Below are 110264 nucleotides of genomic sequence, written 5' to 3' on the forward strand. Positions count from 1 at the left end.
TTGAGCCCGGTCGTGTCGATGAGCAGGGGAGCGAGGTAGCTGAAGACGACCAGGATCGTTGCGGTCACCAACGCCGTCGTGCCGAACGCGAGCCACAGCCGGGCGTTGGCCAGCGCCCGCAACTCGTCGGGGAGCCGTGGAGCCTTGGCCGGGTCGGGTCGGCCGCCCGGGACGGTCGCGAGCACGCCGGCCATCGCGAGCACACACAGCCCGGCCACGGTCCAGAACGCGGCCTGCCAGCCGAAGTTCTGGCCCAGCACCGTGCCGATCGGGAGGCCGACGATGGTGGCGATCGTGAGTCCGCCGGTGACGATGCTCATCGCCCGGGCCCGGCTGTCCTTCGGTACGAGCGCGACCACCGTGACAGCCGCGACCGACCAGAATCCGGCGTACACGAAGGCGCCGACGACGCGGGTGGCGAGCAGTACGTCGTAGTTCGTGGTGAGAGCGCCCGCGACGTGCGTGAGCGCGAAGATGCCGAGGAACAGCAACAACGCCGTACGCCGGGACCAGGTCAGCGTGACGACCGCGAGGACCGGGGCACCGACGAGCATGCCGACCGCGAACGCCGAGATGAGCAGGCCGGCCGCGGGGATTGAGACGTGCAGATCCGCTGACAGCTCAGGCATCAGCCCGGCCAGCATCAGCTCGGAGGTTCCTTGCGCGAAAATGCTCATGCCGAGCACGTAAACGGCGATCGGCATCGCGTTCCCCCACCCAGTCGACGGCCACGGCCAGTATCTCAGACATCACCCTCTGCTGTCGCCGCGCCTGCCACGGACTGAGACTTGGCCCGATACGGCATCGTTGGGTTATGAGCTCCCAAACACCCGCGAAGCGGACCGGCCGGACGGTCGACACCGCCCGGATCGGCGGTGGGCTGAAGCTGCTCGCCGTGCTGGTCGGGCTGATGTGGCTCAGCGAAGTCATCGACACCGCGCTGCACGGAGACCTCGACAAGTACGGGATCGTCGCGCGCGATCCACAGGGCCTGATCGGCATCGTCACGGCACCGTTCCTGCACCTCGGCTTCGGCCACCTGATCTCGAACACGCTGCCACTGGTCACCCTCGGCGCCTTGATCGCGGTCAGCGGCGCGGCCCGGTTGTTCGCGGTGACCGCGGTCGTCACGGTGATCGGCGGGTTCGGGACCTGGCTGATCTCACCGCCGAACACGATCACGATCGGCGCCAGCGGCCTGGTCTTCGGGTACGCCGCCTACCTGATCGCGCGCGGCCTCTTCAACCGGCGGATCGGCCAGGTGCTCGTCGGCATCCTGGTGATCGTGGTCTGGGGGAGTGCGCTGCTCGGCGGCCTGCTGCCACAGGACGGGATCTCGTGGCAGGGCCACCTGTTCGGCGGTATCTCCGGCATCCTCGCGGCGTGGTTCCTCGCCGACGACAAGCCGGGACGTGGATTGGTCCGACCGGTCAAATGAGCGTGGTGGGGTCCGTGTTCGCTCCGCAAATCACGACGACCACGCGCTCACCGGCGGCCGGCTGGTAGACGCCGGACGTCAGCGCCGCGTAGGCAGCAGCCGCGCCGTGCTCCACGCCCAGGTGGTACGCGTGCCAGAGCTCATTGCGAGCGGCAACGATCTCGTCGTCGCTCACGAGCAGCGACCGTACGCCGTTGTCCTGAACGGCCGCGTACGCGAGATCGCCGACCCGGCGGGCACCGAGTGAGTCGGCCGCGATTCCGGCCACCGGCCCGTCGACCGGCTCGCCGGCTTCGAGCGCCCTGTGCAGGGCCTGCGACAGCTCCGGCTCGACGCCGACGACGCGGGCCTGGTCGCCGATCGCGGTCGCGATGCCCGCGAGCAGACCACCGCCGCCGACCGCGACCAGGACCGTGTCGAAGCCGTCGACCTGGTCGAGCAGTTCCAGGCCGACGGTGCCCTGACCGGCGACGACCTCCGGCTGGTCGTAGGCGTGCAGCAGCAGTGCGCCGGACTCGTCGCGCGCTTCGACGGCCGCCAGGTAGGCCTCGGCGTACTCGGTGCCGATCTGGACCACCTCTGCCTCGAGCTTGTGCAGTTTGGCGACCTTCGGCGCGGGGGCGTTCGCCGGGACGAAGATCCGCGCGTGGACGCCGAGTCCGCGGGCTGCGTACGCCGCCGCGAGTCCCGCGTTGCCGCCGGAGGCCGCGACGATGCCCTGTCCGGTGAGTTCACCGGATTCCTTGGCACTGAGCAGTCGGTTGAACGCCCCTCGGGGCTTGAACGATCCGGTGTGCTGCAGGTGCTCCAACTTGAACGTGAGCCCCGAGGCCACCTCGATCACCGGGGTACGCCGTACCCGTCCGGCAATCCGCTCCGCCGCGGCCCGAACCTCGTCCACTCTTACCGTCATGGCCCTAACCCTGCCACGATGATGACCAGTCTTTGAATGGAGCCACCAGATGGGCGCGTACGACGAGAGCTATCGGCGGAGTCTCGCGGATCCCGAGGGATTCTGGCTGGAGGCGGCGGAGGCGATCAGCTGGAGTTCGCCGCCGACCCGGGCACTCGACTCCTCGAACGCACCGATCTATCGCTGGTTCCCGGACGGCTCACTGAACACGTCGTACAACGCTCTCGACCGGCACGTCGAGTCGGGGCACGGGGATCGGACCGCGCTGATCTACGACTCGCCGGTCACCGGGACGGGACGCTCGTACACCTATGCGGAGCTGCGGGACGACGTCGCGCGGTTCGCCGGCGGGCTCGCCTCGCTCGGGGTCGGGAAGGGCGATCGGGTCATCGTCTACCTCCCGATGGTGCCGGAGGCCGTGGTCGCGATGCTCGCGTGTGCGCGGCTCGGGGCGATCCACTCGGTGGTGTTCGGCGGGTTCGCACCGAAAGAGCTCGCGGCCCGGATCGACGACGCGACGCCGCGTGTGATCATCGCCGCATCGTGCGGGATCGAGCCGACGCGGGTGGTCGAGTACAAGCCGATCATCGACGCGGCGCTCGAGCTCACCCAGCACCAGCCCGAGCACACGATCGTCCTGCAGCGCCCGGAGGCTCTCGCCAAGCTGGGTGAGAACGATCTGGACTGGACCACGGTCGCCACCGCGGCCGAGCCGGTCGGATCGGTCGACGTTGCGGCGACCGATCCGCTCTACATCCTCTACACGTCCGGTACGACGGGGAAGCCGAAGGGCGTCGTCCGTGACAACGGCGGCCACGCGGTCGCACTGAGCTGGTCCATGCGCGCCGTCTACGACATCGGCCCGGGCGACGTGTGGTGGACGGCCTCCGACGTCGGCTGGGTGGTCGGCCACTCGTACATCGTCTATGCCCCGCTCCTGGTCGGCGCCACGACCGTCCTCTACGAAGGCAAGCCAATCGGTACGCCGGACGCCGGTGCGTTCTGGCGGGTCATCTCCGAGCATGGCGCGAAGGCTCTGTTCACCGCTCCGACGGCGATCCGTGCGATCAAGAAGGTCGACCCGTCGGCCGCGGAGGTGGCGAAGTACCCGCTGGATACGTTCGGCACGCTGTTCCTGGCGGGGGAGCGGACCGACCCCGAGACGTACCACTGGGCTCGCGAGCATCTCGGCGTACCGGTCGTCGACCACTGGTGGCAGACCGAGACCGGGTGGGCGATCGTGGCCAACCCCCGTGGACTCGAACAGCTTCCGACGAAGCCGGGCTCGGCCACGGTCCCGATGCCGGGCTGGGACGTGCAGATCCTCGGAGCCGACGGCAAGCAGCTCCTCCCGAACGAAGAGGGCGCGATCGCGATCAAGCTCCCGCTGCCGCCGGGTGCGCTTCCGACTCTGTGGGGCGACGACCAGCGCTACATCGACAACTACCTCAGCCAGTACGACGGCTACTACCTGACCGGCGACTCGGGCTATCGGGACGAGGACGGGTACGTGTTCGTGATGGGCCGGACCGACGACGTGATCAACGTGGCCGGGCATCGATTGTCCACAGGCAGCATGGAGGCGGTCCTCGCGTCACATCCGGCCGTCGCGGAGTGCGCGGTGATCGGAGTGCACGACCCGTTGAAGGGACAGTTGCCGCGCGGTCTCGTCGTACTCAAGGCCGGGGTCGAGATCTCCGAGGACGTGCTGCGCGAGGAGTTGGTGGCCGCCGTACGACGGGACATCGGGCCGGTGGCGGCATTCCGGGACGTGTCCGTGGTGGACGGGCTGCCGAAGACCCGGTCGGGGAAGATCCTGCGCAAGACGATGCGTGGGATCGCCGACGGCCGGGACGAGCCGGTCCCGTCGACGATCGAGGACGCCGCCGTACTGGATGCGCTACGGCCGATCCTGCGTTCGGAGAAAGTCGAGGACGAGCGGGCCGGCGACTGAGTGGAACTCGTGGAAGTACGCGTGCCGCGCGCCGGCGATCAGCTCGGCACGTGCCCGCGGGATGCGGTCGGCCAGGAGTTGGGCGTTGGCGGCCGGGCTGAAGATGTCGTCCGATCCGTGCAGGATGAGCGTCGGCGCGGTGATGGTCGGCAGGCCGTCCCAGGCGTCGTGCTTGTTGCTCGCGACCAGGTGACGGCGCTTCGCGTACGCCGGCATCGTCGTGTCCCCGAGGACCGGGTACGGGCCGGGGTTCGCGGCCAGCCACGCCGGGGTGTACATCAGGTCGAGCAGGACCCGGTCGGTCCGAGCCGGGTCGGCGAGAGCGCGGCGGATCTCCTGGCTGCGTTCGTACCCGTGTTTCGCGCCGGGCGACGTGCAGCCGAGGACGAGTGCCTGCAGCCGGTCGGGATGGTTGATCGCGATCCACTGGGCGACGCGGCCGCCCATCGAGGTGCCGTAGATGTGCGCCGCCGGCAGGCCGAGGGCGTCGAGCACCGCGACCACGTCGTCGGCGAAGCCGGGTGTGCTGTAGACCTCATCCGGCTTGTCGCTGTCCCCGGTCCCGCGCCAGTCCAGCGTGATCGTCCGGTACGACGCCTCGAAATCGGCGCGGACGGGATCCCACCAATGGTGGTTGTTGGACTGCCCGGCGAGCAGGACCAATGGTTGCCCTACGCCACCAACCTGGAAGGCGATCCGGGTCCCGTCGGCGGTCCTTGCGTGCGGCACGGGAGCAGTCTGCCCGATTCCGTCGGCATGGTTCGGTCGCGGGTTAGGCTGCAGGTATGCGAGTCGTCATTGCGGGTGGCCATGGACAGATCGCGTTGCGGCTGACGAAGGTGCTGAGTGGTGACGGGCACGAAGTCGTCGGGCTGGTGCGGAATCCCGACCACGAGGCCGACCTCGCCGCGGCCGGCGGGCAGGCCGCCGTACTCGATCTGGAGCAGGCCGATGCCGCAGCGGTGGCCGGCGTACTGGCTGGTGCCGATGTCGCCATCTTCGCGGCCGGTGCCGGTCCGGGCAGCGGGAACGCGCGGAAGGACACGGTCGACCGTGGCGCCGCCGCACTGTTCGCGGACGCCGCCGAGCAGGCCGGCGTACGGCGTCACATCCAGGTCGGATCGATGGGCGCCGACACGGCCGACTCGCTGAACGACGACGAGACCTTCACCGTGTACCTGAAGGCGAAGTGGGCCGCCGAGGAGGATCTGCGGGCGCGGGATCTCGACTGGACGATCCTGCGACCGGGCGGCCTGACCAACGACGCCGGCACCGGACAGGTGCTGCTCGCGGACAAGACCGGCTACGGAAAGATCACCCGCGACGATGTGGCGCTGGTGCTTGCCGGCCTCTGCAACACCCCGGCCTCGATCGGCCGAACCCTGGAACTCATCGCCGGAGACACTCCGGTCGGTGAGGCGTTGAACAATCTCTGACGTTGCCACGAGCAACAGAATGTGATGGATATGAGCGACAGTCTCCGGCAGGTGGAGTTCGAGCGCCTGACGAACAGCAGCTACGAGGTCCGCAACGTGCGCGGCGGCAGCATCCGGGTCGGCTCCGGTGGCGCGGACACCGACTTCACCCCGGTCGAGCTGCTGCTGGCGGCGATCGGCACCTGTTCGGCGATCGATGTCGACGTCGTGGTCAGCCGCCGGTCCGAGCCGACCGAGTTCCGCGCGGTGGTCCGCGCCGACAAGGTCCGCGACGCCGAGGAGGGCAACCGGATGGAGAACCTCGCGGTCGAGTTCACCGTCCGCTTTCCCGCGGGCGAGGACGGCGACAAGGCCCGCGAGGCGCTACCCCGCGCGGTGAAGATGTCGCACGACCGGCTGTGCACGGTCAGCCGCACGGTCGAGCTCGGCACGCCGGTCACCACCACGGTCAACGACGCCGACTGAGCGGTTACATCAGGCTGGATACATCTAGCCGGATGTAGATTGGCGCGGGTGAACGGAGTCGATCTGTACCTGCTCGGCCGCGCCCTGATGAAGATCGGCGAAGAAGCCCTGCCCGAGCCTCCGAGCGGCGAGGGCAGGTACGCCGGCAGCGCCCGGATGGTGCTGATCGTGGCCAGCGACATCGCCGAACACCCGGACACTGCGGTGGGGGAGATCGCTAGACGCACCGGCCTCCCGCAGAGCCAGGTCTCCACGGCGATCGCGCGGCTGAAGGAGGCGGGCGCGGTCTTCACAACATCCGACCCCGCCGACCGTCGCCGCGCCTTGGTCACCGGGACGACCGACAGCCTTGCCGAGCTCCGCGCGACCACGATCTCCCCGGCCTTGACCGCAGCCCTCGATGATCCGAAGCGGGAGGCTGAGGTGACCGAGCTGCTCGAACAGCTAGCCCGCGTTCTGCTTCCGGACCGCAAGATCTAGGAACTCGGCCGGCGCGCGGAGACGGGTCGTCAGCAGTTGCTGCGTACGGCGGGCGTCCAGGCGGATGTTCGAGGACTCGCCGGGGGTGAAGGTGAGGCGGTCGGGGTCCAGGCCGTCCCGGATGGCGATCAGGCGGCCCAGGTCGTAGCGGGTGAGCGGCTGGGGACCGGCGATGTGGGCGACGCCGGTGTGGGCGGAGGTCAGGAGCTCGAGCAGGGCTGCGGCCAGGTCGGCGACGTGGACCGGGCAGCGGATGTTGCCGCTGTACAGGGAGCCGGGACGGCCGGCCGCGAGGTCATGGACGAGGCGCTCAGTGGCCGACTGACCGTCGTCGCCGACGATGATCGACGTCCGCGCGATCACAGCCGACGGATCGATCGCCCGGACCGCGGTCTCGGCGGCCGCCTTCGCCGCGCCGTAGGTCGTATCCGGGCAGGGCGGCTCGTCTTCGTCGTACGGCGTATCCCGGCCGCGGAACACCGCGTCACTCGAGACGAACACCAACCGCGCACCCCGCGCGGCGACCGCGATATTGGCAGCGCCGTGAGCCGTGGTCGCCCAGTCGGACTGCTTGTACGCGGCGTGGATGATCCCGTCCGGCCGGACCTGACGGAGTACGTCCAGCACCTGGTCCAGTCGACGTACATCCAGCTGCACCCCGCCCGGTACTGGCTGGGAGTGGTACGTCGGTACCACTTCGTGCTCGGCCAATCGCAGCAGCTCGTTCCCCAGCAACCCAGCGGCCCCAGTGACGAGCAGCCTCACCCGTTCAGCCTACGCCGCTCCAGCCGCCAGCCGGCAGTACGCGTACTCCGCTTGACCTCACCCACGGTCCGCACCTTGCGTGGTGTCATCCATGACTGTGACGGCTTGTGCAGCATCCACCCGCCCCCGATCGTGATCGCCGCGTGCTGCACTGCATACCCACCATCACGCCAAACGAACACAGTCCCGGGTACGTTGTCCCTCCCGCCCGCCGTAGTGTTCTCCGCCAGCCACTCCTCGAACGGCTCCCGCAGCATCCACACGTCCTCGGCCCCGGCGACCCCGCACGCGGCCATCACCGTCCCGAAGCAGTTCGGCCCGCTCCCGTCCGGAAACGTCCCGGCCAACTCACGGACTCGCGGCAAATCGGCCGGCCACTGGCGAACCTCCGCATGCCGGCTCGGTCCCAGGTCCTCGCTCACGATCAACGGCAGGACAGCGGCAGCATTGTGCAGCAACGACTTCCACCAGACGAACCGATGCCCGTCAGCCTGCTGACGGATCGCCGGCCCGAGCACGCCCGACCACCTGTGCACCGTCGGAACCGCAGCGCGATCATGCTGCACCTGAGCCCGCACCAACGCGGCCCGAGTCGCCTTCGGCAGTGCTGCGAACGACGCCTCGTCCAGCCAGCTCACCCGCACAGCCGATCCGTCAATGCCGTACACGCGATAGGTGTCACGCTGTTCCGCGGTCGGCTGCCGGTCGTCGTCCAGTGGCAGTTCCCAGTCGGCTGCCTGCCTCGGCGTCAGGAAGAACGGCTGCTCATCGGGCGCGAGCCAGTCGACCCAACGCTGCAGGAGACCGGGGGAGACGGGGATACCGAGGACGGTCAGCACGCGGTAACGCTCTCATCCGGTGCCGACTCAGGCCACTGGCTTTCCCGGCCCGCGATACGGCTGCGTCTGCGAGTACACCAGATTGGTCGTCGTACTGCCGAACTCGGTCAGCTCGTTCACGAGCTCCTCGAGATGCGGCATCGACGCCGCCGCGACCTTCAACGTGTAGCAGTCGTCACCTGTGGTCCGCAGGCACTCGAGGATCTCGGTCCGTTCCTTCAGCAGCTGATGGAGCGGCGCGTGCTTGTTGCCCGGGTACTTCAGTCGTACGACGGCCAGCACCGGATAACCGACCTTCGTCAGGTCCACATCGGCGCGGTAGGCCTTGATCACGCCGATCGTCTCGAGGCGCCGTACCCGCTCGGTCGTCGCGGAGGCGCTGAGGTTCACCCGGCGGCCGAGCTCGGTCAGCGACATCCGGGCGTCGTCCTGCAGCTCGGCCAGGATGGCCCAGTCGGTCGAATCGAGACTCTCGGCCATACGGGCAATCTACCGGTGATTCCCCGGTGGAGACCATCGGACGCCGGGAGGAATCTCTTCAACACCGGCATCCCGCCTGGATAGCCTTGAGCCCGTGGAAATCGGTGTGAACGTCCCCAACTTCGGCCCAGGCACGAACCCGGCCCGACTGCGCGACTGGGCGCAGGTCGTCGAAGGCCTGGGCTACGACTTGCTGATGGTGTCCGACCACGTCGCGATCACCGAGGACGTCGCGGCGCAGTACCCGGCACCGTTCTACGAGCCGTTCACGACGCTGAGCTGGCTCGCCGGGATCACCCAGCGGGTCAAGCTCGGGACCACCGTACTGATCGCGCCGTACCGGCATCCGTTGCTGGTGGCAAGGATGGCGGCGAACCTCGACCAGCTCAGCGGCGGCCGGCTCGTCCTCGGTGTCGGGGTCGGCTGGGCTAGGCAGGAGTTCGAGGCCCTCGGCGCTCGCCTCGAAGACCGCGGCCGAGACACCGACCGGATGCTGGCGGAGCTCCAGCGCGCGTGGGCCGACAAGGCGGACTACGGGGACGTGATGATCCCCATCTGGGTCGGCGGCGCTAGCCCGGCGGCCCTGCGCCGTACCGTACGGTTTGGTACGGCGTGGCATCCGCTGCGGCAACGCCTCGACCAGCTGCGCGCGGGGCTGGATCGGCTGCGGACCACCGCCGCATCGCTCGATCAGCCGGTACCCAGGTTCGCGCCGCGGATCCTGCTCCGGCTCACCCCCGATCCGCTGCCCGACGACGAGCGGATCGCGGGCGAGGGTTCGCTCGAGCAGGTGCTGGCAGATCTCGACGTACTGCGTGAGCTCGGCGCGCAGAGCGTCGTACTGGACCCCTTCGAGGGGGATCCTGCCGAGACCGAACGGCCCGAAGTGGCCTGGCAAGCGCTGGCGACGATCGCCGCGCATCGATGACTGGAGACGAAGTGACCCCCGAAGCAGAAGGATTCCTCCGCCGCGCGATCGCGTTGGCCGCGGCCGCCCGGGAAGCGGGCAACCCGCCGTTCGGCTCGCTGCTGGTCGGACCGGACGGGACCGTCCTGGCCGAGCAGCAGAACACGACCATCACCGACCGCGACGTCAGCTTCCATCCGGAGCTCAAGCTCGCCGTCTGGGCCGCCCGCGAACTCTCACCCGAGCAGGCCGCCGGCACCACGATGTACACGAGCTGCCAGCCCTGCCCGATGTGCGGCGGTGCGCTGGCGCGCTCCGGCCTGGGCCGGGTCGTGTACGCGCTGTCCGGCGACCAGCTCGACGGACTCAAGTCCACCGGCGGCTTCCCCGCCGTACCGCAGGAAGGACCTGCGCTGTACGACGAGGCACGCGTGCCGGTGGACGGGTACTACAGCTGACTCAGACCGGAGCCAGGCAGAGCGTGTATTTGGTAGAACCGCGCTCGTAGACGTACGACGCCTCCGAGCCGGCGAAGTCCTGGCACCGGCTGTCGTCGGTCGAGTCGTCGAGCTTGCCGACGATCCGGTACTCGGCGTCGGACGACGTACAGTCGACGACCTTCACGTCCGGGTTGCCGGAGGTGCCCTTGTTCACCACGCACGAGCCGACATCGGCGTTCGAGGTGGAGTTCAGGTTCGCGAAGACGATCAGCGCGACCACCGCGACGGGGATGATCAGACCGAGGATCGCCGGGCGCTGGAACAGCGGCTTGCCCGGGTTCATCGGCTGACCGGGCCCCGGAGCGGGCTCGGGCAGGCTCTTGAACTTCTGCATCGGGCCGATGTTCATCAGCATCGTGATCGGGTTGACGATCGACGACCCGATACCCCACCAGCCCTGCCACAGGCTCTTCGCCGTCATGTCGCGGACCGAGGCGATCCCGCAGGTGCGGCAGAACGGACCCTGGCGCTTGAGGAACCGCATCAAGATGATCATGCCCTGGTGCCCGCGCACGGTCGCGTCGACCGCCGGGTAGCCACCACAGAACCGGCACTGCTGCTGACCCTGTGGGGCGAACGCCTGCCCCTGCTGCGGGAACGACTGCCCTTGCTGGGAGAAGGACTGTCCCTGCTGCGGGTAGGGCTGGCCCTGCTGGAAGGACTGCTGCTGGTACGGCGCCTGCGGGGGCTGACCGTACTGCTGCTGTCCGGGGTGACCCGGCTGGCCTGGCTGGCCGCTGTACCCCTGGCCTTGCTGAGGCTGGCCCGGCTGTTGCGTCGGCTGCTGGTTCGGCTGGGCGTACTGGGGGAACTGCTCCGGGGGCGGCCCGTAACCGCCCGGCTGACCTGGGTAGGGGTTCTGCGGCGGCTGGGGAGGGGATGTGGTCACGGACGATTCCTGTAACTCGAGGTCGGAACGGAGACGAACTACCGCACCCTACTCACCCCAGTGGTCCACTTGGGCCCTGGTGTGGCACTGTCTCGCCCATGCTCACCATCGGCCCGCTCACCTCTACCGACCGTGACGCCTGGCAGACCCTGTTCGACGGTTACAACGAGTTCTACGGACGCACGATGCCGGCCGAGTTCTTCGACCAGGCCTGGGCCAGATTCCAGCGGGATGTGGAGATCCATGCCCTCGGTGCACACCTCGACGGGCAGCTCGTCGGGATCACGCATTTCCTGACCCACGCGAGTACGACGGCGCCCGATTCCTGTTACCTACAAGACCTTTTCACCGCACCCGAGGCACGCGGCCAGGGCGTCGCGCGAGCGTTGATCGCGGCGGTCACGGACTGGGCTCGCGAGCAAGGGTGCGGGCGGGTCTACTGGTCGACGCACGAGACCAACGCGACCGCTCGCCGCCTCTACGACCAGGTCGCCGAGAACCGCGGGTTCATCCTCTACGTGATTCCGCTGTAGCGGTCGGCGAGCTCGCGGCCGAGGCGGGCGAGCTCGGCCTGGACCTCGGGCGGGTCGGTCACCTCGATCGAGCCGCCCCAACCGGCGAGATGCTGCGCGATCATCAGCGGCGTCGGTGCGGTCACCTTGAGCCGCACCCGGTCGCCGTCCATCCCGTCGACCTCGCACTGCCGCCCAAGCCGATCCTGCATCACCCACACGAACCGTTCGTCCATCAGTACGGTCGCCGTCAGCCCGGAGCGCCGTTCCTCCATCCGGTCGACGATCTCGTTCCAGACGGTGGACAGGTCGAAGTCCGCGGGCCGCTCGAACGCTTCCTCGGTCAGGTCGGCCGACACCACTCGCTCGACCCGGAACGTCCGTTGCCCACTGTCGGTCTGCGCGATCAGGTACCAGATGTCGTCCTTGTCCACGAGCCCGAGCGGATCGATCAGCCGCTCGGACGGCTCCCGGCCCCGACCTTGGTAGACCAGTTGCACGCGACGACGTCGTACGACGGCATCCTGCAGTCGGCGTACGAGCTCGGGCTGTTCCTTCACGTGCTCACCCCAGCGGGCCGGGTCGATCACGACCGCCTCCGCCGCGGCTTCGGCATGTTCGCGGAAGGTGCCGGGCAACGCTTGTACGAGCTTGCGGAGCGCGGCCTTCGCGTCCGGGGCGATGGAGGCTGCGGGGCCGACCAGGAGGAACAGTGCCTGGGCCTCGGTGGCGGTGAGTCCGCTGAGATCGGTCCGCGCGCCGCCGATGAGCTGCCAGCCGCCGTTGCGACCGGGCTGTGGATAGACCGGGATGCCGGCAGTCGACAGGGCCTCGAGATCGCGGCGGGCGGTGGCGACGGAGATCTCGAGCTCCTCGGCGAGCTCCGCGGCCGTCACCCGGCCGCGGGCCTGCATGAGGAGCAGTGTCGCCACCAGCCGGTCCGCTCGCATGGACCGATCGTCGCAGAGTAAGCGCTCATCTGGTGAGCACTTATATGTGTGGTTCCTATGGTGCTGTGACTTCCTTCGGTGCGTCCTCGCCGACGAGGCCGTCGATGGATTCGCGGATGAGGTCGGCGTGGCCCGTATGCCGTGCGTACTCCTCGATCATGTCGGCCAGGAGCCGGCGCAGGTTGGGGGAGGTCCCGTCGGGCCAGACGAGTTTGCCGGTGAGGTCGAGGCCACCGTCCTGCAACGCTTCGGCCACCGAGGCACGGGATTGGGCGACGGCGTCGCGCCAGAGCTTGAGGAGTTCGTCGGGGGAGTCGTACGCGGCGGTGCGCCACTCCCAGTCGGGATCGGAGTCCCAGTCGACCTTGTTCCACGGTGCGCCCGGGTCGCGGCCGAGCAGCCGGTGCGAGAACATGTCGGCCTCGACCAGCGCGAGGTGCTTGACCAGACCGCCGAGCGTCATGGTCGACGGGCCGAGCTTGGCATTCATCCCGGCTGCGTCGAGTCCGCCGACCTTCCACGCGAAGGTCCGGCGATTGCGTTCGAGCACACCTAGCAGCGTCTCGATCTCGTCGCCTGCCGCCGGTAGCTCCATCACGGTGTTGTAGTCCATGTCCGGGACGCTACCCTCGGTTCCGGACGGTCCCCTTCCGGAATGGTGAGGCCTGTGGCGCACGATGTGAGTCCGACCGCGCGGACGTTGATGGTGCTGGAGCTGATCCAGAACAGCCCCGGCATCACCGCCGACCAACTCGGCGACAAACTCGGGGTCTCCGAACGGGCGGCCCGCCGGTACGTCGCGATCCTCCGCGAGGCCGACATCCCGATCGAGTCGGTGCGCGGTCCGTACGGCGGTTACCGGGTCGGTCGCGGGTTGCGATTGGCGCCACTCATGTTCAGTCCGACCGAGGCGCTCGGCCTGGTGATGGCGGTGCTCGAGGGACCACGCGGCGCCGACGACCCGGTCGACATCGCGCTCGGGAAGATCATCCGGGTCCTGCCGGAGTCGATCGCCCGTGCGACTGACGCCGTACGACGGGTGAGTGCACGCGGGCCGGATCCCGGTGCGCGGACCCCGGATCCGGAGATCACTGCCGCGTTGGTGTCTTTGAGCGGAGCCTGTCGGCGGGTGACCATTCATTACCGCCGGCACTACGGCGAGGAATGGCCCATGGACGTCGACCCGTGGGCGGTCGTCGTACGCCGTGGGCGGTGGTATCTGCTCTGCTGGTCGCACGGAAAGAATTCGCAACGCGTGCTCCGGGTGGACAAGGTCACCAAGGTCGAAGCGCAGGACACCGAATTCACCCCACCCGCGGACCTGGATCCACTGGCCGTCGTCGAGGAGCATCTCGCGATGGGCTGGAAATACCCCATCGAGGTCATCATCGACGCACCCCGCGAGGAGGTAGCCCACTGGATCCGCCGCAGCATGGGCCGCCTCGAGGTGGTCGACGACACCCACACCCGCCTCCTGGCCAGCACCGACGAGCCCTACTGGTACGCCAGCCAGTTGACCGCCCTCCCGTGGCCCTACAAAATCCTTGGATCCCCAGAACTGAAAACCGCCGCCCAGAACATCGCACAGCGTCTACTCGAAGCCAGCGGGAGCACGGACGAATGAACGAGATCGAGTTTGCCGGCGAGATTTGGTATTGGCGGGGGCCGGCGCCTTGGTATTTCATTACGGTGCCGGATGAGGAGAGCGCCTATTTCGAGGCGGAATCCAATTTCGTCACGTATGGGTGGGGGATGATTCCGGTGCAGGCCGAGATCGGGGGCAGTGTGTGGGACACCTCGATGTTTCCGAAGGACGGGCGGTACATCCTGCCGGTGAAGGCTGCCGTGCGGCGGGCCGAGGATCTTGACGACGGCGACGTACCGACGGTGCGGTTGCGGCTGCGGAGCTGGCAGGCCTCCGTCTGAAACTGTCGGCGGGGTTGGCTAGCGTTCGTCGTACACCCCAGGAAAGGGAGGGAACGGCATGTCCACGCTGGCAGATCGGCCGAACACGGCTCTGATGGTGATCGACGTCCAGAACGGCGTCGTCGAGGGCGCACACGAGCGTGATCAGGTGGTCGCGAACATCAGCACCCTGGTCAGCAAGGCCCGCGCCGGTGGGGTGCCGGTCGTGTGGGTGCAGCACTCGAGCGACAACCTCGTGAAGCACAGCCACGAGTGGCAGTTCGTCCCCGAGCTCAAGCGGGACGAGTCCGAGCAGCTCGTCCACAAGACGTTCGCCGACTCGTTCGAGGACACCAACCTCGAGGACGTCCTCGCCGCGGCCGGCATCGGTCGCGTGATTGTCAGCGGCGCGCAGACCGACGAGTGCATCCGCTCCACCATCCACGGCGCGATGGTCCGCGGGTACGACGTGACCCTGGTCGGCGACGCGCACACCACCGAGGACCTGTCCGAGTGGGGCGCTCCGACCCCGGACAAGGTGATCGCCCACACCAATATCTACTGGGAGAACCACCGAGCCCCCGGCCGCACCGCCGCGGTCCAATCAACGGCCGAGGTCAGCTTCACGGACTGACCGATAGGTACTCTGCGGCATGTGACCCATCGCGTTCTGCATCTCTCCGACACTCACATCAGCCGGACAGGCCCGGACGAGGATGGCGCCGACGGTCCCCGCGCGCTGCAGGGGCTGTTGCACGACGTACGCCGAGTGCCGGAGCTGGACCTGGTTGTCGTCAGCGGGGACATCGCGGACGACGGCTCGAAGGAGGGCTGCGACGCGGTCCGTTCGGCTGTTGGGGCGTTCGCCGCCGAGCGTGGCATCCCGCACGTGTACTGCACGGGGAACCACGATCGCCGGGAGGGCTTCGCCGCCGCGCTCGGCTCCGGTCATCTCGGTCCGGACGGCGCATCCATCGGCCGTCCTGCTGAGGTCGACGGGGTGATCGCAGCGGTGAGCGAGGTCGACGGCCTCCGGGTGATCACGCTGGACAGCCTTGTCCCCGGCAAGACGCACGGTGTGCTCGGCCGGGACCAGTTGGACTGGCTCGCTGCGGAGCTGGAGACACCGGCGCCGGCGGGGTCAATCGTCGTACTGCATCATCCGCCGATCTTCGTCGACGCGATCCCATACCAGCAGGCCGTGGTCCTGCAGGAACCTGAGGAACTCGGCCGGGTGCTGGCCGGGACCGACGTACAGGCGGTGCTGTGTGGGCACATGCATCACCAGCTCACCGGTCGGCTCGGTAACACGCCCGTATGGGTGACGCCTGGCGTGGTCACCCGCATCGACCTCACCGCACCGACCGCCCTCGTCCGCGGAGTCGTCGGCGCCGGCGCGACGATCGTGGACCTCGGCGGGCGGTTCGGCCCGGTATTCCACACTGTGCACGCTCGCGACCCGCGTGCTGGGTCGGAGGTCTACGTCTACGACCCAGCGATCGGCGAGCACGTCGCCGAGGACACGTATTAAGTCTGTCTATGAGTTCGCGGCTGATTTGGCATTAGACGTTATGGATTGTTCGGGCGCACGCTCGAAGCATGACAACCACAACGACCTCCACCAGTGAACTCACCGACCTGATCGCAGGCGTCCGTACGGCGATCGCCCAGCAAGCCGACTGGAGCGGGACGGCCGACCTCGTCGCCGCCGAACTCCGCCGGCACCTGCCCACTCCCGACGTACTGACCGCCGAGCAGCGGCTCGGATCGCCGGACAACTACATCAGTCACCGGCTGCACGTCGAGCCCGACGGCTCGTTCTCGATCATCGCCCTCGTCTGGCAGCCCGGCCAGAAGACCCGAATCCACGACCACGTGACGTGGTGCGTCTTCGGCGTGATCCAGGGCGTCGAGCACGAGGACTTGTACGACGCCGACCTCCGGCTGGTCGGCCAGAGCGACAACGCGGTCGGTGATGTCAGCGGATTCGCCCCGCCCGGCGACATTCACCGCGTCAACAACACCTCGGACACGACGGCGATCTCGATTCACATCTATGGCACCGACGTGACCCGCATCGGGTCGAGCGCGCGCCGGTACTACGACTGACGCCGGGCGGCGACCGTCGTGGTCGCCACCCGGCTGCCGGTATCAGTCGGTCACGCTGTCGAGGACGGTCCTTTCCTCGGGGGAGAGGCGAATCGATCCGGCCTCGAGGTTCTCCTCCAGGTGAAGCTGGCTCGACGTACCCGGGATGGCGAGGACGTGATCGCCGCGGGACAGCGTCCAGGCGAGCCGGATCTGCGCCGGCGTGGCACCATGCCGATCCGCGATCTCCTGAATCACGTCGTTGATCGAAACGCCGCCCGTTTCCCGAGACTCCGCGGTGAGCGCGAAGTAGGGAACGAACGCGATGCCCTGCTCACCGCAGGTCTGCAGGATCCCGTCGTTCACCCGTCCGTAGCCGACGCCGTACCTGTTCTGCACGGCAACAACCGGAGCGATTTCCTGCGCCTGTGCGAGCTGTTCGGCCCGGATGCTCGCCAGTCCGAGGTGCCGAATCATTCCCTTGGCCTGCAGTTCCGCCAGGACCCCGAAGTGTTCGGCGACCGAGGGCAGACCGGCCTGACGCAGATAAACCAGGTCGAGTGTCTCCAGGCCGAGCGCCTGCAGATCGGCCTCGACCAGCGCTCGCAACTCGTCCGGCCGGCACATCCCGGCCTTCGTCGGCCCGACCTTGGTGGCGATCACCAGGTCATCGCCGTACGGCGCCAACGCCTCACGGATCGCGTCCTTCGCCCAGCCGAGCGGCTCGAACTCTCCCGCAGGGCTGCCGGGCGGTGCGTAGCTCGGGTAGAAGTCGGCCGTGTCGAGGTGGTTCACGCCGAGCTCGATCGCCCGGCGCAGGAGCTCGACCGCATGCTCCCGTACGCCGGGCCTGTCGCCGGCGTTGCCCGCCAGCCGCTTCGTCCCGAACCCGATCCGCTGCACCCTGCGGTCGCCGAGTTGCCAGAATTCGGTCGGCTTGCGCTCGAGAATTTCATCTGATAAGTTAATTGGTAGAGTGACATTCTTTTGTGAATTCTGCATTCGGCCAGGATAAGACTCTCGGAGTATTAAGTCCAGCATTTCGTGCAGATTGTTTGCGTTACTCTCTCCCGGTGGATCTCAGTCAGCGCCAGCGAGACCTCCTCTTCGAGTGGCTCCCCGATGCCGAGGTCGTGACCGACCGCAGCTGGGGTCAGGTCGGGACGACCGTCCTCGAGGTCATGGCCGGCGGTTCGCGGTACATCGCCAAGGCCGGCAACGCTCAGGACCACCACCTGGCACGTGAGTTGCTGCTCCTGACGCGATTCATGCCGGGGGAGTTGGTGCAGGGGAGCGCCCACGAACGACTCCCGGAGACGTATCGGCAGGCCGGTGGCATCGCATGATCGCGGCAGCCCTGGCATCGGGTGAAACTCCGTTGTGACGGCGCAGCTGTGCTGCCATGGTCGCCTGCATGACCAATGAACTTCTCCGTGAAGCGCTGACCCTGGATCGGTATCCGCGCTCCAATACCTACGACCCACAATGGATCGTCGACAATCTGATGGGTCCACACCCGCTGTGGTCCACCGAAGCGCTCATGCAGGTGATGACGCTGGAGCCTGGGACGCGGGTGCTCGACCTCGGCTGCGGTACGGCGCTGACGTCGATCTTCCTGGCCCGCGAGTACGACGTCGACGTCTGGGCGACCGATCTCTGGGTCGACCCGACCGAGAACTGGGAGCGCATCAAGGAAGCCGGCGTCGCCGACCGGGTCAGCCCGATCCAGGCCGACGCCCACAAACTCCCGTACTCACACGGTTTCTTCGATGCGATCGTCAGCATCGGCGCCTACAACTATTTCGGTACCAGCGCCGACTACCTCGCCAGGTGTGTCGATCTCCTGAAACCGAGTGGCGTGCTGGGAGTCGTCGTACCGGGCATCCAACAGGCCCCCAACTTCACGCCACCCGCGTACTTGGCCGAACGCTGGGGACCCGATCTGTGCACCTGGCTCCCGCCCGACTGGTGGCGAAACAACTGGGAACGCACCGGCCTAGTCACCGTACAAACCGCCGACATGATCCCGAACGGTTGGCAAGACTGGCTCCTGTGGCTGAAAACCTGCGCCAAAGTAGACCGCGGCTACACCCCAGACGAACAAATGCTCGAAGCCGACCAAGGCAATCATTTAGGACTAACCCGGCTAGTAGCCCACAAACAAACCCACCTATTGTAATTCAAATACACCCGGGGGAGCGCGCAAGATGGTCAAGAAGTCATCATTCGAGGTCAACCGCGGTTTCCCAGGAGCGGCCACAAGCGAAGCTCCCGACAAATACAGCTAGCCCATCGACTCGCGCGATCCGGACTCGCTGTTACTCGCGCTGTTCGACGCGCTGGCGTCTCGGCACTAGCAGCTAGTGGGCGTCCCAGGCTCACACGCAACGTCCAGCGACCCCATCCTCACCACCTGGTGCAACTACCTGAGGGAGAGGCTCCTGAGCGAGGACATCCCCACTAGTTGACATAATGTTGATTATCGGCGCACAAGCAACGGGAGTGGAAGTAGATGCAACTACTCCCTCCTGTTGACGTTGAGCGCGCTCCTGCAGGTCAGGCTCCACATTGCGATCGACGACACGCCGGGCCGGCATCCCGCAGCATTCGCGAACCAGCCCGAAGCTGCCCAAGTCCGCGCAGGACGCAGCCGTCGAGCGCGTGGTCCACACCGACGAGCTCACCGCGCGTGACCGGGCTGCGGCCATCTTGGTCATCGTCTTCGGCCAGCACATCGAAGATGTCATCCAGCTGACCTGGGACGACGTCACCGTCACCGACGACGTCGGCATCGTCCGGCTGGGGAAGACCGAGTTCGCACTCCCCTCCCCCTTGGACGAGCCCATGCGTCAGCTCGCCGCGGCGCCCGGGAACGACCTCACCGCCTCCCACCCCAACAGCAACTGGGTCTTCCGCGGCTACTCCCCCGGGAGCCAACATCCACGGCGCGAGCCTCCGAAGCAGACTCAAGGTCATCTTCAGCACCCGTGCTGCCCGGCTTGGATCACTGCACGAGCTGACCAAGCTCGGGCCGGTGCCGATCATCGCCGACGCGCTGGGCTACCACCCGTCGACAATCGAGCGCCACGCCATTGGTTCGGCGAGCACCTACGCTGAATACATCTCTGCCGCACGCGACCTACGGAGGACGTCGTGAGCCAGCCTCCCGAGATGACGAGGTACCTCACCGACCTGGCGGGAGTTGCACTACCTGCGTGGCCGGCTCAAGGACGTCTTCAGCGTCGCGACCTGATCAGTCGACGGGTTACTGCTTGAAGAACGTCTTCAGTACCCGGGCCATGAGTTCGGGGGCGACGACGTGTCCCTGCCCGTCGAGCGTGTGTCGTTCGGTCTGGGGGGTGGCAGCGACTATCGCTTTCGCGGCGCGGTCGAAGAAGTCGGTCGGGAGGCCCGCCATCTGGGGCTCGGTGATCGGACCCTCGGTGATCACCAGGACCGACTGAGTGATGCGGGCAAGACGGTTCGTGGGGATCTTGTAGTCATTGAGGACCACGGCGTCCTTGACGAGCGTGTGGGCGAGCGCGACGGACGAGGCCCAGATCGGGTGTTGTTTGCCAGCCGCGATGTCCGCGTCGGGTCCGCCGGTAAGCCTCATGAACAGTTCCAGGAGCTCCTCGTCCCGGCCGGCTTTGTATGCCTCGTGGGTGTCCGCGAGGTACTGGTTGAACCTCGGCCGCAGGTCGTCCCCGATCGCGTACGGCACATCCCACACCGCGATCTTGTCGATCGCCGAACCTGCCGCTGCTGCCTCCAGCGCGAGGGCGCCGCCAGATGAGGCGCCGTACAGGTGAACTGAGCCGCCGGCTGTCGCAATCAGCGCGTCGAGGTCGTCCACCTCCCGTGCCACGGCGTACGGCGGTGTATTGCCGCTGGCGCCCCGGCCGCGTCGTGCGTAATTGTAGACCGTGAAATGGTTGGCAAGGAGCCGGGCCAGCGGCGCGTTCTCAGCGCCGTCGTCCAGGGTGCCGCCGACGAGGATCACCGCCGGGCCAGTGCCTTTCCGGTCGTAGGCGATCCTCGTACCGTCGGCGGACGTCACACGAAGTGTCATCTCGTTCACTGCTTCTCTCCATTTCTCGATGCGTGGTCGTCACCGTCGGAGCAGGTCGACCAGGATTGAGTTACGTGGGCTGCGCCCTCCGTCACTTGCACTTCGGGCCGGGTTCCGTCGTCGAGACCTCCCCCGACTCTCAGCCTTGGGCGACCTGACCGGCTCGACACGACTCGACACGGCTCGACGGCGTACGGCCCGAACCTGGCCCACGCCACCGACGCCGCCAGAGCGCCGAAGATGATCGTCTGCACGATCGACGCGTACTCACCGATCACCAAGTTGGCGATCGTCGCGCCGATCATCGTGACGACCAGGCCGGACGCGGCGAGAGGCGTCAGGATCGGCATGATCCGGGTCGCGGCCGGCAGGATCAGGCCAAGTGCGCCGAGTATTTCGGCCACCCCGGCGATCCGCATGAGTACGACGGGTACACCCTCGGCCAGCGCTGCCACGTCGGCTTCCGGCGGGAACACCTTCATCGCGCCGGTTCCCAGGAAGCCCAGGGCCAACAAGCCCGATACAAACCAGACTGCGGTCTTCATGTGGACCTCCACATTGATGAGGCTAGTCAAATTTGATTACTTGGCCAAAGTACACGCGGAGGAAACGACTAGTCAAGTTTGTTTAGAAGCGCTTCTTGAGGTGATCGGGGACCGTTCGCCACGAACCCGGATCATCGGCCATGGTGTAGGCGCCCTCAGACAGTCGTTTGCTCAGGCTCTTCGCCCACTCCAGTTCGGTGCGTGCGTGTCCCGCCCACAGTTCGGCCTGCTCGCGGACGTGCTCGGGGATGTCCCGATTGGGGTGCTCCCGCCACTTGGCCTGCACTACGAGCTCCGCTTCCAGGCGCGCGACCCGTTCGCTAACGTGCGCGATGGCATCTGACCTGGTCAGCATGGGCAACATGGCGATGGACGCGTTGAGCATGTCCGGGTCGTGGGTGCGCCGCAGACCATCGCGGACCAGTTCGACTATCTCGTCACGTCCCCGAGCTGTCGCGCGGTACAGAACGCGCTCCGGCCCGGAGTTGCCCGGCTCGGCGTGTTCGGTGAGGAGGCCATCAGTCGCCGCCTTCTTCAGCGCGTGATAAACCGAGCCGGGCTTGATCTTGGCCCAAGTCTCCGCACCCCAGCTCTGCAGTTCGGACCGCACCTGGTAGCCATGCGCGCCGCCGGAGAGGTGCACGATACCGAGTACCAGGAGCTTCGTCGCCGACATGCGCCCACCTCCGCTCATTCTGCTCGGACTCGCTCCGCGCTGCTCAACAAGTTCAATCGCCTCGGCAGCCAGCGCAAGCGCTGCCTGCGCTCGGTTCACTCACTTGTAGGCTCGAGCATATGAGCTTCCGGGCCGGGGTCAGAAAACGGGTCGGCGGGAGGTGGGTGTGGCGGTAACCTCTGACTCATGTTGACTGCGCAGCGAATGATGGGGCCCTTGGTGGGGCTTGTCGTTGTGCGCTGATTCAGGCAGTCGAGCCCACGGTGGTGGACTCGACTTGATGTGGGGCTCCCTGCCGATCTGACAGGGAAAGGGAACCCACCTGTGAAGCCGTACTACATCACCACCGCGATCCCCTACGTGAACGCGGCGCCGCACCTCGGCCACGCGCTGGAGTTTGTGCAGGCTGACGTGCTCGCTCGCCATCGGAGGCTCCGCGGCCAGCGGGTCCGGTTCCTCTCCGGCACCGACGACCACGCGCTGAAGAACGTTCTCGCCGCTCGGAACGCCGGCGAACCGGTAGCCGACTACGTGAACAGTGCCGCCGACCGCTTCCAGGCACTCCAAGACCTTCTCGAGCTGAGTTTCGACGACTACATCCGAACATCATCCGACCCGCGACATCGCCCCGGCGTCGACTATCTGTGGCAGCGCTGCGCTGATGCGGGCGACTTCTACGAACGCGCCTACACGGGTCTGGACTGCGTTGGTTGCGAGCAGTTCTACGAGCCGGACACATTGGCTGACGGACTCTGTCCGGAGCACGGCACTGAGCCCGAGCAGGTAACTGAGACCAACTGGTTCTTCCGCTTGTCCCGCTACCGCGATCAGATCAGGGACGCGATCACCTCCGGCGCTCTCACGATCAACCCGCCCCAGAAACGCAACGAAGTCCTCGCGCTCCTCGACACGGGCCTGCAGGACTTCAGCGTCTCCCGCCCCGCAGTTCGCGCGGGCGGTTGGGGCATCCCTGTCCCTGGCGACGAGAGTCAGGTGATTTACGTCTGGTGGGACGCGCTCACCAACTACCTCACCGCCCTCGGCGTGGATCGGCCCGGCGCGGAGTACGAGTTCTGGTGGGCCGGCGACGGTGAACGCGTGCACGTGATCGGCAAGGGCATCACACGCTTTCATGCCGTGTACTGGATCGGTCTCCTGCTGTCCGCCGGCCAGCCACTCCCGACCACCATCCATGTCCACGACTACGTCAATGTCGGCGGCGCCAAGCTCTCCAAGAGCACCGGGAACATCGTCGATCCCGTTGCCCTGGTCAACCTTTATGGCACGGACGCCCTGCGCTGGTGGATTACCCGCGAAGTTCCGCTCCTCGGCGACACCGAGTTCACCGCGGCACGCCTGATCCAGGCCTACAACACCGACCTCGCCAATGGAGTCGGAAACCTCGCCAACCGCACCGTGACCTTGTTGCACAAGCACTACGACGGCCGACTGCACCTCGATACTGAACCAGTGGTCGGACCGGCGTGGGACAGCGTCGAGCTGGACGCGGCCTGCGCTGCCCTGCCGTCGAACATCGACGCCGCCCTCAGAACCGCAGACTTCCGCTCGGCGACCGCCCACTTGGTTGCCGCCGTGAATCTCGCCAATCAACCACTGAACGCGGCGGAACCCTGGAAGGCACTCAGGGACCCCGACGGGGACGCTCGCCGCATCCACCGTCTCCTCAGCCGCGTCGCGCAGGCATGCCGCACGATCGCCACGGAGCTCGCGCCGTTCTGCCCGGCTGGGGCCACCCGACTCGCAAGCCAGCTCGACATCGGCGACCGGGTCGCGGCCCCCGAGCCGTCGTTCGTTCGGCTCACGTGAATCGGGTTAGGACGCCTCGAGGGTGAAGGTTAGGACGCCTCGAGTACGAAGAAGATGAAGCTGATGAATCTTGGGGGGTGCTTCAGGTCCTTGAGGGCCGGCGGGAGGATGTCGGGTGTTGCCGGGGTTACATGGTTCGATCGGGTTCGAGCTGGAGGAGCTGATGGGACGGGGTGAAGCCGAGGCGTTCGTAGACGGGCACGGCTTTGCGGCCGGAGTGGACTGTTACCCGGGTTGCTCCGAGGGTAAAGGCATGCTGGGAGGCGGCCTCGACGAGGGCTGAGCCGAGACGGTTGCCGCGGTGGGCGGGAAGGACGAAGACGCTTTGGATGTCGGCCGAGTGGCGATCGGTGTCTCCGGGGCGCGGTGCTCGGGGAACCAGGGCCAGCCACGCCATCCCGACCAGGACGGAATCGGTGCTTGCCGCAACGAAGGCGAAATGTGTGTCGCTGTGGTCGGTCCACCAGGCAGCAAGATCATCCGCGAATGACTCGACGGATTGCTTGGCCTGCTGGTCAGGTGCGGCGTTCAGCCAGAGCAGGCGAGCCAACTGCGTGACATCCGCCTGACCTGCGATCCCAATCTCCATACGCACAGTCTTTCCCAGCCCCACTCCCCCTACGATTCGGCGCGGGCTCGGAACGTACGGCGGTACGCCATCGGCGACGTCTTGATGTGTTTCGCGAAGTGCTGCCGCATCGCCACCGACGTACCGAACCCGCAATGCCTGGAGATCTCCTCGACAGACAAGTCCGTCGTCTCCAACAGCTCCTGCGCATGGTGGACCCGCTGCCGCAACAACCACTGCAGCGGCGTCGTGCCGGTCTGTTCCCGGAATCGCCGGTTCACGGTCCGCGGACTCGTTCCGACGTACGACGCGATGTCTGCCAACGTCACCGGCTCCCCCAGTCGTTGCCGCAGCCACCGCATGACCGGCTCGAACGATCCGTGGTCGTCGCCGGGCTCCGGGTGGGCGATGTACGGCGCCTGTCCCCCGTCCCGCTGTGGCGGCACGACCATGTGCCGGGCCACGTCAGCGGCGACAGCGGATCCGAAGTCCTGACGGATCATGTGCAGGCACATATCGATGCCACTGGCCGCGCCGGCCGAGGTGAGCACGTCGCCGTGGTCGATGTAGAGGACGTCGGTGTCAACAATCACCCGGGGATAAGTGTCGACGAGTAGGTGCGCGCGAGACCAGTGCGTCGCGATCCGGCGGTCGTCCAGCAATCCGGACGCGGCCATCACTCGCGCACCTCCGGAACTGATGGACGCGATCCGGATGCCGCGCCGATGCGCCTCCCGCACGAGGTCGAGCGATTCGGCCGGTGGCTCACGGCCCGTCGGGACGCCGACCACCACGATGGTGTCCGCCTCGAGGGCGTCAGCCAACGGGTACGGCGGCCTACACCGGAACATCTCGACAGCATCGACCCCGCAGATGGCGAGCTCGCGGTCGTCACCACACACTCGTACGTCGTACAGCCGCGGACCGAACAACTCCCCCGGCTCCCGCTCGACCGAGTGCGCCGTACTGAACACCTGCAGCGGCATCGCCAGGTCGAAACTGTGGACGCCTTCGAAGACGAGAACTGCCAGCCGATGCATGACCATAATCTATCGGTAAGAGGCATTCTTGCCACTGTCACTGAGCGTTAACTTCTTCGACGATGAGGGGATGCTGCTCGCCATTCTCCTGACTGCTGGTTTCGTCGGCCTGTTCGCCGCCATGGGCTGGCTCACCGATCAACTCCTCGGTGGCCAAGCCCGACAGTGGGCACAACACGTCGTAAAGAGCGAGGAGGTGAAGCGCCCGTGACAGACACTGCGTGCTTCGCGAAGAGATCGAGCAGTACGTCGTGGCCCTGGGTGAAGTCCCAGTGCTCGGCGGGCAGACCTGCCGTGCGGGCGCCTTCGACGTTGGCGGCGTTGTCGTCGATGAACAGGATCGATTCAGGCGAGGCGCCGATCTGGCGTGCAGCCCGGGTGAAGAAGGCCGGGTCGGGTTTCGCGACGCCGAGCTCGTAGGAGTAGCAGCTGACGTCGAACAGGTCGTCGTACCCGAGGGTCGTGCGCATGTGGTCGCCGCGGTAGCTCTCCTGGTTCGTGCCCAGGTGTACGCCGTATCCGTTCTGTTTGAGGGCTCGCACGATCGCGAGAGACTCCTCGATGACCACGATGTTCTGCCAGACCGCGGCGTACACCTCAGCCACGGGTACGTCGACGCCGTAGCGTCGGAGGGTCGCCTCGAGGACCGGCATGTAGTCGCCCTGGCCGGCGAGCATCGGGAGTTCGTCGCGCCAGGTCTCGTGCAGGAACTCGCGCGCGCGATCGCCGAGATACGGCTCCATGGCCGCGTACCAGCCGCCGGGCAGGTCTTGCAGTACGCCGTCAGCGTCGAACAGCACGTGGCGAACAGTCATGCCGCCGATCCTGCCTCAACTCTGGCCGGCGCGGTGACGGCCGGGTGTCGTGCCGACGAGATTCGTGAAGGCCGCGATGAAGCTGCTGGGGTTCGACCAGCCGCACGCATGTGCGACCCGCGTCGTATCGTGGCCGTCGGCAAGCAAAATCAGCGCGTGGTAAACGCGCAGCTGCGTGCGCCATTCGTAGAACGTCATCCCCAGCTCGTCGTGGAACAACCGGCTCAGCGTCCGTCCACTCGCTCCGACCGCTTGCCCGAGTTCGGCCAGCGACGTGTTGTCGCCTGGATCGTCGTACAGCTTCTGTGCAACGGCTTGCAGTCGATCGTCCCGCGGTTCCGGCAGCTGCAATGGTTGCTCGTGCGCCTCATCGAGCTCGTCGACAAGGACCCGGCACAGGCGAGCCCGCGCGTAGCGATCCAGCTTGCGTACGCCGGCTTCGTAATTGCGTGGCCCGGTGAGCGTCAGTAGAACCTCGCGGGCCAGATCCGAGGCCATGAACACGACCGGATGCGTCGGCAGCAGCCGAGCCACCGACGCCGGCAGGAACTCGATCCGCATGTCGGTCTCGCCATGAGCCCGATGCCGATGCCTGAAGCCGGCCGGGGTCCAAGCAACCCGATTGGCCGGGACGATTGCGGTGCCACGCTCGGTCTGCACCGACAACACTCCCCTGGCCGCATACACCAGATGTCCGCGCGGATGGGCATGCAGCGAACTCACTCCGCCCGACGGCCAGAGATGGACTCCGCCGGCCGGCCAGAGGCGAGACTCGACAGGTTGGCGGGCAATCGGCACAATCTGGCATTCTACCGGTGGCCAGCCGCACCGCGTACTGACGAGACTTCCACCATGAGTACGACGATGCGAGCAGCCGTCTGTGTCAGCGCCGGAGACCCCGAAATGCTGCAGATCCGAGAGCTACCGATCCCAGCGGTCCGAGAAGGCTGGAGCCTGGTGCAGGTGAAGGGGATCGGCCTCAACCGGTCGGAGCTGAGGACCCGGCAGGGGCACTCCCCCAGCGTGAAGTTCCCACGCGTCCTCGGCATCGAATGCGTGGGCATCGTGGCCGCCTCGACCGATCCTCACATCCCGGACGGCGCGACCGTTGCCGCGGTGATGGGCGAGATGGGCCGCGAGTACGACGGTGGCTACGCGGAGTACGTGTTGCTCCCGAACGAGCTCCTCATGCCCATCACCACCACCCTGCCGTGGGACATCCTGGCCGCCCTGCCCGAGACCTACCTGACCGCCCAGGGCTCACTGGGTACGCTCGAACTCGCCGCGAACGACCGCCTGCTCATCCGCGGCGGAACCTCGTCGGTAGGCATGGCCGCGACATCGATCGCGGCCGGCCACGGTGTCGAGACGGCAGCCACAACACGACGTCTCGACAAGACCCACGCGTTGAAGGCCGCCGACCACGTCCTCGTCGACGACGGTACGTCGCTCGCCGCGGACCTGCACGCGATCTGGCCCGAGGGACCGGACTACGTGCTGGATCTGATCGGGACAAGCACCGCGGTCGAGTCCCTGCACCTGGTCCGCCGAGGCGGGACAGTCTGCATGGGCGGCACCCTCAGCGGCTGGCTGATCCCTGACTTCGAACCGATCGCGATGATCCCGTCCGGAACCAAACTCACCGCGTTCCACAGCGACAATCTCAAGGGCAGTACGGCGGTCCTGCAGCGGATCGTCCGCGAGGTCGAGGCCGGCGTCTATCGCCCTGACGTGGACCGGGTCTTCCGCCTGGACGACATCGCGAAGGCCCACCACTACATGGAGAACAACGAGGCCACGGGCAAGGTCGTCGTACTGCCCTAGCCGGGTAATCGCGTTGCGGTGCAGGCCTTGTCGCCCTAGCGTTGCAGCACCCCGATAGATCGGAGCTGCGGATGACTGTTCACCTCTATTCACTGACTTTTGGTGCGCACGAGCCGGGGGCTGTCGCGCAGTTCTGGGCGGGCATGCTGGATCGTCAACTGGCCGACGGGATGGAGCTGCTGCCGAACGACGACACCGGGTTCCGGCTCCGGTTCGTGTCCAGTCAGCTGCCGAAGGATCGCCAGAACCAGGCGCACTTCGATCTCACCAGTGCGACCCTCGAGCAGCAGCAGGCGACGGTGGCGCGAGCGCTCGAGCTCGGCGGTCAGCACCTCGACATCGGTCAGAGTCCGGAAGAGCCCCACGTGGTGATGGGCGACCCCGAGGGCAACGAGTTCTGTGTGATTGAGCCAGGCAACAACTTCCTCGCCGACACCGCCTTCATCGGCGCGGTTTCGTCCGACGGCTCGCAACAGGTCGGGTACTTCTGGAGCAAGGCGCTGGACTGGCCGCTGGTCTGGGACCAGGACGAGGAGACCGCGATCCAGTCGCCGCACGGCGGCTCGAAGATCAGCTGGGGCGGTCCCCCGGTCGCGCCGAAGACCGGACCGAACCGGCTGCACTACGACCTCGCTCCGCCGGCTGACGGCGACCAGCAGGCTGAGGTCGACCGCCTCGTCGGCCTCGGTGCCACGCGCGTCGAAGACACCTCGCACGAGCCCGGTGCGGTGTCGATGCTCGACCCCGACGGCAACGAGTTCTGCGTACTGACGCCGCGCTAGCAACCTGTTTCAGCCTGGCCCGGCGTCGGCGGACACGCCGTACAACATGACGCCGATCAACTCGGTCGTGCTCGTGAAGTAGTCCACGGTCGAATCGGCTCCGACCGTTGCAGCGGTCGGAGCCGGTTCATTTCAGGCCCAGAGCGACGTCGACGATGTCCGCCCGCGGCGACAACGACGGGACCTCCGCAACAGGGATCCACTGCGCGTATTCCGTCGTACCGCCAACCTCCGTCGTGCCCAGCGATCCGCCCGTCACCCTGGCCGCGAAGAAGATCCGGACCGACTTGTACGGGCGCCTGTCCCGCCCCGGAGCCGGATCGGTGAAGGAGTGCACGTTCAGCGGTTCGCCGAGCTCGACCGTATATCCGGTCTCCTCGAACACCTCTCGAACCACGGCGTCCTGCACGGACTCGTCGTACTCGACGCCACCGCCTGGCATCGACCAGCAGGCCACCGCGTTCTCGTTCCCGACGAACCAGGTCAGCAGCACCTGCCCGTCCTCGACAATCAACGCGTACGCCGCCAACCGAGTGTCGTACTCCTTGAAGTGCACCGCCCGACAATACCCAATTACCCGCAGGGGCCGACCGTGGTGATGACGCCTTGATGGTCCGAGGCGGGGACCTTGTAGCGGCCGGCGTCGTCGGAGCACCACGTGGTGAAGATGTGATCGATGCGGACCAGGAGAGCCGACCATCTGCCGATCTGGGACGGCCGGCCCCAGGTGTCGAGCATGGCGTCGGTCAGATGGTTGTCGAGGACCCGATAGTCGCGTCCTCGGTCGGTGGTGTTCAGATCGCCGGCGACCACGACCGGGCGGGTGGCACGCTCCGCACGGGCAGCGATCTGCTCGATCAAGCGGTGGTGACCGGCGACGGTGGTCTGGTAGCCGGCCCCGCTGTCCGATCGGGAGTCGAACGTCGCTCCACCCGACGTCCACCACGGACGCGGCACGTGTGCGGCGATCAGATCGAACTCCCCCGACGGCGCCTCCACCCGCAGCATGAACCCGGGCAAATCGGGCCCCGGCCGCTCGAGCACCGTCAGAGGCCACCGGCTGAAGATCCCGATCGCGGGACCGTTCCAATCACTCACCCGCACCGGATACGACTCGGACAGCCGGGTGGTGAGCGGTTCACCGATCTCGGACACGACGAGTACGTCGGCCTTCAGCGCGAGCAGGTTGTCCGCCCCGTCGAGCTCGCCGGCTCCGATGTTCGCCGCCGCGATCCGTACGGCGCGAGTCGCGTCGACGGTCCCGGTCCCGTGCGGGATCCACGGCACGACGGTCCCCACGATCCCGACCAGCAACGTCGACACGGCGAACACCACCAGCGGCCGGCGCCGCCGTCCGAACAAGCCCACGACCAGGAAGGTCAGGACCGCGAGCACCGGCAGCAGAATCGCCAGTACGTCGGTCACCACACCCAGCCGGTCGCGCACCAAGAACCATGCCCAAGGCAACAACCCGGCCAGCGCGAGCACGCCGTACCGGCGCCTCCACGACAAGCCGGCCCCCACCCGCTCCCCGGTCCCCACCACTTGTCCAGGCTATGTCGGCCGGCAAGCGATGGGTACAGACATCGAGTGAACAAGTGAGGGCCGCGGTCAGCTGGTTACTGAGGGTCCTGCACCAGTCCCAGCACGTTGCCGTCCACGTCAGTGAACGTCGCCACCAGGCGGCCGGCGCTGACGTCGCGCGGCGGCTGCTTGACCGTGCCGCCCGCCTCGGTGACCTCGGCCAGCTTGGCCTCGATGTCGGTCACGTGCCAGTACGCGATCGGCGCGGACATGTCGGAGTTCGGGACCAGGCCGATGTGCTGCCCCTCGGCGTCGTACCCGACGTAGTACGCCGAGTCCGCCGACGGCTCCACACCGAGCAGGGCGGTGTACACCGGCTTGGCCTTCTCCAGGTCCGACACAGGGTGCAGAACCGTCTTGATCCCTTGCGTGGAAGTCATTTCGTCGCTCCAGAACTGCTTGATTGATTGCTGACAACACCCACGCTATTCGTGCGCGAACTCAGGTGCTTCTCGATTCCTGACCGGTTCAGCCGACGTACTCGGACAGATGCTTACCGGTCAGTGTCTTCGGCTTGGCGATCAGCTGCGTCGGGGTGCCTTCGAAGACGACCTTGCCGCCATCGTGGCCGGCGCCGGGGCCGAGGTCGATGATCCAGTCGGCGTGCGCCATCACGGCCTGGTGGTGCTCGATCACGATCACCGACATGCCGCCGTCGACGAGGCGGTCGAGCAGCGCCAGGAGCTGTTCGACGTCGGCCAGGTGGAGGCCGGTGGTCGGCTCGTCGAGGACGTAGATGCCGCCCTTCTCGCCCATCCGGGTCGCGAGCTTGAGCCGCTGCCGCTCGCCGCCGGACAGCGTGGTGAGCGGCTGACCGAGGCTCAGGTAGCCGAGTCCGACATCTGCCAGGCGTTCGAGGACCTTGTGGGCGGCCGGCGTACGCGCGTCTCCGTCGGCGAAGAACTCGACTGCCTCGGCGACCGGCATCGCGAGCACCTCGGCGATGTTCTTCCCACCGAGCGTGTACTCCAGCACGGCCGCCTGGAACCGCTTGCCCTCGCACTCCTCACACGGCGACTCGACGGTCGCCATCACGCCGAGGTCGGTGTAGATCACGCCGGCACCGTTACAGGCCGGGCAGGCGCCCTCGGAGTTCGCGCTGAACAGCGCCGGCTTCACGCCGTTCTCCTTCGCGAACGCCTTCCGGATCGGCTCCAGCAGCCCCGTGTAGGTCGCCGGGTTGCTCCGGCGCGAGCCACGGATGGCGCCCTGGTCGATCGACACCACGCCCTCGCGGCCCTCGATCGACCCACGGATCAGCGAGCTCTTGCCCGATCCCGCCACGCCGGTCACGACGACCAGCACACCGAGGGGTACGTCGACATCCACGTCCTGCAGGTTGTTCGTCGACGCACCGCGGACCTCGAGCACGTCTGTCGCCGAGCGCACCGACGGCTTCACGGTCGCCCTGTCGTCCAGGTGCCGCCCGGTCAGCGTGTCGCTGGTCCGCAGCTTCTCGACCGTGCCTTCGAAGACGACCTCGCCACCACCCGAACCGGCACCCGGACCGAGGTCGATGACGTGGTCCCCGATCGCGATCGTCTCGGGTTTGTGCTCCACGACGAGCACGGTGTTGCCCTTGTCCCGCAGCTGCAGCAGCAGGTCGTTCATCCGCTGGATGTCGTGCGGGTGCAGTCCGATCGTCGGCTCGTCGAAGACGTAGGTCACGTCCGTCAGCGACGACCCGAGGTGGCGGATCATCTTGGTCCGCTGCGCCTCGCCGCCCGACAGCGTGCCCGCCGGCCGCTCGAGCGACAGGTAGCCGAGGCCGATGTCGACGAACGCGTCGAGCGCGTCGCCGAGTGCGTTGATCAGCGGCGCAACCGTCGGCTCCTTGATCCCACGGACCCAGCCGGCCAGGTCGCTGATCTGCATCGAGCACAGGTCGGCGATGTTCTTGCCCTTGATCTTCGACCCGAGCGCGTCCTGGCTGAGCCGGGTCCCGCCGCAGTCGGGGCAGGTCGTGAACGTGATCGCCCGCTCCACGAACGCGCGGATGTGCGGCTGCATCGCCTCGACGTCCTTGGACAGGAACGACTTCTGGATCTGCGGGATCAGCCCGCTGTAGGTCAGGTTGATGCCCTCGACCTTGATCTTGGTCGGCGCCCGGTGGAGCAGGTCGTGCAGTTCCTTCTTGGTGTACTTCTTGATCGGCTTGTCCGGGTTGAAGTAGCCGGCGCCGCGGAAGATCCGCCCGTACCAGCCCTCCATGCTGTAGCCGGGGATCGTCAGCGCGCCCTCGTTCAGCGACTTGTTCTCGTCGTACAGCGCGGTCAGGTCGAAGTCGGTGACCGAGCCCATGCCCTCGCAGCGCGCGCACATCCCGCCGGCGTAGACGGCCTCGCGCACGACCTTGCTCTCGCCGGCGCCCTTCTCGGCCCGCATCGCCCCGGTAGCGATCCGCTTCGGGACGTTGAACGAGTACGCCGTCGGTGGGCCGAGGTGCGGCTTCGCCATCCGGCTGAACAGGATCCGCAGCATCGCGTTCGCGTCCGTGGCGGTGCCGACGGTGGAGCGCGGATTCGAGCCCATCCGCTCCTGGTCGACCAGGATCGCGGTGGTCAGGCCGTCCAGTACGTCGACCTCCGGGCGGGCCAGGCTCGGCATGAACCCCTGGACGAACGCGCTGTACGTCTCGTTGATCAGGCGCTGCGACTCGGCCGCGATCGTGCCGAACACCAGCGAGCTCTTGCCCGAGCCGGACACCCCGGTGAAGACCGTCAGCCGGCGCTTCGGGATCTCGACGCTGACGTCCTTCAGGTTGTTCACCCGGGCGCCGGTGACGCGGATCAGGTCGTGGCTGTCGGCAACATGTTCGGCACTGGTCATGCGGGTGTTCTCCAAGTCGTTTCAGGAGGACTGGTTGATCCGGACGTGGTTGCCGGCCGGGTCGCGGAACGCGCAGTCGCGGATGCCGTACGGCTGGTCGATCGGCTCCTGGATGACCTCGGCGTCGGTGGCCTGGAGCCGCTCGAACAGGCTGTCGAGGTCGTCGGTCTGGAGCACCACGGTCGCGTACGTGCCCTTCGCCATCATCTCGGCGATGGTACGGCGCTCGTCGTCGGTGATCCCGGGGTCGACGGCCGGCGGGGTCAGCACGATCGAGGTGTCCGGCTGCCCGGGCGGTCCGACCGTGATCCAGCGCATGCCCTCGTACCCGACGTCGGTGCGGACCTCGAAGCCGAGGACGTCGCGGTAGAACCGCACGGACGCCTCGGGATCGGTGTGCGGCAGGAAACTGGCGTGAATCTTGATCTCCATGGCGTCAAACTACGTGCCGGACGCCGGAGTTGCTTCTCGATTCCTGATCGGTCGGGTCACCTGTTTCGCGACACACGACGGAATGCCGATGGTCGCGTCGGCCGCGCGGTCCTTGTAGACACTCGGCGGCATCCCGACCAGCTCGGCGAAACGGGTGCTGAAGGTCCCCAGCGACTGGCAGCCGACCGCGAAACAGACATCGGTCACACTCATCCCGCCCCGGCGCAGCAGCATCATCGCGCGCTCGATCCGCCGCGTCATCAGATACCCGTACGGCGACTCTCCGTAAGCGCGCTTGAACTCCCGGCTGAGATGCCCGGACGACATGTGCGCGCCCCGGGCCAGCGCCTCCACGTCCAGCGGCTGCGCGTAGTCCCGATCGATCCGGTCCTTCACCCGCCGGAGGCGCGCCAGATCCGCCAGGCGCTGCTCGTCCGCACTTCCCGTCACCCCTGGAATCGTGCCATGCCCGGTCAAGGAAGTCATTGATGCACTAGCGGCCGGTTGTGCCGTCCACCTGCTCGCGGATGATGTCGGCGTGACCGGCGTGCCGGGCGGTCTCTTCGATGAATCCGATCAGTACCCAGCGCAGGTCGTGGGTCTTGCCGTTCCGGGTGACGGGCGCGTCGGGGTCCCCGATCGCGGCGATGATGTCGTTCGACGCGGCGCAGGCGGCGCGGTAGTCGGCGCGAAGGGTCTTGAGGGAGATGCCAGGGCCTACCTGCATGGAGCGCTTGCCGCGGTGGGCCGTCCCGCCGGCGACGATCTCCTCGAACCAGAGGGACTCGGCGAAGGTGAGGTGCTGGAGCAGGCCGGCGAGATTCGTCCCGGAGTCGACCGTGCTGCGGCGTGCGTCCGCCTCGCTCAGGCCCGCCAGCTTCTTCAGCACAACCGCGCGCAGCCCGTCGAGGGCGGACCGCAACTGCTCCAGCTCGGCAGTCATGCCAGCAATATAGATCAGCGCTTGCCCCAGTTCAGGTAGGCGACGTTGGCCAGCAGCCAGCCGAACCCGATGGCTTGTTGGCCGTCGCGTTCGGGGCTGAACTGGTAGCGGTTGTACAGCGCCAGGCAGTGGTCGTGGACGGATCGGTCCCAGGCGTTTGCTTGCATCCAGCGGGGCGCTTGCTGGGCGACCGTGGCGGTGCCGAGCGCGGTGCCGGCGACGGTGGTGTTGATCGCGGGCAGCCCGTCGGCGTCCGTGGTCGCGACGTGGCGAGTAAATGTCCGCGCGATCCGCGCCATGTCCTGGCCGGTGAAGCCGAGCTTCGCGCGGAACGCCCGTACGGCGAACTCCACGTCGATCGCCCCGTGGCTGATGTCCTCGAACTGCTTCGCCGGTCCCCCGGACGGGGTGAAGATCGAGATGTCGGTCGCGGGATCACCGGTCTTGGCGAAGCCCTCGTAGATCCGGCCGCCGGTCGGCCAGTAGTGCCACAGATAGGCGTCCTCGGCGTCGGCGGACAGTTGGCCGGCGAACATCCGGGCCATCGCGGCGACCTTGCGCCGGTACGTGCGATCTCCGGTGGCGATCGCGAGTTCGACCAGGGTCTGGCCGAGACCGACCGATTGGTTGATCGGCTGCTCGCATCCGTCGTACGCGAGGGGTTGTCCTTTCGGCCAGATCAGGTGGTCGTCGCGGTATTCCCAGTCGTGGACGGCGACCGCTTCACGGCAGGCGTGCAGGTACTCGGCGGCCTTCCTTCGGTACCGGCGTTGCAGTCGTGGTGAGTCGCTGACGAGGCGGACGAAGCTTGCGATCGGGTAGGTGATCATGCCGGTGTGGACGGCGAAGATCACCGGCTTGGTCTTCATCGGGAACTCGCCCGTGACCGGCAGGTCGCCGGCGGCAGGTGTCGTACGGCGATCTGCGGCGGTCAACTGCAGTGGGCCGGGGGCAGCCGCGTAGATCCGGCTCACCGCATAGTCCGGGCCGGCCGGGTCGAGGCTCAGGTCGGTGAGCGTCACGGTGCGGTTGACCTCGGTGTTCACCATCGTGACCGTGAACGCGTCGGGCCGGGAGCCGGTGCTGACGGTCACGGTGGTGTCTTCGGCGTACGGGAGCGCCTGGCGGAGGTCGAGCAGGGCGCGGCCGTTGCTGTCGGCAAGGGTTGTGTAGCCGGTGGTGTACGGATGGTCGGCGCGCCAGGCGGGGAGCGAGAGGCCGCGGTAGTCGGTGACGCCGCGCTCGCTGTCGCGGACGGAGAGGACCTGGTCGACGTTGTCGATCAGCCGGTCGAGGTAGTAGTGGTCGCCGTACTTCTCGTACATCCGGACCAGGCCGAGCAGGACGTAGGACTGGCTCCAGGCCAGCATCCCGGACCGGCCGTCGCGGTTGGTGTTGTCGTTCGGCTGGTCCGGTTGGCCCGGGCTGCCTTGCTGGAACAGGCGATCCCAGTCGTCGAACGTCTTCCGGGCGGTGTAGTCGATGCCGTCGGCGTACGCCGGGAGCGCGGAGAACCCGCCCGCGGCGATCACTCCCGCCGCGGTCACTCGTAGGACGTCGCGACGGGTCGGGCGGATGTCGGGCATGGCGGGCGGCCTCCAGCGGATCGGGGCGGTGGTTGCTGGCTAGACCACATTCTTCCGCAGTCGCGGGCTTACGGCAGCTCGACCTGCAGCGGCAGCTTGGACAGGAAGTCGGCCGCGTCGAACATCGCCCCGGCCGTGGCCACGCCCGTTGCCCTGGTCTCTCCCGCGAGGATCCGCTGGACGGCCTCAACGGCTAGCGGCGCCGAGATCGCGTAGATGTCCTGCCCGCGCGCGGTGGCCCGGAGCTCACCCTCCGCGGTGCGGATCAGGACGTCGACCGCGAACGTCTGGTCGGACCGGCCGAGCGCATCGGCGGCCACGGGCGCCGGCGTGTCCGGGCTGAACAGATCGCCGGCCGCCTCGACGGACATGTAGGTGCGGACCTCAGGTACGGCGAGGTGGCTCGGGATCGTGATGACGTCGGCCATGGTGAACTCAGCGATCACGCGGCGCCGGCCGAGCGGCTCGGGGAAGTCCCAGTCCTGCTGGACCGGCTGGTCGTCGTGGTACTGCAGTGCACCGTCGCTGAATCGCACCCGCCGCCCGCCGCGCTGGTCGTGCGAGACCTGTCCGGCCGCGCGAGTACCCGGAGTCGGGTGCCAGCTGCTCAGTCCGTAGGCGACGTGTACCTCGTCGGCGCTGGTCCGGTCCCCCAGCGCCGCGGTCGTGAGCAGGTCGCCCAGGCCACCGTAGAACGCCATCGCGGGCACGACCGGTGTGATTGTCTGCACGCCGATTGTCGACAAGTTCGCCTCGAGTTCGGCGGCGACATCGACGTACGGGATCCCCGCCCGGATGGCCGCCTCGACCATCGGGCCGGCGGTCGCGGCGAACGGGCCGGCGCAGTTGATCACGGCCGAGGCACCCCGCAGCGCCTGGTCGAGCGCGCGCCCGTCGTCCACCGTGGCCGGTCGGACCTGGAGGTCGCCCCATTTCGAGGCGAGGGTCTCGAGCGTGGTCGCGTCGCGTCCCGCAATGACGGTCGGGACACCGCGCCGCAGCAGCTCCTCGACCACAAACCTGCCGGTGTGCCCGGTCGCGCCGTACACCACTACCGCACTCATCTTTGTCTTCTCCTCCGATTGTTGACAATACGAGTCTTGCCGCGCGGAGGCCGGAGGTGTGAGAGTCCGGAACGACACCATCCGTACACTTTCGGACATGCACACTGTCGCGCTGGCGACCGCCGGGCATCTGCTCCACTTCGAGCTCGGCATCGCGTACGAGATCTTCGGCAACCCGCCGCTCGGTCACGTCGACGACTGGTACGACGTCGTCCTCTGCGGGCCTGGCCCTGTTCAGGTCGGTCCCTTCAAGGTCGAGCCACAAGGCGGCCTGGAGCGGTTGGCCACCGCGGACACCGTGATCGTGCCGGCCTGCGTTGACACCGACGAGCCGCCGCCGGTCGACCTGGTGGAGGCGGTTCGCGAAGCACATACGGCCGGTGCCCGGATCGCGTCCCTGTGCACGGGGGCCTTCGTGCTCGGGGCGGCCGGGTTGCTGGACGGTCGGCGGGCGACCACGCATTGGGGGCACGCCGACGCGTTGAGCGCCCGGTATCCGCTGGCTGAGGTGGATCCGGATGTCCTCTACACGGACAACGGGGACGTGCTGACGTCTGCGGGCAAGGCGGCTGCGATGGACCTGTGCCTCCATCTGATTCACCTGGACCACGGCGCGACGATCGCGAACTCGGTCGCGCGGCGGCTCGTCGTACCGCCGCATCGGGCCGGCGGTCAGGCGCAGTTCGTGTCCACGCCGGTGCAGGTGAGCGGCGACCACACGCTGTCCCAGTTGCTGGCCTGGGTTCAGGAGCGGTTGGACCAGCCGTTGACCGTCAGCGACCTGGCCCGCCAGGCGAGTACTAGTCCGCGGCATCTTGGCCGGCAGTTCCGCGCGGTGACTGGGCAGACGCCGCTGCAATGGTTGCTGACGCAACGTATCCGCCGGGCCCAGCAGTTGCTGGAGGCCACGAACGACGGGATCGACAGGGTCGCCGTCGCCACCGGAATGGGTACCGCCACCACGCTGCGCCGGCAGTTCAAACGAGTCGTCGGAGTCCCGCCTGACACCTACAGACGCACCTTCCACAGCACGTAGGCTGACGCCCATGGCGACCTACCCACAGCGGATGCACACCGCGCTCGACACCACCGACGCACGTGGGCTGGCGGAGTTCTACCGGGAGCTGCTGGGTCTGCGCTACCGGGACGGCGACGAGCCGCCGGCCGACGGTACGACGGACGACGCCGACTGGCTCGTCCTCGTCGACGACGCGGGTCATCGGCAGCTCGCGATCGCGCAGGTCGACGAGCTTCCCGCGGCCACCTGGCCCGAGCCCGGCGTACCGAAGCAGATGCACCTCGACTACGCCGTACAGTCAGTCGACGAGCTGCACCACCACCGGCAGCGTGCCGAGGCCTTGGGCGCAACACTGCTGCTCGACCGCACTTCCGAAGACTCCGAGCCCCTCTACGTCCTGGCCGACCCAGCCGGCCATCCGTTCTGCCTACTGGTGGGGGTTGTATGAGCAAGCAAACCGGGTACGCCGACGTCAACGGGCTGCGGATGTACTACGAGGTCCACGGCTCGGGCGGGACGCCGTTGCTGCTGTTGCACGGTGGGCTGTTCAACATCGACCTGCAGTTCGGTGCCCTATTGCCCGGGCTGACCGAGAACCGGCAGGTCATCGCGACGGACTTCCAGGCGCACGGGCACACCAATGACGTCGACCGTCCGCTCAGCACAGTCGGGCTGGCCGCGGATGTCGTCGGGCTGCTGAAGGAGCTCGGCGTACCTCGGGTGGACCTGTTCGGGTTCAGTGTCGGTGGTGCCGTGGCGATATACCTGGCGATCAAGCACCCGGAGCTGGTCCGGAAGACGGTCATCTCGTCGGTGTCGTTCAGCCGCGACGGCGACCGTGCGGAGAACGCGGACGCGGTCGGCGAGATGAAGGTGGAGATGATCGCCGGGACGCCGATGGAGGCCGACTACCTGGCGAAGTCGCCGCACCCGGATCTCGAGCACCTGCAGACACTGCTGACCAAGCTCGGCAACTACGACCGCGGCGCCGCCGAATGGACCGACGAGGACATCCGCGGCATCGCCGCGCCCACGCTCCTGACGTTCGGCGACTGTGACGCGGTCAAACTCGACCACGCCGTCCGCTTCCTCCAGCTCCGCGGCGGCGACGTCAACGGTGACTTCACCGGAGTCCCCGCCAGCCAGCTGGCCATCTTCCCCGGCACCACCCACTTCAACGGACTGTCCCGGACCAACCTCGTCCACGACGCAGTCACCACCTTCCTCGACGCCTGAGGCGCAGACGCGATGCCGACCGGACGAGAAGACCGGCTACGTCGCCAAGCCCTTATGAGCTGAGGCGGAAGACCGGCCAGGCGATCTCGGTGCGCCAAGTGGTGGGATCCGAGTTGTCCCGAGGGCCGATGGTGTAGGTCTCCTGGACCGGGCCGGCGACGGTGAGGGTGTGGTCGTGGGTCCAGGTGGCCAGGCGGCCGTAGGTGACGGCGATGTCGTCGTGTGAGCCGACGTGGACGGTGGCGGCCAGGTCGGTGGCTGAGAGTTCGACGGCGCGGACGCGGCCGATGGACGGCGGGATCGCGGTTGGGCGGTAGACGCGGACCTTGCCTCGGCCGTCGGTGAAGAGCTCGTTGTCGTAGTGACCGCCGGGTGGGCCTAGACGCGCGGGCGACCCGACGGCGGAGTCGAGTTCGGCCATCGCTCCGGCGTACCAGTCGAGGACGTCGGTCAGCTCGACCACATCGGTGATCGCGGCAACCATCCGGGCAGGTTCCGATCGCAGTTCGACGACGAGGTCGCCGGGTTCGGGCCGGAGGAGTCGCTGCAGCGAGGTCACCGCCGCCCGGGTCCGATCGAGGGATGCCTGCAGGCGGTCCAGGTGGGTCGCGACGAGCTCGGCCCGGGCCTGCGGATCGTCGGTGCCGAGGATCTTCTCGACGTCGGCCAGCGGTACGTCGAGCTCCCGCAACCGATGGATCACCTGGGCCGACGGGATCTGCGCCGTCGAGTAGTACCGATAGCCGCTGGCCGGATCGACCGAGGCCGGCGAGAGCAGACCGCTCTCGTGGTACCGCCGCAGCGTGCGCACACTCAGCTGCGTCGCCTGCGCGAACTCACCGATCGTCAGCCCTCGCATCACCCCGCCACTCTGCACCCTCCCCCGGCGAGAGAGTCAATTCCTTGACCCTCACCCGCCGGGAGGCAGCACCGTGGTCCACATGTTGCCTGACACGATCACGAAGTACCTGGCCAGCCACACCACCCGCGACGCCGACACCGCCATGCAGTCGTACGCCGAGAACGCCGAGGTCACCGACGACGGCAAGACCTACCGCGGTCGCGACGAGATCCGGGCCTGGTTCGGCAGCGCGGCGAGCGAGTACACGTACACCAGCGAGTTGATCGCCACCCGGAAGATCGACGACACGACGTACGTCGCGACCCATCACCTCGAGGGCGACTTCCCCGGCGGAACTGTCGACCTCGACTTCACCTTCACCCTCGAGGACGACCGGATTGTCCGACTCGTCATAGCCTGAAGGCGTGGAGCGAGCATTGGCGGAGTTGCGGGAGCTGATCGTCGCCGCGGCCGGACGCGAGCAGACGATCGACGGCCTGTTGTTGTCGATCGTCGAGGCACCCACTCCGCCGATGTCGACGCTCGCGACGCCGACGTTCGCGCTCGTCGCGCAGGGCCGCAAGCGGCTGGCGGTCGGCGACCGGGTCTTCGAGTACGGCGCCGGCGACTACCTCGTCGTCTCCGTCGACCTGCCGGTCACCGGCCACTTCGTCGAGGCCTCGGGAGCCGAGCCGTGCCTCGGCGTCGGCCTCGAACTCCGGCCCGACCTGATCGCCTCGCTGCTCCTCGACTCCGCCGACCGCCAGGTTCCCGGCCCGTCCGTGCAAGGGCTGACCGTCAGCCAAGCGCCGTACGAACTCATCGACGCGGTCATCCGCCTGCTCAGGCTGGTCGAGCAACCCGACGACGCCCGCGTTCTCGCGCCACTTGTCCAGCGTGAGATCCTCTGGCGCCTGCTCCGCAGCCCGCAGGGAGCAGCGGTCCGCGAGATCGGGCTCGCGGACAGCAGCCTCTCGCACATCGCCGGCGTGATCCGCTGGATCCGGGATCACTACACCGAGCCGTTCCGGGTCGAGGAGCTGGCCGAGATGGCCCGGATGAGTACGTCGGCCTTCCACCGGCACTTCCGGACCGTCACCGCGATGACGCCGATCCAGTTCCAGAAGAAGATCCGGTTGCAGGAGGCGCGGCTCCGGCTGGTCGGGCTGGGTGAGGACGTGACGAGCGCCGGATACGCCGTGGGGTACGACAGTCCGTCGCAGTTCAGCCGTGAGTACCGGCGCGAGTTCGGTGCGCCACCCAGCCGCGAACGTGCGTCACAACCCTAGAGCAGGATCGTGCAAGTGATGGCGAGCAATTGTCTATCGAGTCCCAAGCTCTCACGCGTTTACTGGAGCGGTACCCATCCAAGACGCTGTAGGGAATGACACGATTATGCAAATAGCTGTGATCACTGGCGGGAGTTCCGGCATCGGGCAGAGCGCGGCGTACGAGGTCGCGAAGCGTGGGATCGGGGTGATCCTGACCTACCGCGGCAACCGCGACGGCGCCGTGGAGACGGTCGAACGGATCGAGAAGGACGGCGGTACGGCGGTCGCGCTGCCGCTGGATGTCGGTCGGGTGGAGACGTTCGGCGAGTTCAAGACCGCGCTGACCGAGGTGTTGCGGCAGTGGGAGCGGACGTCGTTCGACTTCCTGGTCAGCAATGCGGGTGTCGGGCAGCAGCCGGTGATGTTCGAGGACACTACGGACGAGCTGTTCGACCAGATGATGCGGGTCCACCTCAAGGGTCCGTACTTCCTGACCCAGACCCTGTTGCCGCTGATCGCGGACGGCGGATCGGTGGTCTTCACCACGAGCTCAGCCGGCCTCCTCACCAGCCGCCCGTCGCCCGGCTATTCGGTCTACGGCAGCATGAAGGGCGCCCAGGTGGTGCTCACCCGCTACCTCGCGAAGGAACTCAGCGCCCGCGGTATCCGCGTCAACGCCGTCGCCCCCGGCGTGACCCGCACCCGCCTCGGCGACGACGCCTTCGCCCGCTACCCCGACCTCATCCCGCCCATCGCCGCCCAAACCGCCCTCGGCCGCATCGGCGAACCCGACGACGTCGGCAAAGTCATCGCCTTCCTGCTCTCCCCCGAAGGCACCTGGATCACCGCGCAGACACTGGAAGCCTCTGGCGGCTACGACCTCTAGTTCAGCCGGTTCCGCGGTTCAGATAGGTGCAGAGGCAGACTTTGTTGCCTTGGGGGTCGGCGAGGACGGTGAAGGCTGGGGCTTCGCTGTCGTCGGTGATCGTGCCGCCGGCAGCGAGGGCAGCCTCAATGCGGGCCGGCACTACCTCAGGTGGGAGCCAGAGGTCGAGGTGGAAGCGTTGACGAGGGGTTTCGTGCCCGTCGGTTCCCTGGAACCAGAGGCTGGGGAGGCGAGCGCTCGGATCGAAGACGTCGACGCCCTGGAACGGGAGGCCGGTCAGGACGGCGGCCCAGAACGGACCGATCTCGGCCTCGTCGGCGGTGTCCAGGGCGATCTCGACCTGAGCGATCGAGGCCGGGTCGGAGGTCAGCCCCTGCGCCTGGGCGATCGCGCTGAGCTGCCGGGCCAGGTCGACGTCGGCCTGGGTGACGCTCGGCCCGACGACCTCGGGACCTTCCTTCGGCCGGTACACCGCGTCGGGGCTGAGCAACCGCACTTCCACGAACGAACCGGTCAGTCGCACATCCGGCTCACGCCCAACCGCCGCGCAGGCTTCGCCGACAGCCGTCACAAAGGTCAGCGCGTCGGCGAACGACTGCACCAGGAAGCACCCATGGAGCGATTGCGAAAGCTTCCGCCAATCCTCGACACCAGCATCCTGAATCGCTTGCCCGCTCAGCATGTCCATGCCCAGAGGCTAGGCCACCGGGCAGACAGTTTCAGACCTTCAACGCGGCGAGATCCCGCTCGGCGTACATCCGGTGCTCCCACTCCTCGCTCAACACCGCGCCGAGGCAGTCGCGGACCGGATAGCTCTCCGACGCCGGATACCCGGGCTCGGCCACCGGAACGGTCTGCTCACTCAACCGCTCATCCGTGAGCTCGGCAAAGAGCGTCCGTACGGTCGCCATCCGGTCGGCGCGCAATGCGAGCACCTCGTCCAACGACGGCCGTACGGCGCGATCCCGCGGTACGGCGGGTTCGTCAGGCATCTCGTCATGCGGCAGATCCAGCGGGTCCCACGGAGCCGGATCGCCGAGCACAGCCCGTCGTACCCAGGCATCCGTCGCGAAGACCAGATGGCGCTGCGTCTCGATGAACGACCACTCACCATTGATCGACTCATGCAGCAACTCCGGCGGAAGCGCCCGGGCCTTCTCGACCGTCTCGGCCCACAATCGCTCGAGCAGCTCCCACGCCTCCCGATACCCGTCGGCGTCACGCGGCCGCATCTTCTCGCGCCCCGGATGACGCCGGTTCAGCTCGGCATCGACGAGTGGAATCACGTCGACGCCGTACACCGTCAGGTCCCGGATGTCGCCGTTGATCGAGGCACCGATCATCACCGCGTGAATCGTGGCGCCGTTCAGATTCACGTTGTCGAACGCGACACCACTGAGGTTGATGTTGTGGAAGCGCGCCTCGCTGAGGTTCACGTTCTCGAACTGCGCCCCACCCAGGTCCTGGTCCTTGAACTCGGTCACCCGGCCAAGCTTTGCGTGGGCGAGGCGAGCCCGTCCAGGGTGAGTCGTGGTAGACCTGCCTGAACCCGCCTAGCTGAACGAATGGAGCGGCATGTACCGCAGGCTCGTGCTCAAGTTGTCCGGACAGGCAATCGCCGGCCAGAACGACTTCGGCTTCGACAGTGACCGGCTCACCCACCTCGCGAACGAGGTGATCTCTCTGCATGCGACCGGCGTCCAGGTCGCGGTCATCGTCGGAGGCGGCAACGTCTTCCGTGGCAACCGGTCCGACGAGTGGGGTATCGACCGGGTCGAGGCCGACAACATCGGCATGCTCGGCACCGTGATCAACGCGGTCCTGCTCCGCGGCCGGCTCACGGCGCTCGGTGAGGCCGACGTCCACCTGATGACCGCGGTCCCGATCAACAACCTGGCCGAGCCGTACATCCGGCTGCGCGCTCTCCGGCACCTCGAGAAGGGCTCGATCGTCCTGCTTGCCAGCGGCAACGGGCAGCCGTTCACCACCACCGACTACCCGGCCGTCCAGCGCGCGATCGAGCTCGGCGCCGACGCCCTCCTGGTCGCCAAGAACGGCACCGACGGCGTGTACGACGCCGACCCGAACAAGCACCCCGATGCCAGCCGTTTCGACCACCTCACCTATCAAGAGGTGATCGACCGCGGCCTCGGCGTGATGGACCAGACCGCCTTCATCCTGGCCCGCGACCACCACCTTCCCCTCCACGTGTTCGACATCGACCGGCCGTCCGCCGCCTCGGCGATCAGCTCAGGCACCCGGATCGGCACCGTCATCAGCTGAACGGTGTAGCCATCGGCTAAATGGTTTGCCGCCGCGCCCGGCGGTTGCTGTACTCGAACGCGTACCCAGCAGGTGTCTAGTCAAGGAGTTCTGTCATGCGACCTCGCTTCATGTCTGTCGCGGAAAGAATTGACACCTGTTCAAGGGACATGAAGCTGCGTGAAAGTACTGAACCTAGGGATTCTGGCGCATGTCGACGCCGGTAAGACGAGCCTGACCGAGCGGCTGCTCTACACCGCCGGGGTCATCGACGAGATCGGTAGCGTCGACGACGGCAGCACCCAGACCGATTCCCTCGCGCTGGAACGCCAGCGCGGTATCACCATCAAGTCGGCGGTCGTGTCGTTCGCGATCGGCGACCTCACCGTCAACCTGATCGACACTCCCGGCCACCCGGACTTCATCGCCGAGGTGGAGCGGGCGCTCAGCGTGCTCGACGGCGCGGTCCTGGTGATCTCGGCCGTCGAGGGCGTCCAGGCGCAGACCCGCGTCCTGATGCGCACGCTCCAGCGGCTGAAGATCCCGACGCTGATCTTCGTCAACAAACTCGACCGCCGCGGCGCGCAGGACGACACCGTACTGACGTCGATCGCGGCCAAGCTCTCCCCCGCGATCGTCGCGATGGGCGACGCCACCCACCTCGGCACTCCCGAGGCGGCGTTCGAACCTCGTCCGTACGGCGAGCTCCTCGAGGTGCTCGCGGACCATGACGACGAGCTGCTGCGGCGGTACGTCGAGGGCGAGACCGTCGACGACGACACGGTGGGCAAGACACTGGCCGAGCTGACCGAGAGAGCCGCCGTACACCCGGTCTACTTCGGCTCGGCCATCACCGGCGCCGGCACCGAGGCTCTAACCGACGGGATCCGCGAGCTACTCCCCCGCGCCGCCACGACCGACGGACCGCTCGACGGTTCGGTGTTCAAGGTGGAACGTGGGCCGGCCGGCGAGAAGATCGCGTACGTACGCATGTTCGACGGCACCGCGCGAGTCCGCGATCGAGTGGAGTTCGGGACGGCCGGGGAGGCCAAGGTCACCGCCCTCCGAGTCTTCGAGCGCGGCGGGGCAACCCCGGCCGCCGAGGTCCGCGCCGGGCAGATCGCCCAGCTGTGGGGCCTGGCCGAGGTCCAGATCGGGGACCGCCTGAGCGATCAGCGGAACGAAAGAGTCACTGAGCGCACCACCCAGGAGATGTTCGCCCCGCCCACCCTGGAGACGGTGGTCACCCCGAAGCAGCGTTCGGACAAGGGCAACCTCCGCGTGGCGCTGGCCCAACTCTCGGAGCAGGACCCGCTCATCAACCTGCGCCAGGACGACCTGCGCCAGGAGATCTCGGTCTCCCTGTACGGCGAGGTGCAGAAGGAGGTCATCCAGACCACCCTCGCGACCGAGTTCGGGATCGAGGTCGAGTTCCGTGAGTCGACCACGATCTGCATCGAGCGCGTCAACGGCTCAGGCGAGGCGGTCGAGTTCAACAAGAAGGACGCGAACCCGTTCCTGGCCACGGTCGGGCTCCGGATCGAGCCGGCCCCGGTGAACGCCGGCGTCACGTTCGAGCTGGAGGTCGAGCTCGGCTCGATGCCGTACGCGTTCATGAAGGCCGTCGAAGAAACCGTCCGGGAGACGCTCGAGCAAGCGATCCACGGCTGGCAGATCCCGGACGCACGGGTCGTGATGACGCACTCCGGCTATTCGGCGCGGCAGAGTCACGCCCACGCCGTGTTCGACAAGAGCATGTCGAGCACGGCCGGCGACTTCCGGTTCCTGACCCCGCTGGTCCTGATGACGGCCTTGCGCCAAGCCGGTACGACGGTGCACGAGCCGATGCACCGGTTCCAGCTGGAGATCCCGACCGACACGACACGCGCCGTACTTGCGGCTCTCGCGAGGCTCCGGGCGATCCCGCAGGTCCCGGCGCTGGCTGCGGGAACGTCAACCCTGGAAGGGGAAATCCCCGCAGCCGCCGTCTACCAGCTCGAGCAGCAGTTGCCCGCGCTGACCCGCGGCGAGGGCGTGCTGGAGTCGGCGTTCGAGCGCTACCAGCCCGTGACCGGGCCGATTCCGGAGCGCCCGCGCACCGACCACGATCCGCTCAACCGGCGGGAGTACCTGCTGCACGTTCAACGCCGGGTGTGACCGTGCCTCGAACCACGGTCGCTCCGAGGTCGTCGTCGGAGGTGATGCGAGTGCTCAACCCGTGCGCTCGCATCACCGCGGCAGCCACCGGCGCCTGCTGCTCACTCATCTCTACGAACAAGTGACCGCCATCAGTCAGCCACTCCGACGCGCCCGCCACCACCCGACGCAGTACGGCGAGACCGTCGGCCCCGCCGTCCAACGTCACGTGCGGCTCATGCAGCCGAGCCTCCGGCGGCAACAACCGGATCTCGTCGGTCGGCACATACGGCACATTCGACAGCAGTACGTCGACCTGCCCGCGAAGCTGATCCGGCAACGCCGAGAACAGGTCACCCTGATACACCGACCCACTCCACTGGGCCAGATTGCGCCGAGCACACCGAACCGCGGCCGGCTCGAGGTCGGCGGCGTACAACGACACCTCCCGCCCGGCCGCGATCGCCGCACCCAACGCCCCCGACCCGCAGCCCAGATCCAGTACGACGGCCCCCGGTGCGGTCACCGCCAGCGCCTCGGCCACGAGGAACTCGGTCCGTCGACGAGGGACGAACACACCGGGGTCGACAGCGATCCGCAGCCCGCAGAACAACGCCCACCCGAGGACGTGCTCGAGCGGCAGCCCGGAGACGCGCCGATCGACCATCGACGCGATCTCAGCCGCATCGCGGGCTGTGTCCACGATCAGCGCCGCCTCGTCCTCGGCGAACACACACTCGGACGCGCGCAACCGATCGACCATCGTGCCGAACTCAAGAGCAGAAACAGCCACAGAACCCCTTCAAAACAAGAAGTTCAGCTTACCCGAAGGCGTTCACCCCGGTGAGCTCTGCCGACACCGTCCACAGCCGCGCCGCCGACGCCGCGTCGATCGCGTACGGCCGCACGCCCCGGCTGTCGTCGGTGGACACCTCGGCCACCTCGCAGTCCTCGCAGAACACCCCGCCGAGCCCGTCGAGCTGTGGCGACGTCGCGGCCCAGACCTCGGTGGCCGCGCCCTGCTCCGGGGACTTGAAGCCGGGGTTCAGCGGTTTGCCGTCCTCGTCGATCCAGCCGAAGCCGACCATCTCCTCGCGCGGCAGGTGCCGCTGCAGCGGGGTCAGGATGCCGCCGGGATGCAGCGCGAACGCGCGGACCCCCGAGTCCTTGCCCAGGGCATCGAGTTGGACGGCGAACAGTACGTTCGCGGTCTTGGCCTGTCCGTACGCCTCCCACTTGTCGTAGCCCTGCCGAAACTCCAGGTCGTCCCAGCGGATGTCCGACCGTCGGTGCCCGGTCGACGACACCGATACGACCCGGCCGCCGCCATCAGCGGCGATCGCCGGCCAGAGCCGGTTCACCAGCGCGAAGTGCCCGAGGTGGTTGGTCGCGAACTGCGCCTCCCAGCCCGGCCCGACCCGCGTCTCCGGCGAAGCCATGATCGCCGCGTTGTCGATCATCATGTCGATCGACCGGCCCGACGCGAGGAACCGGTCCGCGAACGCCCGCACACTGTCCAGATCACCGAGGTCCAGCTCGTCGATCTCCACACCCGAGATCCCGGCCAGTGCCTCCCGCGCCGCGTCCGGCCGTCGCGCCGGTACGACGACGTGCGCGCCGGCCTTGGTCAGCGCCCTCGTCGCTTCCAGGCCGAGACCGGAATATCCACCGGTGACGACGGCGAGCTTGCCGGTCAGGTCGATCCCGGCGAGGACGTCGTCCGCGGTGCTGTCGTGCCCGAAACCCGAGCCGATCTTGTGCTGTGAGGTCATGGCCTCGACTGTACGAGTTAGAGCTTGCTCTAGGTCAAGCGTCGAGGTGCGGGTTCTGCCGCAGCGACTCGGCCAGCCGTTGCAGCGCCGGGTTGGGACTGTCCGGACTCCAGCACGCGTGCAGCGTCACCGAGTGCGCGTCCGCCGCGTCGAGCTCCCGGTAGCGAACGCCCTCGACCCCCATCGCCTTGATCGAGCGCGGGATCAGCGCGCACCCGAGGCCGGCGCGGACCAGGGCGAGCATGGTCGGAACCTGGGAAGCCAACTGGCTGACGGCGTACCGATCCATCCCGATCATTGCCGCGCAGATGTCGTGCAGGTACTGCGATCCCTCCGGGCTGTAGCCGATGTAGTCATCGGTCGCGTCAGCCAGAGTGACCGGGGTACTGCCGGTGGCCAGCGGATGCTCGGCGGGTACGGCGAGAACCAGATCCTCGGAGTGCACCAGCACGGACTCGAACTGCGACGGGATCGGCGGCCGGACCAGGCCGATGTCGATCTCCAGGTTCGCCAGCGCCTCGAACTGGGCCGGGCTGACCAACTCGGTGAGCTCCGACGTCACCGCCGGCGTCCGTTTCCCGACCATGGTCAGGAAGTCAGCGAGTACGGCGTACGCACCGATCGCGGTGAAGGCGATCCGGAGGGTTCCGGTCTGACCGTCCGCCGCCCGGCGGGTCGCCTCGGGGGCGACCTCCAGGAGGGCGAGGACGCGACGGGCGTGTTCGAGGAAGACGTCGCCGGCCGCGGTCAGGCGGACGCCGCGACCGGTGCGGTCGAAGAGTCGGACGTTCAGCGTTCGCTCCAGGCCCTGGATCTGCCGGGTCAGCGGCGGCTGGGTCAAGTTCAGCCGCTGCGCGGCGCGGCCGTAGTGGAGTTCCTCGGCGACGGCGACGAAGCCGCGGAGTTGCTGCAGCGACAAGTCCATACCGGCACGGTATCGGTTCATGCGAAATAGGGCTTGGACCTGCATAACGGAAAGCGCCTACCGTCAAGGCAATGCCTACCGAAGGAGTTTCCACGGTGCCCAAGCTCGCTGCCTTGTTCTCGCCCGAACGCGCCGCCGACGTGATCGACGCCGACACTCGCCGGCTGCTCGAGGACCGCTTCGAGGTCGTCTGGGCGGACGCCGGGCACGCCGCCGGTCCGGCCCAGCCGGGGAAGCCGCCCGCGCTCGACCCAGCCGCCGTACCCGACCTGGCCGCCGGCGCCGACGTACTCCTGACCAGTTGGGGCACGCCGCACCTCGGCAAGGAACTGTGGTCCGACGGCAACGGGCCGAAGGTAGTCGCGCATGCGGCCGGCACGGTCAAGAACCTGATCGACCCGAGCATCCTCGATCAGGGCGTGGCGGTCTTCTCGGCTGGACCACGGATCGCCTGGTCGGTCGGCGAGTACTGCCTGGCCTCGATGCTCACGCTGGCCCGGCGGCTCCCGCGCTTCGACGGAGCGATCCGGCAGGGCGGCTGGAAGCAGGCTGATATCCGCGGCCATGAGCTCGCCGGTGCCAAGGTCGGCATCGTTGGCGCGAGCAGCACGGCCCGCGCGCTGATCACGCTGCTGAAGCCCTTCGGTTGTGACGTGGTCGTCTACGACCCGTATCTGACCGCCGACCGGGCGGCCGACCTCGGCGTGCGCACGACTAACCTGGAAGAAGCCGTCGAGAGCCCCTTCCTGACGATCCACGTGCCGAACGTGCCCGAGACCAAGGGCATGATCACGCGCGAACTGCTCGAACGCGTCCCCGACGGCGCGGTCGTGGTGAACTCGTCCCGCGGCCCGGCCGTCGATCAGCAGGCACTCCTCGACCACGTGCTCGACGGGCGCCTCTACGCCGCCCTCGACGTCTACGATCCCGAGCCGCCGACCTTCGACGCCACTGTCCTGCAAGCGTCCAACCTCCAGCTGAGCCCGCACATCGCCGGCGACACCGCGGAGGGTCACCTCGCGCTCGCCGGGTACGTGCTCGCCGACGTCCTGAAGTGGCTCGACGACGGCACCCGCGGACCGAGCTTCGTCGACCCGGCCGTCTGGTCGATCGCGGCCTGAGAGGACGTGCACATGTCCCGGATCACCCAGGTAGAGGTCTTCCCGGTCGCGGTCCCGTTCGCCCGCCGCTTCGTGATCGGCAGCGGCGCGGTCGGCTCCCCCGGTGACGCGCCGGATCAGGCCGCCGCAGTGGTGTTCGTGAAGCTGACCACCGAAGACGGGATCGTCGGCTGGGGTGAGCAGCGAGCACTCCCCAGCTGGAGCTACGAGACCGCCGAGACGATGGCGGTGGTGATCAGGCGGCACCTTGCGCCGATCCTGCTCGAGCTCACCCCGTTCGACGTCGAGCTCTTCCACCAGCGCGCCGCCAAACGACTCAGCCCCGCGGTCTCGAACGGGTTCCCGTTCGCCCGCGCCGCCATTGATGTCGCAATGCACGACGCCGCCGGCAAGCTCGCTGGCGTACCGGTGCACGCTCTGCTCGGCGGCAAGGTGTACGACGAGATCCCGCTCTGCTCGGCCATCGGGGTCGGCGACCCGGAAGCGGTTCGCGAACACGCGCTCCAGTCGTCGGACTATGCGGCGTACAAGGTCAAGATCGGGGGCGACCTGGACGCGGACACCGCGGCGATCCAGGCCGTGGCCGAGGTCGCCGGCGGCAAGCCGCTGTGGCTCGACGCGAACCAGTCCTACCGGCCGAGCGCACTCAAACAACTCCTCGACCGTACGGCGGACATCCGGACGATCCACTGTGTCGAGCAGCCGGTGCCGAGCACCGACACGCTCGCGATGCAGCGGCTACGCGGACTGATCGACCTGCCGATCGCGATCGACGAAGGCAGCTTCTCCGCCCAGGATCTCGCCCGCGCGATCCGGCTGGACGCCGCCGACCTGGTCGTGGTCAAGGTCTGCAAATCGGGCGGTCTGCGCAATGCCCTGAAGACCGCCCAGACCGCGCTCGCGGGCGGCGTCGAACTCCTTGCCAGCGGCCTGACCGACTGCGGAGTCGCGTTCGCCGCCGCGTTGCATGTGTTCAGTCAGCTCGAGCTCGCCCTGCCCGCCGAGCTCAACGGGCCGGAGCTGCTGTCCGATCTGTACGTCGAGGGGCTGAACATCACCAAGGCCGTCGCGACGGTCCCCACCGCCCCTGGATTGGGCGTTCAGGTCGATGAGGAGCGAATCCGCGCCAAGTCGATCGACCTGCTCTACCGGTGAGGAGAACCCCCATGACCGTCCTGTCCCGTCGCGGCTTCCTCGGGATGACCGGCTTCGCCGGGCTCGGGTTGGCTGTCGCCGGCTGTTCGTCCGGTCCGCCGGCCGGTGCCGCCACCTGGGCGATGTGGTCCAGCAGTGCCGCGGAGAAGAAGGTCTGGAACGACTTCAGCAAGTACGTCGAGCAACAGCTCAAGGTGAAGTCCGTCCCGACTCTGACCCCGTCGAACGGGTACCCGACCAAACTCGACCTGCAACTGGTCAGCGGTACCGCCGGCCTGGTGACCGCGCTGAACGGCACGCTGATCCCGACGTACGCCGCTCGTGGGGCCCACCGCCCGCTCGACGACCTGATCGCGGCCGACCCGGACTTCCACCTCGACGACTTCTACGACACCAGCCGGCGGATCTCGAGCTTCAACAACAAGACCTACGCGATCGGCTTCGACGTCGCGCCGACGGTCATGTACTACAACAAGACCCTGCTGCAGAAGCAAGGTATCGAGTTCCCGTCCAAGACCGAACCGATGTCCTGGGCAACGTTCCGCGACCTGGCCATCCAGCTGACCAAACCGGGTGAGCAGTACGGCTTCACCTGTGCGCCGGCGATCGACGACCTGGTCTCGTGGATCTACTGCGCGGGCGGCAACGTGATGGACGACGCCGCGACCCGGAGCATCCTCGGTGAGCCGGAGGCGATGCAGGCGCTGCAGTACGTCATCGACCTGTTCGTGAAGGACAAGGTCACTCCGCCGATCAAGAACCTGGTCACCGAGAGCTCGCTGTCCAACTTCATGGAGGGCAACGTCGCCTTCATGCAGAACGGGCCGTGGCAGGTGGTCAACGTCCGCAAGGCCAAGTTCGACTGGGACGTCATTCCGTTCCCGGCCGGTGCGGCCGGCAGCACGCCACGGGTATCGGGCTCCAGCTTCGCGATTCCATCGGGGGTGCGTGAGGGCGCCGAGCTCGACCTCGCGTGGAAGCTGATGAAGACCCTGACCAGCACCGGCGCACTGGACATCTACGCCAAGGCCGGCCGCAACAACCCGGCCCGGCTGAGTGCAGGCAATGCGTTCAAGCCGCCGCCGGACAACCTCGGCATCGTCCAGCAGATCCTGGCCGGCAAGCTCGCCGGCGGTCACGCGTTCGACGTCACCACGAACTGGAACCAGGTCAAGCAGTTGCTCGGTCAGGATCTCCCCCGGTCGTTCCTCGGCCAGGTGACCGTGGCCGACGCGATCACCGGGCTGACCCCGCGTCTCGACGTACTGATGCGGCAGCACCAGGACAACATCCGCCAAGCCACCGCCAGGAAGGGGTGAACCCGATGGCCGTCGACCTCGCTACCGCACCACCGACTGCCGCGCCGCCACAACCCGCGTCCAAACCGACGCCACGGTGGCGGAACCGCGAGACGCTGACCGCCTGGCTGTTCCTCCTGCCCAGCCTGATCGGCTTCCTCATCTTCACCGCCGGACCGGTCGTCGCGGCGGGTGTCATCTCGCTGCTGGACTGGAACCTGTTCAGCCCGCCGCGCTGGGCCGGACTCCGCAACTTCGCCCGCCTGGGACCGGATCCGACGTTCTGGTCCGCGCTCGGCAACACGGCGTACTTCACCTTCGTCAGCGTGCCGCTCACGATCGCGGTGAGCCTGGCGCTGGCCTTGCTGCTGAATCAGGGACTGCGCCGGGTCGCCGTCTTCCGGTCGCTGCTGTTGTTGCCTTACGCAACGATCACGGTGGCGGTCGCGTTCGTCTGGATCTGGCTGTACATCCCGCACGACGGCCTGGTGAACGTCGTACTCGGGTGGTTCGGGATCGACGGACCGACCTGGCTGATCTCGGACAACTGGGCGATGCCCGCGCTGATCCTGATGAGCGTGTGGAAGAGCTTCGGCTTCGGCATGGTGGTGTTCCTGGCCGGTTTGCAGGCGATCCCACAGCAGCTGTACGAAGCAGCTCGCGTCGATGGCACGTCCCCATGGCAGAGCTTCCGCAACGTCACGCTGCCGATGCTCTCGCCGGCCCTGTTCTTCGTGATCGTCACGTCGATCATCGGTTCGTTCCAGGTGTTCGACCAGGCGCTGATCATGACCAACGGCGGTCCGGGCACCCGCACGACGACCCTCGTCATGTACATCTACCGGACCGGCTTCGAGAACTACGACCAGGGGTACGCCGCGGCGCAATCGCTGGTGTTGTTCGCCTTCATCGTCGTGATCACCGCCGGTCAGTTCCTCTTCCAGCGGAGGCTGGTGCACTATGACAACTGAGGCCCTGACAACTGAGGTCCTGCCACTCACGACGAACAAGGTGCTGCAGCGGAAGCTGATCGTCTTCGCCTGTTTCCTGGTGACGGGGATGACGCTGATCCCGGTGGTCATGATGGTCCTGGTCGCGTTCCAGTCCGACGCGGAGTCGATGGCCGCGAAGCCGTCGTTCTGGCCGAGTAGCTGGCACCCGGAGAACCTCACCCGCGCGTTCGAGTTGGTCCCGCTCGGGAAGTACCTGCTCAACACGGTGTACTTCGCGGCCGGCACGACCGTGCTCGAGACGGTCACCGCGGCGTTGGCGGCGTACGCGTTCGCGCGGCTCAACTTTCCCGGCCGGACCTGGCTGTTCGGGATCTATCTCGCCACGCTGATGATTCCGTCCCAGGTCACGCTGATCCCGCAGTTCGTGCTGGTCGCGAAGCTGCACGGCATCGACACGTGGCCGGGAATGATCCTGCCGCACGCATTCACCGCACTCGGCGTCTTCCTGCTCCGGCAGTTCTTCCTCGGCATCCCCCGCGACTACGAGGAAGCCGCCAGGCTCGACGGCGCGAACCGCTGGCAGGCCTTCGTCCGCGTGATCGTTCCTCTTGCCGTGCCGGCGATCGCGACCCTGGCTGTCTTCAAATTCATCGGTCAGTGGAACAACCTGCTCTGGCCGTTGATCATCTCCAACAGCGACGCCACCCGGACGGCCTCCGTCGGCCTGCAGGTCTTCCAAGACACCAACGGCACCCAATGGAACCTGCTCCTGATGGCTGCCACCGTCACCACCGTCCCCCTGATCATCCTGTTCTTCCTGACCCAACGCTGGTTCGTCCGAGGCATCACCATGAGTGGACTGGGAGGCCGCTGATGTCCTATCTATGGTCCGTTTTCACCAAACCCTGGGCCGGGCTGGCCGGTGACGAGCTCGGGCGGTTGGTGGCTGGGATCGGGTTCGGCGGGGTCGAGGTTCCGGTGCGGGACACGGCGTACGTGACGTCGGCGACGGCTGGGGCCGAGTTGCCGAAGTTCACCGCGCAGTTGCGGGCCGAGGGGGTCGAGCCGATCAGTGTCGCGAGTGACCTGTCCGAGCAGGTGTTCGCCGCCTGTGCGGAGGCCGGCGTACCGATGATCCGGATCATGGCCAAGCTCGGATCGGACGGGTACGCCACTTCGGTACGGCGCAACCGGGTGATGCTCGAGGAGTCCGCCGTACTGACTGAGCGGTACGACGTGCAGGTCGGGGTGCAGCCGCATCACGGGCGGTACGTTGCGTCGACTCTCGGCGTACTGCAGTTGCTCGACGGGCTGCCGGAGCAGTTCAAGTTGGTGTGGGACGCGGCGCACGACGCATTGGCCGGAGACCATCCCGCGGTGACGCTTGAGCTCGGTGCGGATCGGCTCGGCATCGTCAACCTGAAGAACGTGCAGTACATCCGCACCGACGGTGTCTGGAAGCCGTACTTCGTCCAGGCCGAGGACGGACTGTCGGACTGGTCCGCGGTCTTCGCGGCGCTGCAGAAACTCAACTACAGCGGGCCTGTCTGCCTGACGGGTCAGTATTCGGATCCGTCCGTACCGGTGGAGAGGCGGCTCGAGAAGGATCTGCACACCGCTGTCACATCCGCGGCACAGCATCCGTCAAGGGAGTGAAATCACCACCCGACAAGTACTGGAGAACCTCCCATGAACGCACGGATGACCAACCCCGCAGCGATCCTGCCGGACGCCACCAAGGGCATCCAGAACATCTACAAGGCGATCGGCCAGTCCGGCGCCTCGGGTACGACGCTCGAGCTCGTGCACCTGCGGGCCAGCCAGATCAACGGCTGCTCCCCGTGCGTGTTCGGTGGGATCAAGTCGGCGCTGAAGAACGGTGAGACCGACGAGCGGCTGCATCAGGTCGCGGCCTGGCGCGAGTCCGCCCTGTTCACCGACGCCGAGCGGGCCGCGCTCGCGATGGCCGAGGCCGCGACCCGCCTCGCGGACCGGCCGGAGGCAGTCACCGACGAGATCTGGGCCGCCGCGGCCGAGCACTTCAACGAGAAGGAACTGTCGGCGATCGTGCTGATGATCGCGCTGACCAACATGTTCAACCGGATCAACACCACGGTTCGTGAGCCGGCTGGGGCCACCTGGTAAGTAGTCTGAACGCCGGTGTCGAGACAGACACCGGCGTTCCGACGTACTCGGTGAATGGAGGCGCGATGAAATACATGCTGCTGATCTACGGGAACACCGAGACGTGGGATGCCCTGCACGCCGAGGGGATCGACCAGGTGCTCGAACAGCACCACAAACTCACCGACGAACTCAAGGCCAACGGCGAGTACGTCGACGGCCTCGGACTGACCACCGCGAACGCGCAGGTGGTCCGGGTGAACGACGGGGTAGCGGCAGTCACCGACGGGCCGTTCACCGAGGCCAAGGAAGTGCTGGCCGGCTACTACCTGGTCGACTGCACACCGGAGCGGGCGCTCGAGATCGCGACCCGGCTGCCGGAGGCGAGATTCTCGCCGATCGAGATCCGCTCGTTCACCGATCCGATGAAGCCCTAGGTTCACTGCCGGGTGCGTCGGCAGGTTTCACATGGCTGGCTGCATGGTGCGGCAGGTCCGCTCGAGGGACTTGCCGGCCTCAGCTGGGCGTTGGCACCTGAGACCGGCGAGTCACTGACCAGGCCTTAAGGGAGGGCCCTGTTCCTAGGGTTTGCTCGACGCGAGGATGACCCCACCTGAGGCAGGTTGGTCACCCATGCCTCGGCCACCCTGGACGAACACGGTAGCGCCTCGCTCCGGTGCCGCAGCACCGTCGCCGAGTCGCAGCGTGGTGGTCATGCCATTGCTCAGTCTGAGCACCGCCACGCGTCGCGGCCGGACCGACGGAATCGACGAGTTCACCTCGTGGATGCCGGTACACACCGCCGGTTGGATCGAAGCCCGGCCGAGTCCCGCGTTGCCGTGACTCCTCACATCACGGCACTGCTCGGCGAGCTTTGTCATCGCTGACACACTTCCCCCTTCTCTTGTCCCCGAGTGATAGTTGGCGGCCTACCAAGACGGCGCACCGCGTCACTCCCCCGTCCTTCCCGCACCCGGAAACGACACGGAAGTGATCACCGAAGCCTCGCTGAGAGTGACGGGGTTTTCAAGGGATCGTGACAGGAATCCCGCGCTCCGGAACCGCTGTCCACGTTTGCCTACAAGGCGTTTTACTGACCACCGAAGCCGGTGGTAGCAATCCCCTTGATGATCTGGCGCTGGAAGAACAAGAAGACGACGACCAGTGGTAGCGCGGCCAGGATTGCCGACGCCATGTTCTGCGCGTACTGCAGCCCATAAGCACTCTTGACCGTCTGCAGCCCGACCGGCAACGTCATCAGGTCCGCATCGGTGGTCACAATGAACGGCCAGAGGAAGTTGTTCCAGGCACCGATGAACACGAAAATCGCCACCGCTGCGAGGATCGGCCGCGACAACGGCAGCACGATCGACCAGAACACCCGCAACCGGTTCGCGCCGTCGACGCGGGCCGCATCCTCCAGCTCAACCGGGATCTGATCGAAAAAACGTTTGAGAATCAGCACCATCGCCGGCGCGAATGCCTGCGGCAGGATGATGCCCCAGTAGGTGTCGACGAGATTGAACGCGAGCATCTGCCGGAACAACGGCACGATCAGCAACTGCGGCGGGATGATGATGGCCGCGATGATCGCGGCGTACAGCCATCGTTTCCCGGCGAACTTCACCCGCGAGAACGCGTATCCGGCGAGCGCCGAGGTCGCCACGGTGATGAGCGTGATAGCGACAGAAGTGAGCAAACTATTCCAAGCCCACGCAGGAATGTCACCGGCTGACAGAACCTTCCGATAGGCATCGAAGCTCAGCCCGTCCGGCGGGTTCAGGCTGACCGTCGACGCACCGGCGTCGGCCTCACTCTTCAACGACGTCAGCACGGCCCAAGCGAACGGTACCAGCCAGGTTACGGCCAGGACCGCAAGCACGAGCAGCGCGGCCATTCTGGACACGCTCCACGGGTTTTCGCCAGGCTTGTGACCTTGTCTCATCCTGGGTTTGATCCCGCGGCTCAGGGTGTAGGTGCTCATGCGGCACTCCTGCGGTTGATCAGCTTGAACTGCGCGAGCGACACCAGCACGATGATCGCGAAGAACAGGTACGAGACGGCCGACGAGAATCCGAACCGGTAGCCGGTGAAGCCGGACTCGTAGATGTACTGCACGATCGAGCGGGTCGATCCGGCCGGACCGCCGTTGGTCAGCATGTAGATCTGGTCGAACACCTTCAGCGACGCCAGGACCTGCAACGTCAGAATCAGTGCGGTGGTCGGTGCCAGTTGCGGGATCACGATCGAGAACAACTGCCGCCACTTGCCGGCGCCGTCGATCGCAGCCGCCTCGAACTGCTGCTCGGGGATGTTCTGCAACGCGGCCAGATAGAGCAGGAAATTGAAGCCGATCGTCCACCACAGCGTGGTGATCACGACCGAGATCATCGCCACCTTCGGGTCCTGCAACCAGGCGACGGGTCCGATGCCGAAGTCCGCGAGTACGCCGTTGATCAAGCCGATCTTCGGGTTGTACATCCAGCTCCAGAACATCACCACGACGGTCGAGGCGAGCAGGTACGGCAGGAAGAACGACAGCCGCCACAACCACCGGCCGGGCAGTCCGAGATTCACCAGGATCGCGAACGCCAGCGACAGTACGACGAGTGGGACCGTGCTGAGCACCGTGAACCAGATCGTGTTCCCTAGCGACTTCCACATGTCCGGGTCCCGCAAGGCATCGCCGTAGTTGGCGAACCCGAGCAGACCACTGCCGGACCCGGTCAGCGTCTCACCGGTGAAACTCAGGTAGAGGCCGTACAGCGCCGGCACTATCAGGAAGAGCACGAACAGTACGGCGAACGGCGCCGCGAAGGCCCACCCGGTGAGGTTCTCCCCACGCCGGGCCTTCTCCTTACCCTCAGCGGCAACCTGCCCGGTCGCCGCTGGAGTGTCAGTGCCAGTATCAGTGGCGGTCGACATTTGGGCCCTCCTCTCACACGGGCTGCGGACGGTCGAGCAGTACGTTCAGCCGCTTGACGAAGCCTTCGAACCCCGCGGCCGGATCCCCGCTGCCCAGGTACACGTTCTGCACGTTCTCCGCGAAGTAGTTCTGGAAGTCGCTCCCCGCGCCGGAGAACCACACGTCCGGGTCGTAGTTCACGTACGCCGGAATCTCCGCGTAGTTCGACTGCGGCTTCAGCGCCTGGTACTCGGCGCTCTTCACCACCGGCTGGTACGCCGGAATGTGGCCACCACCGTCGGCCCACTTCACCGACCGCTTCAGGATCTCCGCGACCATCGTGTACACGTGCTTGCGCCGCTCCGGCGACACCTTCGACTGCCGCGGCAGCACGAACGTGTGCGAATCGGCGTACGCCGCCTGGGTCCCGAACAACGGTGGAATCGGCAGCGCGTCGACCGGCATCTTGGCGGCCTTCAGCACCGGCAGCTCCCACACCCCACCGAAGAACATCCCACTCTCGCCATGCAGGAACTCGCTGGTCGCCGTACCACCGTCGCCCGCCTTGCTGGCGATCTTGTCGTCGAGCAACGACTGGACGAAGGTGAGCGCCTTCACCCCGGCAGCCTCGTCCACCTGGGCCTGCTGCCCCGGAACGAGCTTCATCTCCGCGCCGAGCTGCCGGTAGAACGTGTAGAAGAGGCGCCACATCTGCGAGCCGTCACCGAGGTACCCGTACGAGAGACCGTGCTTGCCGGTGACCTTCTGCAGCTTGGTCGCGACCTCGGTGAAGGCCTCGGGGCTCTTCATCGAGTGCAGCGCGTCCGTCACACCGGCCTTGGTCGCGTGCTCGGTGTTGTAGTAGAGGACGAACGGGTGCGAGTCGAGGGCGATCGAGTAGAGCTTGCCGTCGTACATCCCCTTCTGCCACACCAGCGGCGGGAAGTCGCTCTCGCGCAGACCGACCTCTTCGAGCAGGTCGAGGTCCCAGGGCTCGAGCAGGCCGCCGGGCGCGTACCCGGCGATCCGGGACGCGTGCATGATCGCGACATCCGGAGCGCGGCCGCCGGCCGAGGCCATCGCCAGCTTGGTGTAGTACGGCGCTCCCCAGGCCAGCACGGTCTGGGTCGCTTGGAACCCGAGGTTCGCGGCGTTGACGGCGTCCACCAGGCCGGCCATCACGATGCCGTCTCCACCGGTCATCAGGTGCCAGTAGCTGAGCTCCGCCGTCGACCGCGACGCACCTGGCGCACAGCCGAACAGCATCCCGCCACCAGCGAGCGCGGCTGCTCCGGTGAGCAGCCTGCGCCGGGAGATCTTGTCTCTCATACGGTCTCCTTCGCAGGGCGGGACCGATCATTACATCGTTAGAACGTGACGACAAGACTCCTGTGTGTGTTTTTGTGGAAACGTATCCGTCAGCGTGCGGTACTGGCGCGTTCGACGATCCGGTGTGGGATCATCACGCGGCGTGGCGCCGTGTTCTGGTCGGACATCCGCTCGCCGAGCAGGTCGAGTGCGGCCGCGACGAACGCGCGGCGGTCGAAGTCGACGGTCGTCAGCGGCGGGATCATGAACTGGCTCTCGAGCACGTTGTCGAACCCCGCGACCAGGGTCTGCTGCGGTACGGCGATGCCCGCGTTCCACAACGCCGAGATCGTGCCCGAGGCGAGCGAGTCGGTGAAACAGAAGAACGCGTCCGGCAACTCGTGCTCGGCCAGATACTTCCCCACCACCGTCGCCGCGCCCTCCGGCCGCCACCGGTCCAGCCCGATCTCGAGCACCGGATCGACCGCTACGCCGGCCTCCTCGAGGGCCTGCCGGTATCCACTCGTCCGCAACCGGGAGGCCGCCGTACCCGGGCCTTCGGCAGAGCCGGCCAGGACGCCGGCGCCACTCGATCCGCGCGGGACTTCCGGCGTACCGACGGCTGCGATCCGGCGGCAGCCACGGTCGAGCAGGTACTTCGTCATGTCCCGCGCGGCCGCGACGTTGTCGATCGCGACCTGGCTGACGAGGTCCTGGTCGACGTCGCCGATCAGGACGACCGGCGGGAGCGGTCCGGCGGACATGACCGCGCTGTCGTCCAGGTTGACCGGGTTCAGGATCAGGCCGTCGACCAGGTACGCGCGGGCCTTCGAGAGCAGCTCGAACTCACGCTTCGGCTCGGCCGCGGTCTGCTCGATCTGCACAGCCCAGCCCCGCTCGTGAGCGAGCTCGACGACCAGGTGGACGATCTCCGCGGAGTACGGCCGGAGCAGGTCGGGCAACGCGAGCGCGATCATGCCGGACCGCCCGTTGCGCAGGCCGCGGGCGCTCATGTTCGGCACGTAGTCGAGCTCGGCCAGCGCACTCTCGACCCGCGCACGGGTCTCCGGGCGGACGAACACGACCCCGTTGATCACATTCGACACCGTCTTCGGGGACACCCCGGCCAGCTTGGCGACGTCTTTGACGGTGGCACGCATGCCGCCCATTGAAACATCTGGCGACGTTGTCAGGAATTCACCGAGTCGCGAGGGCGCCGCCGTTCACGTGCAGGACCTGGCCAGTGAGGTGGCGGGCGGCCGGGGACGCCAGGAAGTAGATGGTTTCGGCGATGTCTTCCACCTGCCCCTCCCGCTTCGTCATCGTTGCCGCGAGCAACGTCTCTCGGCGTTGCGGGGTAAGCCTGCCCTGGAAGAACTCCGTCTCGGCCGTGAAGCCGGGGGCGACGACGTTCGAGGTGATCCCGCGTGGACCGAGCTCAGCGGCGAGGTCCTGGTTCCACAACGCCAGTCCTGCCTTGGAAGCGCCGTACGAACCCGGTCCGCGGGCGCCCGCGATCGAGCCCAGGTGCACGACCGCGGTGGTGAGTCGCGGTGCGAGTGCGGTCGTGGTGAGCACCGCACTGATCAGGTTGGCTTCGAGGTTGGCGATCCAGTTCGCCTTCACCTGCGCCAGCCCACCGTCCGGCCGGCCGAAGTCGGTATTGCCGCCGGCGTTGTTGACCAGTACGTCGACCTGGTCCGGCAACTCGCCGAGCAGTCGTTCCACCTGCTCCGGGTCGGTCGCGTCGCACACCACTCCCCTGGCTCCCAGGTCGGCCGCGGTCTTGGCCAGCACATCCTCCCGGCGGCCGGTGATCACCACCTCGTCGCCGTCCGCACGGAACCGCTCGGCCGTCGCCCGCCCGATCCCGGTCGCTCCCCCAGTCACCACAACCAGTCGCGTCATGCTCGAAGTCCTCACGTTTAGACCTAAAGGTTTAGACCTAAACGTACCATGGTCTCCGTGGCCGACTCCTACCCTCTTGATTCCCCGAGCCCCTATCCCGCCCGGGAGATCGCCCGAGCCTGGCAGCGGGAGCGGCCCGGGACACCGACCGACTCGATCGAGATCGTCACTCCCCTGTGGCGGCTGGCCAAGCTGTTCGCCGACGACCGGCGGCGGTTGCTCACCGATCTCGGCATCGACCCGGCCACGCTGGATCTGCTCAGCGTGCTGCGCCGGGCGGGGACGCCGTACGAGTTGAGTACGCGCGAGCTGAGCCGCCGTACGCTCGTGACCGCCGGAGCGATCTCGCAGCGGGTCGCCCGCGCCGAGGAGTCCGGCCTGGTGACCCGCCGGACGGCCGGCGACGGCACCCGCGCGGTGGTCGTCACCCTCACGCCGACCGGTCACGACCTGATCGAGCGCACCGTCGACCAGGTGCTGACCCGCGAGGCCGAGCTGGTCGACTCGCTCTCCCCCAGCGGCCGCGAGCAGCTCGCCGTCCAGCTCCAGGACCTCCTGGACGACGTCGGCCGGCGGACCAAAAACCTTTCGCCCGACGTATAAACTTGAGCCCGGCTCGTCAGTCGGGGCCGTCGCGGCAAAGTTTGTACTGGCGCTTCAATGAGAAAATTGAAGGATGCTTGCCGCCGACAGTCACGATTTCATCCAGGTCCGCGGCGCCCGCGAGAACAACCTCAGTGGCGTCTCCCTCGACATCGCGAAGCGCCGGCTCACCGTCTTCACCGGCGTCTCCGGTTCCGGTAAGTCGTCCCTCGTCTTCGACACGATCGCCGCCGAATCGCAGCGACTGATCAACGAGACCTACACCGCCTTCGTCCAGAACTTCATGCCGAGCCTCGGCCGGCCCGACGTGGACGCACTCCAGAACCTGTCCGCCGCGATCATCGTCAACCAGGAACGGATCGGTGCCAACGCCCGGTCCACCGTCGGCACCGCGACCGATGCCCACACCATGCTCCGGGTCCTGTTCAGCCGGGCAGGTACGCCGTACGTCGGAGGGCCCTCGTTCTTCAGCTTCAACCGGGCCGAGGGGATGTGCCCGCAGTGCGAGGGGCTCGGGCGGACGACCGAGTTCGACCTCGACGAGCTGGTCGACCGGGACAAGAGCCTGAACCAGGGCGCGATCAAGGCGCCCGGGTACGCAGTCGACACCTGGTACTGGCAGTTGACCGCGACGTCCGGGCTCTTCGATCCGGATCTGCCGCTCAAGGAGTACCCGGCCGACAAGTGGCAGCAGTTCCTCTACCAGGAGCCGATGAAGATCAAGGTCGGCAAGAGCAACCTGACCTTCGAGGGGCTGGTCAGCAAGATCAAGCGGCAGTACCTCGGCAAGGATCCGCAGTCGTTGCAGAGTCACGCCCGCGCCTTCGCCGAGCGCGCGATCCACCAAACCACCTGTGCGGCCTGTCACGGCGTCCGGCTGAACGAGGCGGCCCGGACCACGACCGTGGACGGCCGGACCATCGGCGAGTGCTCGGGCATGCAGATCAGCGATCTCGCCGAGTTCGTTGCCGGGATCAACCATCCGGGTGTCGGGCCGATGCTCGAGGGTCTCCGGCAGACGCTCGACTCGTTCGTCACGATCGGTCTCGGCTACCTCAGTCTCGATCGCGAGTCGTCGACGCTGTCCGGCGGTGAGGCGCAGCGGGTCAAGCTGGTCCGTCACCTCGGCTCGAGTCTGAGCGATGTCACGTACGTCTTCGACGAGCCGACCGTCGGTCTCCATCCGCACGACATCCAGCAGATGAACGACCTGCTGCTGCAGCTGCGGGACAAGGGCAACACCGTCCTGGTCGTCGAGCACAAGCCGGAGACGATCCGGATTGCCGATCACGTCGTCGACCTCGGTCCCGGAGCGGGTCTGGCCGGCGGCCGGCTCTGCTACGCCGGTGATCTCGCCGGCCTGAAGAAGTCCGGCACACTCACCGGCCGCTACCTCGATCACCGCGTCAGCCTGCGCGACGACGTACGGCGTCCCACCGGCAAGCTCGTGATCGAGAATGCGAACCTGTACAACCTGCAGGACGTGAGCGTCGACATCCCTACCGGTGTCCTTACTGTCATCACCGGGGTGGCCGGGTCTGGGAAGAGCTCGTTGATCCACGGTTCGCTGGCCGGCCGGGACGGGGTGATCATCGCCGGGCAGGAGCCGATCCGCGGGTCGAAGCGGAGCAACCCGGCGACCTACACCGGGCTGCTTGATCCGATCCGGACCGAGTTCGCGAAGGCGAACAAGGTCAAGCCAGGGCTGTTCAGTGCGAACTCCGTCGGCGCCTGCCCGACCTGCAAGGGCATCGGTCTCGTCTACACCGATCTGGCCATGATGGCCGAGGTCGCGTCGGTGTGTGAGGACTGCAACGGTGCCCGTTTCACGGCCGAGGTTCTCGCCTATCGTCTGCGTGGGAAGAACATCAGCGAGGTCCTGCGGATGACGGTGACAGAGGCACGCGAGTTCTTCCCGAAGGGGACGGCCCGAACGATCCTCGATCGGCTGTCGACCGTCGGGCTCGGCTACATCGGGCTCGGTCAGCCGCTCACCACGCTGTCAGGTGGCGAGCGCCAGCGGCTGAAACTGGCGATCAACATGGGCAGGACCGGATCGATCTACATCCTGGACGAGCCCACCACCGGACTGCACCTGGCCGATGTCGATCAGCTGCTCAGCATGCTGGACACACTCGTTGACCACGGCAACACGGTGATCGTCATCGAGCATCACCAGGCGGTGATGGCCCACGCCGACTGGCTGGTCGACGTCGGCCCGGGGGCGGGTCACGACGGCGGTCGCGTCGTCTTCACCGGCACCCCGGCCGACCTCGTCGAAAGCAGCCCGACGCTCACCGCGGAACACCTCCGCGAGTACGTGCGTGCGTCAGCGGACCAGTTCGGCAGCCAAGGCCTCGATCAGATCGTGCCAAGCGTCTAGGTAGTCGGCGGCGGGGCCGGTCTGGGTCAACACCAGGCGGGCTCCGCCGTTGCCGTCCCGCAGCGCCCAGGTGACGTCACCCTGCGACCACGTGTAGGTGAGCCGCTCGGCCGCTGTCACCTCGGTGGCCGATCCCGGGTCGATGCCCTTGGCAACGAACCCGGCCGGCGGCACGCTTCCCACGGCAGCTGTCTCCGCGCCGGCCAGCAGCTCCCACACCTTCTCCTTGGGCTTCACCAACTGCCGCTCGAACCGCACTCCCCCGTCGTCGGTCACGACACCCTGGTCCAGCCCGTACACCTTCACGAAGTGCTCATGCAGTACGGCGTAGTCCCGCTCGGGCACCGATCCACCCAGGACACGGACAAGCGCGTCGAAACACAGCGTCCAGCCACCGGAGAAGCTCGCGGACCCCGGGCGATCGTCGTACGTCGCGGTGAGGTGCAGCGTGCACCCGTCCGGCGAGGGCTCCAGCTCCCACCGCAGCACCTCGACACCCCAGGTGTATTCGAGCAGCCGCGGCGGGTCGTACGCGCGGATGACGCCGGTGGACTGCTCGTCCACGGGTGCGCCGGGGTCCTCCTCGAACGTGAAGGTGACAGGCCCGTCCAGCCGCAGATCGAACTCGACCGTAGCCGGGAACCAGCCGGCGAGCTGGCTCGGCTCGGTGATCGCCCGCCAGACCTTCTCCGCCGGATGCCGCAGCTCCCGCCGCATCCGCAGGACCGTCCGGCCGTTCTCCGTACTCAGCGTCTCGGTCATGACTCCATATATACCCGATGAGGCATATACGATCAACCGGCGAACCGGACGAGGTCCGCCAACTCCTCCTGCAGCCCGGCAGGTTCTGCACCGAACAGCTCGTAGGCCCGGTCGGCGTGCTGCCACGAGCCCACCACCCGGCCGCCCTGGACGATCGCCGGTCGGAGCATGCCACCGCCCGGATGGATCCGCGTCCGGAACTCCTCGGCCAGTGCGTAGCGCCGGTCCTGGTAACCGAGCAGGTAGGCGTCGAACTCCCCCAGCATTCGCAGGTCCGAGCAGCCCGGCAGGTCGTCGACGGCCACCAACTCCTCGCCGTCGACCTCGAAGGACAGGGTCGCTGCGGCCTGCAGCGCGCGGCGGGCGAGTGGCACCGGAAGTCCTGACCAGGTCGCGAAGTCGCGCACGGTCGCAGGGCCGTACGCGGTCAAATACCTGTGAGCTAGAGCTCCGACGTCACCCTCCTGCACGAGCGGCTTGCCCAGCCAGTCGCTGACCGCGACCCACGTGTCGTGGCCGGGTCCGTAACACAGTCGACCGAGCAGACCGGTGTGCCGGATGAGTGCATAGACCGCCTGGCCCTTGGGCTCATCGATCAGGCCGTGCCGCACGAGCAGGTCGGCCAACTCGGCGCGGTTGCAGGGGCCGTGGTCGAGCAGATGCGCCTCGAGGCGGTCGGCGGCTTCGGCCCGGATCGACTCCGTCAGACCCAGTTCGCCGTACCTGCGCGCAGTGTCCTTGATCAGTTTCGCGCCGAGCAGGCCGAGGAGGGAGCCGGCGTCCTCGACCGTGACGAGTTGCAGGGTGCCGCGCATGAACCAGCCGCGGACGACGGTCCGATCGACTTCCTGGGCATGGGTGACGTCGGCGAAAGTGGTTGCCGTGGATCGGGCTCGGACGGCGTACGCGGCACCTCGCCAGGCCTGGGCCTGAAGTCCCCCCGTCCGGTTGACGACGTCGGCCACCCCTCCGGGGCCGGCCTCGTCCACCGAACGCGCAAGGCTGTTGGCCTGCATCCTGGCCGCCAGTAGCCACTCGACAGACCTCCGCGCCACCCCTGCATGACACCACGAACCGCCCGATCGCGCACTATCAATGCGCAAAACCGCCCCCAGCCGTGTCGGCGGGGGCGGCTTCGAGCCGAAATGTCAGCCGAGGGCGGGCTCGACCAGGTTCGCGAAGTTGGCCTGGCCGGTGACGTTCGGGTGGTAGGACTCGCTGACCGGGTTCGACAGACCGTTGATCCACTCCGGGCTGCCGCAGACGGCGTGGCCGATGAAGGCCGAGGTCGGGTTGACGAAGCTGAACCCGGCGGCGCTCGCCGCGGCGGCGACCTTCGAGTTCAGCAGGTCGGCGGTCGCGTTCAGCCGGGTCATCTCGTCCGGGCTGAAGAACGTGCCGGCGTTGCAGTCGGTGCCGTTGAACAGCCGGGGATAGCCGACCACGACGACCCGTGCCGACGACGCCCGGCTCCGGATCGATCCGTACAGCCCGGTCAGCCGGCCCGGCAGCGTGTTGTTGATGATCGCCTGCGCGTTGGCGACCGCGGTGGTGCAGTCACCGAGCCAGGACGGCTTCGCGCACTCGGTGATGACCGACGAGAAGCCGGCGTCGTTCCCGCCGACCTGCACCGAGACGATGTTGGTCGAGCTGGTCACCGACGGCAGCTGGTTCGCGGTGACGTCGGCGACCCGCGCGCCGGAGCAGGCCACGAAGGTCAGGTTCGCGCCGATCCGGCCCGCGTCGATGTAGGCGTACGCCTTGGTCGAGCGCTGGCAGGACCCGCTGCCGGAGATATAGGTGCGGGTCCCGACACCCGAGGCGTATGAGTCACCCAGGGCGACGTAGTTCGGTGCCGCGGCATGTGCGACGCCCGGACTGAGGAGCATGGCGGCACCGAGCGCCGCGGCGGAGAGCAAACTGGCGATGGACTTCATGGGGGCGGACCGCCTTGTCTGTACGAGGGGTGGCGACAGAAGCACTCAACGTCACTTTTACCGACTCGCGAGTAACACGACAAGGGCCTGGTAAGAAATTCACCGCCAGTTGCCAATTCCGGTAGGCGCAGTTCTCCGTCAGTCGTTCCAGGACGACAGACCGGGTCCCGTGGGCAGTGGATAGCAGCCGTCCACCAGTTCGACCCTCCCGTCGGCCGGCAGCAGACCACTCTCCACATAGATCGTGTTCGGCAGTGCAGCGAGCACGTGAATGTGTGCACCTCCCCCGTGCGAGGCGTACGGCACCCCGAACCCAGCCGCCATCAACCCGATCTCCAGACAGTCGGTCAGCCCACCGGCCCGGCGCAGATCCGGTTGTACGACGCCGACCCCGCCGCGTGCGATCAGATCCCGGAAGGCCGGCTGACCGTACCTGTTCTCCCCCGTCGCGATCGGGATGTCCAGCTTGTCCGCCAGCCGCACGTGGCTCTCGGTGTCGGCAGCCGGCAACGGCTCCTCGAACCACCGGCACCCGAGCTCCTCGTACGCACGCCCCCGACTCAAGGCCTCGGAGTACCCGAAGGCCTGATTCGCGTCGACCATCAGCGGCGCGTCCGGCCCGATCACACCCCGGACCGCCTTGATCCGGCTGAGGTCCTCGCTGAGCGGACCACCCCCGACCTTCATCTTCACGCCCCGGAAGCCCTGCTCCATCGCCTTGGCCGACACGGTCTCCAGGCCCGCGACGTCCAGCTCGAGCCAGCCCACCATCGCGTACGTCGGGATCGCCATCCGCTGCGCACCGAGCAGCTTCCAGACCGGTACGTCGAGCGACTTGCCGAGCAGATCCCACAAGGCCAGATCGATCGCGGAGATCCCGTACGACGACAACCCGGCGGTGCCCTGGTAGTCGGTGAGCGTCTGCAGCCGCTGCCGGATCCCGCGGATCAGCGCGGGATCCTCGCCGACGATCTCCGGAGCCAGCTGCTCGGTGATGATCTTCGCCAGCACCGCCGGTGAACTGGCGACCCGGCCGAAGTACGTCGTACTGACGCCACTCACACCTTCGTCGGTGTCGATCCGCACCTGGACCCGGCCGTTACGGTCGAGCAACTGGATCGCGTCGCGGACCGCGTGAGCCTTCGGCTCCGACACGATCTCGACGCTGATCTCCTTGATCTTCATCGTCACCCCTTGCCCGCGAGTACGTCTTCGACCTTCTGTTTGACGCTGCCCAGTGCCGCCTCGGCGGTCTTCTTGCCGCTCCAGACGTCGTCGAGCACCGGGCGGTAGATGGTCCTGGCCCGCTCGATGTAGCGGCTGAAGTTCTCGTTCACCGCGTTGTCCAGCGCCTGGGTGACCAGCGCGAGGTTCGCCGGACCCTTGTCGTCAGGGACGAACAGCGCGGACGAGCTCTTGCTGACCGGCATGAAGCCGCGCGACTGGGCCAGCAGCTTCGACGCGTCGGTGCCGACGCAGTACTTGAGGAAGTCCCAGGCCGTGTCGGGGTCCTTCGAGGCCTTCGGGATCGCCAGCACGGTCAGCGTGTTCACCGTCGTCCGGTTGACCTTCATCGGCGTCGGGAAGATGTCCCACTTCACCTTCGCGTTACTGCGCAGGTACGGGATCCCGCTGGTCAGCGAGAGCAGCATCGCCACCTTGCCGGTGCCGAGCTGGGACAGCGCCCAGTTCGGAGTCTGCCGGCCGGCCGTGATGGTGGCGAAGTCCGGGTGGACCTTGTGCACGAGGGCCAGGTCGGCGCACCACTGGATCGCCTCCGCACCCTGCGGCTCGGCCAGCGTGAACCGGGTGGCGTCCTTGGAGTAGATGCCGTCGCCGCCGTTGCTGACCGGCCATACGGTCTCCAGCGAGGTGTCGGGGAAGACCAGAGCGCCGTACCGCTCCTTGTTCGGCTTGGTCAGCTTCTTCGCCGCATCGAGGAAGTCGTCCCAGGTCCAGCCGCTCTTGGCCCAGTCCTTCGGCGGCAGCTCGACACCGGCCTCGGCGAACGCGTCGGTGTTGCAGTACAGAACGCCGGGGTTGGTCATGATCGGCCAGGCGCCGTGGCCACCGTCCGGCTGCTTGGCGAAGTTGTAGGCGACCGAGAAGTAGTCGTCCGGCTTGATCCCGTCCTTCTCCAGGTACGGCCGCAGGTCGAGCAGCGATCCTTCGGCGTAGTACCCGCGGACGTAGTCGTCGTTGATCCGGATCACCGTCGGCGCCGCACCGGACGACATCACCGTGCGCAGCTTGGTGTCGTAGTCGTCGCCGGGCACCGACTGGATGTCGACCGTCTTGCCGGCGCTCTTGGCCCAGTTCTCCGCGACCGTGTAGAGCGGCGTACCGCTGGTGGTGTCCCAGGTCATGAAGGAGGCGTTGCCGCCACCCCCGCCTCCGCCGCCGGCACCGTTGTCGCCGCAGGCCGCGAGCGGCAGGCCGAACGCGGCCGCGCCACCGGCCAGGCCGAGGCCTCGGAGCACCGACCTCCGGGAGATGTTCTGTGTCATGGTCGTTCCCGTTCTTTCAGGGTTGAAGGCGCGCAGGGACGCGCCAGGTGGTCCAGTGCTCAGTTGGTGCGCAGCTTCGCGACGGCGTCCTCGTCCAGTTCGACGCCCAGCCCGGGGAGCTCCCAGGGCGTGATCTCCCCGTTCACCGGGACGAGCGGGTTCTGCCAGATCGGCACGTCGTCGAGGATCGGGTTGTGCTCGATGTTGTACTCCTGCGGGTAGACGCAGGACGGCGTACTCACCCACAGGTGCGCGTGGGCCGACGTACCGATCGTCTGCTGGGTGTTGTGCACGGTGATCGGCTTGGTGAAGGTGTCGGCCAGGACGGCGATCTTCTTGAACTCGGTGATGCCGCCACACTTGATGACGTCCGGCTGCAGGATGTCGACCCGGCCCTCCATGATCAGGTCCCGGAACTGCCAGGTGGTGTACTCCTGCTCCCCCGCCGCGATCGGGATGTCGACCGCGTCGGCCAGTCGTCCGTACGCCGCGTAGTCGTGCGCGGCGAGTGGTTCCTCGAAGTGCCAGACGCCCAGGTCCTCCAGTGCGTGGGCGAGTTTGATCGCGGTGTGTTCGTAGTAGGCGTTGTTGACGTCGACCAGGATCGGGAAGTCGTCCCCGACCAGCTCGCGCACCGCCTTCACGGTCGCGATGGTCTGGTCGAAGCCGTCGTCGTGCATCCACGGCGTGGACGAGTGGATCTTGTAGCCGTGGAAGCCCTTCTCCTGGAAGGACTGCGCGCGCTCGGCCTCCTGCTGCGGGGTCATTCCGCGGGCCATCGAGCTGGCGTAGACCTTGGCGCTCTGGCGGTACTTGCCGCCGAGCAGTTTGTAGGTAGGCAGTCCGGCCGCCTTGCCGAGCAGGTCCCACAGCGCGATGTCGATACCGGCGATCGCGTTCAGCTGGGCTCCGCCGGGGCCGAGCTTGTACGGCTTGGTGTAGAGGCGGCGCCACAGCCGCTCGATGTCCGTGGCCTCCTCGCCGACGAGCAGCGGTGCCAGCGCCTGCTCGACCACGCTGTGGGTGACGTGGGCGTTCATCGGGCTGACCTCGCCGATGCCGACCAGGTCCTCGTCGGTGTGGATCTTGATGATGTGCAGCTTGTCGAGCAGGATGATCGATTCGATCCGGGTGATCCGCATATCGGCGTACACCTATCCTTTCAGGCCGGACATCGTGATGCCCTGGACGAAGTACTTCTGGGCGACTAGGAAGAGAATCAGCGGCGGCAGGATCGTCAGCGTGGCGGCCGCCATCATCAGGTTGGTCTGGGTGAAGTACTCACCCTTGAACAGTGCGAGCGCGATCGGCATCGTCTGCAACCGTGTCGAGTTGAGGAAGATCAGCGGACCGAACAGGTCGTTCCACGAGCCCATGAAGGTCAGCGCACCGACCGCGGCCAGGGCCGGCTTCACCTGCGGCAGCATGATCCGCCAGAACGTGCCGAAGGTGGACGCGCCGTCGAGCTTGGCCGCCTCCTCCAGCTCCATCGGTACGCCGCGGAACGCCTGCCGGAGCAGGAACGTGCCGAACACCGGGGTCAGGACGTTCGGGATCCAGAGCGGGTAGTGGGTGTCGATCCAGCCCATCTCGCGGAACAGCATGTACTGCGGGACCAGGTAGACCATGCTCGGGATCATTGCCGTGGACAACAACAGTGCGAAGGCCAGGTTCTTGAAGGCGAAGTTCAGCCGGGCGAAGCCGTAGCCGGCCAGCGAGGCGAAGAACAGCAGGAACCCGACGTTGAGGGCCGCGAGCTTGCAGCTGTTCAGGAAGAACGGCAGCAGGCCGTGGCCGGCCTGGGAGTAGTTGGCCCATTGGAACGTCGACGGGACGAAGGTCGGCGGGGTCTGCAGGACCTCGTTCTCCGGCTTGAGCGACGCGCTCACCATCCACAGCAGCGGCATCGCGAACACGACCGCGAAGAACAGCAGGACGGCGAGGACGACCACCCGGCGCGGGATGTGCCGCGGCGGCCGGTTGATCCGGACCGCCGGGGTTCGGGTGAGGGCTTCAGTTGTCATAGTGCACCCACCGCTTCTCCAGCTTCCACTGGATCGCCGTGACGAGGCCGACGATGACGAACAGCACCCAGCCCATCGCCGAGGCGTACCCCAGCCGGCCGTGCCCGAAGGCGGCCTCGTAGATGTGGAAGATGAACACCCCGGTGGCGTTGTTCGGACCGCCGGACGTCATCACGTAGATGATTCCGAAGACCTGGAACGAGCTGATGAACTGCGTGATGGTCAGGAAGAACAGGCTCGGCGTCAGCAGCGGGAACACCACCGCCCAGAACCGTCGCCAGGCCGACGCGCCGTCGACCGTGGCGGCCTCGGTCAGCGACGGGTCGATGCTCTGCAGCCCGGCCAGCAGGATCACCATCGGATACCCGACGCCCTGCCAGATCGCCACGATGATCACCGCGATCAGCGCGGTCTTGGTGTCCGACAGCCAGGCCGGCCCGTCGATCCCGATCGTCTTCAGGGTCGAGTTGAACAACCCGTTGTCCGGGTCGTACAGCCAGAACCAGACGAAGCCGATCGCGACCACGTTCGTCACCGCGGGCGAGTAGTACAGGGTCCGGAAGATGCCGATGCCCTTGACCTTCTGGTTGCAGAGCACGGCCAGGCCGAGACCGATGAAGATGGTCAGGACGACGACCACGAGCGTGAAGATCACGGTGTTCTTCAGCGACGCGTAGAAGGTGTCGTCGGCGGTGAACAGCTCCTTGTAGTTGTCCAGGCCGAGGAACTTCGGCTTGTTCAGGCCGGACCAGTTGGTCAGCGACACCACCAGGGACGCCGCGACCGGGGCCAGCTGGAAGAACAGCACCCCGAAGATCACCGGTCCGACGAACAACCAGCCGGCCAGGTTCTGCTGCTTCAGCTTGACCTTCTGCCGTCGTTTGCGCACCGGTGCCCCGCCGTCGACGTCAGGTGGTTTGAGAGTCGGAAGGACTGCGTTCGCCATCGGTCACACCTCGATCCCGATGTACTTCTCCTCGAGGAATTCGAGGATGCCTTCGGAGCTGCCCTCACGGCCGAGCCCGGACTGCTTGGTCCCGCCGAAGGGTGCGGCCGGATCGCTCAGGACGCCGCGGTTGACCGCGACCATGCCGGCGTCGATCCGTTGCGCGACCCCGAGGGCCTGGGCGGGATCGCCGTACACATAGGCGATCAGGCCGTAGATGGTGTCGTTCGCCATCGTGATCGCGTCGTCGACCTCGGTGAAGGAGACGATCGCGGTGACCGGACCGAAGATCTCGGTCTGGTTGATCTCACTGCCGTGCCGGACGCCGGTCAGTACGGTCGGCGAGTAGAACGCGCCGGCCTCGGACGACTCACCACCCAGTGCGAGTTCGGCGCCCTCGGCAACTGCCCGGTCGACCAGCCCGGCGACCTTGTCGCGCTCCTCGGGTGACACCAGGGCGCCGAGATCGTTCGACCGGTCGGCGCCGGGACCCATCGCGAGTCCCTTCATCGCCACGGTCATCCGCGCACTGAACTCCTCCACCAGCGAGTCGTGCACGTAGAACCGGTTGGCCGCCGTACAGGCCGACCCGCCGTTGCGCATCTTCGCGATCATCGCGCCCTCGACTGCGGCGTCCAGATCGGCACCGGGCAGTACGACGAAGGGAGCGTTGCCGCCGAGCTCCATCGATGAGCTGACCACCTGGTCGGCAGCCTCCCGCAGCAGCACCCGCCCAACCTCGGTCGACCCGGTGAAGGACAACTTGCGTACGGCGGGGTGGTGCAACATCGCGCTCACCGCCGGACCGGCGGGCACCGGCGTGACCAGGTTGACGACACCGGCCGGGACACCGACCCTGCGCAGTACGTCGACGACGTACGCGGCTGTGAGCGGGGTCTGACTGGCCGGCTTCAGCACCACCGAGCAGCCGGCCGCCAGCGCGGGCGCGATCTTGCGGGTCGCCATCGCCGCCGGGAAGTTCCAAGGCGTCACCAGCACCGAGACCCCGATCGGATCGCGACGGACGACGATCGTCTTGTCACCCGAGGGAGAGAGCCGGAAGTCGCCGCCGATCCGGACCGCCTCCTCGGCGAACCAGCGGAAGAACTCGGCGGCATAGGTCGCCTCGCCGAGGGCGTCGGCGTACGCCTTGCCGTTCTCGGCGACGATGATGCCGGCGAACTCCTCGCGCTCGGCGGTGAGGACGTCGAAACAGGCGCGGAGAAGCTCCGAGCGCTGCCGCGGCGGTGTCGCCGACCAGCCGGCCAGCGCGTCCGCGGCCGCGTCGACCGCCGCGAGGCAGTCCGCCTCGGTGGCCGCCGCGAACTGGGCCAGCTCGGACCCGTCGGCCGGATCGTGGACTGCGAACCGCCGGCCGTCACTGGCAGGACGCCACTGACCGCCGATGAACAGATCGTGCGGAGAGATCATCTGGTGTGCTCCAAGTGGCTGGTCAGAAAGGGTTGCTGCGATCGCCGTCGTACGCGGCCCGGGTGATCTCGGACAGCGCGTCGGTGTCGAGCGGACGGGGGTTGTTGTCGACCAGTCGGGCGGACTTCATGCCCATGGTCGCGACGTACGAGAGCTGGTCCTCGGTCAGGCCGAGTTCCTTGACGGTGCGCGGGATGCCGATCCGCTCGAGCAGGCTCTCCACGGCCTCGATCCCCGCCAGCGCCCGGACGGCGGACGTTTCGTTGCCGGGGACACCGAAGATGGTCGCGATCTCGGCGAACTCCTTGACCCGGGCGGGCGCGTTGTAGCGCATCACGTACGGGAGGAGTACGCCGACGCCGACGCCGTGGGCCGTGTGGGTCAGGGCTCCGAGCGGATACTGCAGTGCGTGGGCGGCCGCCGTACCGGCGACTCCGAGGGCGTAGCCGCCGGCGTTCGCCGCAAGCATCACGTCGGCCCGCGCTTGTGCGTCGTCCGGGTGCTCGAAGGCCGTCGGCAAGGCGTCGGCCAGGAGGGCTAGGCCCCAACGGGCGTAGGAGTCGCTGATCACGTTCTTGCCGACGAAGACCCGGTTCTCGCCGGGCGCGGACGACGGGCGCTGGATCGCGGTGAACGACTCGACCAGGTGGGACACCGCATCCGCTCCGGCGCTCGCGGTCAGGCCGGGCGGACAGGTGTAGGTGAGTTCGGGATCGCAGATCGCGACCATCGGAATCAGGTGGGCGGACGAGATCCCGGTCTTGAGTTCACGGTGACTGTCGCTGAGCACGCAGACCGGTGTCACCTCCGACCCGGTACCGCCGGTCGTGGGTACGGCGATGATCGGGAGGACAGGACCGGGGATCGCGTTCTCGCCGTAGTACCGCTCGAGTGGGCCGCCGTGGGTCAGGAGGAGCGCGAGTGCCTTGCTCATGTCCAGGCAGCTGCCGCCGCCGATACCGATGACGAGCTCGATGCCTTCGTCCTTGGCCGCGGTGTAGCAGGCCTCGATCCCGGCGGCCGGCAACTCGGCCTCGGTGTCGGACCACACCATCACCTCGAGGCCGTGGTCCTTGAGATCGGAGTGCAGCTCGTCGAACTCGGCCGAGGCCGCCAGTCGCTGATCCGTGCAGATCAGGGCTTTCCGTCCGTACTCGGCGGCGTGCTTGCCGAGCAGGGCGCGCTGGCCGGCCCCGAAGACCACCGTGCGCGGGGCTCGCTGGACGCCGAAGGAGGCGGTACTGGTCGTCATCGTGGCGGTTCCTTGTCCGGTCGGGGGCGGGGTCATTCGGCCAGAGCCGCTTCACGCTGAACGGCCTCGAGGGCGGTGAGCTCACGCCACAGGCCGTCCGGGATCTCGATGCCGTCGGCAACGGAGTCCTGGTAGCGGGACCGGGCGCCGTCACCAGGCACCGCGACCGGCGTCGACGGGTCGGCCGGACGGCTTCGGCGTACCTCGTCGAGGTACTCGCCGGCGGAGTGACCGCCGCCGCTCATCAGGATGAACAGGTCGCCCTTGTTGCTCGGGCGGTCGTCGTCGAGGGTCCCGCCGACCGCCTTGCCGTAGGCGGCGCCGGTCAGGAACGTGACCATCGCGCCCAGGCCGAGCCCGAGGCCGTAGCCCTTCGCTCCCCCGAACGGCGCGATCGAGCCGTCCTTCGCCGCGACCGGATCGATCGTCGGGTTGCCGTCGGCATCCAACGCCCAGCCCGGCTCCAGCGGTACGCCGCGGAGCGCGTGGTCGTGGACCTTGCCCATCGAGATCTGCGAGGTCGCCATGTCGAGCACGAGCGGGTGCGGTTGCGCAGGGACGCCGAGAGCCAGTGGGTTCGTGCCGAGGATCGCTTCGGTGCCCCCCCACGGGTGGACGAGGGCCTCGCTGGTCGTCATACCGAGGCAGGCGAGGCCGCGCTCGGCCATCCGGCCGGCGTAGAAGCCGAGCATGCCGAGGTGGTTGTTGTTGGTGATCGAGCAGACTGCGACTCCGTGCCGCTCGGCTGCCGGGACGACAGCCGCCAGGGCTCGGAGTGCGACGACCGGCCCCAGGCCCTGCTCGCCGTCGACGGACAGGTAGCACGGGCTCAGCCACTCGTGCTTGCCGGTGTTCGTGGGGCTCGCCGTACCGTTCGCCAGCCGGCGCAGCAGCCGTGGCAGCCGGAGCAGACCGTGCGACGGCACGCCCTTCGCCTCGGCGACCAGGAGGAGCTCGGCTTGCTGGACGGCCGCCGGTCCGGGCACGCCGGCGGCGATCAGGAGACGTTCGGCCAAAGACTGCGCTGTTGCGAGATTTGTCTGCATCGCGGCCATCCCAGGGTTGACCTTGTGGATTTTTGGAGGCTAGATCAGATCAGATAGGATTTGCAATGGTCTATGAATACGAATCCATAGTTTTCTTCCGATGGGATGGCAGCCGATGAGCCAGCGCAGCACGGAGCCGGAGACCAGCGCCGCTACAGGGCGTCGCGAACGCACCCGGATGAGTGACGTCGTGTATGAACAGCTGCAAGGCTTCCTGCTGGACGGGACGATTCAGCCTGGTGAGCGGATCCGGGTGGACGAACTCAGCCGCCGGCTCGGGGTGTCGCAGACTCCGGTCCGCGAGTCACTCAACCGGCTCGAGGCCGAGGACTTGGTCACGAAAACGCATCTAATCGGATATTCTGCTAGTCCGAAGTTGACGCCGGAGCGGTTCGAGGATCTCTTCGAGGCGAGGTTCCTGATCGAGCCGTACTGCTCCGGACTGGCGGCCGGGCGGCATCAGCGGGTCGAGGTCGAGCAGATCGCGGAGATCGCGGCCGAGCTGCGGGCTCGGTACGAGGCCGGGACGATGTCGTACGGCGCGTTCGCGCGGAAGGACGCCGAGTTCCACCAGGCGATCATCGGTGCGACCGGGAACAGCTACTTCGGCGAGATCTTCGCCAAACTCCACTGCCACCTACAGCTGTTCCGCCTACTCCGCGACTCCCGTGTCACGGAGGAGGCCATCGAAGAACACGACCTCATCGTCACCGCCATCCGCCAACGAGACACCGAAGCAGCCGACCGAGCCATGCACGCCCACCTGAAAGCCTCCCGCTCCCGCCTCCGCTCAGCCTTCGAAAGCACCCCACCCACCCCCACCCCAGTAACCATCCTGCCCCCCGAAAACTGAGCCAGCGCCAGTCCCCCGCACACAGATCGCGCTGACCCCACGCCACAACCGTCACGCAAATGCGCCGGGGTTCAAAGGTGAGGTGAGGTCGCGCATCCGCTCCGCTTGCGCTGGCGCATCCCCTCACACGAGGGGATAACCCTGCGAGGTGCCCCTTCTCCCCCGGTATAGGAGCAGACAACCCACTGTTCGAGGGGATATCCCCTCGAACGCATCCCAACAGCGCCCCGGTCCCACAGTTCCTGGGGCGGTGTGGTTAGTGCTCTGACCGGCGACTGACAGGTCGCCCATCCGCTCCGGTGCGGTGGCGCATCCCCTCACACGAGGGGATAACCCCGCGAGGTGCCGGTACTCCCCCGGTATACGAGCAGACAACCCACTGTTCGAGGGGATATCCCCTCGAACCGCATCCCACCAGCGCCCCGATCCCACAGTTCCTCGGGCGGGGTGGTTAGCGTTCTGACCGGCAACTGACAGGTCGCCCATCCGCTCCGGTTGGTGGCGCATCCCGGCACACGAGGGGATAACCCCCCGAACGCGTCCCGGGCGGGGTGGTTCGCGTTCTGACCGGCAACTGATAGGTCGCGCATCCGCTCCAGTGGTGGCACATCTCGTCACATGAGGGGATAACCCTGCGAGGTGCCGGTTCTCCCCCGGTATAGGAGCAGAGAACCCTCTGTTCGAGGGGGATATCCCCTCGAACGCATCCCGCCAGCGCCCCGGTCCCACAGTTCCCGGGGCGGGGTGGTTAGCGTTCTGATGGCAACTGATAGGTCGCGCATCCGCTCCGGTTGGGGTGGCGCATCCCCTCACACGAGGGGATAACCCGGCGAGGTGCCGGTTCTTCCCCCGGTAGCGCTCCAAGCTCGCATGGCACCCGTCTGTGGGTTCTGGGTGCGGCTTGTCAGCAGGCTTGGGCGGGGGCGCGCACACCCGATTCGACTGAGCCACGCAGCGATGGTTTGTCCCCGTGGAAAGCGGGTGTGGGGAGGTTTTTGGCCTGGATCTGGGGGACGATCCTCCCCGCTCTCAGTGACTCCGCCTCTCAGCCTTGGAATGAGCGCGTTGGGTTAGGAGATGAGGTGCGGGCTATGTCCCGGTTAGCGCTCCGGGCCTGGTACGGACAACGGGTCGAAGCCGTATGGCAGTTCGAGGCGGTGGGCGGCCATCAGATCGCTGTCGCCCAGTAGGTCTCGGGTTTTGCCGTCGGCGGCTATGCGGCCGTTGTCCATGAGGAGGCTGCGTTCGCAGAGTTGGAGGGCGTACGGGAGGTCGTGGGTGATCATCAGCAGCGTTACGTCCAGACCGGCCAGGATGTCGGCCAGCTCGCGGCGGGCGGCTGGGTCCAGGTTGCTGGAGGGCTCGTCCAGGACCAGGACCTCGGGGCGCATTGCGAGGACAGTGGCGACTGCCACCCGGCGGCGTTGGCCGTAGGAGAGATGGTGCGGCGCCAGGTCGGCGTGATCCTGCATGCCCACCTGGACTAACGCTTCCCGGACCCGGTCGTCGAGCTCGGACCCGCGCAGACCGAGATTCGCCGGCCCGAAAGCCACGTCATCGCGGACCGTCGGCATGAACAACTGATCATCCGGGTCCTGGAACACCAGCCCGACCTTCCGCCGTACGACGGACAGATGCTCCCGGTGCAACCCCGTCCCACCGATCTCGATCCGCCCACTCCCCGTACCGCCGGCCACCGACCCAAGGATCCCGTTCAGATGCAGTACGAGCGTCGTCTTACCGGCACCGTTCGGCCCGAGCAGCGCCACCCGCTCACCGCGCTCAATCGTGAAATCGACGCCGTACAGCGCCTGCCGCCCATCGGGATAGGCGAACACCAACCGCTCGACGCGAATCGCAGGACCGCTCACAAGCCGACCACCCTAGCCGCGACCGCGATCCCCACCGCCAGCACGGAGATCGTCAAACCCTGCAGCCACTCCGCCCGCGACGCACCCGCAACACTCAGCAGCGGCATCCGCCCGGTATACCCGCGCGACCGCATCGCCAGATGCACCCGCTCTCCTCGCTCGAAGCTGCGCACGAACAACGCCCCCACTCCCCCGGCAACCGCCTTCAAATGACCCACCCGGCCGCCCGCATACCCACGCGACTCCCGAGCGATCCGCATCCGATGCAGATCATCGGACACCACACTCAAATACCGGACCATGAACGACAAGATCGCCACCAGCGTCGCCGGCAGCCGCAACCGCTCCAACCCAGCCAGCAGATCCCGCGGCGAGGTCGTTGCTGAGAGCAAGATCGCCGCAACCACCCCGAGCGTGCCCTTCGCCAGCACATTCCACCCACCCAGTACGCCGGACTCCGACAGTTGCAGACCAAGCACCTCGACCCGAGGTCCGGTCGCCACAAACGGCAGCAGCACCGCGAACACGATGAACGGCGTCTCCACCGCCAGCCGTCGCGACACCACAGTCCCCGGCAGCCGTGCGATGACCACAGCCGCCACCAGCATCACGGCGTACACCCCGAAGGCCCAGAACGCAGCGGCCGGTGTGGAGACGACAGCCAGCACGAACACGAACAGACCGACAAGCTTCACCTGCGCCGGGATCCGGTGGATCCGGCTGTCGACCGCTACGAGGAGACCGTCACCCGTCACGATGCCTTGTTCGCCCGCAGCGACGCCAGCTTCGCGATCGCCAGGCCGACCACGATCGTGACCAGTACGCCGATGATCCCCGCAAGCGCACCGGACACCTGGGCGTTCCCGATCCCGCTGATCCCGTAATCGGCCAACGGACTCCCCGCGACGGCCGAATCCTTGGCCGCACTCTCGAACCCGAGCTTCGCGCCGACGAACTCCAACCCATCAGGATGCGCGCTGGCAAACAGACTCAACCCGCCGGCTACAACCAGCGAGACCGCAATCCCGACGCCCAACGACCGGCCGGCCGGCTTGGCCCCGATCGGCTTGTCCGGCGACACCGTCGAAGTGTTGCCGTCGGCATCGACCAGGATCAGGTCCTGCTGAAGATGTCGAGCGGCGTACACGAGGTCAGGCCGAGTCGCCACCACCGCACTCAGCACCGCCGCCGTAATAACAGCCTCGCCGATCCCCACCAGCACGTGCCACCCGACCATCGCGGTCGCCAGCTTCCCGATCGGGATATCAACCGCACCCCCGATCGCGTACAGCCCGGTGAAGGCGACCGCCGCGACCGGCACCGACACCAGCGCACCCACCGTCGCCGCCGGTACGACGCTGCCCACCTTCCGCGGCAACACCTTCAGCACCGCCCGCGTCAGGAAGTACCCGACGAGCACCGTAATCAGGCCCATCAGCGTGATGTTCGTCCCGAGCGCCGTCAACCCGCCATCCGCGAACAGCAACCCCTGGACGAGCAGCACCGTCGACATCACCAGTACGGCGGTCCACGGCCCGACCAGTGCGGCCGCGAGCGCACCACCGAGCAGGTGCCCACTCGTCCCGGCCCCGACCGGGAAGTTCACCATCTGCACCGCGAACACGAACGCCGCGGTCAGCCCAGCCAGCGCGGGACCGGTCTCGCGGATCTCCCGGTTCGCCCGCTGCAGGCTGAAGCCGACCGCTCCCGCCGCGATCAGGCCAGTGGCGACGGACGTCGGCGCATCGAAGAACCCATCAGGAACATGCACCCGCACATTCTCGATCTATTTGCGACCCGTTCGCAACAAGCCGTCTCACAACTCTTTCAGCGCCTCGCCGATCGCACGGTGGAATGTCGGGTATGCGTAGATCATCTGTCGCAGAGAGTGCACGGGTACGGCGGCGTGCACCGCGAGCGCGAGCGCGCTCAGCACCTCACCACCGGTCGGACCGGCGCTGGTCGCACCGACCAGGACACCGCGGTCGGCGTCGGCGATCAGCTTGATGAAGCCCTCGTTGCCGGCCTTGTGGATCCAGCCGCGGGTCGACGCCGGGATCTGGGTCAGCCCGGTCCGCACGTTCAGCCCTGCCTCCCGGGCCTGCTTCTCGGTCATCCCGACCGCGCCGATCTCGGGATCGGTGAACGTCACCCGCGGCATCGCGTGGTAGCTCGCGGTCGGCGCGTCGGCCTCCTGCAGGATGTCGCGGACCGCGATGTCGGCCTGGTACATGGCGTTGTGGGTGAACACACCGACCCCGGTCACATCGCCGATCGCCCACACCTTGTCGCCGGCCCGGACGTGCTCGTCGACCTCGATCCGGCGCGCCTTCGGGTCCAGCCCGAGCTTGTCGAGCCCGAGGTCGTCGGTGGCGATCCGGCGTCCCGTTGCCACCAGCAACTTCTCGCCGGACACCGAGGACCCGTCCGCCAGCGTGATGGTGAACGTGTCATCGGCGTACCCGATCTGCTTCGCGTGGGAACCGGTCCGGAAGGTGACCCCGTCGCGCTCGAGTGCCTCGCGGGCCAGTACGCCCGACTCCGGCTCCTCCATCGACAACACCTGCTCGGCGCCCTCTACCACGGTCACCTGGACCCCGAACCGGGCGAACACCTGGGTCAGTTCCATCCCGATCGCGCCGCCGCCGAGCACGACCAGCGTCGCGGGCAGCGTCTCCACCTCGATGGCTTCCCGGTTCGTCCAGTACGGCGTACCCGCCAGGCCCTCGATCGGCGGGACGGCCGGGATCGTGCCGGTCGCGATCACCAGACCGCGGGACGCCTCGTACTCACGGCCTCCGGCGCTGACGGTGTTCGGGCCGGTAATGGTGGCGCGCTCCTTGATGACGGTGGCGCCCTTGTTCACCAACCGGTCGACCGCGACCTTGTCGTTCCAGGTGTCCGTGGCCTCCTCGCGGATCCGGCGAGCCACCGGGGCCCAGTCCGGCTCGACTGACGACGTACCCGCCATGCCGGGGACCCGACGGGTCTCGGCGATCAGGTTCGCGGCCCGGATCATCATCTTGCTCGGGATACAGCCGTAGTAGGGGCATTCACCACCGACCAGCCGGGACTCGACCCCCACCACACTCAGACCCGTTTGCGCGAGTCGCCCGGCCGTTTCCTCGCCACCGACACCGAGCCCGACGACGACCACATCCACCTTGTCAGCCATGCGGCCAAATCTCGCAGACCGACCGCGACCGGCCAAGTGCTGAGCCTGCGTGTCATCGCGCGGTAAGCAGCCGTTCATCGCCGGGCTCTACGCTGCCGGACTCGTAGAAGTGGGGATCCGTTGTTCGATTTCTCTGGTTTCGGCGACATCAATCTCGAGACCGTCATCGCCGCCGTCACCCTGATCGGTACGTCGGTCATCTGGCTGCTCGACCGTTACCTGTGGCGCCGCAAGCGGCTCGTCTACCGGGTCCAGGTGGACGCGCAGATCGGCGTGGCCAACCAGGACCATGCCCGGCACCTGGTCGACGTCGAGGTGATGCACCAGGGCGCGGTGGTCCAGGACCCGAGCATCGTGCTGCTCCGGCTGGACAACGCCGGCGGGACCGACATCGACCCGCACGACATGCAGGACAAGGTCGCGTTCGAATTCCCCGAGCGCAAGATCGTCCGGATGAAGGTGGTCGAGTCGCATCCGGACTCGCTCGGCAAGATGCTCGAACGCCGGATGCTCCCGGTCAACTTCGTCGACACCGACAAGCTCGTCGTACCGCGGATCGCGATCAACCGCGGGGACCATTTCAAGTTCCTGCTGGTGCTGTCCGGGACCGGTCGGGGCGTGACGCATTCCGGCTATCTGGCCGGTGGGTCGACCGGTGGCGGGGTGTACCACGAACCGCGGCCGCGCGGCCCAGGTCGCCGTACGTTGATGTTCGGGGCGCTGACTCTGGTGCTGGTCGGCGCGCTGGTCGCGTTCTTCCTGGTCGACGTGCTGCAGCCGCCGGACAACTGCGCAGCGGGCGACCTCCGGGTGATCGGATCGACCGCCGTGGAGCCGACGATGCGTGAGCTGCGCAGCGCCTACGCGACCGAATGCACGCACGCCAACATCACGATCGCGGCGAACGGCAGCCGCAGTGGTGTCCGCAGTCTGAGCGACCAGGGCGGACAGGACGCGACCGCGGCGAGCAAGGTGATCGCGATGTCAGACGGCCCGGCCGATGACGCCCCCACTCTGCGCGGCGAGCCGATGGCGGTGGTCGTATTCGCGGTCGTGATCAACCGGGCCGCCGACGTGTCGGCGCTGACCACCACGCAACTGCGCGACATCTACAGCGGCAAGGTCACCAACTGGAACCAGGTCGGCGGCCGGGACCTGCCGATCCGGATGGTCAGCCGGGTCGGACCCGACTCCGGGTCGCGCCTGGTCTTCCGGGAGAAGGTGCTCGGCGGCAACCAGGAGCTCGGGATCACCTCGGACGACTGCCGCAAGGACGACGACGCGACGGCGGCGAAGTACCACCGCTGCGAGGTCGGTACGACGGAAGAGCTGCTGACCCGGGCCAACGAGATCGCCGGCGCGATCGGGTACGCCGAACTCGGCGGTGCCCGGAAGTTCCCCGAACTGTCGATCGCGACCATCGACAACGTCGTCGCGGACTCGTCGAAGGTCTCGTCCGGGGCGTACAAGTTCTGGGAGGTCGAGCACGCCTACACCTACAAGGTGCCGGAGACCGGATCGCTGACAGCGACCTTCCTGGAGTACGTCCGCTCGCCGCAGGCGCGCCCGATCCTCGAACGCAGCGGTTTGGTGCCCTGTGGTGATCTCCCGGCCGGGTTCTGTGGTTAGTCTGCGCGCATGATCGTCATCGCTCACCTCAGCGACATCCACCTGGACGGCTCGGACGAGCCACGGGCGCGGCTGCGGCGGATCACGTCGTACCTGGCCGAGTTCAGCCGGCCGGTCGACGTGATCGTGGTCACTGGTGACCTGGCCGACCACGGGCTGGAGAAGGAGTACGCCGAGGTCGCCGAGGAACTGCAGTCCGACATCCCCGTGCTGATGCTGCCGGGCAACCATGACTCGAGTGTTCCGTTGCGTGCCGGATTGACGGCGTACGTCGACTCACCTGGCGACGGGCATCCGGTACATCAGGTCCGTGAGGTCGCGGGCGCCCGGTTCGTGCTCGTGGACAGCACGGTGCCGGAGGAGGACCACGGGCTGCTGTCCGACGAGTCGCTCGCCTGGCTGGACGGCGTACTGCGGGAGCCGTTCGACGGACCGGTGTTCGTGGCGATGCACCATCCGCCGCTGTCGATGCACCACCCGGTCATGGATCAGTGGCTGCTGCTGTCCCAGGAGCGCGTCGAAGCGGTCCTCGAGGGCAAGGCGGTCACGGCCATCCTGACCGGGCACGTGCACAACCCGATCGTCACCAGCTTCGCCGGCCACCCGGTCCTCGGTGCGCCGGGCATCCGCTCGACGGTCCCGTTCCCGTTCGAGCCGGCTCCGCCCAACGGCATCGTCGACACCACCGCTCCCCCAGGCCTGGCGCTCCACATCCACACCCCGGGCGAGCCACTCCAGACCGTCTACCGCTTCCCCTGACACGCAAAGAGCCGGCGCCACCAGGCGCCGGCTCTCGCTCTGACCGGGTCAGGAACTGATCATGTGGACTTCGCTTCTGACCGCGGTCAGAAGTTGATCATGTGGCCTTCGAGACCGTGGAAGGCCTCTTGCAGGGCCTCGCTCAGGGTCGGGTGGGCGTGGACGTTGCGGGCCAGTTCCTTGGTGGTCAGGTCCCACTTCTGCGCCAGCGTGAGCTCGGGCAGGAGCTCGGTGACCTCCGGGCCGATCAGGTGGGCGCCGAGCAGCTCGCCGTACTGGGCGGAGCTGATCACCTTGACGAAGCCGGTCGGGTCGCCGAGGCCGTGGGCCTTGCCGTTCGCGGTGAACGGGAACTTGGCGACCTTGACCTCGTGGCCGAGCTTCTTGGCCTCTTCCTCGGTGTAGCCGAAGCTGGCGATCTGCGGCTGGCAGAACGTCGCCCGCGGGATCATCGCGTAGTCGAGCTCCATCGTCTCGTGCCCGGCGATCGTCTCGGCCGCGATCACGCCCATCGCCTCGGCCGCGTGCGCGAGCATCAGCTTCGCGGTCACGTCGCCGATCGCGAAGATGTTCGCCACGTTGGTCCGGCAGAAGCCGTCGATGTCGATCGCGCCGCGCTCGGTGAGCTGGACGCCGATCTTGTCCAGGCCGTAGCCGTCGACGCGCGGCTGGAAGCCGATCGCCTGCATGACCTTGTCGGCCTCGATCGTCTTCTGCGCGCCGTCCTTGCCGGTGATGGTCACCTTGACCTTGTCACCGGAGTCGTCGATCGAGTCGACCCGGGTGGAGGTGAGGACGTCGACACCGAGCTTCTTGTAGGCCTTGGCCAGCTCCTTGGAGACCTCCGGGTCCTCCAGCGGGACCATCCGGTCGAGGTACTCGACGATGGTCACCTTCACGCCGTAGTTCGCCAGCACGTAGGCGAACTCGACACCGATCGCGCCGGCACCGGCGATCACGATCGAGCCCGGCAGCTCCTCGGTGAGGATCTGCTCCTCGTACGTCACCACGCGCTCGCTGAGCTGGGTGCCCGGCAGCAGCTTGGTGGTGGCGCCGGTGGCCAGGATGCAGTTGTCGAACGTCACGGTCTCCGACGAACCGTCGTTCAGCGTGACGTCGAGCGTGTTGGCGTCGGTGAACGCGCCCCAGCCGTCGAACTCGGTGATGTTGTTCTTCTTCATCAGGAAGTGGACGCCCTTGACCCGGCCGTCCGCGACCTTGCGGCTGCGCTGCACCGCGGTCGGGAAGTCGAAGCTGACCTCGCCGCTGATACCGAAGGTCTTCGCCTCCGTGCGGAAGATGTGCGACAGCTCGGCGTTGCGCAGCAGCGCCTTGGACGGGATACAGCCCACGTTCAGGCAGACACCGCCCCAGTACTTCTTCTCGATGATGGCGGTCTTGAGGCCGAGCTGGGCTGCGCGGATCGCCGCGACATACCCGCCCGGACCCGCGCCGAGGACAACAACGTCAAAGTGCGAGGCCATGAAGTGAACTTTAATCGGTCGCCCAAAGCGTCCGAACAGCCCCTTCGGGCAGACTTCGCGCCGGGATCGGGCGCTGTGGCCCGGCTCATGGTCACGTTGCGTGCACGAGGGTTCCGTCAGGACCGTGCGGCGCCTACGCTGGGGCAGGCGCGGGGGCCGTCCTCCCAGCGCGCGTGAGGCAAACGACGATGGGGGCCGGATGGTTCTGAGGAACCGTCGGGCGCTGCGATTCGCGGCACTCGGCACGTTGCTGGCAGTGGTAGCACTGCCGGCGTACGCCGACGACCCCACACCCCCGCCACCTGCCTCCGTCACCGACGTGAACCGGTCCCTCGAGCAGCTCCAGGCCGAGGCCGCCGCCGTCCAGGCCGACTTCGCCAAGGCGACCATCGCCTACACCAACGCACTCAAGACGGCCCAGACGGCCGAAACCGCCGCGAAGGCCGCAGAGGCCACCGCAGCCGCCGGCAAGGGCCACTCGGACGAGGAGCGTCGCAAGCTCGGGCTGCTGACCGCGCAGGCGTACCAAATGGGCATCCCGACCGTCATGGGTGCCGAGTCGATGCTGTGGTCGCTCGCTCCCGTTGCCGAGAACCTCCAGGAGATCGCCGACCGGCAGACCGCGATCAAGCAGCTCGGCAGCACCCAGGTCTCGCAGTACCAGGAGGCGATGGCCGCCGAATCCGAGGCGGGCCGGCTGGGCCAGGAGGCCTCCGCCAAGCGAGCCGCCGCGAACGACGCCGCCGCCAAGGCGAAGCAGCTGAGCGCCGAAGTCCAGCAGAAGGCGACGTACGCCGCGAGTGCGATGGCGGAACAGGCCGCCGAACTCGACGGCGCCTCTGAGCTGTCGAAGCAGGTGCAGCTGGCCCGCAACCAGCAGGCCCTGACGCGGTGGAAGACCTACCTGACCGAGCTGACGACGGCGAAGATCACTCCCCCGGCGGCCGCCGTACTCAAGAACCCGGCCAAACTGCCGGCCGGGTTCACCCCGCTCACCAGCCGCGGCGCACCCAATCCCGGTGTCGCGGCCGTCGTCAGCGGCGGCCGGACCGTCAAGGTGCTGTCGGCCGAGACGATCCGCGCGGTCAACCAGGCATTCAGCCTGCTCGGCAAGCCGTACGGCGTGGGCGCGACCGGCCCGAGTCAGTACGGCTGCCTCGGCGCCGCGCGCGTGGCCTGGCAGCCCTATACGACGCTCCCCAACCTGGTCGGCAAGGTCTACCCGGACTACCAGGCCGTGCCACCGACCCAGGCCCAGCCCGGCGACCTGCTGCTGATGGGCAGCAAGTCGGTTGGACTCGTCCACATCGGCATCGCCCTCGACAACGCCGAGATGATCGCCGCCGACGAGGCGAAGGGCACCGTGACCGTCACCGGCGTACCGGACAACCTGTACGCCGCTCTCCGGCCGACCCTCGGCGCACCGGCCAAGCCCCAGGTCGCGCCGGCCGTCACCGACCAGGGCGTTGCCTTCCGGTGCGGCAACACAGCCACGTCGTACGACGTCGGCACCGGCTCCTGGACCTGGCCACTCGCCGACGGGACCTACGAGATCGGTACGCCGTTCGGTCAGGCCGGCGCGATGTGGTCCACCGGCTTCCACACCGGCCAGGACTTCCCATCCGCCGTCGGTACGCCGGTCCGCGCGGTGACCGACGGCGTGGTCCGGGTCGAGCACCCGGCCTGGGCCGGGAACCTGGTCCGGATCGACCACGGGAACGGCCTGGAGACGCTGTACGCACACCTGAGCAAGATCGACGTCGCCGACGGCCAGCAGGTGACCGCCGGGCAGCGGATCGGCGCGGTCGGCACCGAGGGCAACTCGACCGGACCACACCTGCACTTCGAGGTCCGTCTCGGCGGCGACCCGGTCAACCCGATGCCGTTCCTCGCCACCGGCTCCGTGAGTACGGGCTGGGGCAGCTTCAGCAACGGCATGATCCCGTCGAGCAAGCTGTGCGCGATCAGCTCCGGCCACATGCTCCGGTGTGACGCGGCCGCGGCGTACGCGCAACTGGCCGCCGCCTATCGCAACCAGTTCGGCAAGAGCCTCTGCATCACCGACTCGTACCGCTCCTACGCCTCCCAGGTCAGCCTGTACGCGCGGAAGCCGTCGCTGGCCGCCCTCCCGGGCACGTCGAACCACGGCTGGGGTGTCGCGGTCGACCTGTGCGGTGGCATCGACAAGTACAGCACCGCCCAGTACCAGTGGATGAAGGCGCACGCCGGCGCGTTCGGCTGGGTCCACCCGGCCTGGGCCGAGCAGGGCAGCAACCGCGAGGAACCCTGGCACTGGGAGTTCGGCAAGCCTGCCAGCGCCTGAACAGGCAACAAGTAGGCTGTTGGTGTGGCCGAGCAGCAAAGTCCCGACCGCACTGATCACAACGTCACGCTGGACGCACAGGACGACCGGTGGGAGTGGCGGCGGCGGATTCGGGCGAATCCGAGGAAGCTCCTGTTCTACCGCATCGGCGTGGGTGTGGTCGGCGGGTTGCTGATCATCGCCGCGCCCCTGACCGGGTGGCTGCCCGGACCGGGCGGTATCCCGTTGTTCATCGCCGGTCTCGCCGTACTGTCCAGCGAGTTCGAGTGGGCCCAGCGCCTGCTCTACCGGGTGAAGGACTGGGTCAAGGCGCTCACCACCTGGACCGGCAAGCAGCCCGCCTGGCTGAAGGCGCTCGGCACACTCGTGCTGTTCCTCTGCGTGATCGTCGCGATCTGGCTGTACCTGGCCGTTCTCGGTGTGCCGGGCTGGTTCCCGGACTCGTGGGAGTCATTCCTGCACAAGCTCCCCCTTCTGCACTGAGCCGTAGTCGGGCAGCTCGATCAGGTTGCTCATCTTCTGCGCCATCTTCAGCATCTGGTTGAGGAAGAACCGGTTGTCGAGGATCCGGTTCCGCGCGGTCAGCCCGAAGCGGGTGGCCGGGGCCATGAAGCGGCCTGCCTGGCTGCCGTCCTGGGTGGCCGAGACCGACTTGCGCAGCCGCGCCTCGTACCGGTCGAACGCGAGCCGGCGGTTGTTGCCCGCCTGCGCCAACTCCCCCGCCAGCACATAAGCGCCGACGACCGCCGTACCGGTGCCCATCGCCCCGAAGGTCGCGCCGTACCCGGCGTCGCCCAGCAGCACGACCCGGTCGGTGGACCAGCGATCCACATGCACGCGGCTGATCGAGTCGAAGTACAACTCCGTTGCCGCGGGCAACCCTTCGAGCAGCTCGGGTACGTGCCAGCCGAGACCGGCGTACTGATCCCGCACGATCGCCTTCTGCTGGTCCAGATCCCGGCGGTTGTAGTCCAGGACCGGTGACTTGAACACGAACAGCGTCCCCGCCTGCGCCGGGTCGCGACGGTCCACGCCGACGCTCGCCAGCTTCCCCGGCACGTTGTACATCAGCGTGTCCCCGGTGATGCCCAGTGAGTTCGGGACCTCCCAGCCGGCCACGTAGTACCCGAGATGGCGCTCGGTGACCTGGTCCGCCGACCAGGCCAGCCGACGTACGACGGAATGCATCCCGTCCGCGCCGACGACCAGGTCGTACGTCTCCTCGAGCCCGCTCTCGAACCGCACGTCCACGCCCCCGGCGTGCTCGTGCAGACTCGCGATCGAGTCACCGAACCGGTACGACGCCTGCCGACGACTGTGCTCGTACAACACTCGGGACAGGTCTGCCCGCAGTACCTCCAACTCCCCACCCGCGAACTCGGCCGGCAACCGCATCAGCCGCTTGCCAGATGCATCCACGAACCGCATCGCATTGCCGCCGGTCTGGACAGCCCGCAGATCCTCGAGCACACCCATCCGGTCCAGCACGGTCGTCATCACGTCGCCCCGGAAGTCCACGGCGTACCCACCCTGCCGCAGCGCCGGCGCGATCTCGACCACAGTCACGTCATGACCGGCCCGCCCGAGCCACAGCGCCACCGACGGACCCGCCACGCTCGCACCCGAAACCAGAACCTTCATCGTTGCCTCCTGATTAATTGTGTCTGCCGGACACAGTAATGTGTATGGTAGACACAGTTCAAGTCCGTTTGCGGAGGGAGACCGATGACAGAACTGCTCTGGGGCACGCAGCCGACGCCGAGCCGCGGCCCGAAACCCGCGGTCACGCTGGCGGAAATCGCCGAGGTGGGGATCCGGATCGCGGACGCCGAAGGGCTGGACGCGGTCTCGATGCAGCGCATCGCGGGCGAGCTGCCGGTCACCAAGATGGCGCTCTATCGCTATGTGCCCGGCAAGACCGAGCTCGTCGCAGTGATGAGCGACCTGGCCATGGGCCCGCCGCCCGAGCGGCCCGGCCTGCCATGGCGCGAAGCGCTGCGCACCTTCGCGTTCGACCTGTACGACGGCTTCATGAAACACCCGTGGCTGCTGCAGTCGACCATCGGCCGCCGGCCGCTCGGACCGAACGAACTCACCTGGATGGAACGCGGGGTCGCGGCCCTGTCCGACTCAGGCCTCACCGGCGCTGAACAACTCGACTCCATCTTCGTCCTCACCAGCCACGTCCGGAATCTGGGTCAGCAGTCCACGACGTTCCCCGGGCGCAGCATCGGTCTGACCGAGGAGGGGTTCAGTGAGTCCCTCGGCGAGATCCTGCGTACCGAGGCCGAGCGTTTCCCGAGCCTCACAGCCGCGTTGCAGACCTCGGCCGACAGCCGGAACCAGGGCCTGGACTTCGGTCTCGACCGCATCCTCGACGGTCTCGAACTGCTGATCACCGCCCGGAAGGGCTGATCCGCATCGAATTGAAACGATGCCGATACGCCGACGCCGACAGCCCGTAGTGGGATTTGAATCGGCGGGCGAAGTAGTTCTGATCCGGCCACCCGACCGACTCGCCGATCCGGTTGATCGGCAGGTCCGTATGCAGCAGCCGGTCGGCCGCCAGCTCGACGCGATGCCGGGACAGGTACGCCATCGGCGGCAACCCGGTCACCGACTTGAACAGCCGGACCAGATACCCCGGCGCCAGATGCAGCGCGTCCGCCAGATCGGTCAGCGTCCACTGCCGGGCCGGTTCCGCCTCCATCATCCGCATCGCGTCCAGTACGGCGGGATGCGTCTGCTCACCACGTTCGTCGAGTTCGGCGACCGTCCGCGCCACGCAACTCAGGTACAGCGACAACCAGCCGATCACCTCGCCGCGATGTCGGCTCAGCGGCTGGTTACGCAACTGCCGCAACCCGTCGAGGTGCCCGATCCCCTCTTTCAAGGTGGCCGGATCGAGATGCGTGGTCAGCATCCCGCGACGCTGCGCCGAGAACGGTCCGGTCCACAACAGGTAGCCCAGCAAGGGATCCTCGCGCGCCCACGCGAGTTCGCGGCGGACCAGATCGGCCGAGAAACAACAGTTGTAGACCTCGAGCGCGTCGCACTCCTCGTACTCGTGCCAGACGCCCGGACGCAACAGGATCGCGTCACCGACCTCGAGTCGCTGCCGGCCGGCCAGGCTGTGATGCACGCCCGCCCCGCCGGTCACGAGGGCGATCTCGAAGAAGCTGTGCGTGTGCAGCGGATGCGAATCTTCGTGCACGTGCGGACCCGCGTGCACCAGCGTCCCTTCGACGAAGTGCAGCACCGTTCCGCGCGGCCTCACCGGCTCGTCGGCCATACGTCACGATATGGCCCGAAGTGCGTTTTGTGCTACCACGAGTGCACTCCGGGCTAGTCCCTGGCGACTACCACCCGCAGGATCGGGGAACAGGCGAAACGTCCCTGGAACAGTGCAGCCATCAATCCGCAACAGACCGAGGCGTTTCCGTAGAGCACCCACTGAATCGTTTCACACACCGCCGCTTGGAGACTCATGTCGAACCTCGCCGCACCCACTTCCCTCCGCTTCGAGCATCGGGCCGCCCCCGTCCTGGGCATCGGCACCGCGACCCCACGGTTGTCGTGGCAGGTCCCCGCCGCGGACCCCGACTACGCGCAGACGGCGTACGAGGTCGAGATCGCGACCCGCACGACACAGAGCTACACCGTCCAGTCCTCCGACCAGGTCCTGGTGCCCTGGCCGGGTGACCCGCTCGCGTCCCGCCAGTCCGCGCAGGTCCGGGTCCGTGTGCAAGGTGACGGCGAATGGAGTGAGTGGAGTGAGCCTGCGACCGTAGAGGCCGGCCTGCTCGACCCGGCCGACTGGAGCGCGCGCTTCGTCAGCCCGCGCGACAACGCCGTCGGCTCCCCTGCCCCGCTCGTGGCCGGTGTCGCCGATCTACCGGACGGGATCGTCGCGGCTCGCCTGTACGCGACCGCGCACGGCGTCTACCTGCCCGAGCTCAACGGCCGGCGGGTCGGCGACGAAGAACTCGCGCCCGGCTGGACGGCGTACCAGTACCGCCTGCGCTACCAGACGTACGACGTGACGAGCCTGGTCCAGAGTGGTGAGAACCGGCTCGAGTTCCTGCTCGGCAACGCCTGGTATCGCGGCCGGCTCGGCTTCCGGGATCAGAGTCAGGTCTACGGCACCCGCCTCGCCGTCCTCGCGCAGCTCGAGGTGACCACGTCCGACGGCCAGGTTCACACCTTCGGCAGCGATGACACCTGGACCACCCGCGAGAGTGCGGTCACCGCCGACGACCTGTACGACGGGCAGAGCACAGACCTTCGCCGTACGCCGGGCGAGGCGGGACCGGTCGACGTACTCGACGCCGACCTGAGCCTGCTCGTGGCCCCCGACGGCCCGCCGGTCCGCATCACCGAAGTCCTGCCCGCGCTCGAGATCACCAGCTCGCCTACCGGCAAGACCCTGGTCGACTTCGGCCAGAACCTCGTCGGCCGGATCCGGCTCACGGTCCGCGGTGGTGCCGAAAGCGACGAGATCGTCGTCCGGCACGCGGAGGTGCTCGAGCACGGCGAGCTCGGCGTACGTCCGCTCCGGTCCGCCAAGGCCACCGACACCTACATCCTGGCCGGCCCGGACGAGGTCACCCTGGACTCGCCGCTCACCTTCCACGGCTTCCGGTACGCCGAAGTCACCGGTGTCGGTGAGCTGCGTCCAGAAGACCTCGAAGCTGTCGTGGTCGGGTCCGACCTGACCCGCACAGGCTGGTTCGAGTCCTCGAACGAGACGCTCAACAAGTTCCACCAGAACGTCGTCTGGGGCATGCGCGGCAACTTCCTCGACGTCCCGACCGACTGTCCGCAGCGCGACGAGCGGCTCGGCTGGACCGGCGACATCCAGGTCTTCTCCCCCACCGCGAGCTTCCTCTTCGACAGCGCCGGCTTCCTGAGCAACTGGCTGGCCGACCTCGCCGCCGAGCAGCAGAAGGACGGTTCGGTGCCGTACGTCATTCCCGACGTACTCAAGAACCAGGCGCCGGCCACGGCCGCTTGGGGTGACGCGGCAACGATCGTGCCGTGGGTGATCTACGAGCGCACCGGCGACGCCGGACTGCTGGCTCGGCAGCTGCCCAGCATGCGCGCGTGGGTGGACAAGATGACCGAGCTCGCCGGCGGCGATCTGCTCTGGAGCGGTGGCTTCCAGTTCGGTGACTGGCTCGACCCGACCGCGCCGCCGGACAACCCGTTCCGGGCGAAGGCGGACCCGGACGTCCTCGCGACCGCGCACCTGGCCCGTTCGGCCGAGGTGGTTGCCAAGGCCGCCGAGGTCGTTGGTGACGCCGACCTGGCCCGCGAGTACGCGGATCTGGCCGCTCGGGTCCGACAGGCCTTCGCGAGCGAGTACACGACCGAGGGCGGACGCGTCTTGAGCGACGCGGCAACCAACTACGCCCTGGCCCTGCAGTGGGCGTTGCTGCCGACCGAGGCCCAGCGCAAACGTGCCGCCGATCGCCTCGCGGATCTGGTCCGGACGGCGAGCTTCCGGATCAGCACCGGATTCGTCGGTACGCCGCTCGTCGCCGACGCACTGGCCGATACCGGACATCCTGACCTCGCATACCGGCTCCTGCTAGAGACAGGCTGCCCCTCTTGGCTGTACGCAGTGACGATGGGAGCGACGACGATCTGGGAGCGCTTCGACAGCATGCTGCCCGACGGCAGCATCAACCCGGGCGAGATGACGTCGTTCAACCACTACGCCCTCGGCGCTGTCGCGGACTGGCTGCACCGGCGGGTGGCGGGTCTCGCGGCGGGCGAGCCCGGCTACCGGACCATCGACGTACGCCCGCTCTACACCTCGCACCTGACCACGGCTTCCGCCAAGCACCTCACGCCGTACGGCGAAGCCTCGGTCTCGTGGACCCGGTCCGACGGCCAGGTCCGGCTCAACGTCACCGTCCCGGTCGGCTCGCGTGCGCGGGTCGAGGTACCGGGTGAGAGTGAGCCGGTCGAGGTCGGACACGGTACGCACGAGTGGACCGGAACAGACCCGTACGCCGAGACTCCGGCGCTGGCCGCGGATCCGACCGTGCGGCAACTCATCGACCACGAGCCCACCTGGGACGCCTTCGTCGCGGCAGCCGTCGAGACCGAGGTGGTCACCGACGACGCCGACCTGGCCGGGCGCCTGGAGCGGTACCTCGATCTGCCCGCGGGACGGATGGTGGACGCGATCAGCCGGCGCGACTTCTCCCCCAGTGTCCAGGCCCTGCAAGCCGAACTCGACGCCCTGCTCGACAACTGACCACTCCCCGACCGACCCCCGCCCCGCCGTTGAACCCCTGAAGAAACATCCCCTTGGAGGTCATGATGACGTTCCGCCCAGGCACGAGAGGACTGGCCGTCGTTGCGGCCTGCTCGCTCGCCTTGACCGCGTGCAGCGCGGGCAGTCTCGGTTCCAGTGACGACGCCGGCGGTGGTGCGTCGGTCGAGATCACGTACCTGACCACCAACCAGGATCAGGACGTGAAGGAGGCCGAGCAGCTCGCCAAGGACTTCCACGCGAAGAACTCCAGCATCACCGTCAAGGTGGAGACCCGGCCCGGCGGTACCGAGGGCGACAACCTGATCAAGACCCGGCTGTCCACCGGCGACATGGTCGACATCTTCAACTACAACACCGGCTCGCTGTTCAACGCGATCGCACCGCAGAAGAACCTGCTGTCGGTCAACGACGAGCCCTGGGTCGCCGACCTGGACGAGAACTTCAAGAAGACCGTGACCGCCGACGGCCAGGTGTACGGCGCCCCCGTCGGCGGTTTCCAGGGCGGCGCGGTTCTCTACAGCATCCCCGTCTACGAGAAGCTCGGGCTGAAGATCCCGACGACCTGGGCCGAGTTCATGGCCAACAACGCCAAGATCAAGGCGGCCCCGGGCGGGGTGGCGCCGGTGATCCAGACGTACGGCGAGACCTGGACGTCGCAGCTGTTCGTCCTCGGTGACTACCACAACGTCTCGGCGGCCGAGCCGGACTTCGCCGACAAGTACACGAAGAACCAGGCGAAGTACGCGACCTCGGCGGCCGCGGTGAAGGGCTTCGAGCACACCGAGGCCGTCCACGACGCCGGGTTCGAGAACAAGGACTTCGCCTCGGCCAAGCTGCCCGACGGTCTGAAGATGCTTGCCACCGGCAAGGGTGCGCACTATCCGATCCTGTCCGGTGTGGTCGCGAACATGGTCGCCACCTACCCGGACGCGGCCAAGACCGTCGGTCTGTTCGCGCTGCCTGGTGACGACGCGAGCAAGAACGGGCTGACCCTGTGGACCCCTGGTGGTCTCTACATCCCGAAGAGCACCGAGGGCGACAAGCTGGACGCGGCCAAGAAGTTCCAGGCCTTCGTCGCCAGCCCGGACGGCTGCAAGTCGCAGAACACGGCCGGCGCACCGACCGGTCCGTACGCGGTCAAGGGCTGCGAGCTGGGCGCCGACGTACCCCAGGCGATCAAGGACATGCAGCCTTACCTCGACAAGGAGGGGTCGTCCAGCCTGGCGCTGGAGTTCCTCTCGCCGGTGAAGGGCCCCTCGCTCGAGCAGATCACCGTCGAGGTCGGCTCGGGTATCCGCAAGGCGAAGGACGGCGCCGCCCGGTACGACGAGGACGTCAAGAAGCAGGCCCAGCAACTCGGGCTGGCGGGCTGGTGAGGCCTGATGACCGTTACCTCGGCTCGTCCGAGCTCGCGTACTGAGGAAACCCCGGCCGCGTCGGCGGCCGGGGGGAAGGTCTACACGCCGTACTCGTTCTGGTTCTACCTGCCGACCGCGGTGATCTACGCCGTGCTGTTCCTGGTCCCGACGTTCGCCTCGTTCTACTACAGCCTGACCCGCTGGAGCCTGTTCGAGTCGAAGTTCATCGGGTTCGACAACTTCGTCATGTTCTTCCAGGAGCCGGCCCTGGTCAAAGGCTTCACCAACACGTTGATCTACGCCGTGGTGACCTCGGGGTCGAAGGTCGTCCTCGGCCTGCTCCTGGCCGTCCTGCTGACGTCGCAGATCGTCGGCCGCGGGTATCTGCGGTCGGTCGTCTTTTTCCCGGTGCTGGTCAGCACCGTCGGTGTCGGCCTGCTGTTCCAGGTGATGATGAATCCCGAGCGGGGCATCATCAACGGCGCTCTGGGCGTGATCGGCATCCAGGGACCGGGGTGGCTGACCGACCCGAAGTGGGCGCTGATGTCGATCGCCGCGGTCGACGTGTGGAAGGGCGTCGGGCTGGCGACCCTGATCTACATCGCCGGGATCGTGTCCATCCCGCGTGAGTACATGGAGGCCGCCCGGGTGGACGGCGCCGGCTCGTGGGAGACGTTCCGCCGGATCGTGCTGCCGCTGTGCAAGCCGGCCACCGTCACCGTGATCATCCTGTCGCTGATCGGCGGCCTGCGGTCGTTCGAGCTGATCTGGGCGATGACGCGCGGTGGCCCCGGCTTCACCTCGGACGTGATCTCGTCGGTGATCTACAAGCAGTACCAGGCCGGGTTCTACGGCCTGTCGACGGCCGGCAACGTGATCCTGTTCGTGCTCGTCACCGCGATCGTCCTGCCGCTGAACTGGTTCCTGAACCGCAAGGAGGTGGACATGTGAGTACCGCCGAACTCGTCAACCACCGCCCGGGCCGCAAGTGGGCGCTGAGCGTGGTCGCGATCGTGGTCTCGATCGTGGTGTTCATCATCCCGTTCGTGTTCATGGTGCTGACCGCGGTGAAGGACCGGCAGCAGTCCGCGGACCTGGACTTCTCCTGGCCGCACCAGTTCCACTTCGTCCAGAACTTCGTCGACGTGGTGAAGGCCCGCGACTACATGCTCGTCATCGCCTTCATCAACAGCACGATCCTGACCGTGGCCAGCGTGGCCGGAATGGTGGTCCTCGCGGCCATGGCCGGGTTCGTGCTGCAACGGCGCCGGAGCAAGTGGAACGGCTTCATCAACTTCCTGGTGCTGTCCGGGCTGATCATCCCGCCGGCCGTCGTACCGACGATCTGGGTCCTGCAGAAGCTCGGGCTGTTCAAGACCATGCCGGGCCTGATCCTGATCGAGATCGCGTTCGGGTTGTCGTTCTGCATCCTGTTGTTCAGGGCGTTCGTGGCGACCATCCCGCGGGAACTGGACGAGGCCGCGATCATCGACGGCGCCGGACCGCTGCGGCTGTTCTTCGGGGTGATCTTCCCGCTGCTCAGATCCGTCATCGTCACCGTCGTCGTGGTCCAGTCGGTCAACGTGTTCAACGACTTCGTGAACCCGCTGTACTTCCTGCCCGGCGACAAGAACGCGACCGTCCAGCTCACCCTCTACAACTTCTCCGGCCAGTTCAGCACCCAGTACAACCTGCTGTTCATGGACATCCTGCTGATCACGATCCCGCCCCTGATCATGTTCCTGTTCTTCAACCGCCAGATAGTCGCCGGCCTGACCTCCGGCGCAGTCAAGGGCTGATCAGTCAGGCTTCCGCACGATAAGCGCGGCCTGCGGCTCCTTCTCGATCGGTAGCCGGGCGCGGGTCACGGTGACGTGCTCCGCGAACCCGGCGTCGGTCAGCAGGCCGAGGATGTCGGTGGGGTCGTAGGTGTAGACCTCGAGATCGAGATCGTGGCCGTAGGCGTTGCCGAGATGCCGGCTGCCACCGCCGACCTTGAACCCGTGCACGAGGAAGCCGCCGGGCCGGACCACCCGGTACAGCTCGGCGAACACCGCCGGGAGCTCCTCGCGTGGCGTGTGGACGAGCGAGTACCACGCGAGAGCTCCGGCGAGCTCACCGTCTTTCAACGGCAGGTCGAACAAGGTCCCGACCTCGAACCGCAGCGCCGGGTACTCCCGCCGCGCGACCTCGATCATGCCCGGCGTCAGATCGATGCCGAACACATCCATCCCACGCCCGGCCAGGTACCCCGTGATCCGCCCGGTCCCGCACCCGAGGTCACCGACGGGCCCGGTCGGCACGAACTCGTGGAACAGATCGAGGGTGGCTCGCTCCCACGGATCCTTCCCGCTGTAGTCCTTGAGAATCTCGTGGTAGCTGACGGCGGCGATGTTGTATGACCCTTGGATGTCGTTCACGCGAGCACTGTAGGAAAGCCCTCCGACAGTTTGCTCAGACAGTCGCGTAGTACGCCTCGACGGCCTCGTGGTCGACCGACGTGTCGGGGGTGATGCCGAGCGCCTCGTAGTGCTTGCGGCGTGCGCGCATATCCGCGAGCAGGATCGCCCGCGCGTGCACCGCGACCTCGTCGGCGACTTCGGCGGGTACGACGATCACGCCGTCGTCGTCACAGCCGATCATGTCGCCCGGGTTCACCTGGGTCCCGCCGCACGCGACGGTCGCCTGCGTCTCGACCACCTTGATCCGGCCGGGGATGATCGTGCGACCGCGAGCCCGGGAGCAGATCGGCGTCCGCTGGGCGACGATCTCCGCGGTGTCGCGGCAGTACCCGTCGGTGACGATCCCGGCCGCGCCCGACTGGACCGCGCCCATCCCGTTCTCCGATCCCCAGAACCCGACCTCCTTGCCGCCACCGGCGTCCATCACGACGACATGCCCGGGCTCCAGGTCGGCGGGCAGCCGCACGTTCCCGGTCTCCTCGAACCAGATCCGGTGCGCCTCGACGATGTCCTGGGTGCTGTCGAGCTTCCACATCGGCCGGTTCGACGGGACCGCGCGGATCGTCGCCGCCTTGCCCCAGAACTTCATCCCGAGCCAGAGCGGCCGGACCTCGGGCGACATCAGCCCGATGTCGAAGTAGCCGATGCCGTCGAGCGCGTCGGCGACATCCACCACCCGCAGATGCTTGTACAGGCTGGACAGGTCGTTCGGGCTGGCAGTTTCCGTCATCAGGGCTGACCTTTCGTTCGGTAGTAGCGGGCGGCCGTGCCTCCGAGCACGGCCGCGGGATCGTCCACAGTGCGCTCCACGACGGAGCGCAGCGCCGACCAGGCCTCCTGGTACGACGCCGTCAGCAAGACCACCGGCCAGTTGGAGGCGATCATCAGCCGGTCGGACCCGAAGCACTCGGCCGCCCACGACACGTACCGGTCGAGGTGATCCGGCCACGCCGGCAATGCGGTGAGCAGGTCGATGCCGAGCGACACCTTCAGCGCCACCTGCGGCGACGCGGCCAGTTGGGCGAGGCGCCCGGCCCACGGATCCCAGCCGTCGCTGTCGATCGGCGGGCGACCGAGATGGTCGACCACGATCCGCAACCCGGGCACGGACTGAGCGAGCTTGATCACCGCGTCGGTCTGCTCCGCGGTGACCGGTACGACGTCCCAACTCACACCGGCCGCGGCGAGCTCGGCGAACAGTTCCGGGTCCAGCCAGTCGAGCGGCTCCCGCCCGACCAGGCACCGCACGCCCTGGAACGCGCCGCCGACGCGTTTCCACTCGGCGCGTGCCGCCGCCGGGTCCTGGAGTGGCAACCATCCGACCACGGCACCGACGTACGGCGCCTCCTCGGCGTACTGCAGCAGCCGGTCGTTCTCGACGGACTCGTCGACGGACTGGATCAGGACTGTCTGGTCGACCCCGGCCGCGGCCAACTCGGTCGCGAGGTCCGCGGGTGCGTAGTCCCGCGCGATCGCGTCGTGCCGGTCGTCGCGCCACGGCTGGTCCTGGGCCGCGACCCGCCAGAAATGGTGGTGCGCGTCGATCACCGTCATCGGCCCTCCCACTCGGCTCGGTCGTGGTTGAGGAACGCCGCGACCCCGGCCTGGAAGTCGCGGCTGCCGTACACCGTCGCCAGTATGTCGTCAGCCTCCGCGTCGGCGCCGTCCCGCGCGACCCGCCGCTCGATCTCCTTCAACGCGGACAGCGTCAACGGCGCGTTCGAGCAGATCCGCTCGAGCAACTCGGTCACGTGCGCATCCAGCCGATCCCGATCGACCACCTCCGACACCAAGCCGGCCGTCATCGCCTCCGTTGCCGACAGCAACCGTGCGGTCAGCACCATCGCCATCGTCCGGCCGGCGCCGAGTCGCTGGAACAGCCGTGCCAGCACAGCCGGCGGGAGCGTGTTCCCGAGAGTCCGCGCGACGGGTGCGCCGAACACGGCGTCCGGTGTCGCGACGACCAGATCGCTACAAGCAGCCAGTGCGAGCCCGGCGCCAACCGCAGGTCCTTCGACCACCGCGACCAGTGGGACCCGGATCCGCAGCAGCGCCGCGAGCACGCGGCCGATCCGGCGCTCGTACTCCACGCCCTGCTCGCCGGTGGTGAACCCGGTGAACTGCCGGATGTCCGTGCCGGCCGCGAACGCCTCGCCACCGGCTCCCCGCAGTACGACGACCCGGATGTCGTGATCCTGCGCGACGGTGGCTTCCACCTGTTCCAACGCGTCGTACATCGGCCAGGTGATCGCGTTGCGGCGGCCGGGGTTGGACAGGGCCAGGCGCAGGATCGCGCCGTCGCGTTCGGCCTCGAGTCCACTCATTCGCCGAGGACCTCGTCGGTGTGCTCTCCGAGCAGCGGTGGATGCCGCCGGATCCGGGCCGGCGTGCGACTCATCCGCACCGGCGACCCCAGCACCCTGACGCGGCCCTCGACCGGGTGGTCGACCTCCTGGACCATGCCGCGCGCCCGGACGTGCGGATCCTCGTCGAGCACCTGCTGGTAGTCCCGGATCGGCCCGGCCGGCACCCCGGCGTCGAGCAGCAAGGCCACCCAGTCGTCCGTGCCGGCCGTCGACAACCGCTCCTCCAGTACGGCGGCCAGTTCGTCGCGGTTGGTCATTCGGTCGGGGTTGGTGCGGAAGCGCGGATCGGTCAGCAACTCGGTCACGTCTAGGGCCGAGCAGAGTCGTTGCCACAGGCGCTCGTTGTTCGCACCCAAGGTCAGGTACCCGTCCTTCGTCCGCAGTGCCTGGTACGGCGCGGACATCCGGTTGGCTGATCCGAGTGGCTGAGGGACCTGTCCGGTCGCCCAGTACTCGGTCGACTCCCACACCGACATTGCCAGTGCCGCCTCGAACAGCGAGGTCTCGATGTACTGCCCCTCCCCTGTCCTGGTCCGGGCGTGAACCGCGGAGACGATGCCGAGGGCGCAGAACATGCCCGCGCCGAGATCGCCGACGGGCAGTCCACACTTGACCGGCGTACCACCCCGGGTGCCGGTAATGCTCATCACCCCGGACATCGCCTGCGCGATCAGGTCGTAGCCCGGGCGATCGGCGTACGGGCCGGTCTGGCCGAACCCGGAGACGCTGGCGTAGATCAGTCGCGGGTTCCTGGCCGCGAGGGTGTCGTAGTCGACGCCGAGCCGCTTCGTCACGCCGGGGCGGAAGTTCTCCACGACAATATCGGCCGACTCGACCAGCCGGAGGAACGAGGCGAGGTGGCCGGGCTCCTTCAGGTCGAGGCAGACGCTGCGCTTGTTCCGGTTCAGGGCCAGGAAGGCCCGGCTGTCCTCGCCGTGGACGGCGTACCCCCAGGAGCGGCGGGTCTGGTCGCCGCTGCTCGGGTTCTCGATCTTGATCACGTCGGCGCCCAGGTCGGCCAGCAGCATGGTGCAGAACGGGCCGGCCATCACCTGGGTGAGGTCCAGCACCCGCAGACCGTCCAGCGCTCCCGCCGAGTCCGCCATCAGCCGCCCAGCCCCGCATTCGCCTCGGTGAAGAACGAGTCGGCCGCCTGCTGGACCGACTTCTTGCCGAAGGCGATCTCCTCGTACGCGCGGGTGAACGCCGACTCGAACGTCGCCTGGTAGCCCGGCGGGTAGAGGATCGTCGGCGGCTTCTTCGCGACGATCTGCTGGTACAGCTCGAGCTCGTGCTTCTTCAGCGGCGCCAGCTTCGGGTCGTCGACCTGGGCCTGCAGGACCTTCTGGTTCGTCGCGGCGCCGTTGTCGGACTTGAAGATCGCGCCCGCATCGAGGTCGTTGGTGAAGAAGTCGATGAAGGCGACCGCCGTCGGGATGTTGTCGCAGTTGGTCGGGATCGCGAAGCCCGAGGTGAACATCGCGTTCCCGCCGCCGGACGGGCCGGACGGCATCGGCAGGGTCGTCAGCTTCTGGCCGCCGTTCTTCGTCGCCAGCGTCGCGGAGGCCGGGGTGAGCGCGTTACCGGGGATGCTGTCGGTGAGGAGTTTGCCCTGGGCAATGAAGCCCTGCTCGGCGCCCTCCGGCTCGTCGGCCTGGGCGTCGGCGCCCATCGTGGTGCCGCCGGTCCGCAGCTTCTCCCACATCGTCCAGTACTCGACCAGCGACTCCTTGGTGAAGCCGAGCTTGCCGTCGTCGGTGAACAACTGCTTGCCGTTGGCCAACTGGTAGGCGATGAAGTAGTTCGGCAGTCCGCCCCGGGATCCGGCCGCGAAGACGCCCTTCGGCAGCTTGGCCGAAGCCCGCGTGATCCAGTCCGTGTACTGCGCCCAGGTGTAGTTCTCCGGCGGGAGCCCGACCCCGGCCTGGTCGGCGAGGGTCTGGTTCACCCCGACCGCGTCGTACGCGGCGCCGTACGGGAGGAAGTAGAGCTTGCCGTCCGGGCCGCGGCCGGTGTCGACGATCTCCTTCGGGATGTCGTCGACCTTGATCGCGCCCGACTCGATCATCGGGTCGAGCGGCAGCAGGACCTTCCGCTTGGTGTAGTCGTTCAGCTGCCGGCCCTGCAGCTGCATGACGCAGGGCAGGGTGTGACTCGACGCCTGGATGTTGAGCTTGTTGAAGTAGTTGCCGAAGTCGGCGTTCTGCCGGTCGATCGTGACCCCGGAGTGCGCCTTGACGAACAGGTCGGTGACCGCGTTCGTCTTCGCTGCCCTGGCAGCGCCACCCCAGAAGGTGAGCTGAAGCTTGCCGGTCACCTCGCCCTTGCCGTCCTTGCCGTCCTTGCCACCACCGGCGCCGTCGTCGGTCACCGACGTACCGTTGCAGGCGGCAACTACCAGGAGAGCGGCGCAGGCCAGGGCCGCTGTACCGATTCTTCTCATCAGGATCTCCAGAGGGTTACTTGAGGCCGGTGGTCGCGACGCCCTCGATCAGCAGCTTCTGGGCGCCCAGGAAGAAGCCGACGATCGGTGCCAGCGCGAGGGTGGACATGGCGAACAGCGAGCCGTACGCCGACTCCCCGGTGACGTCGAGGAAGGAGTTCAGGCCGAGCGAGACGGTCCACAGCTCGGGGCGGTTCAGGTAGAGCAACGGACCGAGGAAGTCGTTCCAGCTGTTGATGAACGTGAACAGCGCCGTCGTACCGATCGCGGGCAGCGACAGCGGCATGATGATCCGGCTGAACGTGCGCCAGTGCCCGCACCCGTCGATCCGGGCCGCGTCGTCCAGTTCGCGCGGCAGCGTGCGGATGAACTGGACCATCAGGAAGATGAAGAACGCCTCCGCGCCGAGCCACTTCGGCACCACCAGCGGCAGGTAGGTGTTCATCCAGGCCAGCTCGTTGAACAGGATGTACTGCGGCACCAGCGTCACGTGGTACGGCAGCAGCATCGTGCCAAGCAGCAATCCGAACAGCACCCGCTTCAACGGGAACTCCAGCCGCGCGAACGCGTACGCCGTCAACGAGCAGGCGAACAGGTTGCCCGCGATCGACAGCGCGGTGATCGCGATCGAGTTCAGGAAGTACCGGGAGAAGTCGAGCTGCCCGGCCGACCACCCGTGCTTGTAGTTGTCCAGCGTGTAGTGCCGGCTGAACAGACCGAGACTGTTCATCACCTCGGCCGACGGCCGGAACGACGCGGCCACCATCCACACGACGGGGTAGAGCATCACCACAAGGATCGCGATCAGGACGGCGTGCCGGACGAGCCCGATCACGAGCGGGTTCTGGGTACGACGCCGGCCGAGCAGCGGGCGTGCGGTGATCGACACGCTCGTCATCGTTCGTCCCCGTAGTAGACCCAGCGCTTCGCGGTGAGGAACAGGAAGCCCGTGAAGGCGGCGAGCACGATCACCAGCGCCCAGGCCATCGCCGACGCGTAGCCCATCTTCAGTTCGGCGAATCCCTGCTGGTACAGGTAGAGCGTGTAGAACAACGTCGAGTCCGCCGGCCCACCGGATCCCCGGCTGACCACAAAGGCACCGGTGAACGCCTGGAACGCGTGGATCGTGTCGAGCAGCAGGTTGAAGAAGATCAGCGGAGTCATCAGCGGCAACGTGACGCTGAAGAACCGGCGTACCGGACCGGCACCGTCGACCGCCGCCGCCTCGTGCAACTCGACCGGCACCTGCCGGAGTCCGGCCAGGAAGATGATCATCGTGGCGCCGAACGCCCAGAGGTTCAGCGTCACGATCGTCCACAACGCCGTACCGGGGTTACCGACCCAGCTGCCGCGGGTGATGCCGAACAGGCCGAGCACCTGGTTCACCAGACCGGTGCCGCCGAAGATCTGCCGCCACAGCACCGCGATCGCGACACTCGCGCCCATCAACGACGGCAGATAGAACAGTGCGCGGTACCCGGACAAGAACCGGATGCCCTTGTTCAGCAGCAACGCGAGAGCCATCGAGACGATCAGGAGCAGTGGGACGGACACAGCGACGTACACCAATGTGACGCGCACCGAGGAGAGGTAGCGAGGGTCCGCGGTGAACATGCGCTTGAAGTTGTCGAGGCCGATCCAGCGTGGTGCGCTCAGCAGGTCGTAGCTGGTGAAGGAGAGGTAGGCGGAGTACAGCATCGGTCCGAGCGTCAGCAGGACCATCCCGATCAGCCACGGGCTGAGGAAGACGTAGGCGGTCAGACCTTCCCGGCCGGTGCGCGAACTCTTCACGACGCGGTCCCCTTCCGCGCATGCGCTTCGACCCGCTCCGCGAGGTGCTGGGCGAGCAGGCCGGCCACCGGGACCTGGACGTCGCAGTCACGGGCAGCGGCCACGATGTCCCACAGATCCTTGGCCCACGGCCGATCCCGCACCGGGGTTCCACCTTCGTCGTACGCCGCCGCGACCCGGTCGAAGAATCCCCAGTTCCGCGAGCTCCACGATTCACCGGTGCTGGTCGCCACCGCCTCGAGGACGGTTTGTTCAGGTACGTCGTACGCCGCGGCCAGCTCGAGTGCCTCGTGGGCACCGGCGAGGGCCGCGAACATCATCAACTGGTTTGCCAGCTTCACCGCGGCACCAGCACCGGCCGGCCCCACGTGCAACACGGTCTCCGCGACTGCGTGGAGAACCGGGCGGACCCGATCCAGCACCTCGGCCCGACCGCCGGCCATCACCGTGAGCGAGCCGGTGAGTGCTCGTTCCGCTCCCCCGCTGACGGGTACGTCGAGAAGACCGACCTGGTGCGATTCCGCCCTCTGAGCAAGGCGTTTCGCGGTGGCGGGGAGGATCGTGCTGTGCACGAGGACGACCGAGTCGGTCACCAGTAGCGGCACCAGTTCGTCCACGAGTTCCGTGACCGCCTGGTCGTCCGGCACAGCCAGCGCAATCACCCGGCAACGGGCCAGGTCCACAGGCTTCGCGGCCAGCTCCGCGTCCAGTCCGTCCGCGCGCTGCGGATCAAGGTCGTACAGCACGAGCGGCCAGCCTGATTGCCGGAGGGACTGCGCCATCGGACGGCCCAGATTGCCTAGCCCGGCGAAACCCACGGGCGACGTTCGATCGATGTCGTCGGTCACGGACGCCTCCACGTCAGGGTCAGGAGGTTCGGTGGTCGTCTATGAACTATTGTCTACAATAGATAATCGACGCTGACAAGATCACGAGTGAGAATGAGGCCATGACAGCGCAAGATCCAGGGCAAGATCCAGGGCAAGATGGGCAGCAGCTGCGGTCGCCGAGCCTCGTTCACCTGGCGGCCGCCGCGATCCGGCGGATGATCCTGGCCGGCGAGCTGGCCGAAGGTGAGCGCCTGATCGAGGACCGGCTCACCGAACAGCTGGGCATCAGCCGCCCTCCCCTGCGCGAAGCGTTGCGGGTGCTCGAGCAGGAAGGTCTCATCGTGACCCGGCCGCGTCGCGGCTCGATGGTGGCAACCTTGACCGACCAGGACGTGTTCGAGATCCTCACGCTTCGTACGGCGCTCGAGCGGCTGGCGATCGAACTCGGCGTACCGGTCAAGGCTCCCGCCCGGCTCGAGGTGGCCCGGGAGGCACTGGCCGAGATGGAGCGATGCGCGGATGCCGAGGACCGCGGCAGCCTGGTCCAGGCGGGATACCGCTTCCACTCCGCACTGATCGCGCTGGCCGGACACCGCCGGCTCGAGGACGCGTACGCGTCAGTGCAGCAGCAACTGCTCCTCTGCATGGCGCGCAATCTCTACGCGCGCGAGCACTACTACGAGGACCTGCACGAGCACGTCGCCCGGCACCGAACGCTGCTCGAGCTCGTCGAGGCCGGCGATCCCACCGCCGTGCTCGCCGAGCTGGCGGTGCACGGCGAGCGGTCGTTCAGCGATCTTCAGAGCACGCCGGGCAGTCGCGCGGCCAACGATTCGTAGTCCTGCGGGGAGTTGTAGGCGTGGGCGGAGAGGCGGATGAAGCCTCGGCCGTCGAAGCCGGTGAAGGTGATTTCGGCCTTGAGGTCACGGGAGATGCGTTGCTTGAGGGCCTCGCCGGCGGACAGGTCGACGGTGGAGGGGAGTTCGACCAGGCGCATCGTCGGTGCGGAGCGGGCGACCTCGGCGACGCCGGTGCCCAGGGCCTTGGCGACGACCTTGGCGCCTTCGTCGAGCATCGCGCTCAGCTGCGTACGTCGGACCGGCCAGTCCAGGTCGGCCAGGACGCGGAGGGACTCCGGCGCCGCGATCCAAGGGGCGTAGTCGTACGTGCCTTGCATGTCGAAGCGCTCTGGCATGCGCTCGTCGTGCTCCGACCACGAGACGATCAACGGCAAGGTCTCCGACCGCCACCGCTCGGCCACGACCAGGCCGGCGGTCGCGCGGGGCGAGGCCGGCCACTTGTGGAAGTTGCCGCTCCAGAAGTCGGCTCCGTCGGCCGCGGGCGCGTCGATCAGCGCGGGCGCGTGCGCGCCGTCGACCACGACCGGGATGTCGCGGGCATGACACACCTCGACCAGCGCCGCGATCGGGAAGATCCTCACGGTGCCCGAGGTGATCTGGTCCACGATCAGTACGGCGGCGCCGTCCAACTCAGCCTCGATGAGCTCGACGACGGTCTCGTCATCGGCCTCCAGGGGTACGTCGACCACGACGACCTCGGCCTGGTTCATCCGGGCGAACCGCTCGGCCGCGTACCGGACCGCGCCGTACGCGTGGTTCGTCAGCACGAGCCGGCTACCGGCCGGGATCGGCAACGTGGCGAGCGCGGCGGTAACACCGGCACTCGCGTTCGCGACGAGGGCGAACCCGTCCGGGTCGGTCTGCAGGAACGAGGCCAGCTCGAGCCGGCTCGTGGTCAGCTGGGCGGCGACCGTGCGGAACCACCTCATCGGGTTCGCCTCGGTCTCGGCGCGCAGGGCGGCCATCCGGTCCAGGGTCCGGGTCGGCACAGCGCCGTACGAACCGTGGTTGAGGTGCAGAACCTCCGGGTCGAGACTCCAGAGGTCGGGGCGGGGGGTGAGTAGTGTCACCACCCAAACGGTACATAATCCCTGTCGTGTATCCCTACCTCGACCACGACGGTCCGATCGCGATGGCGCATCGAGGCGGCGCATTGCACCCGGACAACGTCGGCTACGAGAACTCGATGCACGCGTTCCAGAACGCGGTGGACCTCGGGTACCGGTACCTGGAGACTGACCTGCACGCGACCAGCGACGGCGTCGTGATCGCGTTCCACGACAGCTTGCTGGACCGGGTTACCGACCGGACCGGGGTGATCGCCGAGCTCCCGTGGTCCGAGGTGAGCCAGGCGAAGATTAACGGCCACGAGCCCATCCCCCGGCTGGACGAGCTGCTCGAACACTTCCCGGACATCCGGTTCAACCTCGACATCAAGGCCGAGAACGGGCTCGAACCGGCCGCCGAGGTGCTGAAGGCGGCTCAGGCGATCGACCGGATCTGCGTGTCGTCCTTCTCGCAGTCGCGGGTACGGCGGATCCGCAAGCTGCTCGGGCCGCGACTCTGCACCGGGTACGGCGAATACGAGATCGCGCTGATCCGGTTCCTCCCGTTCGCCCTCCCGTCACGTGGTGCCTGTCTGCAGATCCCGGAGGCGTACGGGCCGCTGCGGGTGCTCACGCCGGGACTGATCGAACGAGCGCATGCCCGGGGCAAGCAAGTGCACGTCTGGACGATCGACGACCCGGACACGATGCGGCGGATGCTCGACGCCGGGATCGACGGCATCATCACCGACCGAACCGACGTCCTGCGTGACGTACTCATTGAGCGCGGTGAGTGGGACTGAAGTTGTTATCCGCGGGTACGCCGTAACGTCCCCCGGACCTGACACACTTCCGCGCATGGGACTTCTCACCGCCCCGGCGTCCGTGGACAAGCGCGAGTACTGGGGGTTCAGCCTCTACGACTGGGCCAACTCGGGCTATGTCACCACGGTCGGCACGGTCCTGTTCGCGCCGTACCTCACCTCGGTCGCCGAGCAGGCGGCCTGCGGGTACGTCGGGACGACGGACAAGCCCTGCAACACCAACCTGGACGTGCTGGGGCTGGGCATCTCCCCCGGTTCGCTCGCCTTCTACGTCGTCACGGTGGCGACGCTGGTGTCGGCGCTGTTCCTGCCCGTGGTGGGAGCGATCGCGGACCGGATGACCCGCAAGAAGCTGCTGATGTGCGGGTTCGCCTGGGCCGGTGCGTTGGCGGCCTGCTCGATGGTCTTCGTCGGCGGTGGCCGCTGGGCGCTCGGGGCGCTGCTGTTGTTCATCGGCAACCTGTGCCTGGGCTCATCGCTGGTCGTGTACGACTCGATCCTGATCGACATCGCACCACCGGACCAGCGTGATGCTGTCTCTTCCCGCGCCTGGGCGTTCGGGTACGCCGGTGGGTTCATCCTGCTGCTGGTCAACCTGGCCGTGGTCACTGCGCACGATGCGCTCGGGATGAGTCAGGGCACAGCGGTCCGGCTTAGTCTGCTCAGTGCCGGGCTGTGGTGGGGACTGTTCACGTTCTTCCCGTTCGTGCGCCTGCGGGACCGGCCGCCGACGAGCGTCGTACAAGTGCGGAGCGGGAGTCTGGTGCGGCAGAGTTTCGGGCAACT

At 67.4% G+C, this 110264-nt stretch carries 117 protein-coding genes (2 of these 117 only partly in view); 52 read left to right on the forward strand and 65 right to left on the reverse strand.

Annotation, left to right across the window (positions count from 1 at the left end):
* Positions 1 to 704 carry the 5' portion of a Cmx/CmrA family chloramphenicol efflux MFS transporter gene (locus tag AB0L70_RS05175; RefSeq protein WP_363680195.1) on the reverse strand. It extends 496 nt beyond the left edge of the window, so the window shows 704 of its 1200 coding nt (coding positions 1–704); the start codon lies at positions 702 to 704; its stop codon lies beyond the left edge, outside the window.
* Between the two features lie 110 nt (positions 705 to 814).
* Here AB0L70_RS05175 and AB0L70_RS05180 point away from each other — a divergent pair, with 110 nt between their 5' ends.
* Positions 815 to 1438 carry a rhomboid family intramembrane serine protease gene (locus tag AB0L70_RS05180; protein ID WP_363680197.1) on the forward strand — a complete coding sequence of 208 codons (624 nt, stop codon included), beginning with the start codon at positions 815 to 817 and terminating at the stop codon, positions 1436 to 1438.
* On the opposite strand, the gene AB0L70_RS05185 is transcribed toward AB0L70_RS05180, so the two are convergent.
* Positions 1431 to 2351: a serine/threonine dehydratase gene (locus AB0L70_RS05185; RefSeq protein WP_363680199.1), complete on the reverse strand. Its 921-nt coding sequence runs from the start codon at positions 2349 to 2351 to the stop codon at positions 1431 to 1433. The genes AB0L70_RS05180 and AB0L70_RS05185 overlap by 8 nt on opposite strands.
* A gap of 49 nt (positions 2352 to 2400) precedes the next feature.
* On the opposite strand from AB0L70_RS05185, the gene AB0L70_RS05190 reads away from it, so the two are divergent.
* On the forward strand, positions 2401 to 4305 hold the full coding sequence (locus AB0L70_RS05190) for a propionyl-CoA synthetase (protein ID WP_363680201.1): 1905 nt from the start codon (positions 2401 to 2403) through the stop codon (positions 4303 to 4305).
* Here AB0L70_RS05190 and AB0L70_RS05195 read toward each other — a convergent pair.
* The gene (locus tag AB0L70_RS05195; RefSeq protein WP_363680203.1) at positions 4252 to 5034 is read right to left on the reverse strand and encodes an alpha/beta fold hydrolase; all 783 of its coding nucleotides are present in this window, start codon (positions 5032 to 5034) and stop codon (positions 4252 to 4254) included. The two genes, AB0L70_RS05190 and AB0L70_RS05195, sit on opposite strands and share 54 nt — an antisense overlap.
* A 56-nt stretch (positions 5035 to 5090) precedes the next feature.
* On the opposite strand from AB0L70_RS05195, the gene AB0L70_RS05200 reads away from it, so the two are divergent.
* From AB0L70_RS05200 to AB0L70_RS05210, 3 genes are read left to right on the forward strand one after another with little or no spacing between them, the layout of a single operon-like run.
* Entirely contained in the window at positions 5091 to 5741 is a 651-nt protein-coding gene (locus tag AB0L70_RS05200; RefSeq protein ID WP_363680205.1) for an SDR family oxidoreductase, read from the forward strand.
* 30 nt (positions 5742 to 5771) lie between these two features.
* Entirely contained in the window at positions 5772 to 6206 is a 435-nt protein-coding gene (locus AB0L70_RS05205; protein ID WP_363680206.1) for an OsmC family protein, read from the forward strand.
* 48 nt (positions 6207 to 6254) lie between these two features.
* Positions 6255 to 6686 (forward strand): helix-turn-helix domain-containing protein, encoded by a 432-nt coding sequence (locus AB0L70_RS05210; protein ID WP_363680209.1) that lies wholly within the window; start codon positions 6255 to 6257, stop codon positions 6684 to 6686.
* Here the strand turns inward: AB0L70_RS05210 and AB0L70_RS05215 are convergent.
* From AB0L70_RS05215 to AB0L70_RS05225, 3 genes are read right to left on the reverse strand one after another with little or no spacing between them, the layout of a single operon-like run.
* On the reverse strand, positions 6651 to 7451 hold the full coding sequence (locus tag AB0L70_RS05215; RefSeq protein ID WP_363680211.1) for a sugar nucleotide-binding protein: 801 nt from the start codon (positions 7449 to 7451) through the stop codon (positions 6651 to 6653). The genes AB0L70_RS05210 and AB0L70_RS05215 overlap by 36 nt on opposite strands.
* A complete protein-coding gene (locus AB0L70_RS05220; protein WP_363680213.1) occupies positions 7448 to 8290 on the reverse strand; it encodes a hypothetical protein in 843 nt (280 codons plus the stop codon). The genes AB0L70_RS05215 and AB0L70_RS05220 overlap by 4 nt, the downstream gene beginning before the upstream one ends.
* 27 nt (positions 8291 to 8317) lie before the next feature.
* Positions 8318 to 8770, reverse strand: a complete 453-nt coding sequence (locus tag AB0L70_RS05225; protein ID WP_363680215.1) for an Lrp/AsnC family transcriptional regulator — start codon at positions 8768 to 8770, stop codon at positions 8318 to 8320.
* Between the two features lie 94 nt (positions 8771 to 8864).
* Between AB0L70_RS05225 and AB0L70_RS05230 the strand changes: the two genes are divergently transcribed.
* Together AB0L70_RS05230 and AB0L70_RS05235 are read left to right on the forward strand one after the other, a co-directional pair.
* The gene (locus AB0L70_RS05230) at positions 8865 to 9698 is read left to right on the forward strand and encodes an LLM class flavin-dependent oxidoreductase (RefSeq protein ID WP_363680217.1); all 834 of its coding nucleotides are present in this window, start codon (positions 8865 to 8867) and stop codon (positions 9696 to 9698) included.
* Positions 9699 to 9709: 11 nt separating this feature from the next.
* Positions 9710 to 10135 (forward strand): nucleoside deaminase, encoded by a 426-nt coding sequence (locus tag AB0L70_RS05235; RefSeq protein WP_363680219.1) that lies wholly within the window; start codon positions 9710 to 9712, stop codon positions 10133 to 10135.
* A 1-nt stretch (position 10136) separates the two neighbouring features.
* Here AB0L70_RS05235 and AB0L70_RS05240 read toward each other — a convergent pair whose 3' ends face one another.
* Entirely contained in the window at positions 10137 to 10673 is a 537-nt protein-coding gene (locus AB0L70_RS05240) for a hypothetical protein (RefSeq protein WP_363680221.1), read from the reverse strand.
* Between the two features lie 6 nt (positions 10674 to 10679).
* Between AB0L70_RS05240 and AB0L70_RS05245 the strand changes: the two genes are divergently transcribed.
* Positions 10680 to 11081, forward strand: a complete 402-nt coding sequence (locus AB0L70_RS05245; RefSeq protein WP_363680223.1) for a hypothetical protein — start codon at positions 10680 to 10682, stop codon at positions 11079 to 11081.
* Positions 11082 to 11164: 83 nt separating this feature from the next.
* A complete protein-coding gene (locus AB0L70_RS05250; RefSeq protein WP_363680225.1) occupies positions 11165 to 11599 on the forward strand; it encodes a GNAT family N-acetyltransferase in 435 nt (144 codons plus the stop codon).
* Here the strand turns inward: AB0L70_RS05250 and AB0L70_RS05255 are convergent.
* Both AB0L70_RS05255 and AB0L70_RS05260 read right to left on the reverse strand, forming a co-directional pair.
* Positions 11581 to 12528, reverse strand: a complete 948-nt coding sequence (locus tag AB0L70_RS05255; protein ID WP_363680226.1) for a WYL domain-containing protein — start codon at positions 12526 to 12528, stop codon at positions 11581 to 11583. The two genes, AB0L70_RS05250 and AB0L70_RS05255, sit on opposite strands and share 19 nt — an antisense overlap.
* 55 nt (positions 12529 to 12583) lie before the next feature.
* Entirely contained in the window at positions 12584 to 13141 is a 558-nt protein-coding gene (locus AB0L70_RS05260; RefSeq protein WP_363680227.1) for a DinB family protein, read from the reverse strand.
* A 54-nt stretch (positions 13142 to 13195) separates the two neighbouring features.
* Here AB0L70_RS05260 and AB0L70_RS05265 point away from each other — a divergent pair, with 54 nt between their 5' ends.
* The 5 genes from AB0L70_RS05265 to AB0L70_RS05285 all read left to right on the forward strand — a co-directional run bounded on the left by AB0L70_RS05265 (position 13196) and on the right by AB0L70_RS05285 (position 16542).
* Positions 13196 to 14152, forward strand: coding sequence for a WYL domain-containing protein (locus AB0L70_RS05265; RefSeq protein ID WP_363680228.1), 957 nt, complete (start codon positions 13196 to 13198; stop codon positions 14150 to 14152).
* Positions 14149 to 14454, forward strand: a complete 306-nt coding sequence (locus tag AB0L70_RS05270) for a DUF1905 domain-containing protein (protein ID WP_363680230.1) — start codon at positions 14149 to 14151, stop codon at positions 14452 to 14454. Before AB0L70_RS05265 ends, AB0L70_RS05270 begins: the two co-directional genes overlap by 4 nt.
* Before the next feature lie 58 nt (positions 14455 to 14512).
* Positions 14513 to 15067, forward strand: coding sequence for an isochorismatase family protein (locus AB0L70_RS05275; protein ID WP_363680232.1), 555 nt, complete (start codon positions 14513 to 14515; stop codon positions 15065 to 15067).
* 21 nt (positions 15068 to 15088) lie between these two features.
* On the forward strand, positions 15089 to 15964 hold the full coding sequence (locus tag AB0L70_RS05280) for a metallophosphoesterase (RefSeq protein ID WP_363680234.1): 876 nt from the start codon (positions 15089 to 15091) through the stop codon (positions 15962 to 15964).
* Positions 15965 to 16032: 68 nt separating this feature from the next.
* Positions 16033 to 16542, forward strand: a complete 510-nt coding sequence (locus AB0L70_RS05285; protein WP_363680236.1) for a cysteine dioxygenase family protein — start codon at positions 16033 to 16035, stop codon at positions 16540 to 16542.
* Between the two features lie 42 nt (positions 16543 to 16584).
* Here AB0L70_RS05285 and AB0L70_RS05290 read toward each other — a convergent pair whose 3' ends face one another.
* Complete coding sequence (locus AB0L70_RS05290; RefSeq protein ID WP_363680238.1) at positions 16585 to 17424, reverse strand: aldo/keto reductase; 840 nt, start codon at positions 17422 to 17424, stop codon at positions 16585 to 16587.
* Positions 17425 to 17594: 170 nt separating this feature from the next.
* Here AB0L70_RS05290 and AB0L70_RS05295 point away from each other — a divergent pair, with 170 nt between their 5' ends.
* The 3 genes from AB0L70_RS05295 to AB0L70_RS05305 all read left to right on the forward strand — a co-directional run bounded on the left by AB0L70_RS05295 (position 17595) and on the right by AB0L70_RS05305 (position 19638).
* Entirely contained in the window at positions 17595 to 17867 is a 273-nt protein-coding gene (locus AB0L70_RS05295) for a hypothetical protein (RefSeq protein ID WP_363680240.1), read from the forward strand.
* A 68-nt stretch (positions 17868 to 17935) separates the two neighbouring features.
* The gene (locus tag AB0L70_RS05300) at positions 17936 to 18700 is read left to right on the forward strand and encodes a methyltransferase domain-containing protein (protein WP_363680242.1); all 765 of its coding nucleotides are present in this window, start codon (positions 17936 to 17938) and stop codon (positions 18698 to 18700) included.
* Positions 18701 to 19089: 389 nt separating this feature from the next.
* Complete coding sequence (locus tag AB0L70_RS05305) at positions 19090 to 19638, forward strand: hypothetical protein (RefSeq protein ID WP_363680244.1); 549 nt, start codon at positions 19090 to 19092, stop codon at positions 19636 to 19638.
* 148 nt (positions 19639 to 19786) lie between these two features.
* Here the strand turns inward: AB0L70_RS05305 and AB0L70_RS05310 are convergent, their stop codons facing one another.
* The 3 genes from AB0L70_RS05310 to AB0L70_RS05320 form a co-directional block, all read right to left on the reverse strand.
* Positions 19787 to 20593, reverse strand: a complete 807-nt coding sequence (locus tag AB0L70_RS05310; RefSeq protein WP_363680246.1) for an alpha/beta fold hydrolase — start codon at positions 20591 to 20593, stop codon at positions 19787 to 19789.
* A gap of 5 nt (positions 20594 to 20598) precedes the next feature.
* Complete coding sequence (locus tag AB0L70_RS05315; protein ID WP_363680248.1) at positions 20599 to 21138, reverse strand: DoxX family protein; 540 nt, start codon at positions 21136 to 21138, stop codon at positions 20599 to 20601.
* Between the two features lie 82 nt (positions 21139 to 21220).
* Positions 21221 to 21814 carry a PadR family transcriptional regulator gene (locus tag AB0L70_RS05320; protein WP_363680250.1) on the reverse strand — a complete coding sequence of 198 codons (594 nt, stop codon included), beginning with the start codon at positions 21812 to 21814 and terminating at the stop codon, positions 21221 to 21223.
* A 324-nt stretch (positions 21815 to 22138) separates the two neighbouring features.
* On the opposite strand from AB0L70_RS05320, the gene metG reads away from it, so the two are divergent.
* Positions 22139 to 23641 (forward strand): methionine--tRNA ligase, encoded by a 1503-nt coding sequence (metG, locus tag AB0L70_RS05325; RefSeq protein ID WP_363680252.1) that lies wholly within the window; start codon positions 22139 to 22141, stop codon positions 23639 to 23641.
* Positions 23642 to 23768: 127 nt separating this feature from the next.
* On the opposite strand, the gene AB0L70_RS05330 is transcribed toward metG, so the two are convergent.
* The 4 genes from AB0L70_RS05330 to AB0L70_RS05345 form a co-directional block, all read right to left on the reverse strand.
* Positions 23769 to 24230, reverse strand: a complete 462-nt coding sequence (locus AB0L70_RS05330) for a GNAT family N-acetyltransferase (protein WP_363680254.1) — start codon at positions 24228 to 24230, stop codon at positions 23769 to 23771.
* Positions 24231 to 24259: 29 nt separating this feature from the next.
* A complete protein-coding gene (locus AB0L70_RS05335) occupies positions 24260 to 25249 on the reverse strand; it encodes a helix-turn-helix domain-containing protein (RefSeq protein ID WP_363680256.1) in 990 nt (329 codons plus the stop codon).
* Between the two features lie 131 nt (positions 25250 to 25380).
* Positions 25381 to 26064, reverse strand: a complete 684-nt coding sequence (locus AB0L70_RS05340; protein ID WP_363680258.1) for an HAD-IA family hydrolase — start codon at positions 26062 to 26064, stop codon at positions 25381 to 25383.
* Between the two features lie 15 nt (positions 26065 to 26079).
* Positions 26080 to 26862 (reverse strand): helix-turn-helix transcriptional regulator, encoded by a 783-nt coding sequence (locus AB0L70_RS05345; protein ID WP_363680260.1) that lies wholly within the window; start codon positions 26860 to 26862, stop codon positions 26080 to 26082.
* 54 nt (positions 26863 to 26916) lie between these two features.
* Between AB0L70_RS05345 and AB0L70_RS05350 the strand changes: the two genes are divergently transcribed.
* Positions 26917 to 27888: a zinc-binding dehydrogenase gene (locus tag AB0L70_RS05350; RefSeq protein WP_363680262.1), complete on the forward strand. Its 972-nt coding sequence runs from the start codon at positions 26917 to 26919 to the stop codon at positions 27886 to 27888.
* Between the two features lie 71 nt (positions 27889 to 27959).
* Positions 27960 to 28670: a VOC family protein gene (locus AB0L70_RS05355; protein ID WP_363680264.1), complete on the forward strand. Its 711-nt coding sequence runs from the start codon at positions 27960 to 27962 to the stop codon at positions 28668 to 28670.
* A 127-nt stretch (positions 28671 to 28797) separates the two neighbouring features.
* Here AB0L70_RS05355 and AB0L70_RS05360 read toward each other — a convergent pair whose 3' ends face one another.
* The 9 genes from AB0L70_RS05360 to AB0L70_RS05400 form a co-directional block, all read right to left on the reverse strand.
* On the reverse strand, positions 28798 to 29226 hold the full coding sequence (locus AB0L70_RS05360) for an NUDIX domain-containing protein (protein ID WP_363680266.1): 429 nt from the start codon (positions 29224 to 29226) through the stop codon (positions 28798 to 28800).
* A gap of 17 nt (positions 29227 to 29243) precedes the next feature.
* Complete coding sequence (locus AB0L70_RS05365) at positions 29244 to 30215, reverse strand: endonuclease/exonuclease/phosphatase family protein (RefSeq protein WP_363680268.1); 972 nt, start codon at positions 30213 to 30215, stop codon at positions 29244 to 29246.
* 74 nt (positions 30216 to 30289) lie between these two features.
* Positions 30290 to 30634, reverse strand: a complete 345-nt coding sequence (locus AB0L70_RS05370) for a VOC family protein (RefSeq protein WP_363680270.1) — start codon at positions 30632 to 30634, stop codon at positions 30290 to 30292.
* 88 nt (positions 30635 to 30722) lie between these two features.
* Entirely contained in the window at positions 30723 to 33083 is a 2361-nt protein-coding gene (locus tag AB0L70_RS05375; RefSeq protein WP_363680272.1) for an excinuclease ABC subunit UvrA, read from the reverse strand.
* Between the two features lie 21 nt (positions 33084 to 33104).
* Positions 33105 to 33515: a VOC family protein gene (locus tag AB0L70_RS05380; protein WP_363680274.1), complete on the reverse strand. Its 411-nt coding sequence runs from the start codon at positions 33513 to 33515 to the stop codon at positions 33105 to 33107.
* A gap of 9 nt (positions 33516 to 33524) precedes the next feature.
* The gene (locus AB0L70_RS05385; RefSeq protein ID WP_363680276.1) at positions 33525 to 33965 is read right to left on the reverse strand and encodes an AraC family transcriptional regulator; all 441 of its coding nucleotides are present in this window, start codon (positions 33963 to 33965) and stop codon (positions 33525 to 33527) included.
* 43 nt (positions 33966 to 34008) lie between these two features.
* Positions 34009 to 34458: a DinB family protein gene (locus AB0L70_RS05390; RefSeq protein WP_363680277.1), complete on the reverse strand. Its 450-nt coding sequence runs from the start codon at positions 34456 to 34458 to the stop codon at positions 34009 to 34011.
* 14 nt (positions 34459 to 34472) lie between these two features.
* Positions 34473 to 36044, reverse strand: a complete 1572-nt coding sequence (locus AB0L70_RS05395; RefSeq protein WP_363680279.1) for a hypothetical protein — start codon at positions 36042 to 36044, stop codon at positions 34473 to 34475.
* A 68-nt stretch (positions 36045 to 36112) separates the two neighbouring features.
* Positions 36113 to 37108, reverse strand: a complete 996-nt coding sequence (locus tag AB0L70_RS05400) for a saccharopine dehydrogenase NADP-binding domain-containing protein (protein ID WP_363680281.1) — start codon at positions 37106 to 37108, stop codon at positions 36113 to 36115.
* Between the two features lie 97 nt (positions 37109 to 37205).
* Here AB0L70_RS05400 and AB0L70_RS05405 point away from each other — a divergent pair, with 97 nt between their 5' ends.
* The 3 genes from AB0L70_RS05405 to AB0L70_RS05415 are packed head-to-tail and all read left to right on the forward strand — an operon-like array spanning position 37206 to position 39362.
* The gene (locus AB0L70_RS05405) at positions 37206 to 38144 is read left to right on the forward strand and encodes a helix-turn-helix domain-containing protein (protein ID WP_363680283.1); all 939 of its coding nucleotides are present in this window, start codon (positions 37206 to 37208) and stop codon (positions 38142 to 38144) included.
* A gap of 10 nt (positions 38145 to 38154) precedes the next feature.
* Complete coding sequence (locus AB0L70_RS05410; protein ID WP_363680285.1) at positions 38155 to 38574, forward strand: VOC family protein; 420 nt, start codon at positions 38155 to 38157, stop codon at positions 38572 to 38574.
* A complete protein-coding gene (locus AB0L70_RS05415; protein ID WP_363680287.1) occupies positions 38571 to 39362 on the forward strand; it encodes an alpha/beta hydrolase in 792 nt (263 codons plus the stop codon). Before AB0L70_RS05410 ends, AB0L70_RS05415 begins: the two co-directional genes overlap by 4 nt.
* 52 nt (positions 39363 to 39414) lie before the next feature.
* On the opposite strand, the gene AB0L70_RS05420 is transcribed toward AB0L70_RS05415, so the two are convergent.
* Positions 39415 to 40221, reverse strand: a complete 807-nt coding sequence (locus tag AB0L70_RS05420) for a MerR family transcriptional regulator (RefSeq protein ID WP_363680908.1) — start codon at positions 40219 to 40221, stop codon at positions 39415 to 39417.
* Positions 40222 to 40303: 82 nt separating this feature from the next.
* Here AB0L70_RS05420 and AB0L70_RS05425 point away from each other — a divergent pair, with 82 nt between their 5' ends.
* The 3 genes from AB0L70_RS05425 to AB0L70_RS05435 all read left to right on the forward strand — a co-directional run bounded on the left by AB0L70_RS05425 (position 40304) and on the right by AB0L70_RS05435 (position 42360).
* Positions 40304 to 40624 carry a nuclear transport factor 2 family protein gene (locus tag AB0L70_RS05425; protein ID WP_363680289.1) on the forward strand — a complete coding sequence of 107 codons (321 nt, stop codon included), beginning with the start codon at positions 40304 to 40306 and terminating at the stop codon, positions 40622 to 40624.
* Between the two features lie 4 nt (positions 40625 to 40628).
* On the forward strand, positions 40629 to 41492 hold the full coding sequence (locus AB0L70_RS05430; RefSeq protein ID WP_363680291.1) for an AraC family transcriptional regulator: 864 nt from the start codon (positions 40629 to 40631) through the stop codon (positions 41490 to 41492).
* Between the two features lie 118 nt (positions 41493 to 41610).
* Positions 41611 to 42360: an SDR family oxidoreductase gene (locus AB0L70_RS05435; protein WP_363680293.1), complete on the forward strand. Its 750-nt coding sequence runs from the start codon at positions 41611 to 41613 to the stop codon at positions 42358 to 42360.
* Position 42361: 1 nt separating this feature from the next.
* Here the strand turns inward: AB0L70_RS05435 and AB0L70_RS05440 are convergent, their stop codons facing one another.
* Positions 42362 to 43048, reverse strand: coding sequence for a VOC family protein (locus AB0L70_RS05440; protein WP_363680294.1), 687 nt, complete (start codon positions 43046 to 43048; stop codon positions 42362 to 42364).
* 31 nt (positions 43049 to 43079) lie between these two features.
* Positions 43080 to 43844: a DinB family protein gene (locus AB0L70_RS05445; protein ID WP_363680297.1), complete on the reverse strand. Its 765-nt coding sequence runs from the start codon at positions 43842 to 43844 to the stop codon at positions 43080 to 43082.
* Positions 43845 to 43935: 91 nt separating this feature from the next.
* Between AB0L70_RS05445 and pyrH the strand changes: the two genes are divergently transcribed.
* Together pyrH and AB0L70_RS05455 are read left to right on the forward strand one after the other, a co-directional pair.
* Positions 43936 to 44643, forward strand: a complete 708-nt coding sequence (gene pyrH / locus AB0L70_RS05450) for a UMP kinase (RefSeq protein ID WP_363680299.1) — start codon at positions 43936 to 43938, stop codon at positions 44641 to 44643.
* A 159-nt stretch (positions 44644 to 44802) separates the two neighbouring features.
* Positions 44803 to 46779 carry a translation factor GTPase family protein gene (locus tag AB0L70_RS05455; RefSeq protein ID WP_363680301.1) on the forward strand — a complete coding sequence of 659 codons (1977 nt, stop codon included), beginning with the start codon at positions 44803 to 44805 and terminating at the stop codon, positions 46777 to 46779.
* Here AB0L70_RS05455 and AB0L70_RS05460 read toward each other — a convergent pair.
* Genes AB0L70_RS05460 through AB0L70_RS05470 form a run of 3 tightly spaced genes read right to left on the reverse strand, consistent with a single transcriptional unit; the run spans position 46736 to position 49455 of the window.
* Positions 46736 to 47551: a putative protein N(5)-glutamine methyltransferase gene (locus tag AB0L70_RS05460; protein WP_363680303.1), complete on the reverse strand. Its 816-nt coding sequence runs from the start codon at positions 47549 to 47551 to the stop codon at positions 46736 to 46738. The two genes, AB0L70_RS05455 and AB0L70_RS05460, sit on opposite strands and share 44 nt — an antisense overlap.
* 28 nt (positions 47552 to 47579) lie before the next feature.
* A complete protein-coding gene (locus AB0L70_RS05465; RefSeq protein WP_363680304.1) occupies positions 47580 to 48530 on the reverse strand; it encodes an SDR family NAD(P)-dependent oxidoreductase in 951 nt (316 codons plus the stop codon).
* A gap of 34 nt (positions 48531 to 48564) precedes the next feature.
* Positions 48565 to 49455, reverse strand: a complete 891-nt coding sequence (locus AB0L70_RS05470; RefSeq protein ID WP_363680306.1) for a LysR substrate-binding domain-containing protein — start codon at positions 49453 to 49455, stop codon at positions 48565 to 48567.
* 95 nt (positions 49456 to 49550) lie between these two features.
* Here AB0L70_RS05470 and AB0L70_RS05475 point away from each other — a divergent pair, with 95 nt between their 5' ends.
* The 9 genes from AB0L70_RS05475 to AB0L70_RS05515 all read left to right on the forward strand — a co-directional run bounded on the left by AB0L70_RS05475 (position 49551) and on the right by AB0L70_RS05515 (position 56949).
* Positions 49551 to 50576, forward strand: a complete 1026-nt coding sequence (locus AB0L70_RS05475) for a hydroxyacid dehydrogenase (protein ID WP_363680308.1) — start codon at positions 49551 to 49553, stop codon at positions 50574 to 50576.
* A 12-nt stretch (positions 50577 to 50588) separates the two neighbouring features.
* The gene (locus tag AB0L70_RS05480) at positions 50589 to 51731 is read left to right on the forward strand and encodes an enolase C-terminal domain-like protein (RefSeq protein WP_363680310.1); all 1143 of its coding nucleotides are present in this window, start codon (positions 50589 to 50591) and stop codon (positions 51729 to 51731) included.
* Between the two features lie 11 nt (positions 51732 to 51742).
* On the forward strand, positions 51743 to 53050 hold the full coding sequence (locus AB0L70_RS05485; protein WP_363680312.1) for a sugar ABC transporter substrate-binding protein: 1308 nt from the start codon (positions 51743 to 51745) through the stop codon (positions 53048 to 53050).
* Positions 53051 to 53055: 5 nt separating this feature from the next.
* Entirely contained in the window at positions 53056 to 54000 is a 945-nt protein-coding gene (locus tag AB0L70_RS05490; RefSeq protein ID WP_363680314.1) for a sugar ABC transporter permease, read from the forward strand.
* The gene (locus AB0L70_RS05495) at positions 53990 to 54856 is read left to right on the forward strand and encodes a carbohydrate ABC transporter permease (RefSeq protein WP_363680316.1); all 867 of its coding nucleotides are present in this window, start codon (positions 53990 to 53992) and stop codon (positions 54854 to 54856) included. The genes AB0L70_RS05490 and AB0L70_RS05495 overlap by 11 nt, the downstream gene beginning before the upstream one ends.
* Positions 54856 to 55638, forward strand: a complete 783-nt coding sequence (locus tag AB0L70_RS05500) for a sugar phosphate isomerase/epimerase family protein (RefSeq protein ID WP_363680318.1) — start codon at positions 54856 to 54858, stop codon at positions 55636 to 55638. Before AB0L70_RS05495 ends, AB0L70_RS05500 begins: the two co-directional genes overlap by 1 nt.
* A 33-nt stretch (positions 55639 to 55671) precedes the next feature.
* A complete protein-coding gene (locus AB0L70_RS05505; protein WP_363680320.1) occupies positions 55672 to 56127 on the forward strand; it encodes a carboxymuconolactone decarboxylase family protein in 456 nt (151 codons plus the stop codon).
* A gap of 65 nt (positions 56128 to 56192) precedes the next feature.
* Complete coding sequence (locus tag AB0L70_RS05510; protein WP_363680322.1) at positions 56193 to 56543, forward strand: YciI family protein; 351 nt, start codon at positions 56193 to 56195, stop codon at positions 56541 to 56543.
* Between the two features lie 277 nt (positions 56544 to 56820).
* Positions 56821 to 56949, forward strand: coding sequence for a hypothetical protein (locus tag AB0L70_RS05515; protein ID WP_363680324.1), 129 nt, complete (start codon positions 56821 to 56823; stop codon positions 56947 to 56949).
* 247 nt (positions 56950 to 57196) lie between these two features.
* Here AB0L70_RS05515 and AB0L70_RS05520 read toward each other — a convergent pair whose 3' ends face one another.
* The 5 genes from AB0L70_RS05520 to AB0L70_RS05540 all read right to left on the reverse strand — a co-directional run bounded on the left by AB0L70_RS05520 (position 57197) and on the right by AB0L70_RS05540 (position 62227).
* The gene (locus tag AB0L70_RS05520; RefSeq protein WP_363680326.1) at positions 57197 to 58003 is read right to left on the reverse strand and encodes a carbohydrate ABC transporter permease; all 807 of its coding nucleotides are present in this window, start codon (positions 58001 to 58003) and stop codon (positions 57197 to 57199) included.
* 83 nt (positions 58004 to 58086) lie between these two features.
* Positions 58087 to 59031, reverse strand: a complete 945-nt coding sequence (locus tag AB0L70_RS05525; protein WP_363680328.1) for a sugar ABC transporter permease — start codon at positions 59029 to 59031, stop codon at positions 58087 to 58089.
* Positions 59032 to 59044: 13 nt separating this feature from the next.
* Positions 59045 to 60340, reverse strand: a complete 1296-nt coding sequence (locus AB0L70_RS05530) for an extracellular solute-binding protein (RefSeq protein WP_363680330.1) — start codon at positions 60338 to 60340, stop codon at positions 59045 to 59047.
* Between the two features lie 89 nt (positions 60341 to 60429).
* The gene (locus AB0L70_RS05535; protein ID WP_363680332.1) at positions 60430 to 61479 is read right to left on the reverse strand and encodes a LacI family DNA-binding transcriptional regulator; all 1050 of its coding nucleotides are present in this window, start codon (positions 61477 to 61479) and stop codon (positions 60430 to 60432) included.
* 37 nt (positions 61480 to 61516) lie between these two features.
* On the reverse strand, positions 61517 to 62227 hold the full coding sequence (locus AB0L70_RS05540; protein WP_363680334.1) for an SDR family oxidoreductase: 711 nt from the start codon (positions 62225 to 62227) through the stop codon (positions 61517 to 61519).
* Positions 62228 to 62284: 57 nt separating this feature from the next.
* On the opposite strand from AB0L70_RS05540, the gene AB0L70_RS05545 reads away from it, so the two are divergent.
* Entirely contained in the window at positions 62285 to 62830 is a 546-nt protein-coding gene (locus tag AB0L70_RS05545; RefSeq protein ID WP_363680336.1) for a MarR family transcriptional regulator, read from the forward strand.
* A 73-nt stretch (positions 62831 to 62903) separates the two neighbouring features.
* Positions 62904 to 65213 (forward strand): excinuclease ABC subunit UvrA, encoded by a 2310-nt coding sequence (locus AB0L70_RS05550; protein ID WP_363680338.1) that lies wholly within the window; start codon positions 62904 to 62906, stop codon positions 65211 to 65213.
* On the opposite strand, the gene AB0L70_RS05555 is transcribed toward AB0L70_RS05550, so the two are convergent.
* The 11 genes from AB0L70_RS05555 to AB0L70_RS05605 all read right to left on the reverse strand — a co-directional run bounded on the left by AB0L70_RS05555 (position 65160) and on the right by AB0L70_RS05605 (position 77118).
* Positions 65160 to 65975, reverse strand: a complete 816-nt coding sequence (locus AB0L70_RS05555) for an SRPBCC family protein (protein ID WP_363680340.1) — start codon at positions 65973 to 65975, stop codon at positions 65160 to 65162. The two genes, AB0L70_RS05550 and AB0L70_RS05555, sit on opposite strands and share 54 nt — an antisense overlap.
* A 32-nt stretch (positions 65976 to 66007) precedes the next feature.
* Positions 66008 to 67030, reverse strand: a complete 1023-nt coding sequence (locus AB0L70_RS05560) for a winged helix DNA-binding domain-containing protein (protein WP_363680342.1) — start codon at positions 67028 to 67030, stop codon at positions 66008 to 66010.
* A 93-nt stretch (positions 67031 to 67123) separates the two neighbouring features.
* The gene (locus AB0L70_RS05565; protein WP_363680344.1) at positions 67124 to 67912 is read right to left on the reverse strand and encodes an SGNH/GDSL hydrolase family protein; all 789 of its coding nucleotides are present in this window, start codon (positions 67910 to 67912) and stop codon (positions 67124 to 67126) included.
* Between the two features lie 138 nt (positions 67913 to 68050).
* Positions 68051 to 69097 carry a mandelate racemase/muconate lactonizing enzyme family protein gene (locus AB0L70_RS05570; RefSeq protein ID WP_363680346.1) on the reverse strand — a complete coding sequence of 349 codons (1047 nt, stop codon included), beginning with the start codon at positions 69095 to 69097 and terminating at the stop codon, positions 68051 to 68053.
* A 2-nt stretch (positions 69098 to 69099) separates the two neighbouring features.
* Positions 69100 to 70419, reverse strand: a complete 1320-nt coding sequence (locus tag AB0L70_RS05575; protein ID WP_363680348.1) for a sugar ABC transporter substrate-binding protein — start codon at positions 70417 to 70419, stop codon at positions 69100 to 69102.
* A gap of 59 nt (positions 70420 to 70478) precedes the next feature.
* Positions 70479 to 71561, reverse strand: coding sequence for a mandelate racemase/muconate lactonizing enzyme family protein (locus tag AB0L70_RS05580; RefSeq protein ID WP_363680350.1), 1083 nt, complete (start codon positions 71559 to 71561; stop codon positions 70479 to 70481).
* A 12-nt stretch (positions 71562 to 71573) separates the two neighbouring features.
* The gene (locus AB0L70_RS05585) at positions 71574 to 72443 is read right to left on the reverse strand and encodes a carbohydrate ABC transporter permease (RefSeq protein ID WP_363680352.1); all 870 of its coding nucleotides are present in this window, start codon (positions 72441 to 72443) and stop codon (positions 71574 to 71576) included.
* Positions 72433 to 73389: a sugar ABC transporter permease gene (locus AB0L70_RS05590; RefSeq protein ID WP_363680354.1), complete on the reverse strand. Its 957-nt coding sequence runs from the start codon at positions 73387 to 73389 to the stop codon at positions 72433 to 72435. The genes AB0L70_RS05585 and AB0L70_RS05590 overlap by 11 nt, the downstream gene beginning before the upstream one ends.
* Positions 73390 to 73392: 3 nt before the next feature.
* The gene (locus AB0L70_RS05595; protein ID WP_363680356.1) at positions 73393 to 74820 is read right to left on the reverse strand and encodes an NAD-dependent succinate-semialdehyde dehydrogenase; all 1428 of its coding nucleotides are present in this window, start codon (positions 74818 to 74820) and stop codon (positions 73393 to 73395) included.
* Positions 74821 to 74842: 22 nt separating this feature from the next.
* Positions 74843 to 76072, reverse strand: coding sequence for an iron-containing alcohol dehydrogenase (locus AB0L70_RS05600; RefSeq protein WP_363680358.1), 1230 nt, complete (start codon positions 76070 to 76072; stop codon positions 74843 to 74845).
* 32 nt (positions 76073 to 76104) lie between these two features.
* Positions 76105 to 77118 carry an Ldh family oxidoreductase gene (locus AB0L70_RS05605; RefSeq protein ID WP_363680360.1) on the reverse strand — a complete coding sequence of 338 codons (1014 nt, stop codon included), beginning with the start codon at positions 77116 to 77118 and terminating at the stop codon, positions 76105 to 76107.
* Between the two features lie 100 nt (positions 77119 to 77218).
* Between AB0L70_RS05605 and AB0L70_RS05610 the strand changes: the two genes are divergently transcribed.
* The gene (locus AB0L70_RS05610) at positions 77219 to 77971 is read left to right on the forward strand and encodes a GntR family transcriptional regulator (protein WP_363680362.1); all 753 of its coding nucleotides are present in this window, start codon (positions 77219 to 77221) and stop codon (positions 77969 to 77971) included.
* A gap of 1100 nt (positions 77972 to 79071) precedes the next feature.
* On the opposite strand, the gene AB0L70_RS05615 is transcribed toward AB0L70_RS05610, so the two are convergent.
* From AB0L70_RS05615 to AB0L70_RS05630, 4 genes are read right to left on the reverse strand one after another with little or no spacing between them, the layout of a single operon-like run.
* A complete protein-coding gene (locus tag AB0L70_RS05615; RefSeq protein ID WP_363680364.1) occupies positions 79072 to 79842 on the reverse strand; it encodes an ABC transporter ATP-binding protein in 771 nt (256 codons plus the stop codon).
* Positions 79839 to 80597, reverse strand: a complete 759-nt coding sequence (gene cbiQ / locus AB0L70_RS05620) for a cobalt ECF transporter T component CbiQ (protein ID WP_363680366.1) — start codon at positions 80595 to 80597, stop codon at positions 79839 to 79841. Before cbiQ ends, AB0L70_RS05615 begins: the two co-directional genes overlap by 4 nt.
* Positions 80594 to 81613 carry an energy-coupling factor ABC transporter permease gene (locus tag AB0L70_RS05625; protein WP_363680368.1) on the reverse strand — a complete coding sequence of 340 codons (1020 nt, stop codon included), beginning with the start codon at positions 81611 to 81613 and terminating at the stop codon, positions 80594 to 80596. Before AB0L70_RS05625 ends, cbiQ begins: the two co-directional genes overlap by 4 nt.
* A 45-nt stretch (positions 81614 to 81658) precedes the next feature.
* Positions 81659 to 83017 (reverse strand): NAD(P)/FAD-dependent oxidoreductase, encoded by a 1359-nt coding sequence (locus AB0L70_RS05630; RefSeq protein ID WP_363680370.1) that lies wholly within the window; start codon positions 83015 to 83017, stop codon positions 81659 to 81661.
* Positions 83018 to 83137: 120 nt separating this feature from the next.
* On the opposite strand from AB0L70_RS05630, the gene AB0L70_RS05635 reads away from it, so the two are divergent.
* On the forward strand, positions 83138 to 84646 hold the full coding sequence (locus AB0L70_RS05635) for a substrate-binding domain-containing protein (RefSeq protein ID WP_363680372.1): 1509 nt from the start codon (positions 83138 to 83140) through the stop codon (positions 84644 to 84646).
* A 9-nt stretch (positions 84647 to 84655) separates the two neighbouring features.
* Positions 84656 to 85405 carry a metallophosphoesterase gene (locus AB0L70_RS05640; RefSeq protein ID WP_363680374.1) on the forward strand — a complete coding sequence of 250 codons (750 nt, stop codon included), beginning with the start codon at positions 84656 to 84658 and terminating at the stop codon, positions 85403 to 85405.
* Positions 85406 to 85491: 86 nt separating this feature from the next.
* On the opposite strand, the gene lpdA is transcribed toward AB0L70_RS05640, so the two are convergent.
* The gene (gene lpdA / locus AB0L70_RS05645; RefSeq protein WP_363680376.1) at positions 85492 to 86889 is read right to left on the reverse strand and encodes a dihydrolipoyl dehydrogenase; all 1398 of its coding nucleotides are present in this window, start codon (positions 86887 to 86889) and stop codon (positions 85492 to 85494) included.
* Positions 86890 to 87088: 199 nt separating this feature from the next.
* Between lpdA and AB0L70_RS05650 the strand changes: the two genes are divergently transcribed.
* Both AB0L70_RS05650 and AB0L70_RS05655 read left to right on the forward strand, forming a co-directional pair.
* The gene (locus AB0L70_RS05650; RefSeq protein WP_363680378.1) at positions 87089 to 89212 is read left to right on the forward strand and encodes a peptidoglycan DD-metalloendopeptidase family protein; all 2124 of its coding nucleotides are present in this window, start codon (positions 87089 to 87091) and stop codon (positions 89210 to 89212) included.
* Between the two features lie 24 nt (positions 89213 to 89236).
* Positions 89237 to 89695: a PGPGW domain-containing protein gene (locus AB0L70_RS05655; protein WP_363680380.1), complete on the forward strand. Its 459-nt coding sequence runs from the start codon at positions 89237 to 89239 to the stop codon at positions 89693 to 89695.
* Here AB0L70_RS05655 and AB0L70_RS05660 read toward each other — a convergent pair.
* Entirely contained in the window at positions 89663 to 90853 is a 1191-nt protein-coding gene (locus AB0L70_RS05660) for an FAD-dependent monooxygenase (RefSeq protein ID WP_363680382.1), read from the reverse strand. The two genes, AB0L70_RS05655 and AB0L70_RS05660, sit on opposite strands and share 33 nt — an antisense overlap.
* An 84-nt stretch (positions 90854 to 90937) precedes the next feature.
* Between AB0L70_RS05660 and AB0L70_RS05665 the strand changes: the two genes are divergently transcribed.
* On the forward strand, positions 90938 to 91627 hold the full coding sequence (locus AB0L70_RS05665) for a TetR/AcrR family transcriptional regulator (protein ID WP_363680384.1): 690 nt from the start codon (positions 90938 to 90940) through the stop codon (positions 91625 to 91627).
* On the opposite strand, the gene AB0L70_RS05670 is transcribed toward AB0L70_RS05665, so the two are convergent.
* Entirely contained in the window at positions 91608 to 92504 is an 897-nt protein-coding gene (locus tag AB0L70_RS05670) for an AraC family transcriptional regulator (protein WP_363680386.1), read from the reverse strand. The two genes, AB0L70_RS05665 and AB0L70_RS05670, sit on opposite strands and share 20 nt — an antisense overlap.
* Positions 92505 to 92699: 195 nt before the next feature.
* On the opposite strand from AB0L70_RS05670, the gene AB0L70_RS05675 reads away from it, so the two are divergent.
* The 4 genes from AB0L70_RS05675 to AB0L70_RS05690 all read left to right on the forward strand — a co-directional run bounded on the left by AB0L70_RS05675 (position 92700) and on the right by AB0L70_RS05690 (position 98655).
* Complete coding sequence (locus AB0L70_RS05675; protein WP_363680388.1) at positions 92700 to 95477, forward strand: family 78 glycoside hydrolase catalytic domain; 2778 nt, start codon at positions 92700 to 92702, stop codon at positions 95475 to 95477.
* A gap of 65 nt (positions 95478 to 95542) precedes the next feature.
* A complete protein-coding gene (locus AB0L70_RS05680) occupies positions 95543 to 96874 on the forward strand; it encodes an ABC transporter substrate-binding protein (RefSeq protein WP_363680390.1) in 1332 nt (443 codons plus the stop codon).
* 6 nt (positions 96875 to 96880) lie between these two features.
* Positions 96881 to 97807 (forward strand): sugar ABC transporter permease, encoded by a 927-nt coding sequence (locus AB0L70_RS05685; protein ID WP_363680392.1) that lies wholly within the window; start codon positions 96881 to 96883, stop codon positions 97805 to 97807.
* Positions 97804 to 98655 carry a carbohydrate ABC transporter permease gene (locus AB0L70_RS05690; RefSeq protein ID WP_363680394.1) on the forward strand — a complete coding sequence of 284 codons (852 nt, stop codon included), beginning with the start codon at positions 97804 to 97806 and terminating at the stop codon, positions 98653 to 98655. The genes AB0L70_RS05685 and AB0L70_RS05690 overlap by 4 nt, the downstream gene beginning before the upstream one ends.
* Here the strand turns inward: AB0L70_RS05690 and AB0L70_RS05695 are convergent, their stop codons facing one another.
* Genes AB0L70_RS05695 through AB0L70_RS05735 form a run of 9 tightly spaced genes read right to left on the reverse strand, consistent with a single transcriptional unit; the run spans position 98656 to position 106766 of the window.
* Positions 98656 to 99276 (reverse strand): methyltransferase domain-containing protein, encoded by a 621-nt coding sequence (locus tag AB0L70_RS05695; protein ID WP_363680396.1) that lies wholly within the window; start codon positions 99274 to 99276, stop codon positions 98656 to 98658. It abuts the gene before it with no gap.
* 34 nt (positions 99277 to 99310) lie between these two features.
* Entirely contained in the window at positions 99311 to 100048 is a 738-nt protein-coding gene (locus tag AB0L70_RS05700) for an RraA family protein (protein WP_363680398.1), read from the reverse strand.
* Entirely contained in the window at positions 100048 to 100872 is an 825-nt protein-coding gene (locus AB0L70_RS05705; RefSeq protein WP_363680400.1) for an amidohydrolase family protein, read from the reverse strand. The genes AB0L70_RS05700 and AB0L70_RS05705 overlap by 1 nt, the downstream gene beginning before the upstream one ends.
* Positions 100869 to 101642: an enoyl-CoA hydratase gene (locus AB0L70_RS05710; RefSeq protein ID WP_363680402.1), complete on the reverse strand. Its 774-nt coding sequence runs from the start codon at positions 101640 to 101642 to the stop codon at positions 100869 to 100871. The genes AB0L70_RS05705 and AB0L70_RS05710 overlap by 4 nt, the downstream gene beginning before the upstream one ends.
* Complete coding sequence (locus tag AB0L70_RS05715; protein WP_363680404.1) at positions 101639 to 102790, reverse strand: CoA transferase; 1152 nt, start codon at positions 102788 to 102790, stop codon at positions 101639 to 101641. Before AB0L70_RS05715 ends, AB0L70_RS05710 begins: the two co-directional genes overlap by 4 nt.
* Positions 102790 to 104127, reverse strand: coding sequence for an extracellular solute-binding protein (locus AB0L70_RS05720; protein WP_363680406.1), 1338 nt, complete (start codon positions 104125 to 104127; stop codon positions 102790 to 102792). Before AB0L70_RS05720 ends, AB0L70_RS05715 begins: the two co-directional genes overlap by 1 nt.
* Positions 104128 to 104143: 16 nt before the next feature.
* The gene (locus AB0L70_RS05725; RefSeq protein WP_363680408.1) at positions 104144 to 105025 is read right to left on the reverse strand and encodes a carbohydrate ABC transporter permease; all 882 of its coding nucleotides are present in this window, start codon (positions 105023 to 105025) and stop codon (positions 104144 to 104146) included.
* On the reverse strand, positions 105022 to 105918 hold the full coding sequence (locus tag AB0L70_RS05730) for a sugar ABC transporter permease (protein ID WP_363680410.1): 897 nt from the start codon (positions 105916 to 105918) through the stop codon (positions 105022 to 105024). Before AB0L70_RS05730 ends, AB0L70_RS05725 begins: the two co-directional genes overlap by 4 nt.
* Entirely contained in the window at positions 105915 to 106766 is an 852-nt protein-coding gene (locus tag AB0L70_RS05735; RefSeq protein WP_363680412.1) for an NAD(P)-dependent oxidoreductase, read from the reverse strand. Before AB0L70_RS05735 ends, AB0L70_RS05730 begins: the two co-directional genes overlap by 4 nt.
* Before the next feature lie 101 nt (positions 106767 to 106867).
* On the opposite strand from AB0L70_RS05735, the gene AB0L70_RS05740 reads away from it, so the two are divergent.
* Positions 106868 to 107587 carry a GntR family transcriptional regulator gene (locus tag AB0L70_RS05740; RefSeq protein WP_363680414.1) on the forward strand — a complete coding sequence of 240 codons (720 nt, stop codon included), beginning with the start codon at positions 106868 to 106870 and terminating at the stop codon, positions 107585 to 107587.
* Here the strand turns inward: AB0L70_RS05740 and AB0L70_RS05745 are convergent.
* Entirely contained in the window at positions 107548 to 108678 is a 1131-nt protein-coding gene (locus tag AB0L70_RS05745) for an aminotransferase class V-fold PLP-dependent enzyme (RefSeq protein ID WP_363680416.1), read from the reverse strand. The genes AB0L70_RS05740 and AB0L70_RS05745 overlap by 40 nt on opposite strands.
* Positions 108679 to 108704: 26 nt before the next feature.
* Between AB0L70_RS05745 and AB0L70_RS05750 the strand changes: the two genes are divergently transcribed.
* Both AB0L70_RS05750 and AB0L70_RS05755 read left to right on the forward strand, forming a co-directional pair.
* Entirely contained in the window at positions 108705 to 109457 is a 753-nt protein-coding gene (locus tag AB0L70_RS05750; RefSeq protein WP_363680418.1) for a glycerophosphodiester phosphodiesterase, read from the forward strand.
* A 55-nt stretch (positions 109458 to 109512) separates the two neighbouring features.
* Positions 109513 to 110264: the 5' portion of an MFS transporter gene (locus AB0L70_RS05755; RefSeq protein ID WP_363680420.1), read on the forward strand. Its footprint extends 622 nt past the window's final position; the window shows 752 of its 1374 coding nt (coding positions 1–752); the start codon lies at positions 109513 to 109515; its stop codon lies beyond the right edge, outside the window.

The organism is Kribbella sp. NPDC051952 (genome assembly GCF_040680855.1).
Classification (GTDB): Bacteria; Actinomycetota; Actinomycetes; order Propionibacteriales; family Kribbellaceae; genus Kribbella.

What these genes read in the sequence shown, in the direction of transcription:
- AB0L70_RS05540 (WP_363680334.1), bottom strand. Translation starts at nt 62,227, where the DNA reads ATGACGCGACTGGTTGTGGTGACTGGGGGAGCGACCGGGATCGGGCGG.
- AB0L70_RS05180 (WP_363680197.1), top strand. Translation starts at nt 815, where the DNA reads ATGAGCTCCCAAACACCCGCGAAGCGGACCGGCCGGACGGTCGACACC.
- AB0L70_RS05310 (WP_363680246.1), bottom strand. Translation starts at nt 20,593, where the DNA reads ATGACACTTCGTGTGACGTCCGCCGACGGTACGAGGATCGCCTACGAC.
- AB0L70_RS05650 (WP_363680378.1), top strand. Translation starts at nt 87,089, where the DNA reads ATGGTTCTGAGGAACCGTCGGGCGCTGCGATTCGCGGCACTCGGCACG.
- AB0L70_RS05595 (WP_363680356.1), bottom strand. Translation starts at nt 74,820, where the DNA reads ATGATCTCTCCGCACGATCTGTTCATCGGCGGTCAGTGGCGTCCTGCC.
- AB0L70_RS05515 (WP_363680324.1), top strand. Translation starts at nt 56,821, where the DNA reads ATGCCATTGCTCAGTCTGAGCACCGCCACGCGTCGCGGCCGGACCGAC.
- AB0L70_RS05570 (WP_363680346.1), bottom strand. Translation starts at nt 69,097, where the DNA reads ATGAAGATCAAGGAGATCAGCGTCGAGATCGTGTCGGAGCCGAAGGCT.
- lpdA (WP_363680376.1), bottom strand. Translation starts at nt 86,889, where the DNA reads ATGGCCTCGCACTTTGACGTTGTTGTCCTCGGCGCGGGTCCGGGCGGG.
- AB0L70_RS05720 (WP_363680406.1), bottom strand. Translation starts at nt 104,127, where the DNA reads ATGAGAAGAATCGGTACAGCGGCCCTGGCCTGCGCCGCTCTCCTGGTA.
- AB0L70_RS05275 (WP_363680232.1), top strand. Translation starts at nt 14,513, where the DNA reads ATGTCCACGCTGGCAGATCGGCCGAACACGGCTCTGATGGTGATCGAC.
- AB0L70_RS05185 (WP_363680199.1), bottom strand. Translation starts at nt 2,351, where the DNA reads ATGACGGTAAGAGTGGACGAGGTTCGGGCCGCGGCGGAGCGGATTGCC.
- AB0L70_RS05225 (WP_363680215.1), bottom strand. Translation starts at nt 8,770, where the DNA reads ATGGCCGAGAGTCTCGATTCGACCGACTGGGCCATCCTGGCCGAGCTG.
- AB0L70_RS05350 (WP_363680262.1), top strand. Translation starts at nt 26,917, where the DNA reads ATGAGTACGACGATGCGAGCAGCCGTCTGTGTCAGCGCCGGAGACCCC.
- AB0L70_RS05575 (WP_363680348.1), bottom strand. Translation starts at nt 70,419, where the DNA reads ATGACACAGAACATCTCCCGGAGGTCGGTGCTCCGAGGCCTCGGCCTG.
- AB0L70_RS05285 (WP_363680236.1), top strand. Translation starts at nt 16,033, where the DNA reads ATGACAACCACAACGACCTCCACCAGTGAACTCACCGACCTGATCGCA.
- AB0L70_RS05200 (WP_363680205.1), top strand. Translation starts at nt 5,091, where the DNA reads ATGCGAGTCGTCATTGCGGGTGGCCATGGACAGATCGCGTTGCGGCTG.
- AB0L70_RS05640 (WP_363680374.1), top strand. Translation starts at nt 84,656, where the DNA reads ATGATCGTCATCGCTCACCTCAGCGACATCCACCTGGACGGCTCGGAC.
- AB0L70_RS05415 (WP_363680287.1), top strand. Translation starts at nt 38,571, where the DNA reads ATGAGCAAGCAAACCGGGTACGCCGACGTCAACGGGCTGCGGATGTAC.
- AB0L70_RS05300 (WP_363680242.1), top strand. Translation starts at nt 17,936, where the DNA reads ATGACCAATGAACTTCTCCGTGAAGCGCTGACCCTGGATCGGTATCCG.
- AB0L70_RS05240 (WP_363680221.1), bottom strand. Translation starts at nt 10,673, where the DNA reads ATGATCATCTTGATGCGGTTCCTCAAGCGCCAGGGTCCGTTCTGCCGC.
- AB0L70_RS05390 (WP_363680277.1), bottom strand. Translation starts at nt 34,458, where the DNA reads ATGACTGCCGAGCTGGAGCAGTTGCGGTCCGCCCTCGACGGGCTGCGC.
- AB0L70_RS05600 (WP_363680358.1), bottom strand. Translation starts at nt 76,072, where the DNA reads ATGACGACCAGTACCGCCTCCTTCGGCGTCCAGCGAGCCCCGCGCACG.
- AB0L70_RS05670 (WP_363680386.1), bottom strand. Translation starts at nt 92,504, where the DNA reads ATGGCCGACGAGCCGGTGAGGCCGCGCGGAACGGTGCTGCACTTCGTC.
- AB0L70_RS05725 (WP_363680408.1), bottom strand. Translation starts at nt 105,025, where the DNA reads ATGACGAGCGTGTCGATCACCGCACGCCCGCTGCTCGGCCGGCGTCGT.
- AB0L70_RS05505 (WP_363680320.1), top strand. Translation starts at nt 55,672, where the DNA reads ATGAACGCACGGATGACCAACCCCGCAGCGATCCTGCCGGACGCCACC.
- AB0L70_RS05665 (WP_363680384.1), top strand. Translation starts at nt 90,938, where the DNA reads ATGACAGAACTGCTCTGGGGCACGCAGCCGACGCCGAGCCGCGGCCCG.
- AB0L70_RS05425 (WP_363680289.1), top strand. Translation starts at nt 40,304, where the DNA reads ATGTTGCCTGACACGATCACGAAGTACCTGGCCAGCCACACCACCCGC.
- AB0L70_RS05330 (WP_363680254.1), bottom strand. Translation starts at nt 24,230, where the DNA reads ATGGAGATTGGGATCGCAGGTCAGGCGGATGTCACGCAGTTGGCTCGC.
- AB0L70_RS05520 (WP_363680326.1), bottom strand. Translation starts at nt 58,003, where the DNA reads ATGGCCGCGCTGCTCGTGCTTGCGGTCCTGGCCGTAACCTGGCTGGTA.
- AB0L70_RS05660 (WP_363680382.1), bottom strand. Translation starts at nt 90,853, where the DNA reads ATGAAGGTTCTGGTTTCGGGTGCGAGCGTGGCGGGTCCGTCGGTGGCG.
- AB0L70_RS05190 (WP_363680201.1), top strand. Translation starts at nt 2,401, where the DNA reads ATGGGCGCGTACGACGAGAGCTATCGGCGGAGTCTCGCGGATCCCGAG.
- AB0L70_RS05480 (WP_363680310.1), top strand. Translation starts at nt 50,589, where the DNA reads ATGTCCCGGATCACCCAGGTAGAGGTCTTCCCGGTCGCGGTCCCGTTC.
- AB0L70_RS05500 (WP_363680318.1), top strand. Translation starts at nt 54,856, where the DNA reads ATGTCCTATCTATGGTCCGTTTTCACCAAACCCTGGGCCGGGCTGGCC.
- AB0L70_RS05320 (WP_363680250.1), bottom strand. Translation starts at nt 21,814, where the DNA reads ATGTCGGCGACGAAGCTCCTGGTACTCGGTATCGTGCACCTCTCCGGC.
- AB0L70_RS05410 (WP_363680285.1), top strand. Translation starts at nt 38,155, where the DNA reads ATGGCGACCTACCCACAGCGGATGCACACCGCGCTCGACACCACCGAC.
- AB0L70_RS05710 (WP_363680402.1), bottom strand. Translation starts at nt 101,642, where the DNA reads ATGAGTGGACTCGAGGCCGAACGCGACGGCGCGATCCTGCGCCTGGCC.
- AB0L70_RS05490 (WP_363680314.1), top strand. Translation starts at nt 53,056, where the DNA reads ATGGCCGTCGACCTCGCTACCGCACCACCGACTGCCGCGCCGCCACAA.
- AB0L70_RS05205 (WP_363680206.1), top strand. Translation starts at nt 5,772, where the DNA reads ATGAGCGACAGTCTCCGGCAGGTGGAGTTCGAGCGCCTGACGAACAGC.
- AB0L70_RS05715 (WP_363680404.1), bottom strand. Translation starts at nt 102,790, where the DNA reads ATGGCGGACTCGGCGGGAGCGCTGGACGGTCTGCGGGTGCTGGACCTC.
- pyrH (WP_363680299.1), top strand. Translation starts at nt 43,936, where the DNA reads ATGTACCGCAGGCTCGTGCTCAAGTTGTCCGGACAGGCAATCGCCGGC.
- AB0L70_RS05485 (WP_363680312.1), top strand. Translation starts at nt 51,743, where the DNA reads ATGACCGTCCTGTCCCGTCGCGGCTTCCTCGGGATGACCGGCTTCGCC.
- AB0L70_RS05510 (WP_363680322.1), top strand. Translation starts at nt 56,193, where the DNA reads ATGAAATACATGCTGCTGATCTACGGGAACACCGAGACGTGGGATGCC.
- AB0L70_RS05565 (WP_363680344.1), bottom strand. Translation starts at nt 67,912, where the DNA reads ATGAAGTCCATCGCCAGTTTGCTCTCCGCCGCGGCGCTCGGTGCCGCC.
- AB0L70_RS05355 (WP_363680264.1), top strand. Translation starts at nt 27,960, where the DNA reads ATGACTGTTCACCTCTATTCACTGACTTTTGGTGCGCACGAGCCGGGG.
- AB0L70_RS05630 (WP_363680370.1), bottom strand. Translation starts at nt 83,017, where the DNA reads ATGGCTGACAAGGTGGATGTGGTCGTCGTCGGGCTCGGTGTCGGTGGC.
- AB0L70_RS05340 (WP_363680258.1), bottom strand. Translation starts at nt 26,064, where the DNA reads ATGACTGTTCGCCACGTGCTGTTCGACGCTGACGGCGTACTGCAAGAC.
- AB0L70_RS05440 (WP_363680294.1), bottom strand. Translation starts at nt 43,048, where the DNA reads ATGGACATGCTGAGCGGGCAAGCGATTCAGGATGCTGGTGTCGAGGAT.
- AB0L70_RS05685 (WP_363680392.1), top strand. Translation starts at nt 96,881, where the DNA reads ATGACCGTTACCTCGGCTCGTCCGAGCTCGCGTACTGAGGAAACCCCG.
- AB0L70_RS05400 (WP_363680281.1), bottom strand. Translation starts at nt 37,108, where the DNA reads ATGAGTGCGGTAGTGGTGTACGGCGCGACCGGGCACACCGGCAGGTTT.
- AB0L70_RS05395 (WP_363680279.1), bottom strand. Translation starts at nt 36,044, where the DNA reads ATGCCCGACATCCGCCCGACCCGTCGCGACGTCCTACGAGTGACCGCG.
- AB0L70_RS05315 (WP_363680248.1), bottom strand. Translation starts at nt 21,138, where the DNA reads ATGAAGACCGCAGTCTGGTTTGTATCGGGCTTGTTGGCCCTGGGCTTC.
- AB0L70_RS05470 (WP_363680306.1), bottom strand. Translation starts at nt 49,455, where the DNA reads ATGGACTTGTCGCTGCAGCAACTCCGCGGCTTCGTCGCCGTCGCCGAG.
- AB0L70_RS05580 (WP_363680350.1), bottom strand. Translation starts at nt 71,561, where the DNA reads ATGCGGATCACCCGGATCGAATCGATCATCCTGCTCGACAAGCTGCAC.
- AB0L70_RS05675 (WP_363680388.1), top strand. Translation starts at nt 92,700, where the DNA reads ATGTCGAACCTCGCCGCACCCACTTCCCTCCGCTTCGAGCATCGGGCC.
- AB0L70_RS05590 (WP_363680354.1), bottom strand. Translation starts at nt 73,389, where the DNA reads ATGGCGAACGCAGTCCTTCCGACTCTCAAACCACCTGACGTCGACGGC.
- AB0L70_RS05370 (WP_363680270.1), bottom strand. Translation starts at nt 30,634, where the DNA reads ATGACTTCCACGCAAGGGATCAAGACGGTTCTGCACCCTGTGTCGGAC.
- AB0L70_RS05605 (WP_363680360.1), bottom strand. Translation starts at nt 77,118, where the DNA reads ATGCAGACAAATCTCGCAACAGCGCAGTCTTTGGCCGAACGTCTCCTG.
- AB0L70_RS05530 (WP_363680330.1), bottom strand. Translation starts at nt 60,340, where the DNA reads ATGAGAGACAAGATCTCCCGGCGCAGGCTGCTCACCGGAGCAGCCGCG.
- AB0L70_RS05550 (WP_363680338.1), top strand. Translation starts at nt 62,904, where the DNA reads ATGCTTGCCGCCGACAGTCACGATTTCATCCAGGTCCGCGGCGCCCGC.
- AB0L70_RS05260 (WP_363680227.1), bottom strand. Translation starts at nt 13,141, where the DNA reads ATGGACTACAACACCGTGATGGAGCTACCGGCGGCAGGCGACGAGATC.
- AB0L70_RS05405 (WP_363680283.1), top strand. Translation starts at nt 37,206, where the DNA reads ATGCACACTGTCGCGCTGGCGACCGCCGGGCATCTGCTCCACTTCGAG.
- AB0L70_RS05250 (WP_363680225.1), top strand. Translation starts at nt 11,165, where the DNA reads ATGCTCACCATCGGCCCGCTCACCTCTACCGACCGTGACGCCTGGCAG.
- AB0L70_RS05255 (WP_363680226.1), bottom strand. Translation starts at nt 12,528, where the DNA reads ATGCGAGCGGACCGGCTGGTGGCGACACTGCTCCTCATGCAGGCCCGC.
- AB0L70_RS05335 (WP_363680256.1), bottom strand. Translation starts at nt 25,249, where the DNA reads ATGCATCGGCTGGCAGTTCTCGTCTTCGAAGGCGTCCACAGTTTCGAC.
- AB0L70_RS05680 (WP_363680390.1), top strand. Translation starts at nt 95,543, where the DNA reads ATGACGTTCCGCCCAGGCACGAGAGGACTGGCCGTCGTTGCGGCCTGC.
- AB0L70_RS05465 (WP_363680304.1), bottom strand. Translation starts at nt 48,530, where the DNA reads ATGACCTCACAGCACAAGATCGGCTCGGGTTTCGGGCACGACAGCACC.
- AB0L70_RS05585 (WP_363680352.1), bottom strand. Translation starts at nt 72,443, where the DNA reads ATGACAACTGAAGCCCTCACCCGAACCCCGGCGGTCCGGATCAACCGG.
- AB0L70_RS05610 (WP_363680362.1), top strand. Translation starts at nt 77,219, where the DNA reads ATGGGATGGCAGCCGATGAGCCAGCGCAGCACGGAGCCGGAGACCAGC.
- AB0L70_RS05375 (WP_363680272.1), bottom strand. Translation starts at nt 33,083, where the DNA reads ATGACCAGTGCCGAACATGTTGCCGACAGCCACGACCTGATCCGCGTC.
- AB0L70_RS05740 (WP_363680414.1), top strand. Translation starts at nt 106,868, where the DNA reads ATGACAGCGCAAGATCCAGGGCAAGATCCAGGGCAAGATGGGCAGCAG.
- AB0L70_RS05705 (WP_363680400.1), bottom strand. Translation starts at nt 100,872, where the DNA reads ATGACGGTGATCGACGCGCACCACCATTTCTGGCGGGTCGCGGCCCAG.
- AB0L70_RS05495 (WP_363680316.1), top strand. Translation starts at nt 53,990, where the DNA reads ATGACAACTGAGGCCCTGACAACTGAGGTCCTGCCACTCACGACGAAC.
- AB0L70_RS05420 (WP_363680908.1), bottom strand. Translation starts at nt 40,221, where the DNA reads ATGCGAGGGCTGACGATCGGTGAGTTCGCGCAGGCGACGCAGCTGAGT.
- AB0L70_RS05535 (WP_363680332.1), bottom strand. Translation starts at nt 61,479, where the DNA reads ATGCGTGCCACCGTCAAAGACGTCGCCAAGCTGGCCGGGGTGTCCCCG.
- AB0L70_RS05270 (WP_363680230.1), top strand. Translation starts at nt 14,149, where the DNA reads ATGAACGAGATCGAGTTTGCCGGCGAGATTTGGTATTGGCGGGGGCCG.
- AB0L70_RS05525 (WP_363680328.1), bottom strand. Translation starts at nt 59,031, where the DNA reads ATGTCGACCGCCACTGATACTGGCACTGACACTCCAGCGGCGACCGGG.
- AB0L70_RS05380 (WP_363680274.1), bottom strand. Translation starts at nt 33,515, where the DNA reads ATGGAGATCAAGATTCACGCCAGTTTCCTGCCGCACACCGATCCCGAG.
- AB0L70_RS05555 (WP_363680340.1), bottom strand. Translation starts at nt 65,975, where the DNA reads ATGACCGAGACGCTGAGTACGGAGAACGGCCGGACGGTCCTGCGGATG.
- AB0L70_RS05700 (WP_363680398.1), bottom strand. Translation starts at nt 100,048, where the DNA reads ATGACGGAAACTGCCAGCCCGAACGACCTGTCCAGCCTGTACAAGCAT.